The organism is Halalkalicoccus jeotgali B3 (genome assembly GCF_000196895.1).
Taxonomy (GTDB): Archaea; Halobacteriota; Halobacteria; order Halobacteriales; family Halalkalicoccaceae; genus Halalkalicoccus; species Halalkalicoccus jeotgali.
In genome coordinates, this window is record NC_014297.1 from 500,126 (window position 1) to 615,468 (window position 115,343).

Annotated in this window: 100 protein-coding genes and 3 pseudogenes (2 of these 103 running past the window's edge); 43 read left to right on the top strand and 60 right to left on the bottom strand. The window is 55.2% G+C overall.

The window, feature by feature from the left end:
- Window positions 1-267 carry the start of a WD40/YVTN/BNR-like repeat-containing protein gene (locus HACJB3_RS02490; protein WP_238532796.1) on the bottom strand. The gene continues 1,110 nt to the left of window position 1, outside the view, so 267 of the gene's 1,377 nt are visible here — the first part of the coding sequence; the start codon lies at window positions 265-267; the stop codon falls past the left edge of the window.
- Window positions 268-820: 553 nt separating this feature from the next.
- Here HACJB3_RS02490 and HACJB3_RS19920 point away from each other — a divergent pair.
- On the top strand, window positions 821-1,945 hold the full coding sequence (locus HACJB3_RS19920; RefSeq protein ID WP_155828800.1) for a hypothetical protein: 1,125 nt from the start codon (window positions 821-823) through the stop codon (window positions 1,943-1,945).
- Window positions 1,946-2,760: 815 nt separating this feature from the next.
- Window positions 2,761-3,411: a hypothetical protein gene (locus HACJB3_RS02500; protein WP_008418288.1), complete on the top strand. Its 651-nt coding sequence runs from the start codon at window positions 2,761-2,763 to the stop codon at window positions 3,409-3,411.
- A 116-nt stretch (window positions 3,412-3,527) separates the two neighbouring features.
- Here the strand turns inward: HACJB3_RS02500 and HACJB3_RS18620 are convergent, their stop codons facing one another.
- From HACJB3_RS18620 to HACJB3_RS02520, 5 genes are all read right to left on the bottom strand, one after another.
- On the bottom strand, window positions 3,528-4,163 hold the full coding sequence (locus HACJB3_RS18620; RefSeq protein ID WP_158306589.1) for a choice-of-anchor D domain-containing protein: 636 nt from the start codon (window positions 4,161-4,163) through the stop codon (window positions 3,528-3,530).
- Window positions 4,164-4,521: 358 nt separating this feature from the next.
- Window positions 4,522-5,802 (bottom strand): hypothetical protein, encoded by a 1,281-nt coding sequence (locus HACJB3_RS02505; protein WP_008418287.1) that lies wholly within the window; start codon window positions 5,800-5,802, stop codon window positions 4,522-4,524.
- 283 nt (window positions 5,803-6,085) lie between these two features.
- Window positions 6,086-6,295 (bottom strand): YgaP family membrane protein, encoded by a 210-nt coding sequence (locus tag HACJB3_RS02510; protein WP_008418286.1) that lies wholly within the window; start codon window positions 6,293-6,295, stop codon window positions 6,086-6,088.
- Between the two features lie 253 nt (window positions 6,296-6,548).
- Window positions 6,549-6,761 carry a DUF4177 domain-containing protein gene (locus HACJB3_RS02515; protein WP_238532797.1) on the bottom strand — a complete coding sequence of 71 codons (213 nt, stop codon included), beginning with the start codon at window positions 6,759-6,761 and terminating at the stop codon, window positions 6,549-6,551.
- Between the two features lie 275 nt (window positions 6,762-7,036).
- The gene (locus tag HACJB3_RS02520) at window positions 7,037-8,335 is read right to left on the bottom strand and encodes a cytochrome P450 (RefSeq protein ID WP_008418284.1); all 1,299 of its coding nucleotides are present in this window, start codon (window positions 8,333-8,335) and stop codon (window positions 7,037-7,039) included.
- Window positions 8,336-8,735: 400 nt separating this feature from the next.
- On the opposite strand from HACJB3_RS02520, the gene HACJB3_RS02525 reads away from it, so the two are divergent.
- From HACJB3_RS02525 to HACJB3_RS02535, 3 genes are all read left to right on the top strand, one after another.
- Complete coding sequence (locus HACJB3_RS02525; protein WP_013199351.1) at window positions 8,736-8,981, top strand: hypothetical protein; 246 nt, start codon at window positions 8,736-8,738, stop codon at window positions 8,979-8,981.
- Complete coding sequence (locus HACJB3_RS02530; RefSeq protein ID WP_008418280.1) at window positions 8,981-9,592, top strand: hypothetical protein; 612 nt, start codon at window positions 8,981-8,983, stop codon at window positions 9,590-9,592. The genes HACJB3_RS02525 and HACJB3_RS02530 overlap by 1 nt, the downstream gene beginning before the upstream one ends.
- A gap of 62 nt (window positions 9,593-9,654) precedes the next feature.
- Window positions 9,655-9,834 carry a hypothetical protein gene (locus HACJB3_RS02535; protein WP_008418279.1) on the top strand — a complete coding sequence of 60 codons (180 nt, stop codon included), beginning with the start codon at window positions 9,655-9,657 and terminating at the stop codon, window positions 9,832-9,834.
- Window positions 9,835-9,843: 9 nt separating this feature from the next.
- Here the strand turns inward: HACJB3_RS02535 and HACJB3_RS02540 are convergent, their stop codons facing one another.
- Entirely contained in the window at window positions 9,844-10,050 is a 207-nt protein-coding gene (locus HACJB3_RS02540; RefSeq protein ID WP_008418277.1) for a cold-shock protein, read from the bottom strand.
- A gap of 325 nt (window positions 10,051-10,375) precedes the next feature.
- On the opposite strand from HACJB3_RS02540, the gene HACJB3_RS02545 reads away from it, so the two are divergent.
- The gene (locus tag HACJB3_RS02545; protein WP_008418274.1) at window positions 10,376-10,588 is read left to right on the top strand and encodes a hypothetical protein; all 213 of its coding nucleotides are present in this window, start codon (window positions 10,376-10,378) and stop codon (window positions 10,586-10,588) included.
- A 4-nt stretch (window positions 10,589-10,592) separates the two neighbouring features.
- Here the strand turns inward: HACJB3_RS02545 and HACJB3_RS19520 are convergent, their stop codons facing one another.
- The 3 genes and pseudogenes from HACJB3_RS19520 to HACJB3_RS21195 all read right to left on the bottom strand — a co-directional run.
- Window positions 10,593-10,778 carry a hypothetical protein gene (locus HACJB3_RS19520; RefSeq protein WP_148258221.1) on the bottom strand — a complete coding sequence of 62 codons (186 nt, stop codon included), beginning with the start codon at window positions 10,776-10,778 and terminating at the stop codon, window positions 10,593-10,595.
- A gap of 586 nt (window positions 10,779-11,364) precedes the next feature.
- Window positions 11,365-11,952 carry a hypothetical protein gene (locus HACJB3_RS02550; protein WP_008418270.1) on the bottom strand — a complete coding sequence of 196 codons (588 nt, stop codon included), beginning with the start codon at window positions 11,950-11,952 and terminating at the stop codon, window positions 11,365-11,367.
- Between the two features lie 178 nt (window positions 11,953-12,130).
- Window positions 12,131-12,268 (bottom strand): annotated as a pseudogene (locus HACJB3_RS21195) (AbrB/MazE/SpoVT family DNA-binding domain-containing protein); the annotation flags it as partial.
- A gap of 314 nt (window positions 12,269-12,582) precedes the next feature.
- On the opposite strand from HACJB3_RS21195, the gene HACJB3_RS02560 reads away from it, so the two are divergent.
- On the top strand, window positions 12,583-13,098 hold the full coding sequence (locus tag HACJB3_RS02560; RefSeq protein ID WP_008418267.1) for a helix-hairpin-helix domain-containing protein: 516 nt from the start codon (window positions 12,583-12,585) through the stop codon (window positions 13,096-13,098).
- A 153-nt stretch (window positions 13,099-13,251) separates the two neighbouring features.
- On the opposite strand, the gene HACJB3_RS02565 is transcribed toward HACJB3_RS02560, so the two are convergent.
- The 8 genes from HACJB3_RS02565 to HACJB3_RS02595 all read right to left on the bottom strand — a co-directional run bounded on the left by HACJB3_RS02565 (window position 13,252) and on the right by HACJB3_RS02595 (window position 21,881).
- Entirely contained in the window at window positions 13,252-13,812 is a 561-nt protein-coding gene (locus HACJB3_RS02565) for a universal stress protein (RefSeq protein WP_008418265.1), read from the bottom strand.
- 258 nt (window positions 13,813-14,070) lie between these two features.
- Complete coding sequence (locus HACJB3_RS02570) at window positions 14,071-15,015, bottom strand: 3-hydroxyacyl-CoA dehydrogenase family protein (RefSeq protein WP_008418264.1); 945 nt, start codon at window positions 15,013-15,015, stop codon at window positions 14,071-14,073.
- Window positions 15,016-15,554: 539 nt separating this feature from the next.
- Window positions 15,555-16,739: a hypothetical protein gene (locus HACJB3_RS02575; RefSeq protein ID WP_013199352.1), complete on the bottom strand. Its 1,185-nt coding sequence runs from the start codon at window positions 16,737-16,739 to the stop codon at window positions 15,555-15,557.
- A gap of 12 nt (window positions 16,740-16,751) precedes the next feature.
- On the bottom strand, window positions 16,752-17,165 hold the full coding sequence (locus HACJB3_RS19525) for a hypothetical protein (RefSeq protein WP_013199353.1): 414 nt from the start codon (window positions 17,163-17,165) through the stop codon (window positions 16,752-16,754).
- 367 nt (window positions 17,166-17,532) lie between these two features.
- Entirely contained in the window at window positions 17,533-18,570 is a 1,038-nt protein-coding gene (locus HACJB3_RS02580) for an AI-2E family transporter (RefSeq protein WP_238532798.1), read from the bottom strand.
- Between the two features lie 495 nt (window positions 18,571-19,065).
- Window positions 19,066-19,686, bottom strand: a complete 621-nt coding sequence (locus tag HACJB3_RS02585; protein WP_008418259.1) for a hypothetical protein — start codon at window positions 19,684-19,686, stop codon at window positions 19,066-19,068.
- The gene (locus tag HACJB3_RS02590; RefSeq protein ID WP_008418257.1) at window positions 19,673-20,005 is read right to left on the bottom strand and encodes a hypothetical protein; all 333 of its coding nucleotides are present in this window, start codon (window positions 20,003-20,005) and stop codon (window positions 19,673-19,675) included. Before HACJB3_RS02590 ends, HACJB3_RS02585 begins: the two co-directional genes overlap by 14 nt.
- A 655-nt stretch (window positions 20,006-20,660) precedes the next feature.
- On the bottom strand, window positions 20,661-21,881 hold the full coding sequence (locus HACJB3_RS02595; RefSeq protein ID WP_008418255.1) for a mandelate racemase/muconate lactonizing enzyme family protein: 1,221 nt from the start codon (window positions 21,879-21,881) through the stop codon (window positions 20,661-20,663).
- 135 nt (window positions 21,882-22,016) lie between these two features.
- Here HACJB3_RS02595 and HACJB3_RS02600 point away from each other — a divergent pair, with 135 nt between their 5' ends.
- Window positions 22,017-23,192, top strand: a complete 1,176-nt coding sequence (locus HACJB3_RS02600; RefSeq protein ID WP_008418253.1) for a pyridoxal phosphate-dependent aminotransferase — start codon at window positions 22,017-22,019, stop codon at window positions 23,190-23,192.
- A 108-nt stretch (window positions 23,193-23,300) separates the two neighbouring features.
- Here HACJB3_RS02600 and HACJB3_RS02605 read toward each other — a convergent pair whose 3' ends face one another.
- Window positions 23,301-24,260, bottom strand: coding sequence for a D-2-hydroxyacid dehydrogenase (locus HACJB3_RS02605; protein ID WP_008418251.1), 960 nt, complete (start codon window positions 24,258-24,260; stop codon window positions 23,301-23,303).
- A gap of 220 nt (window positions 24,261-24,480) precedes the next feature.
- A complete protein-coding gene (gene aglF / locus HACJB3_RS02610) occupies window positions 24,481-25,218 on the bottom strand; it encodes a UTP--glucose-1-phosphate uridylyltransferase AglF (protein WP_008418249.1) in 738 nt (245 codons plus the stop codon).
- A gap of 493 nt (window positions 25,219-25,711) precedes the next feature.
- On the opposite strand from aglF, the gene HACJB3_RS02615 reads away from it, so the two are divergent.
- Together HACJB3_RS02615 and HACJB3_RS02620 are read left to right on the top strand one after the other, a co-directional pair.
- Window positions 25,712-26,926 carry a Cdc6/Cdc18 family protein gene (locus tag HACJB3_RS02615; protein ID WP_008418248.1) on the top strand — a complete coding sequence of 405 codons (1,215 nt, stop codon included), beginning with the start codon at window positions 25,712-25,714 and terminating at the stop codon, window positions 26,924-26,926.
- A 575-nt stretch (window positions 26,927-27,501) separates the two neighbouring features.
- Entirely contained in the window at window positions 27,502-28,308 is an 807-nt protein-coding gene (locus HACJB3_RS02620; RefSeq protein ID WP_238532799.1) for a hypothetical protein, read from the top strand.
- Window positions 28,309-28,557: 249 nt separating this feature from the next.
- Here HACJB3_RS02620 and HACJB3_RS02625 read toward each other — a convergent pair whose 3' ends face one another.
- Window positions 28,558-29,571, bottom strand: coding sequence for an alcohol dehydrogenase catalytic domain-containing protein (locus HACJB3_RS02625; RefSeq protein ID WP_008418244.1), 1,014 nt, complete (start codon window positions 29,569-29,571; stop codon window positions 28,558-28,560).
- Window positions 29,572-29,744: 173 nt separating this feature from the next.
- On the opposite strand from HACJB3_RS02625, the gene HACJB3_RS02630 reads away from it, so the two are divergent.
- Window positions 29,745-30,383 carry a hypothetical protein gene (locus HACJB3_RS02630; RefSeq protein ID WP_008418242.1) on the top strand — a complete coding sequence of 213 codons (639 nt, stop codon included), beginning with the start codon at window positions 29,745-29,747 and terminating at the stop codon, window positions 30,381-30,383.
- A gap of 142 nt (window positions 30,384-30,525) precedes the next feature.
- On the opposite strand, the gene HACJB3_RS02635 is transcribed toward HACJB3_RS02630, so the two are convergent.
- Window positions 30,526-30,876: a hypothetical protein gene (locus tag HACJB3_RS02635; protein WP_008418240.1), complete on the bottom strand. Its 351-nt coding sequence runs from the start codon at window positions 30,874-30,876 to the stop codon at window positions 30,526-30,528.
- 340 nt (window positions 30,877-31,216) lie between these two features.
- Here HACJB3_RS02635 and HACJB3_RS02640 point away from each other — a divergent pair, with 340 nt between their 5' ends.
- The 5 genes and pseudogenes from HACJB3_RS02640 (at window position 31,217) to HACJB3_RS02655 (ending at window position 34,325) form a co-directional block, all read left to right on the top strand.
- Complete coding sequence (locus HACJB3_RS02640; RefSeq protein WP_008418238.1) at window positions 31,217-31,786, top strand: DUF7342 family protein; 570 nt, start codon at window positions 31,217-31,219, stop codon at window positions 31,784-31,786.
- A pseudogene (locus tag HACJB3_RS21205) lies at window positions 31,779-32,215 on the top strand (hypothetical protein). Before HACJB3_RS02640 ends, HACJB3_RS21205 begins: the two are co-directional and overlap by 8 nt.
- Window positions 32,216-32,639: 424 nt before the next feature.
- The gene (locus tag HACJB3_RS18635; protein WP_008418236.1) at window positions 32,640-33,143 is read left to right on the top strand and encodes a winged helix-turn-helix domain-containing protein; all 504 of its coding nucleotides are present in this window, start codon (window positions 32,640-32,642) and stop codon (window positions 33,141-33,143) included.
- Complete coding sequence (locus HACJB3_RS02650; RefSeq protein WP_008418235.1) at window positions 33,143-33,652, top strand: hypothetical protein; 510 nt, start codon at window positions 33,143-33,145, stop codon at window positions 33,650-33,652. Before HACJB3_RS18635 ends, HACJB3_RS02650 begins: the two co-directional genes overlap by 1 nt.
- Window positions 33,653-33,923: 271 nt before the next feature.
- A complete protein-coding gene (locus tag HACJB3_RS02655) occupies window positions 33,924-34,325 on the top strand; it encodes a PqqD family peptide modification chaperone (protein WP_008418233.1) in 402 nt (133 codons plus the stop codon).
- A 185-nt stretch (window positions 34,326-34,510) separates the two neighbouring features.
- Here the strand turns inward: HACJB3_RS02655 and HACJB3_RS02660 are convergent, their stop codons facing one another.
- The 5 genes from HACJB3_RS02660 to HACJB3_RS02675 form a co-directional block, all read right to left on the bottom strand.
- On the bottom strand, window positions 34,511-35,059 hold the full coding sequence (locus HACJB3_RS02660; protein WP_008418231.1) for a metal-dependent hydrolase: 549 nt from the start codon (window positions 35,057-35,059) through the stop codon (window positions 34,511-34,513).
- A gap of 345 nt (window positions 35,060-35,404) precedes the next feature.
- Window positions 35,405-36,025 carry a hypothetical protein gene (locus HACJB3_RS02665; protein ID WP_008418230.1) on the bottom strand — a complete coding sequence of 207 codons (621 nt, stop codon included), beginning with the start codon at window positions 36,023-36,025 and terminating at the stop codon, window positions 35,405-35,407.
- 1,105 nt (window positions 36,026-37,130) lie between these two features.
- Entirely contained in the window at window positions 37,131-38,828 is a 1,698-nt protein-coding gene (locus HACJB3_RS19530; protein WP_148258222.1) for a sodium/phosphate symporter, read from the bottom strand.
- Window positions 38,785-41,634, bottom strand: a complete 2,850-nt coding sequence (locus tag HACJB3_RS18650) for an ABC transporter permease (protein WP_238532800.1) — start codon at window positions 41,632-41,634, stop codon at window positions 38,785-38,787. Before HACJB3_RS18650 ends, HACJB3_RS19530 begins: the two co-directional genes overlap by 44 nt.
- 1,624 nt (window positions 41,635-43,258) lie before the next feature.
- The gene (locus HACJB3_RS02675) at window positions 43,259-45,235 is read right to left on the bottom strand and encodes a hypothetical protein (protein ID WP_008418221.1); all 1,977 of its coding nucleotides are present in this window, start codon (window positions 45,233-45,235) and stop codon (window positions 43,259-43,261) included.
- Between the two features lie 167 nt (window positions 45,236-45,402).
- Between HACJB3_RS02675 and HACJB3_RS18655 the strand changes: the two genes are divergently transcribed.
- Both HACJB3_RS18655 and HACJB3_RS02680 read left to right on the top strand, forming a co-directional pair.
- Window positions 45,403-45,789: a hypothetical protein gene (locus HACJB3_RS18655; protein WP_238532801.1), complete on the top strand. Its 387-nt coding sequence runs from the start codon at window positions 45,403-45,405 to the stop codon at window positions 45,787-45,789.
- A gap of 178 nt (window positions 45,790-45,967) precedes the next feature.
- Window positions 45,968-47,407, top strand: a complete 1,440-nt coding sequence (locus HACJB3_RS02680) for an oligosaccharide flippase family protein (protein ID WP_008418219.1) — start codon at window positions 45,968-45,970, stop codon at window positions 47,405-47,407.
- A 172-nt stretch (window positions 47,408-47,579) separates the two neighbouring features.
- Here HACJB3_RS02680 and HACJB3_RS18660 read toward each other — a convergent pair whose 3' ends face one another.
- Entirely contained in the window at window positions 47,580-48,452 is an 873-nt protein-coding gene (locus HACJB3_RS18660; protein WP_238532802.1) for a glycosyltransferase, read from the bottom strand.
- Between the two features lie 174 nt (window positions 48,453-48,626).
- Here HACJB3_RS18660 and HACJB3_RS18665 point away from each other — a divergent pair, with 174 nt between their 5' ends.
- Window positions 48,627-49,811 (top strand): polysaccharide pyruvyl transferase family protein, encoded by a 1,185-nt coding sequence (locus HACJB3_RS18665; RefSeq protein WP_081461298.1) that lies wholly within the window; start codon window positions 48,627-48,629, stop codon window positions 49,809-49,811.
- A gap of 25 nt (window positions 49,812-49,836) precedes the next feature.
- Here the strand turns inward: HACJB3_RS18665 and HACJB3_RS18670 are convergent, their stop codons facing one another.
- Window positions 49,837-50,706, bottom strand: coding sequence for an FAD-binding protein (locus HACJB3_RS18670; RefSeq protein ID WP_008418214.1), 870 nt, complete (start codon window positions 50,704-50,706; stop codon window positions 49,837-49,839).
- A gap of 472 nt (window positions 50,707-51,178) precedes the next feature.
- Here HACJB3_RS18670 and HACJB3_RS02690 point away from each other — a divergent pair, with 472 nt between their 5' ends.
- Window positions 51,179-52,072, top strand: a complete 894-nt coding sequence (locus tag HACJB3_RS02690) for a glycosyltransferase (protein WP_008418212.1) — start codon at window positions 51,179-51,181, stop codon at window positions 52,070-52,072.
- Between the two features lie 2 nt (window positions 52,073-52,074).
- Here HACJB3_RS02690 and HACJB3_RS20580 read toward each other — a convergent pair whose 3' ends face one another.
- The 5 genes from HACJB3_RS20580 to HACJB3_RS02715 all read right to left on the bottom strand — a co-directional run bounded on the left by HACJB3_RS20580 (window position 52,075) and on the right by HACJB3_RS02715 (window position 58,943).
- Window positions 52,075-53,241: a hypothetical protein gene (locus tag HACJB3_RS20580; protein ID WP_238532803.1), complete on the bottom strand. Its 1,167-nt coding sequence runs from the start codon at window positions 53,239-53,241 to the stop codon at window positions 52,075-52,077.
- A 93-nt stretch (window positions 53,242-53,334) separates the two neighbouring features.
- Window positions 53,335-54,354, bottom strand: coding sequence for a DUF354 domain-containing protein (locus HACJB3_RS02700; protein WP_008418206.1), 1,020 nt, complete (start codon window positions 54,352-54,354; stop codon window positions 53,335-53,337).
- Between the two features lie 10 nt (window positions 54,355-54,364).
- Window positions 54,365-55,435 carry a glycosyltransferase family 2 protein gene (locus HACJB3_RS02705; RefSeq protein ID WP_008418205.1) on the bottom strand — a complete coding sequence of 357 codons (1,071 nt, stop codon included), beginning with the start codon at window positions 55,433-55,435 and terminating at the stop codon, window positions 54,365-54,367.
- 286 nt (window positions 55,436-55,721) lie between these two features.
- The gene (locus HACJB3_RS02710) at window positions 55,722-56,726 is read right to left on the bottom strand and encodes a DUF1616 domain-containing protein (RefSeq protein WP_008418203.1); all 1,005 of its coding nucleotides are present in this window, start codon (window positions 56,724-56,726) and stop codon (window positions 55,722-55,724) included.
- A 177-nt stretch (window positions 56,727-56,903) separates the two neighbouring features.
- Window positions 56,904-58,943, bottom strand: a complete 2,040-nt coding sequence (locus HACJB3_RS02715; RefSeq protein ID WP_008418201.1) for a carboxypeptidase-like regulatory domain-containing protein — start codon at window positions 58,941-58,943, stop codon at window positions 56,904-56,906.
- 449 nt (window positions 58,944-59,392) lie between these two features.
- Here HACJB3_RS02715 and HACJB3_RS02720 point away from each other — a divergent pair, with 449 nt between their 5' ends.
- The 9 genes from HACJB3_RS02720 to HACJB3_RS02760 all read left to right on the top strand — a co-directional run bounded on the left by HACJB3_RS02720 (window position 59,393) and on the right by HACJB3_RS02760 (window position 72,776).
- A complete protein-coding gene (locus HACJB3_RS02720) occupies window positions 59,393-60,856 on the top strand; it encodes a DUF58 domain-containing protein (RefSeq protein ID WP_008418199.1) in 1,464 nt (487 codons plus the stop codon).
- Complete coding sequence (locus HACJB3_RS02725; protein WP_008418195.1) at window positions 60,853-61,521, top strand: hypothetical protein; 669 nt, start codon at window positions 60,853-60,855, stop codon at window positions 61,519-61,521. Before HACJB3_RS02720 ends, HACJB3_RS02725 begins: the two co-directional genes overlap by 4 nt.
- The gene (locus HACJB3_RS02730; protein ID WP_008418193.1) at window positions 61,518-62,456 is read left to right on the top strand and encodes a hypothetical protein; all 939 of its coding nucleotides are present in this window, start codon (window positions 61,518-61,520) and stop codon (window positions 62,454-62,456) included. The genes HACJB3_RS02725 and HACJB3_RS02730 overlap by 4 nt, the downstream gene beginning before the upstream one ends.
- 3,080 nt (window positions 62,457-65,536) lie before the next feature.
- Window positions 65,537-65,992 carry an NUDIX hydrolase gene (locus HACJB3_RS21210; RefSeq protein ID WP_148258224.1) on the top strand — a complete coding sequence of 152 codons (456 nt, stop codon included), beginning with the start codon at window positions 65,537-65,539 and terminating at the stop codon, window positions 65,990-65,992.
- 1,088 nt (window positions 65,993-67,080) lie between these two features.
- The gene (locus HACJB3_RS02740) at window positions 67,081-67,746 is read left to right on the top strand and encodes a hypothetical protein (protein ID WP_013199357.1); all 666 of its coding nucleotides are present in this window, start codon (window positions 67,081-67,083) and stop codon (window positions 67,744-67,746) included.
- A 59-nt stretch (window positions 67,747-67,805) separates the two neighbouring features.
- Complete coding sequence (locus tag HACJB3_RS02745) at window positions 67,806-69,044, top strand: hypothetical protein (RefSeq protein WP_008418185.1); 1,239 nt, start codon at window positions 67,806-67,808, stop codon at window positions 69,042-69,044.
- Window positions 69,045-69,055: 11 nt separating this feature from the next.
- A complete protein-coding gene (locus tag HACJB3_RS21330; protein ID WP_008418183.1) occupies window positions 69,056-69,628 on the top strand; it encodes a DUF7344 domain-containing protein in 573 nt (190 codons plus the stop codon).
- A 211-nt stretch (window positions 69,629-69,839) separates the two neighbouring features.
- The gene (locus HACJB3_RS02755; protein WP_238532804.1) at window positions 69,840-71,192 is read left to right on the top strand and encodes a polysaccharide deacetylase family protein; all 1,353 of its coding nucleotides are present in this window, start codon (window positions 69,840-69,842) and stop codon (window positions 71,190-71,192) included.
- 357 nt (window positions 71,193-71,549) lie between these two features.
- Window positions 71,550-72,776 (top strand): hypothetical protein, encoded by a 1,227-nt coding sequence (locus tag HACJB3_RS02760; protein WP_238532805.1) that lies wholly within the window; start codon window positions 71,550-71,552, stop codon window positions 72,774-72,776.
- A 92-nt stretch (window positions 72,777-72,868) separates the two neighbouring features.
- Here HACJB3_RS02760 and HACJB3_RS02765 read toward each other — a convergent pair whose 3' ends face one another.
- The 10 genes from HACJB3_RS02765 to HACJB3_RS02800 form a co-directional block, all read right to left on the bottom strand.
- On the bottom strand, window positions 72,869-74,263 hold the full coding sequence (locus HACJB3_RS02765) for a polysaccharide deacetylase family protein (RefSeq protein ID WP_238532806.1): 1,395 nt from the start codon (window positions 74,261-74,263) through the stop codon (window positions 72,869-72,871).
- A 1,417-nt stretch (window positions 74,264-75,680) separates the two neighbouring features.
- A complete protein-coding gene (locus HACJB3_RS02770; RefSeq protein WP_008418176.1) occupies window positions 75,681-75,968 on the bottom strand; it encodes a PadR family transcriptional regulator in 288 nt (95 codons plus the stop codon).
- Window positions 75,969-76,270: 302 nt separating this feature from the next.
- On the bottom strand, window positions 76,271-77,338 hold the full coding sequence (locus HACJB3_RS02775; protein WP_008418175.1) for a polysaccharide deacetylase family protein: 1,068 nt from the start codon (window positions 77,336-77,338) through the stop codon (window positions 76,271-76,273).
- A gap of 187 nt (window positions 77,339-77,525) precedes the next feature.
- Window positions 77,526-78,524, bottom strand: coding sequence for a TackOD1 domain-containing metal-binding protein (locus HACJB3_RS19540; RefSeq protein WP_148258225.1), 999 nt, complete (start codon window positions 78,522-78,524; stop codon window positions 77,526-77,528).
- Window positions 78,525-79,273: 749 nt separating this feature from the next.
- Window positions 79,274-79,489, bottom strand: a complete 216-nt coding sequence (locus HACJB3_RS21215; RefSeq protein WP_081461299.1) for a winged helix-turn-helix transcriptional regulator — start codon at window positions 79,487-79,489, stop codon at window positions 79,274-79,276.
- Between the two features lie 358 nt (window positions 79,490-79,847).
- Window positions 79,848-80,489, bottom strand: a complete 642-nt coding sequence (locus HACJB3_RS02780) for a hypothetical protein (RefSeq protein ID WP_148258226.1) — start codon at window positions 80,487-80,489, stop codon at window positions 79,848-79,850.
- Between the two features lie 183 nt (window positions 80,490-80,672).
- Complete coding sequence (locus HACJB3_RS02785) at window positions 80,673-82,343, bottom strand: right-handed parallel beta-helix repeat-containing protein (protein ID WP_008418173.1); 1,671 nt, start codon at window positions 82,341-82,343, stop codon at window positions 80,673-80,675.
- Window positions 82,344-82,757: 414 nt separating this feature from the next.
- Window positions 82,758-83,855: a PGF-CTERM sorting domain-containing protein gene (locus HACJB3_RS20455; RefSeq protein ID WP_174264851.1), complete on the bottom strand. Its 1,098-nt coding sequence runs from the start codon at window positions 83,853-83,855 to the stop codon at window positions 82,758-82,760.
- A gap of 361 nt (window positions 83,856-84,216) precedes the next feature.
- Window positions 84,217-85,575, bottom strand: coding sequence for a glycosyltransferase family 39 protein (locus tag HACJB3_RS02795; protein ID WP_238532807.1), 1,359 nt, complete (start codon window positions 85,573-85,575; stop codon window positions 84,217-84,219).
- A 136-nt stretch (window positions 85,576-85,711) separates the two neighbouring features.
- Window positions 85,712-86,812 carry an NAD-dependent epimerase/dehydratase family protein gene (locus tag HACJB3_RS02800; RefSeq protein WP_013199360.1) on the bottom strand — a complete coding sequence of 367 codons (1,101 nt, stop codon included), beginning with the start codon at window positions 86,810-86,812 and terminating at the stop codon, window positions 85,712-85,714.
- Window positions 86,813-86,954: 142 nt separating this feature from the next.
- Between HACJB3_RS02800 and HACJB3_RS02805 the strand changes: the two genes are divergently transcribed.
- From HACJB3_RS02805 to HACJB3_RS02820, 4 genes are all read left to right on the top strand, one after another.
- On the top strand, window positions 86,955-87,782 hold the full coding sequence (locus HACJB3_RS02805) for a UbiA prenyltransferase family protein (RefSeq protein ID WP_008418161.1): 828 nt from the start codon (window positions 86,955-86,957) through the stop codon (window positions 87,780-87,782).
- Window positions 87,779-88,417, top strand: coding sequence for a PHP domain-containing protein (locus HACJB3_RS02810; protein ID WP_008418159.1), 639 nt, complete (start codon window positions 87,779-87,781; stop codon window positions 88,415-88,417). The genes HACJB3_RS02805 and HACJB3_RS02810 overlap by 4 nt, the downstream gene beginning before the upstream one ends.
- On the top strand, window positions 88,414-89,397 hold the full coding sequence (locus HACJB3_RS02815; RefSeq protein ID WP_008418157.1) for a lysylphosphatidylglycerol synthase transmembrane domain-containing protein: 984 nt from the start codon (window positions 88,414-88,416) through the stop codon (window positions 89,395-89,397). The genes HACJB3_RS02810 and HACJB3_RS02815 overlap by 4 nt, the downstream gene beginning before the upstream one ends.
- A 198-nt stretch (window positions 89,398-89,595) precedes the next feature.
- Complete coding sequence (locus HACJB3_RS02820; RefSeq protein ID WP_049934516.1) at window positions 89,596-91,050, top strand: arylsulfotransferase (asst); 1,455 nt, start codon at window positions 89,596-89,598, stop codon at window positions 91,048-91,050.
- Between the two features lie 14 nt (window positions 91,051-91,064).
- On the opposite strand, the gene HACJB3_RS02825 is transcribed toward HACJB3_RS02820, so the two are convergent.
- On the bottom strand, window positions 91,065-92,051 hold the full coding sequence (locus HACJB3_RS02825) for a PLP-dependent cysteine synthase family protein (RefSeq protein WP_008418153.1): 987 nt from the start codon (window positions 92,049-92,051) through the stop codon (window positions 91,065-91,067).
- A 72-nt stretch (window positions 92,052-92,123) separates the two neighbouring features.
- Complete coding sequence (locus HACJB3_RS02830) at window positions 92,124-93,905, bottom strand: sodium:solute symporter family protein (RefSeq protein ID WP_013199362.1); 1,782 nt, start codon at window positions 93,903-93,905, stop codon at window positions 92,124-92,126.
- A gap of 312 nt (window positions 93,906-94,217) precedes the next feature.
- On the opposite strand from HACJB3_RS02830, the gene HACJB3_RS02835 reads away from it, so the two are divergent.
- Window positions 94,218-95,414, top strand: a complete 1,197-nt coding sequence (locus HACJB3_RS02835; RefSeq protein WP_049934518.1) for an MFS transporter — start codon at window positions 94,218-94,220, stop codon at window positions 95,412-95,414.
- Between the two features lie 123 nt (window positions 95,415-95,537).
- Window positions 95,538-96,689 (top strand): cobalamin-independent methionine synthase II family protein, encoded by a 1,152-nt coding sequence (locus HACJB3_RS02840; protein ID WP_008418148.1) that lies wholly within the window; start codon window positions 95,538-95,540, stop codon window positions 96,687-96,689.
- 16 nt (window positions 96,690-96,705) lie between these two features.
- Here the strand turns inward: HACJB3_RS02840 and HACJB3_RS02845 are convergent, their stop codons facing one another.
- The 7 genes from HACJB3_RS02845 to HACJB3_RS02870 form a co-directional block, all read right to left on the bottom strand.
- Window positions 96,706-97,827, bottom strand: a complete 1,122-nt coding sequence (locus tag HACJB3_RS02845) for an MBL fold metallo-hydrolase (RefSeq protein ID WP_008418145.1) — start codon at window positions 97,825-97,827, stop codon at window positions 96,706-96,708.
- A 245-nt stretch (window positions 97,828-98,072) separates the two neighbouring features.
- Window positions 98,073-98,477: a helix-turn-helix domain-containing protein gene (locus HACJB3_RS02850; RefSeq protein WP_008418141.1), complete on the bottom strand. Its 405-nt coding sequence runs from the start codon at window positions 98,475-98,477 to the stop codon at window positions 98,073-98,075.
- 66 nt (window positions 98,478-98,543) lie between these two features.
- Window positions 98,544-99,509 (bottom strand): sulfite exporter TauE/SafE family protein, encoded by a 966-nt coding sequence (locus tag HACJB3_RS02855; RefSeq protein ID WP_013199365.1) that lies wholly within the window; start codon window positions 99,507-99,509, stop codon window positions 98,544-98,546.
- Window positions 99,510-99,538: 29 nt separating this feature from the next.
- Window positions 99,539-99,688 carry a DUF7512 family protein gene (locus tag HACJB3_RS20085; RefSeq protein WP_008418138.1) on the bottom strand — a complete coding sequence of 50 codons (150 nt, stop codon included), beginning with the start codon at window positions 99,686-99,688 and terminating at the stop codon, window positions 99,539-99,541.
- A 92-nt stretch (window positions 99,689-99,780) separates the two neighbouring features.
- Window positions 99,781-100,251: a YeeE/YedE family protein gene (locus HACJB3_RS02860; protein WP_008418137.1), complete on the bottom strand. Its 471-nt coding sequence runs from the start codon at window positions 100,249-100,251 to the stop codon at window positions 99,781-99,783.
- On the bottom strand, window positions 100,248-100,742 hold the full coding sequence (locus HACJB3_RS02865) for a YeeE/YedE family protein (RefSeq protein WP_008418136.1): 495 nt from the start codon (window positions 100,740-100,742) through the stop codon (window positions 100,248-100,250). The genes HACJB3_RS02860 and HACJB3_RS02865 overlap by 4 nt, the downstream gene beginning before the upstream one ends.
- A gap of 1 nt (window position 100,743) precedes the next feature.
- Window positions 100,744-101,919: an MBL fold metallo-hydrolase gene (locus tag HACJB3_RS02870; protein WP_008418135.1), complete on the bottom strand. Its 1,176-nt coding sequence runs from the start codon at window positions 101,917-101,919 to the stop codon at window positions 100,744-100,746.
- A gap of 204 nt (window positions 101,920-102,123) precedes the next feature.
- Between HACJB3_RS02870 and HACJB3_RS02875 the strand changes: the two genes are divergently transcribed.
- The 3 genes from HACJB3_RS02875 (at window position 102,124) to HACJB3_RS02885 (ending at window position 103,857) form a co-directional block, all read left to right on the top strand.
- The gene (locus HACJB3_RS02875) at window positions 102,124-102,369 is read left to right on the top strand and encodes a sulfurtransferase TusA family protein (protein ID WP_008418134.1); all 246 of its coding nucleotides are present in this window, start codon (window positions 102,124-102,126) and stop codon (window positions 102,367-102,369) included.
- A gap of 1 nt (window position 102,370) precedes the next feature.
- Window positions 102,371-102,949 (top strand): DsrE/DsrF/DrsH-like family protein, encoded by a 579-nt coding sequence (locus tag HACJB3_RS02880; RefSeq protein WP_008418133.1) that lies wholly within the window; start codon window positions 102,371-102,373, stop codon window positions 102,947-102,949.
- A gap of 209 nt (window positions 102,950-103,158) precedes the next feature.
- A complete protein-coding gene (locus HACJB3_RS02885; RefSeq protein ID WP_008418132.1) occupies window positions 103,159-103,857 on the top strand; it encodes a DUF2270 domain-containing protein in 699 nt (232 codons plus the stop codon).
- A gap of 45 nt (window positions 103,858-103,902) precedes the next feature.
- On the opposite strand, the gene HACJB3_RS02890 is transcribed toward HACJB3_RS02885, so the two are convergent.
- Both HACJB3_RS02890 and HACJB3_RS02895 read right to left on the bottom strand, forming a co-directional pair.
- Entirely contained in the window at window positions 103,903-104,904 is a 1,002-nt protein-coding gene (locus HACJB3_RS02890; RefSeq protein ID WP_013199366.1) for a hypothetical protein, read from the bottom strand.
- Window positions 104,905-105,379: 475 nt separating this feature from the next.
- Window positions 105,380-105,559, bottom strand: a complete 180-nt coding sequence (locus HACJB3_RS02895; protein ID WP_238532809.1) for a hypothetical protein — start codon at window positions 105,557-105,559, stop codon at window positions 105,380-105,382.
- 219 nt (window positions 105,560-105,778) lie between these two features.
- On the opposite strand from HACJB3_RS02895, the gene HACJB3_RS20090 reads away from it, so the two are divergent.
- Complete coding sequence (locus HACJB3_RS20090; protein ID WP_008418128.1) at window positions 105,779-105,943, top strand: hypothetical protein; 165 nt, start codon at window positions 105,779-105,781, stop codon at window positions 105,941-105,943.
- Between the two features lie 82 nt (window positions 105,944-106,025).
- Here the strand turns inward: HACJB3_RS20090 and HACJB3_RS02900 are convergent, their stop codons facing one another.
- On the bottom strand, window positions 106,026-107,627 hold the full coding sequence (locus tag HACJB3_RS02900; protein ID WP_238532810.1) for an amidase: 1,602 nt from the start codon (window positions 107,625-107,627) through the stop codon (window positions 106,026-106,028).
- Window positions 107,628-108,088: 461 nt separating this feature from the next.
- Here HACJB3_RS02900 and HACJB3_RS02905 point away from each other — a divergent pair, with 461 nt between their 5' ends.
- Window positions 108,089-108,271: a hypothetical protein gene (locus HACJB3_RS02905; RefSeq protein WP_008418124.1), complete on the top strand. Its 183-nt coding sequence runs from the start codon at window positions 108,089-108,091 to the stop codon at window positions 108,269-108,271.
- A 47-nt stretch (window positions 108,272-108,318) separates the two neighbouring features.
- Here the strand turns inward: HACJB3_RS02905 and HACJB3_RS02910 are convergent.
- The 3 genes and pseudogenes from HACJB3_RS02910 to chrA form a co-directional block, all read right to left on the bottom strand.
- A pseudogene (locus tag HACJB3_RS02910) lies at window positions 108,319-109,094 on the bottom strand (ABC transporter permease).
- A 221-nt stretch (window positions 109,095-109,315) separates the two neighbouring features.
- Complete coding sequence (locus HACJB3_RS02920; RefSeq protein ID WP_008418119.1) at window positions 109,316-110,671, bottom strand: MFS transporter; 1,356 nt, start codon at window positions 110,669-110,671, stop codon at window positions 109,316-109,318.
- An 86-nt stretch (window positions 110,672-110,757) separates the two neighbouring features.
- Window positions 110,758-112,116 (bottom strand): chromate efflux transporter, encoded by a 1,359-nt coding sequence (gene chrA / locus HACJB3_RS02925; protein ID WP_008418118.1) that lies wholly within the window; start codon window positions 112,114-112,116, stop codon window positions 110,758-110,760.
- Window positions 112,117-112,685: 569 nt separating this feature from the next.
- On the opposite strand from chrA, the gene HACJB3_RS02935 reads away from it, so the two are divergent.
- The 3 genes from HACJB3_RS02935 to HACJB3_RS02945 all read left to right on the top strand — a co-directional run bounded on the left by HACJB3_RS02935 (window position 112,686) and on the right by HACJB3_RS02945 (window position 115,210).
- The gene (locus tag HACJB3_RS02935) at window positions 112,686-113,294 is read left to right on the top strand and encodes a TetR/AcrR family transcriptional regulator (RefSeq protein ID WP_008418115.1); all 609 of its coding nucleotides are present in this window, start codon (window positions 112,686-112,688) and stop codon (window positions 113,292-113,294) included.
- A 114-nt stretch (window positions 113,295-113,408) separates the two neighbouring features.
- Window positions 113,409-114,443: a daunorubicin resistance protein DrrA family ABC transporter ATP-binding protein gene (locus tag HACJB3_RS02940; protein WP_008418114.1), complete on the top strand. Its 1,035-nt coding sequence runs from the start codon at window positions 113,409-113,411 to the stop codon at window positions 114,441-114,443.
- The gene (locus tag HACJB3_RS02945) at window positions 114,440-115,210 is read left to right on the top strand and encodes an ABC transporter permease (RefSeq protein ID WP_008418113.1); all 771 of its coding nucleotides are present in this window, start codon (window positions 114,440-114,442) and stop codon (window positions 115,208-115,210) included. Before HACJB3_RS02940 ends, HACJB3_RS02945 begins: the two co-directional genes overlap by 4 nt.
- 109 nt (window positions 115,211-115,319) lie before the next feature.
- Here HACJB3_RS02945 and HACJB3_RS02950 read toward each other — a convergent pair whose 3' ends face one another.
- Window positions 115,320-115,343: the final stretch of an FxLYD domain-containing protein gene (locus HACJB3_RS02950; protein ID WP_008418112.1), read on the bottom strand. It continues 480 nt past the right edge of the window; the window shows 24 of its 504 coding nt (coding positions 481-504); the start codon falls outside the window, past its right edge; the stop codon is at window positions 115,320-115,322.

A 115,343-nucleotide genomic window follows, 5' to 3' on the forward strand; every position in this document is an offset into this window, starting at 1 on the left:
CTCCGGTTCGGGTCGTTCTTCTTCGGACTCCTCCTTGCTGGATTCGTCATTCCTGTCAGCCGATCCGTCGGACGACTCTGTCTCCTGACTTCCGATACATCCCGCGAGCGTGACGCCCGAGCCGATTGTTGCTGCCGATGCTACGATGAACTTTCTACGATCCATAACAAAAGATAGATATTTTATGCTAATAGTCCTTTTGGCTGATAAGTACGTATTAATTACTATTGGTGGGTGACTAAAGCTGTTATCGATAGCATATGCCACTTCCCTCTATAGGAGGCTATACGACTTCGTATCAAATAGCAGATTGATTTCGCTGGCAACAATAGCTGGACTATTCTGCTGGATTACTTGGCGCACCGATGTAGAACTAGATGCCGTAATGGCCATTCTCTCCTGCCAGATACTAGTGAAGGTCTCTTGATCGGGGAGGAAGGTCTCATCATCGTGTCCTCATGGTCGTCAGCGACAACTGTGACGACGAGAGTATCATCCTTAGTGTTCCAAGATAAGGGTCAAAATAGAAGGCGAGTAAGGGTGGAAGCCTGTCTGTGATAGAACACGATTCTTCATAGATAGTGGAAGTTACATCATATATAATATGTACTGATATGTCACTATCAATTGCGCTGATTCAGGACGGATTGCGGGCCAATTATTGGCTGTTAGAAGACATATATGGTATTCAACAATACATCTCAGCATGTGTATAATCCAAAACGTCTCCAAATATTTCAGTGAAATCAACTTACCAATCAGATATTACTATTATGTCTCTCGTAAGATGAATGAAGTGCTCCGTAAGAAGAGCATCGCTATGAGCCAAGACGATTCACCGCACGACCGAACGCGTCGCACAGTATTGAAAACGACCGGAATGGCAACGATCGGTTTAGTTGGATTCTCCGGTGTTGGAGCAGCCCACGATGATAAGAAAGACGAGGACGACGAATCATACTTCCAGGGCTTTCGCCACGGATACTACAGTCAGAAGAAGGACGACGAAAAAGTTCACAAGGACGGGTATCGAGACGGGAAGAAGCAGTGTCGCAAATACAAAGGCAAAGATGGGTACTTTGCAGGAGTCTACGACAGCTATCATGGGAAAGGCAAACGCAAGCACCATGATGATGGATACCACGATGGCTATCGCTACGGGAAGAAGAAAGGTCACGAATATGATGGAGAAAACAACAAGCAGTCGTATTTCCTAAGCTTTATTTACGGCTATTACAGCGAGAAGAAGAAGGAGTGGGGCGAGGATAACGAAAGCTATCAGAAGGGCTATGACGACGGTGTGAACAAGTGCCAGCGGTACGACGGGGAAGACGAGTACTTCCGCGGCTTCCACCACGGCTATCACCACGAGAGCAAAGAGACCTCAAAGGACGAGGAGGGATACGACGACGGGAAGAAAAAGCGTCACCGTCGCGGCGATAGGGACAAGAAGGACCATAAGCACGATTACGACAAGAAGGACGACGGTCACGACAACAAAGATAAAAAAGACAACGAAAAAGATCACAAAGACGGTAAGAAGGACGGTCATAAACGCGACGGAAAAGACAAAAAAGACGACCATCACGACAAAGACAAAAAAGATCACAAACACGGTCACGACGATAAGGACAATAAGAAAGACGACGACCATCACGACCACGACAAGGACAAAAAGGACGACCACCACGACGACAAAGACAAGAAGAAGGGCTACGACGACGGCTACCACCACGGGGAGAAGAAGAGTCCTAAATCTAAGGACGATTACGACGACGAGGACAAGAAGGACGACCACCACGACGACAAAGACAAGGACAAGAAAGACGACGACCACCACGACGACAAAGACAAGGACAAGAAAGACGACGACCACCACCACGATCACGACGATAAGGACCGTAAGAAAGACGACGACCATCACGACCACGACAAGGAAAAATAAGCATAGCGTTGACCCAGTAGGAAACATCACAAAACCTACTGCGGCTCAAACCTGTCGTGACGATTTCCCCATCTCTCATATTGGGATGCCTTCGGAGCAATCTTCGATTGTAGGATGAAACAGTCTTTTGGCGCGACTTGAGAGGCTACCCTTGAATAGAGAAGTTCAGTTCTCAAGGATGTCTAATTATGACTATTTCGTATTCGTCACTATCTTTAGCCTCCCAGATGACGCGATCTGTATTCTCTGTGCTCACGAAATGGCGACTCCGAATGCTTGTAGCGCTCTCAGTGGTAGCTCCGACTGTCGGCATCTGCTCTCACCACTTATACCGGTGGTAAACTGGCGAACGGCTGGTTTATCGGACCAGTGGTGCCCGTCGAGATCGTGGTTGTTGTCTCAGCAATCAGTTACTACGAACAGGAAACACGCCGGAATCTAGTAAAGCGACTATAACCCAGCTTCAGTTGTGAGCTACTCTACTTCGTTCACTGAAATCTGATCTGATCATTGAGAGTTAGGCAGCTGGATATATCTCTAACAAATGTTCAAAAAGGCCCTATCGTCGGGGATACCCAGTTTGATCACAGCTGTGGTCCTGATTTGTTATCGGAGAGGTGAGAAAGGACTGTGGATTAGTATGGAAAATATCACTTGGTCATTAGTCGACTGTTCATCCCGTCAAAGAAAATATCGCCACATGGGTGTTGATAGAAAAAACTTATAGACTTTCGTATAATATATGATCACCAAGTTAGATAATTTTAAATAGTGTAGTGTTATTGTTGCGTACACACTGAGTACATCAGTGTGTGATGGATATGGAAGGACCTGACAGGAACGGCGACGCAACGCGACGAACACTGTTGAAAGTGCTTGCAGCTGCTGGCCTTACCGGCACTGGGATCGCGGCTACGAGTGGATCCGCAGCAGCGCACGAATCGGACCACAAGAAAGAGTGGTGCGAAGACGAAGATCACCACCATAAGAAAGGACACGGAAGAGGCCACGGCAAATTCGATAAAGATTATCACCGATATAAGTGCAAGCTGGAGCGTGATGGGGAGATCGTCGATGAATGCGATGCTGTTGACGAGTGTGAGGTCGGTGATGACGTAACGTATACCGGGACGCTACTCGTCACTGCTGTTGAGCTGAGCGATGACAATGAGGTCCTCGTGAGTGGTGAGCTGGAAGGAACACTCGACGGTGACAATTGTGAAGAAATAGAGGAGACGTTCGAGGACGTTTCCATTGGAACCCTTCAGGAGATTTTTACTGTTCGTCCCGCTGACGATCCGGAAGACTGTCCCATTCTGGAAATCAATATCGGTGGCCTCTGTCTCGAACTCCTTGGTCTTCAGGTTCAGCTTGAAACCATTGAAATCGATCCCGTGGGTATCATTGGTGAGGACAATCTCGTGAGCGACCTCCTCTGCGATCTGCTCCGTCGTCTCAGCTTCTAATACTCTTCGCTGTATTTAGCGACCTTTTTTTGAGTGATATAGTTAATATATGATAATAAAGAGTCAAATCGGGGTACAAATCCTGCCATAGCGACTGTCACCAATTGGTTGTTTCACTAACCGATCATACGAACGAGCGTTAGAATATCCTGAAAATCAACTACACCGTTGTCGTTAAAATCAAGCATGAGAATTATTGAGGAGTTTTCGTTCTCAGTCGACGCAGATCCGTTCTCATTTGATGAGGAAGCGTTTGAATCACCTGCAGCAGATTCGGCTACATTAGATTGCGTGTTGCCAGCCTCCCTCTCCGTTGTGTCTGTATCCTCAGAGTCCGTATCAGTAGAGGTGCCTGTAGTTGACTCATTAGTATCCTCCTGTGGAGACGAGGCTGATCCATCCGTAGCGATATCACTGTTCTGATCTCCTGTCTCGTTAACTCCACTCCCGGTGAGCTGCCCAGCAGTTTCTGTTGCACTTCCGGCGATCTCAACCTGGACAGAAGCCGATTTCTGACCCGTTGACGTCGGTGAGAACTGGATACTGATTGTACGTGACTCGTTCGCCTGGAGCGTGAATGGAGCATCACCATCTACAACGGTGAACTGATCCGCATCCGACCCCGTGATCTCTACTTCAGTAATAGGGAGTGTCTGGTCTGTTGGATTTGGTTGAGAGACGGTTCGTACAACACTGGATCCGACGACAGTCTCTCCGAAATTCAGCGTCTGTTGTGCTCCGACGGGTGTCATACCGAGCCCGGTCGCGCCGATCCCGATCCCCGCGGCTGTACCCGTTGTTCGAAGCACGCGTCGTCGAGAAACAGCCTCTTTCCAGTTGGCTTCCTTTGATAGTACTGAGTCTAACATCACTACATATTTGACTTGTCTATACACTTAGTATTCAGAATAACTAAAGTAAAAGATGAGTAAAAACTAGAATATTGAAAAGACCCAACAGTTCCAATTGATGATTTGAGATCATGCCGGGCGAGAAGAAGTGCGCATTCACGCGGTAATAGGGTGCTACGGAATGGACTGGATTCGACCGCGTCCTCTCGACTGGATCAGAACAGGTGTCAACGAGGGAAATGATCGTTCGGTGACCGGGTTACTCCCAGAACTTCGGGACCGTCGCGTCGATCTGATAGCCATCGCCCTGATTACTGTCGGACACAATCGTTCTGCGATCGCCATCCATCGACAGCGGCCCCATGACGTTCGTCAGGAGAATTTCGCGGGTTTCCGTCCGATAGAGCTCATACCACTCGTCACCATCGACACTCGCGAGCACAACCGAATCCTCTGCGCTGTCGTTCATCGGGGAGTAGCCAAACGGCATGAGACAGAGCTCACGTCCCGTTTCGAGGTCCTCGCGGATATGCCAGCGTCGCCGAGCGTACATCTGCATGACATCGTCGTCGGGATCGGTCTCGATCTCGACGTGGACCCGCTCGAAATCATCTGCCTCCTCAGGAACGTCATTCGGGCCATCGCGCTCCCAACGAAGAATTCCTTCGGGCGTGCCGTCGCTCCCGAGAACGACGCAGTCTTTGAACGCGGCGACTTGGGTGACCATCGTGATGTCGCCCCGATCGTCGATCTCGCTCCACGATTTGCCGAGGTCGCCGCTCCAATAGAGTTGAGAGTTGCCATGGTCGCCGACGGCGACCCAAATACGCTCGGCGTACGGGTCATACTCGACGTCGTGGATGTGGTTGTTCGCCGCCTCGGTGCTGTTGACGCTCGGTTCAAGGACCTTTTCGAACGACTTCCCGCCGTCCGTCGAGAGAATTACCTCGTTACCGTGGTCGCCCGCCTCGTAGTCCGAGAGCTTGTAACAGGAGATAACGATAATATCCTCATAGGCGACGTGGCCCATGCTGTTCGACACCCGCCCGTAGTCGAACTGGTAAAGCGTCTCCGAGTCGGTGCGGTCCTTGTTAATGAGTTCGACCTTCCCACCCTCTTCGCTCCGACCCCCGACAGCGGCAATGACTCGCCCGTTATCCGGAACGATAATGGTTTGGACGTTCCCGTCGCGCTTGCCATCAAACGAGTACAGCACCTCGGTCGTCTGCCACCAGTCGTCGCTCACTAGTACGCGTGGTCCGTCGCGTCCGTAGACGCGGCCATTCTGATCGACCCAGACGGGCTGACCGGCCTCTCGCTTGTCGTGGACCTCGAGATCGTAATGGTAGTACGGCTCGCCGTCTCCCCCTTCCGGTTCGGGCTGGTCAGCCTCCGAATCGGTATCGTTGGACTCCCTATCTCCGGTAGTCGTATCCTCCGAAGACTCGGATTCGTCCCCTGAACTCCCAAGACAGCCCGCGAGCGCGATACTCGACCCAGTCGTTGCGGCTGAGAGGGCGATGAATTGTCGTCGATCCATACGACCGACAACCGGGCGGATGCTGGTAGTAAAATAGTCACTAATACGGTATTACTGAATTTCGATACAATAATCCCCATCCTACTGGTGAGGAACCGGCATAGAGTCGTTAGTTTGAGAAGGAAGTTCGTAGTGTCGTGTATTAGACCCCGATCTCGATGGACACACGTAGGATGGCTACTCAACGGTGGAGAGATGGTAGCTGACAACCGTTCCCCAAATTTATCGATGGTTGGTCAGAGAACGCTTGCCGAATGGTGCGACTACTCCTCTGTCGCAGCTGCTACTGAGTCGTATCGATACCGAACAACGCGTTACACCCACAGAACTGCGTCCATGCATTTTGTAGCAACCCGATCCCCGCGAGACCCGCGATTGCAGCTTTCGTCCGTTGCCCAGCAAGCAATGCAGCGAGGGCCACGACGACCAGCCAGATACCGAGCACCCCACGGATGATGCGATCGGTCCCTCCCACGTTCTTCGGATAGTTCATATCCGGTTGTGGGGAAGAGATGTGCATATAGTTTTGGACCCAACGAGAGGGACGGGATTTCTGAGTCAGTGGCTCCACTGAAACTTGTCCGGAGAAACACAATGAGACACGATACGCGGACCACATCCCATGTAGTGAAACGAACCACAGAACCTATCGCGGTCTCGACCGATGATAAGGCTACGACGACCAGAAATTTCGGTAGGTCGCCCGTGAGACGATGATCAAATTGGGAATGGCGGACCGTCGTCACTCAACGGGAACGCCGGAGGAACAGTTCGGCACCGCCCCACCAGTTGACGACGACCTCGTCGAGTTCCCATCCCTCTGCCGCAAGCTCGTTCAACGATTCTTCGGTCGCATCGCTCTTGATTCGGAACCACAGGAGGCTGGTCGGCGCGTTGACGACCTTGTACTCATAATCCGCTTTGCCGCTCACACGCCGTCCGCTCATTGTGGTGCTCACGTGCATCCAAAGGTCACATGAAGATAAAACCGCCCCGCTCATCTCGGAAAAATATAGCACCGACTTTATGATAATTTATCTACTGATCAACGGTGAACGACGAGTCAGTTCGAGGTGGTATGGAATGAGGGCAGCGAGACCGAGTAACCGATATGCACTCTGTAGTTCGCATGAGTGTTTTGTCAGTTTCTGATGATTTTACTAACGCCGAGCCACTGGAAATTGATTAGGGGTGGCTGTGTGGAGCTGGCACGATGCGCCCGTACGGCCTACGTTCAGTCGCGCGGTTCGATCCGCATTCGAATGGGATCGAGTGAGCGCGTCGTGATACTTACGGAGAGATCGAGGTCTGGGTCCGAGATGAGTTCGAGATGATACTGTCCAGCCAACGTCGCAAGGATCAGTTTGGCCTCGACGATCGCGAACTGTTGGCCGATACATCGGCGTGGACCGCCGCCAAACGGGAAGTAAACGAACTGGGGTCGGTCGTCATCCCCGGCAAATCGGTCGGGGCGAAACGCAAGTGGGTCCTCCCAGAAGCGGTTGTCGCGATGAATCGTCCACTGCATCGGTGCCACTGTTGCCCCTTTGGGGAGTGTATACCCGCCGAGCTCCAGTGGTTGGGTTGTCTCTCGAGGGATCGACGGGACAGGGGGGTAGAGTCGCATCGCCTCGCGTATCACTTGTTCCGTGTACGTCAGCTCGGGGAGCTCCTTGAAGGTCGCGTGATTCGCCGTAAGCACCTCCTCTAGTTCCGCAACGAGTCGGCGTTCGACCGCCGGATGTTGGGCCAGTAAGAACCAAGTGAACGTCAGCGCCGTCGCCGTGGTTTCGTGGCCGGCGAACAGGAACGTCATCATCTCGTCGCGGAGGAGCTTCTCGGACATCGCCTCGCCGTCCTCGTCCGTGGCGGTCAGCAGCATCGACAGCAGATCATCACGGTCCTCGACACCGTCCCCTCTGCGTGCGGCAACGAACTCCTGAATCACGGCCTCCATCTCCCGGATCCCGTGCTTATACCGGCGCCACATCGGAATCGGGACCCACTTCGGAACCATCCGGGCGATAGGCTGTTTCGTCGGTTGTCCCGGCTCTTGGAGCGCACGAACGGTCTCTCGAATACCGCGATCCTCGTACTCGATGTCGGAGCCGAACATCGATTTGACGAGGATACGGAGGGTGAGCCCTTTCATCTCGTTCTCGATGTTGACGGTCGGTGTGCCGGTCCAGTCGGCCGCTGCGGTCCGGACTTCGGCCGTCATCGTATCGGCGTAGTCAGCGATCCGGTCCATATAGAAGGCGGGCTGGATCCGTTCGCGCTGACGCTCCCAGAGCTCGCCTTCGCTCAGGACTAATCCTTGCCCAAGAAGCTCACCGAGGTCGTCTTGACTCAAGCTCGCCTTCCGGAAGCGATCGTGGTCATCGGCAAGAATCTGTTCGGCGAGGGCAGGATGGTTGACCTGGTAGAGGTCGCCGATTCCGAGCAGTTGGAGGTGGACGATGTCACCCTGGCGCGCCGCTGTCTCGTACAGCCCGTCCTGTTCACGCACGAGCTGGTGCGTATTCCCAATCACTGGCAGTCCGTCGTGTGTCGGCGGAGCGGTTTCGTACGTTGGGATGCTATCAGACCGTTGATATTCAGCCATGTACGACTATCGTCGTCCGATCCCCTTCAGCATTGGTGGCTGTCAACCGGGGAGGACCGTTCCGGGATGGGTGGTATCGATCGTGATCGGAAAAGCGGGTCCATCGATAGTTGAGAACCGGTTCTCGGGCGCTGTTCGATGGACTGTATCAGTCCCGTGTGATCGATCGTTCTTCTCCGTCTCTTCGGTCGTCCGGGTCGTGTAATCACTGCCCTGTATGTAGTATAATATTAACAATTTACTTTCATTACGCTCGCGGAACTTTCATATCGATCTGACTCCTGTCGAGTACTATCTCCTGATTATGGATAACACTCATTCAGGACCTGTGACGCGGAACGGCAATCGAAGCGCGATCCTCGAGTCGCTCAAAGATGGGATAGACGGCCTCCAGCGAGCGATCGAGACCGCAAGGCCGGAGACGCCCGAAGAACAGCGCGTGCAGTTGCGCCAGTATTACGAACTCGGCTATCTGGCCAACCAGTGCTGGAAGTTACAACGGGATACCGATATCGACGAGATGAGTCAGCGGATGGCACTCCTTGAAGACAAGACCGATATGGAGAGATACTGATGGCGACTAAACGGCAGCTCGAACGCAAACTGGCGGAGCTCGAAGCACAGAATCACTCGACTACTCCCGAGGAGGACGATCGAGAGTGCCTCGAATTGCACTTCGACGGCCTGCATGCGTACGAGCTTGAGCCCGAGCTCACCGACACGCTCAGTTCGTACGGGTTCGTCGTCGAACGTGACGTCCGTGAGTATGCGAATGGCCGAACGGTCGTGCTGCAGACGACACCGTCGGCGTCGGCCGTTCTCGGCGCGGTCAGTTGGCATCGCGACGGTCCGACGGCCGATCACAACGACGTTCGGATTATCTGGGAGCCCGACCGCCTTGAGCAGGTGCGTGCGGACGCCGAACACTCGACCGTGTATGTTGCGCCCGACGTCCCGGACGAAACGGAGCGAACCGTTATCGCCGAGGGCGATGGATGGACGGCGATCGTTCCGTCCGATCGGGTGATCACGAACAGAGTAGTGCGTCGTAAAAACGCCGAGTATCACGGGTACGAGATCCTCGGCCCCGTCGAGCTTCCATTGGAGAACGCCGCGGAGTACGATCTCGTCGAGGTCACGACCGATCCGGACGGTGATCGCCAGTCGAGGGATGGCGACGACTGACCTCGAAACGAGGATCCGAGCAACGCCTCGAGCGGCTCGAAGCCGAGTGAAAGACGGACCGGATGGCAGACGAGAGATTCGGCGGGGAACTCGACGAAGTCCGTTCGGACGAACGCGAAACATCCTCGCAAATGAACGTCCGGGGATGCTCAGCGCTACAGACAGAGGAAACAGATCGCGTCAGCTTGGACGTGATGTCTGAAAAATCGAAGTCGTTGTTCGTCGCTGTGAGCGACAGGTGAGTCTCGGAGTTACTGTCGGACGACGTTTGCTGCGCGAGGCCCCTTCGGTGAGGACTCGATGTCGAACTCGACTTCCGTACCTTCCGTGAGGTCCTCGCCGCCGACGTCTTCCATGTGGAAGAAGACGTCTTCGTCGTCGTCGAGGTCGCCGTCATCAGTCGAAATGAAACCGTAGCCGCCCGTATCGTTGAAGAAATCAACCTTACCGTTTGCCATTACAGACAAATGTAGAGGCGTGCGAGGGATAACCCTTGCGAGAGTCAGGTTACCGTGGCCCCCTTTTCTTCACGCTGTGGAATGATCTGCTTGCAACGGGAAACCGGGTGGGCGCGTTTCTCACTGCCCTGAGGCGAATGGCAAAGCAACGTCACCGCCACCATCAACGTACCACGAAGTTGCCGGCGAGCAGATCCAAGCGACCGAAACAGTAAAGCGAACGACTGGCTCCGAGTCGGCCCGGCACGCTTCACCGACACAACCATGACAGCAGCGCGCTCCTCTCACGCAACCGTTAATATCTCAAATCGTCATATAGGGATTCATGGATTCTCGATTCAGACTCTTCATCGCAGGTCTCGTCGGCGCCCTTACCGCGTTCATCTTCACTGTCATCGCGTTCACCGGCGTGCTCAATCTCATCGAAACGACCGTCTTCGCCGGTATCTTCCTCGTCGTGATGATCGGCTTCGAGCGGTTCATGCTGTGGGCGGAAACCCTCGAGAACGCCGAATCGTCCACCGAGATAGCCCGATAAAAGCCTATTTTGCCGGACTCCGATACTCGATCGAACGGCTTCGTTTCGCCTCACTGGCGCGTACCGACCACCAGACGACGCCCGTGACGAGCGCAAGGGTGAGTTCGAACACCAGCATCGGCGTCGGATCCATTGAGAGGAAATGGCCGAGGATCGTCCGTCTCTGCTCGCCGTATGGTGGCAGGGGCAATAGCGGCCACCCTAATGTCCTGCTGTAGATGAACTCGCCACGAACCACGACGGAAGGACGTCACCGACGGTATACGAGAGGGCGCCGATCGCGGACGCCTCACCCCACGTTGGCTTGTGATACCAGACGACGGGTGCGTAGATGAGCATCGAGAGCGAATAACGAGTGGCCAAGCGAGCGACCTGAGGGGAGGATCGCTACAGTCCACGCCAGTGGTTTGTCGATCAGATCCGGAAATTGGGTGCCAACCAGGAGGAGCACGGTCGCCGGCTGTCAGGTGCTCGGTCGTATCGATAGCGAGTGTAGAACGCATAGAGCAGATAGCCGACTACAGCGTGTCCCCATGGTCACATCATCCCCGAGTTCTTGGGCCAGGCGCATGTATTCACTGAGATCGGTTGTGACCGACGGGGAACACCGTCCTCGATGGATGGTTATGGCAGCGTCCCAAGGGGGCACCTGCCCTGTGACCGCCGCAAGTCAGTACAGACGGACTGTCTCACGACTACTGGGTAGTGAGGCGAGACCTGGCTCGTTCCCGTTCGGGTCCAGCGAGACATTTTGGTTCCGTACAGCGGGTCACCGACTACGGGGAGCGGGTGGTGTCGTCGATAAAATTCTCGAGAAGTTGCTCGCCGAAGACGAGGACGAGCGCGGCGCCGAGGAGATCGAACACGAGGTCGAAGACGATATCGAACTTGCTGTAGGTGATAAGGATGGGTTCGATACCGAGTCGGTCGGCAGTGCGATGAATGATGTACTCCATGAGCTCCCAGAGGACACCGACACAGGCGACGACGCCGATGACGTCCGGCCGTGGATCGCGGCCGCGACGACGGCTGACGGCATAGACGATCCCGCTGAGCAATGTCGCGGAGTGGGTGTGTGTAAGATGGTCCCACCACCAGACGTCGTCGTACGGCCCGAGCATGCCAAATGCGTGGGTGAGCATCGCGATCGTCGCGTACACCCGTTGCCACGGGCGGAACTCGAGGTCGTAGCGGTGTTCGAGAACGTCGGGGAGCGAGGCCGCGGCGAGTCCGAGGCCGGCGTTGACGATCGCGCCTGGATCCCGACGGCGAATCCCGACGACGAGGACGCTCACGATGCCGGATTTGATACCGTATTCGACTCGGTGTGCGACCGTCGTCTGTGAAGGTTTCGGGCCAGTCATTGGGCATGAGAAGGGGATCGGTTGGGAATGTCACTCTGTACCATAATCAGCTATGGATCTCGGTAATAGAATACATTCGTTCGGTATAGAGAGGAGGTGATAAGTCCTGTCGTCACTTGGATTGATAGAGGTTCGTCGCGGCGAAGAGGACAGTCATATCGACGAGTGTGCGCGGCATTTAATTGACATCGACACTCCAGATGTCATGATCGGTCGGGACGTCGATCTCATCGTCACCATCGGAGTAATCGAAGTCGCTGAATGTGCCGCTGCGCTGCTGGACGACTTGGACACGGAGGGTGCCGTCGTCCTCGATATGCCGAGACGCCCCGGGATCGCGTTGCCGACAGCGAGAAACTACTTGTTCGTGTCCTTCTTCATGGCGTCCCTTCTTGCAGTTCGAAGGAAACCTACTCAGTAGCGAGCACACAGAACGCGTTGTCGACGATAACTGGCTCTACAGCCAGTCTAGGCCGTAGAACGATAGACACATGCCTCTTGACACCCTCTATCGAAGTGAGGACGTTGTGCCGCTCGGAGAAACAACCAGGCACACTTCACTAGATAATGGCAAAATCGGATTTCGTTCCATCGGAGACTACCAGAACCGACGTACAGATTGGCTTAGTCGTGGCCGACCAGCGAACCGGCGACCTCCGTCAGGTGATCTATGCCGACTCACAGACGGTGCTCATTCGCGACGAGACGAACGCGACGACACTGATTCCCCGTAGAACCTTCGGGAATGAGTTGGGCACCCGATATCGTGCTCGGCACGAGGCCACCCCGCAGATCGATGGCGGACAGTACGAGCAACTCCGCACCAGTCTCGCCGAGTATAACGACCAAGACGGCCGAAAAGCCCAACACAAAGCCGACGCATTACGAGAAGCGCTTGACCTCCTCGCTGGCACAACGGCCGACGAGCCGAAGCGAACCGGTGACCAAGAGCAGACTGACGACCAAGAGATCGAGTTTGAGGAGATCCCCGGCATCGGTCCGCGAACAGCCAGCAACCTTCGACGGCAGGGGTTCGTGACCGTCACGAGCATCAACACCGCAAGCGACGACGTCTTGCGTGCGATCCCAGGAATCGGCCCCGACGCTCTCGCAAAGATTCGGGCGTTCGTCGCGGAGCAACCGTAGCCGGCAGCAGAGTAGCTGGCTTGTGACATTCGTCGAGAAGTGGGTTCGCTCGGCCCAACAGTATGTGCTCTCTGCGTTCGCTCGTCATTCGAGACGAGTGGATCCAAAACACATCATCAGAGCAGGAACCCCGCGGTTTGACCCGGAGTACGTTCACTCATGGACGCCTTCACGGATCGAGATCACGGGACAATGCACTGACTCGAGGATCTCCTGTGAGACGCTGCCGAACAGCGCCCGCCGAGCCGAAGACTGTTTCCGGCCACCCACCACGACGAAGTCGGCCTCACGGTCCGCAGCCATGGCAACGACGCGCTCGGCCGGATCGCCGACCGCGCCCCGGATCTCGTAGTTGATACCGGTCTCGCCGAGGGCCGTTGCCAAGTCTTGGATGAGGTCTTTTCTGTCGAAGAACCGTTCGATCACCTCGGGCCGATCGGCCGCCGTCGGGAGGCGACGCGTGACCCAGGCAGGGACGTCGCCTTCGAGTCCCGGGTGGGCGGGCACACCCTCCTTGAACCGAGTTTCGAGGAGCGACTGCGTTTCCTCGCCCGCTTCCTCAAGAGCGGCCCGGTAGGTCTCCTCGGTGAGGACGTGCGCGATCACGACCGTCGCCCCCGCTGGTCCAGCGACGTCGGTCACCGCCTTGGCGAACGCATCGATGTGCGATGCATCCTGCTCACCGAGGGCCACCAAAAGCGTGTCCAATCCCATGCCACTAGTTATCATTCCATCATATTAGTTTCTTCCCGGGTCGGTTGACGACGACAGATACCAGCTCGAGGATGTGTCCCAAGGGTCGTCCTGCGTCGGGGAGCGGAGACGTACCAGTAGACGTGCGTTTGAATGGTGGGACGTTGAACTGCAAGAGTTACCAGTCTATTGCTGGGGATTGATTGCCGGGTGTCCACATCGAAGCCCCACCCTCAAGGACTGAGGCGCGTGTGCGCCAAGGGTGTAGGGTGGGGTAGTTTACTCGTCACACTCCCGGAGTGCGCGTCGAATGGCAGCCACGCGCTCGTCCCGGTCGGCCGTAATCTCGTCGGGATCGCGGTCGTACTCGAAGAAGCCGGCCCCGGCCTCGATACCCGTCTTTCCGTCGGCGAGACGGTGCTCGTACGACGGATTGGGTGTCTCACGGTCGCACAGATCCGGATAGATGTCCACGGCACCCGTTCGGAACAACTCGAGTCCGGCGATGTCCACCGTCTCCAACGGCCCGATGGCGGCCGTCCGCGTGGCGTACCCGTCACGAATCGCCCGGTTGACGTCCTCAGGGGAGGCGATCCCCTCCTCGACGATATGGAGACACTCCCGAATCACGGCGTGCTGGACCCGGTTCCAGACGAACCCGGGGACGTCACGTCTCACCAGAATTGGATCGCGATCGACTTGCTGCAGAAAGCTCCGGATGCGATCGACGGTCCGGTCGCTCGTCCGTTCCCCGGGAATGACCTCGACCGGACGCAGCAGGTACGGTGGATACCACCAGTGACAGCCGATGATACGGTCGGCTACGTCGGATGCCTCCGCAGCGATGTCGGTTATTGGCAGCCCGGAGGTGTTGGACGCGAGAATCGCGTCCTCGTCGGCCTCCGTCGCAAGCGCGGCGAACAGCTCCTGTTTCACGCCGAGGTCCTCCGCGACCGTCTCGAGTACGAGGTCAGACTCCGCAACGGCCCCCTCGCGATCGAGCGTGTAGTCGACGGTCGCAACGTCGGCCTCGAGGTCGGGATCTGCAAGTCCCCTGTTTACGAGAAACTCGGCGGTGTTCCGGATCCGTTCACGAGCCCGATTGAGGTTCACATCTCGGTGATCGACGACGGTAACGTCGATCCCGGACCGAACGAACTGCACGGCGAAGCCGTGTCCCATGGCGCCCGCACCGACGATCGTCACCTCGTCAAATGTTCCCATGATAGACGGTGCGATCGGTCGTCGTATAAGGATTGGTGACATTCCAAACGAAGAGATGGGATAGAAGCACAGGAAACGAGGTGTATGACGGTGCACGGCATCTCCACCCATGGGGTCGACCGTGGCGCTTCCACCGATGTTGTTCAAGGATATCGACGATGGACGGACAGTGGCCGACGAGCGGACTTCAAGCGCGCACGAGTCGGGCTGCTCATCGGACCGAGTCCCGCCGCACTCGAAATCACCGACGCGTACAGCGTGGATCGGGAGGCTCTCGTGTTGACGATAGTGTGTGATAGTGGACGCTAGATGCCATTTCGGACAACCGGAGTCCATGCGGATCTCGATAACACTGGAGTCGAGAAGGTCGATCTGCAGTTATGGTGGGATGGGTATAACTGAGTGCATGAAATCCCTCAAAACCATCATATAGTATAGTGGATAAAAGCGATCGGTTTCATACTGTCTGTGGTGGTTCGCCACAGGCTCAGTCGTCCAGTATCGGTGTGAACCGATCCTCGGGATCGTTCTGGTTCTATTCAATTATCCGCATGGAAGATTATCACACCATCGTTTTCATACGCCACCTCATAGGAATCACTCTCATTTGTCGTGTTATCCGCTTGTGTAGCGAACTGACCTTTCGGGACGTAGATGTACTCGGGGTCGAGGTTGTTTTCATTGAGCGTGTCGCGGACACACATTTCGTCGTTACAGGCGCTCAGCTCGCCGTGGAGCGCCCGCTGGTGTTCGTACTGCTCGGGTGTCGTCCACTCGGCTCCCCACCAGACGCTCAAGGCCGTACGCTCGGCGACGTAGGGGAACCACTCGGCAGCAGAATCCAATACGACGAACTGTGTGTCGGGCGGTGTCTCGCTTGCCACCCACTTCATCGCCTCAATATCGTCGCCATCAACGTATGACGACATAGAGGTTCGATCCTCGCCGGGAGGATCCCCGGCGACATACAGCGCGCCGAACCAGGTCGTCGTTACGACTATTGCGATGAGTGCTACGGCCATGATCGTCTCGCGGCCGCTGTGACCGGAGACGACATTGGATGACAGCTGGTCCCTGTCGCCTTGTCCCGAAGCGACCTCAGCCAGCCACGGAACGACCGCCCCGACGACGACAATCGCCATCAGCATCGCACCAGGGATGAACGCGATGCGCTGTTGCGTGATGAAGATATCCGTAACGACGAACCAGATCGGGAGCGCGTAGCGACGCTCCGAAAGAGCGTAGATCGCACCGGCGGTGACGAGAAAACCGATGAGCAGTTCGGACGGATAGCTTGAGCTATGAAAGAGGAGGAGACTGCCGAGGATATCCTTGAACTCGCTGCTGAAAAGACCGCCATGAGTCGCAGAGGCGTTCAAAATGGTCTCATACCCGTACGTCTGCGAGACGTAGAGCCACCAGGGTGCGCCAACGATCGCGCCACCTACCGCAACAAGCGCGCCATCTACTAATCCACGGACTGAGCGGGAAAAGAGTGCATAAAGGACGAGATACGAAAGACCGAAATATGCCATGTACAATGGGTGTGTGAGCATTGTCAGTCCGTAGAGAGCAGCACCCGGAAGCGCCCATTTTCGGTCGCCGGTTTTGAACAACCGTACGCCAACGTAGAGTCCAGTAACTACGAGTAAGAAGGCAGGGCCTCTGACCGTCCCCCCGCCGGAAATATGCCAGCGAACGGTTTGCGGAATGACGGCGATCATGACAGTCGCAAATCACGCCTGTCGGACCGAGAGGAACTCCCGAGATAGATAGAAGTAGGGGATCAACGCAAGCACCGATGCGATTCCAGGTACTATCCTGATGAGGTGGAACGGATCAATCCCGAAATCGATCAGCACTGCCATGACGTAGAACATGAGCGGTGGATACGCGAAGGGGAGCCCACCCTCAGTGTAGTGCGGGATAATTTCAGGACGACGATACCCATTTTCGAGTACCACCTCGGCCATGTGGGGGAACAGCGCCGTTGCGTATGCAGGGTATGGATGGGTCAAATAATAGCTCGCGACGACAATACTGCCCGCTAGTAATGCGACTGTGAGCCAAACGCGTTCGTCCTCAAGCAGTGCGCTGATCGTGAGTGCTTGAGATTCCTCGTGTTTCTGACTATCGTACTCTTCGGCCATCTAGTGGCTATCTTACACTGTGACTGATGTAGGGATTACGACACTGTTGTTTCCACTCTCAATGTGCATCGAGTTCACATCGATCCCGCAAAGCGGATTGCAGGGACGATCTTCGGGTGCATCATCTACTAGTGAGTATCTGATCTGATTCGGCATCGTTCATCGTAATCCGATACTCGCTTGGGAGCACTCACAGTTCTTCCTGCGAGAACAAATCACCCGGAAGGGTGGCTAATGGAGCGATAGAAGCTGCGAGGTGGTCGGTCGTCTTCTATAGGTGAGTACGTGGTTCTATACTCGGCTGTCTGATTAATTATTGCCTACCCCTGGAATGTCGATAACTGTGGTCGGCGATGAACTGTGATGATTACGCTGTCTTCGATTTGTACCACTCACGAGCGAAAAGGTCAAACGAGATCTTCGCGGTCCCGAGGATGACGGGTCCAACAAACAGCCCGATCGGACCGAGGACTGCAATACCGCCAAAGATACCGACGACGATCACTGCTGAGCTGAGCTCTCCGCTCTTGCCGATCACTGCGGGCCGAATATAGGTGTCCGACAGACTCACCAGTATCCCGTAGCCGACCATCAGCAGGGCTGCCAGTGGACGGCCAACGATGAGTAGATAGATCGCAACCGGGATCCAGGTCCCGAACACGCCGATGAGGGGGAGTAACGCGAGCAGGAACGTGACGACTGTTAGAAAGATGGCGCCCGGTACCTCCAGTACCCAGAATCCGATCCCGAGTAATATCGCCTGAATGGCTGAGACGATGACGTTCCCGATAACCGATGCCCACATCAGACGATCAAGCCGCCCGAACAACTCGGTTTTCACCTCGTCGCTGATCGGAACGATCGTCTGGAACCACGCAACCAATCGATCGCCATCGCGAAGCAACCCGAAGACGACGAACATCGTCACGGTGAGACTGATCGCGATCGAGGGAATTCCACCGATGATTTCGAGTGTGCCACCGAGCATTCCATCCAGTCCACTGTTGATCGGGTCCTGATTTGCCTCGTACGCCTCACGCACGTCATTCGAGTCGATCGAATAGCCACTGCTATCCAGTCGCTGCTGAATCGCCGTGACACTCAGCCCTTCCTCTAGAAGGGTCTCTGTCAGTCCCGACGCCTGTTGAACCGCGATGACGACGATGTAGAGTACCGGAATGATAATCGTAAGAAACGATGCGGTAATGAGCGCTAGTGCCGATGCAGTCGGGCCGACGATGCGCTTCAACCCCTTATGGAGTGGCATGAGCGCGTAGGCTAGGACGACGGCGAGGAGAATATACTGGAGGTACGGTAACATGAGCAGCACCGCGAGGATACCGCTTGCGATGGCGATAACCCCGAGTGCAGACTGTTCGGTGAGTTCGTGAGTCGATCTAGCCATACTGTAGGAGTGTCCCTCCCCCCTGAAGAGCGTGTCCCGGTTATCCGACGCATAGTGGAACTGTTTGAGAATAATAATAGAAGTGTTGTATGTTGCCGACTGTTTCATAGTATTAGCTTTCTTTACTCAAATAAATCGGCGAGGTGATCAGTGATGAGTCCGCGAATATCAAGCGGCTGTCGACGCTATATTCATTATCGCAGACCGTTCTTGTAGCGGAGAGCCACTGGAGAAAACACACGAGTGACCATGGCATAGGTGCCAAAGCGGGATGACAGTAGTTGCTACTGGCGAGTGGGTCAAGAAGCAGTCTTTCGGTGAGTCGCTTTCGTCGAAAGTAGCGAGGAGAGAGGTAGATTCTGCCTCGTATCCCGTATGCGAGCGGGGCGAGGCGATACACCCACCGCTCATCGACCGTTTAGTACAGCCAGCGGTACAAGCGAAGGAGCGGACGAGTGCACGGGCGGTGGGACCACGGGCTGAAACGGGGCCATTCTAGCAGCCCTCGGTTAGGTGGTCGCTACTTTCGGCGACAGCGTTCTCCTCGCTCGCTTCCTCGCCGGTGTCGGCCTCGTAGAGTTCCCAAAGCGCCTCGGGGATCGTCTCCTTCGTGGCGACCAGTCGTTTGTTCGCGCCTTCTTTGGTGCCGCTGCCCGTCTGGAGTTCGAAGGCGTCCCACTCGGTGGCAAGGTCTGTGAAGGCGTCGCCGACAGTTTTGTGAGTGAACTCAATGCCAAGCCCGTGGCCCATCGTGATTACCGTGGGAACGTCGACGCTCCCGCCCTCGCCGATCGGATTCGTCTTCTGAGTGATTTGCCGGAGGATCTCATTGCGCGCGAGGCGCTTGGCGCGCTCTTTTTTGGTTCCCGTCCGCTGGGTACGCTGAGCGCGCAGCTGGGCCTGGAGGTGCTGGATCTCGGTTTCGAGGGTATCGATGCGCGTGATGATCGCATCGACTTTCCCGATCGGGTCGGTGTCGGTCGAGGTATCGCTCAGGCCGTGGAGTAATCGGCGGATGGCGGCCATCTCGAGAGAATCCTGTCTGAGCATCCCGCGTTCGAGTCGGTCGAGGCGGGTTTCGATCGGTTCCTCGGGAGTGTCCTCAGAGCGTGACATGGCCTTCCTCCGGTTCGCTCCTGATGATTCGTTCGATGCCCAGCAGCGTGAGGGTGGTCCGTTGGGTTGTAGCATCCATCGTGACGCCGAGGTGGCCCTCAGCCAGTAGTTCGGTTGCCCCGAGTGTCGGATCGGTGATGGTCGACTGACAATCCCGACAGTAAATGCACGGGATCGACCACTCCTCGTCGCCGGCATACCGGACCGCGTAGGCGCTGACGGGGTCGCCCTCGCCAAGGGTAGTCTTGCAGTACTGACAGCGGGTTTCTATGAGCTGGTAGCCGGTGAGGAACTGTTCCGCGGGCGCGGTGATCAGCATTTCTGAACCTCGCAGTCGGCGGTGTGGAACGTAGGTCGGTAGAGGTCCTGTTCGTTGATGGACTCTCGGCTGCAGGACCGACAGCGCCAGTAGGTGGTAGCGTTCGGGACTGACGGTGGTTCCCTGTGTGGGCCACTGAAATACTGTGTCAGGGTCTGTGAGGCGATACTGTTTTCTGGCGGTGAGTGGCTAGTATTCATTGCTTCTCCCTTGCTGAGAAGCGCGGTCCGGTGTACCAGCACCGGGCCAGATCGATTCTGTGCTAGACCCGCGCTTCTGGTTAGCTAGATGATTACCAGTCTATTATATCTTGTGCAATTTGCCCATCCTATGAGACAGTATTGGAAGCCAATTCTTATTGCGTGTAGACAACAACTATACTATATGCAACGACACGCAGAGACAATGGATGCCGACGATCTTACTAAGACAGATCGGGCTATCTTAGACGTGCTAAAACGAGGCCGAGGAGGCGATGAACCCTGGGGAATCTGTACGAAGGGTTACTTAGTAGATGAGACCGGATTCTCACGCAATAGTATCTATAATCGCCTAGAAGTTTTGGAGGCACACGAGCATATCAAATTAATTCATGGTCCAACTCGCTTGTTTGCATTTGTAGATGACCCTCGGGATGTTGATCAGTGAGAATATCTCAGGGAAACATCGATCCCTCACCGGTCGCATGCTGTTCGGCAACGTCCTTGTTTAATTCGACTCCAAGTCCAGGCGCCTCGGGTACCTCGATATAGCCGTCCTCGATGAGCGGCTCGGAGCGCACCAAGAGATCGTCCCACCACTCGACGTCGAGTGCGTGATACTCGAGGACATCGAAATTCGGGACAGCCGCCCCGAGGTGGACGTTCGCCATCGTTCCGATCGGGCTACAGACGTTGTGGGGTGAGATCGGGATGTACTGCTCTTCTGCACGGTTGGCGATTGCCTTCGTTTCCGCCAGGCCACCACAGGTGCTTGTATCGGGCGTGAGGATGTCGACGCCGAACTCCTGAATCAACTCCGCGAACTCGTGGACCCGAAATCGGTTTTCGCCGGTCGCAAGCGGCACCTCCGTCGAACGTGCCAGTTCGCACTGGGCGCGCATGTTCTCCGGCGGGAGAACGTCTTCGAGCCACATGAGATCGTACAGCTCGAGTTTACGGGCGAGTCGTTTACCGCTCTCGAGACTATAATCCCAATGACAATCGAAAGCGAGGTCGACTCCGTCACCGATCGTGTCCCGGATTGCCTCGACCGTCTCGACCTTGTGCTCGATCGCTGCATTCGAGAGGCGACCGTTGACCGGATCCGGGTCGTTGTCGATCGGCGTATCGAGGTCGAATTTGATCGCCGTGAATCCCTGCTCAACGACGTCCCGAGCGGTTTCGGCATAGGCCGCCGGAGCGTAGGCGTCGTTGTCACTGTAGTCGGTCGAACCGTGCTCGACCGAGTAGGCCTCGCCAGCGTGACAGTCACAGTAAATGCGGACCGTATCGCGGTACTTCCCGCCCAACAGTTGGTAGACAGGGACGCCCAGGAGTTTGCCCGCCGTATCCCAGAGGGCGATTTCGATGCCGGAGGCGGCCGTCACGACTTTGCCGGTAGTTCCGCCATGGCCTGATAGCTCCTGGACCATTAGTCGGAAGAGACGCTCGACGTCTAGCGGATTCTCGCCGATCAGTACGTCCTCAATGTAGTGCATGAGTTCGGCGATCGCGCCGCCGCGATAGGACTCACCGATGCCGATCACGCCGGCATCAGTATGGATCTCGACGATATTCCAATCGAAGTTGCCCTCGATGACACACGTCTCGAGGCCGGTGATCTCGACGTCTCGCTCATTTGTTCGGATTTGGCTCTGTTTCGAGTAGTCTCGCACTGGGAATCATCGCTGATCAAGGGCACCGACTACCTTGAGTATGGACCCCTAGGCAATCTAACTAGAGATACTCAGGATGGGACACTCGTGGCTCCGGGCCTACCATTCAAGCAGTCACATCACTCATCGATACTAATGGCCGATCCTGCCGTATCAAACCGGGTCGCCGGAATCGAACCCCAACAGATCCGTCGCCTGTTCGATCTCGCGAGCGACCACGACGCCGATGATATTGTCCACCTCGAACTCGGCGAACCCGATTTTCCTACGCCAGCCCACGTTATCGACGCGGCAGCGGTGGCCGCACGCGACGGTGAAACCAACTACACGCCCAATGCAGGGATCGACTCGCTCAGACGGGCCATCGCCGATCGGTTGCGTGCCGATGGAGTCGACGCCGATCCCGATCGGGTGGTCGTGACGACTGGTGGCGTCGAGGCGCTGTACCTGACGTTATTGACGGTGACCGACCCCGGCGATGAGGTCGTCGTACCGACGCCAGCCTGGCCGAATCCCCTTTCGCAGGCTCGGTTGGCGGGGGCGACGCCTGTCCCAGTACCACTGTCACCGGCCGATGGTTTCGCCTTCGATGCTGATCGGATCATCGATACGATCACCGACCGCACCGGCGCTGTCATCGTGACCTCGCCGTCGAACCCCACGGGTCGGGTGTTCGATACGGCCGCCATGGAGCGGGTCGTCGACGCTGCCGCACGCCATGATGCCTACGTCATCGCCGATGAGGTCTACCACGAACTTACCTACGATCGCCGCCCGGACCGCCTCGCGGCGGTGACGGATCACCCAGAGCGGGTCGTCACGATCGACTCCTGTTCGAAGACGTATTCGATGACGGGTTGGCGCGTCGGCTGGCTCAGCGGTCCCAAACCCGTGACGACGGCTGTGACCAAAATCCACGAGAGCACGACCTCCTGTGTGAACACGCCTGCCCAGTACGCCGCCGTCGCAGCGCTCACCGGGACCGATGCACCAGTCCGGGAGATGCAGGCGGCCTTCGAGTACCGCCGCGATGCGATCGTCGACCGGCTCGATGCAATTCCGGCCGTCTCGGCGCCGCGTCCTGAGGGTGCCTTCTACGCGTTCGTCGACGTAAGCGCGCTATCGGGTTCGAGCATGGAGATCGCCCAGCAGCTACTGTTCGAATACGACGTGGTCGCCGCCCCGGGAAGCGCCTTTGGGCCCGGTGGCGAGGAGTACCTCCGATTCAGTTTTGCGAACGATCTCGACCGGATCGAACGGGGACTCGACCGCTTCGAACAATTAGTTCGTGATGAGGGCCACGGTGCCTAATCGAGTCTCATAGCAGGCCCGAATGGACTCAGGAAACAGTGGCTGACGTATGGATCCGGCTCCGAGTCTCAGGTATTCCATGACACCACAGTCGCCACGCTGGGGCGACTATGACTGAACCACGTTTTCGAAGTCTCCCCCGTTGTCGAGGGCCCGTACGTTGTGTGCAACAATATCTGCGAGGCGCGGCCAATGTTCTGGACTGTGGCCTGCATTGTGCGGCGTAATCATGACGTTCTCGAACTGCCAGAGGACATGGTCCGGTGGCAGGGGTTCGGGGTCAGTCACGTCGAGTGCGACGTCGCCAATCTGGTTTTTCTGAATGGCGTTGATCAGGGCGTCCGTTTCGACGATAGGCCCCCGGCCGATGTTAGTCAATGTTGCATCCGGCGGGAGTGTCTCGAGTGCGTCGGCATCGATCAACCCACGGGTCGTCTCGGTGAGTGGGGAGGCGACAATGAGATGGTCCGTCCGCGCGAGCGCGTTGTGAATGGCGTCCGTCTCAAAGCCGATGACCTCATCGGTCGGCCCACCTTTCTCGGGGGTGTATCGCATACCGATCGTCTCGACCTCGAACCCCGAGAGCCGTTGGACAATTGCCTGCCCGATCGAACCGAGGCCGACAACGGTAACGGTACTACCTTTAAGCTCACGGGTCTGATAATGGCGCCATTCGTGGCGCTGTTCACGCCGCCAGCCTTCTCGGAGTCGACGCGTCATTACCAGTAGATAGCCGAGTACCTGTTCGGCAATGTTCGGAGCGTGAATACCCGATGCGGTCGTAACGGTGACATCCATCTCTTCGAACGTCTCAAACGGTAGGTGGCCATAGCCAGCGGCAACGCCTGCGAATAGCTCGAGATTCTCTGCTCTAGAGAGGAGGTCGGTGTCGATATCGACGGTTGATACGACTCGTGCCGTTTGAATGAGTTCGCGTTCCTGTTGTGGGGTCCGAGCGAGTGCGATTCGGTGGTCAGGGAGCCGATCCCGGAGTTCGTCCCGATATTCCTCTGCAGAAATCCCGTGTGCTCCTCCTCGAAGTACGAGGACGTCTATTGTCTCACTCATCTGTTGATGTACTCTACTGGGATGTGTTCTTGTCTAGGTTCCGGTTGGAGTAGTTATTCGAGGAAGTGACTGGGAATGAGCGGAGTCGCTATCTCTACTCAGTTCTGCGTGGATAAGACTGCGATTCAGTGATTTGACTGTGTGCCTAAGGAGTCGATAGAACGACTGCAACGTGAGAAAACAGCGGTTCGAGATACTACTGACGTCCTCTTGGTACTCTTTAGTCTGCTTCGGCCTCGACTTCTGTCCCGTTCTGTAGACGTTGCTCGGCTTTGTCGCGGTCCTCTGGGTACCCAACGTCGATCCGCCAGCCATCGAGTCCGATCGCATCGATCGTCCGGCCCGAACGGATGAGGAGGTCAATAGCTTCGCTGATCTCGTATTCCCCACGATTCGAGGGTTGGACGAGATGGCAAGCGTGGAAGATCTCCGGGCTAAACGTGTAGAAGCCGGTCATCACCAGGTTAGTCGGCGGATCGTCGGGCTTCTCGACCACCTCGATGATCTCGCCGTAATTGTTGGTGTTGCAGACGCCGTATCGGGAGGCTTCCTCCCATGGCACTTCCTCGACGAGAAACGCGGCGTCCGCACGGTCCTCGCGCTGTCGGCGAACAACGTCCTCCAAATTCGACTGGAAGATATTATCCCCCAGCATTAGCATGAACTCGTCATCGATGTAATCCTCTACTGTCAACAGCGCATGGGCAAGTCCCAACTGTTCGCGCTGATGGGCGTAGGTGATCGGGATCCCTTCGTAGCTGTCGCCGAAGTGTTCGATGATGTGTTCTTTCATGTGCCCGACGACGACGACGAACTCTTCAGCACCCAGATTGGCGAGCTGATCGAAACAGTGCGCAACAAGTGGTTGTCCATCGACCTCGACCATCGCCTTCGGTTTGTCATCGGTGAGTGGCTGCAGCCGTGTTCCTTTTCCAGCAGCTAGTACGACAGCATTCATACTTTAGAATTCTCTTGTTCAGTTAAATATTTTGCGTTGAAAACTGAATATTACACTAGAAGAACTGAGATTGGACATTGAGTAGGGAGCGTGATAGCGACACGTCAGTTGAATTTCTTCGATCGAAAACGAGGTATGGGACGATATGACGATTCTTCCACAACCCTCCCGTAGACGAGTCTTCTTCGTCGATAAGGGTGGATCAGAGCGTGACGTGATCGTTGCTGGATCGACCGCAGACAGATACTGACTGGTAGGACGCCGACCGTTGTCTGAACCGATTGCTTCGGTCGAATCGGTTATCGGTAGAGGATCAGTCAGTGCAAGTTCTATAGAAGAGAGCGATCGATCGTCTGATAGCAGCGCACTCTCTGTTTGAGTTGATAGTATCCCGAAGCGATGGGTTAGCGATGCACCGGTAGTTTAAACGGAGCGGTAGTATACATACACGTAGTTCCGCTGGGAGCACTAACGAAACAACCCCCATGCAACGATGAACAAGTACGATGACCTGTTCGACGAGACGACGCCTGATGATAGTGTCTTTGCCGATAAGGGCGCACTTGATCCCTTAACTGAGCCCAAGGAGACCATTGCTCGCGATGAGCAAGAGCACGAACTCGCGACAATTCTCAACGGTATCCACGAAGGCTATCTCCCACCGACCGTTTCGATCCACGGGCCACCCGGGACGGGAAAGACCATGACCACACGACGGGTCACCCAGGAGTTCGCCACACGAACTGAGGAGCTCGCCGTCGAGTACGTAAATCTCAAGGACTGTCGAACGGTCTTCAGTGCGGCCAACGAGATTCATCTTGCACTCACTGACGAAAAACGTGGTGCCTACGAAGGGCTTGACGGGGTCTTCGAAGGAATTTGGGAGGCACTCACTACGTATCCGGAATGGACGGTCCTCATTCTCGATGAAATCGATCACGTTCAGCACGATACGAACTATGATCCCAACGAGTTCTTCTATCGGCTCCTGCGTGGAGAGGGTAAGCTCGCCCGCGATGTTCAGCTCTCATGTTGGCTGCTTAGCAACGAGTTGTTGACAGTCGACCTCCGGCTCGACAGCCGTGTACAGAGTGTCATGGGGGACAGGGAGCTGTTCTTCCCACCATACGGGCACGCAAAGCTCGAGGCTATCTTGAAGCCACGTGTCGAGCAGGCGTTTCGCGATGGGACTCTGTCCGACGATACATTCGACCATGGTATCACCAAGGCGGCGTACCGATGGGGCGACGCACGGCGGGCGCTTCGGCTCTTCCGACAGGCAGGTGAGACGGCGAATGAACGCGATCTCGAGCAGGTGACTACGGACTGCCTCGATACCAACTTCGACGCAACTGAGCGGGAGGCGACGATCGAGAAGCTGCTGTCGCTTCCCCCAAACCATTTCATGGTGCTTATTGGGGTCGCCCAATGGGAGAACACGCGTACTGGAGAAATCATTCAACCCGTCACTACCGCTCAAATCCAGGAAAGTGACGAACTTACTGAAATTGGGCTCGGAAACCGAGCGGTTCGTAACCTCATTATGGAACTCGAGACCATGGGATTAGTCGAAACGTGGATCGAGTCGAAGGGGAATGAGGGCCGCGTGAAACAGGTCGAAACCACCTTCGATCCACAGTGGGTACATCAGGCAGTAAAATCCTATATCAACGAATCGGATGTTCGGTCGCGTTCAGCCGAGGAGTAAACTGCCCCTCCCTACTCGCTCACGGCTGACATCGTTCGTCCTTGAGGGTAGGCCCACCGACGGTCGGACAACGCTACGATGCGCTCTTCGTGAAGTCGGGAATGTCGAATTCGAGGGTGGGGCGGAGTGGTTCTACCGGCTAGAGAGCGTCTACCGACAATCTCCGATCTTTGAGACCGGAGCAGTTGACCTATGACTTACTTTTCCTCTGAATCGCTATCAGCGTCGTGGAGACAAAGACGGCAGTATCTGACTTGCTTTTCCCGCTCGCTCCGAACTGGTTCCCCACAGCTCCGGCAGTACGTAGGGAGCTGGATTGGTGTGTTCTCGGAGAGCCATTGAAGCATTATCTCTGTTTGTTAGTGACCACCACTATCCGTCTTTCGTATTCTGGTGGCAGTCGGTCGAGCGTCCGCCAGTGGCCTGGGATATTCGTTCACTACTACGGTTTTCGTTGACCCCAGCAATCGCTTGACGGTCAACGCCGGTCCAAGAGGTAACCTATACAGTGCCCTTAACACGTATTAGTCAGACAATATATATGACGATCTCTGATGACTATCAGATAGAACATGATGAACCTGGGTGATTTCACCTTTGATGATTACGGGCGACTGCTTGACGCTGCGCTCGCACACGGGTACACGTTCTACACCCTCGAAGAATACGTTACCCGATCGAATCATGACTCTCCGCATATCATCGTTCGTCACGATGTCGACCGGAAGGTTAGCACCGCACGCTCAATGGCGCGCGTTGAGGCCGACCGAGACATCTCGACAAGTTACTATTTCCGCACCTCGACATTCAGCCCCGAAACTGCCGCTGAGGTCTCCGGATTAGGGCATGAGATCGGGTATCACTACGAAGATCTCGCGAAGACACGCGGAGACTTCGAAGCAGCCCACGAGCGTTTCGGGCGGAATCTCGCTGCGTTCCGAAACCATGCAGACGTGCGGACGATCTGCCCCCATGGGAGTCCGCTCTCACCCCATCACAACCTCGATATGTGGCGTGGCGAGTACAGTATTGAGGACTACGATTTGGTCGGTGAGGCATATCTGTCCGTTGATACTAATAGTGACGACGCCGAGAGACCCTCCTATGTCTCGGATACGGGCCGGGACTGGGGAACGACCATCGCTGATTTCGGCCGTATCTCGACGACTGACGACCTGATCGCGGGCCTCGAATCCGGTGGCTGTGAACGCCTCTATCTGCTCGTGCATCCGGGTCGCTGGTCGCGCAACCCCGCAGAGCATATCCAGCGTGTGGCGTGGGATCTGGCCGCCGAGGCTGGCAAATCCACCGCGAAGGGTGTCCATGCGATCGGGCAAGCGACGAACGATCGAATCGTTCGGGCCTTCCGCGAGAGAACATGAGGTTTCGGCCTTCGGCGCCCACGTAGCGACCACTTCGGCTCGCATCGTCTGAAGGCCGGGCCGGCCTTGTCCTCACTAGACGTTCGCGCCGAGCGCAAGCACGCCGTTGAATGTGATCATCGGCGACGGCTCTCACGAGAGGAAGTGTCCGAGGATCGTCTGCCCTTGTTCATCGTAGAGTGATGGCGGCCAGAGAAGGGTGGTGGCATATACGAACTCGCCGTGAATTCGGATGGACGACAGCTAGGGCTAGGGTGTGATGAGGAGTTTACCGACGCTCTCGCGATCCTGCATCGCTGTGAACGCCGCGTCGGTTTCCGAGAGTGGGTAGGTCCGATCGATTTCGGGCGTGAACGCACCGTCGTCGACGAGATCGACGAGCGTCTCTAGGTCGCCTTGGGTTCCCATCGTGCTTCCAATGAGACGTTTGTGACCGAGAAAGAGATCCGGGACGTCGATCTCAGACGTCCCGCTGGCCGTCCGCCCACAGACCGCCATCCGGCCGTTGCGCCGCAGGACGTCCAGTCCGAGTTGAGTATATGCGCCACCGAGGTGGTTGAGCACGCTGTCGACCGGCTCGATGTCGGCGATAGCCGCTCGGATATCGTCCGGGTCAGTGCCCACGATCGCGTGATCGAGGCCGAGCGATTCGAGGCGGTCGAGCTTCGTCTGTGAAGAGGACGTCCCGACGCTCTGAGCACCGAGGACGGCCGCGAGTTGGACGCCGGCAACGCCGACGCCGCCGGTCGCACCCGGGACGAACACTAGATCGCCAGGTCCGGCCTCGACACGGCGAAGCATGTGGTACGCAGTCATGTACGCCGTCGGAAGCGCGGCCGCCTCAACCATCCCCACATCGTCGGGGAGCGCGACGAGGCGATCGGCCCGGACGCGGGCGGTCTCGGCGAGCCCGCCATGATAGAGCGAGAAGTTCTCACAGAGATTCTCCGGGCCTTCCCGACAGTAACGACACGTCCCGCACGTCTCGTTCGGGCAGAGGACGACTCGGTCCCCGGGGTCGACGCCGGCGACGTCCTCGCCGACGTCTCGGACGACGCCGGCAACATCGAGGCCGCTGACGAACGGCAGGTCGTCGGTATCGATCATCGCAGAGTCGCCCTCGAGGATCCAGAGGTCGTGGCGGTTGATCGCGCACGCCTCGACGTCGACGAGCGCCTCCCCGTGCCCGGATTCGGGTGTCGGTTGGTCGATGATCGAGACGCCGTCCGGGCCGGTGAGATCGGTGAAGGCTGCGACACGCATCGCTCTGGTATTCGCCGTCCGTCCAGTTAGCAGTACGGGCACACTCGGTGATGGTGGCTACTGCGTCAGTCAGTGTGAAAATCGTCTCATACCCGCTGCTGGGACACAGGGTGCGATTGGTTCGATGGCTCACCACAATAACGAAGTCCAGCCGCTCGAAAGACTGGGACAGGATGCCATCTCTCCTCGAACGCTTACTCGGCACTGACACACCCGACGAACAGGTCGATCTCGAAGCGCGCCAGAACGACGCGGATGAAGCGCTTCGCGATGCCGTTAAGCGCGGTAACTACACCGTCGAGGACTGTGGTGTGACCGGTGTCGCGGTCGTGAACGAAGGCCCGAATGGTGAACCGGTCATCGTCCCTATCGCTCGCTTCTCGCTCGGTGAAGACGTCGAGAACCCCAACATGGATCTCGTCTGGGAACTCGTCGGTGAAGCGGTCAAGGCCGTCCAGGCACCGTTCGACGACGTGTTCGTTCGTCACTACGACGTTCAGTTCACCTTCGACGGCGACGAACTCTTCGAAGCCGAAGAGTGCCGGCGGGTCGCGCTCACTGATCAGCTTGTGGATCGGTACGCGACCGACGCCGGGTTCGGTATTGCTGACCTCCGCGATGCGGTCGAAACAATGGATGACATCGACGACGAGATCGCACCGGTCGCGTGGGGTGAGTGTAAAGATTACAGTCAGACGGACAACGCGGCGCTCGTCGTCGCCGGGACGGCTGCCGCTGCGAGTGCCAGTGCGAGTGCCGCGAGCTGTGCGGGGGCTGGTGCAGCGGGCGGTGCGGGCGGCGGCGCGTGTTGACGGGTTTAAACTAGGGCCGTGAGTGCGATGTACTGCTCGCCGTGGAACGGCATCTTCGGAGTAGTAATAAGTAGCCACGGCCGCCCTGAGCCAGCGCCTTTGAACGGATCCTCCCCGTAGACGATCGTTCAACGGGGAGAACTCATCTCTCAGCCTGCTCGCTCGCCTTGATCCACTCGTCTCGGTCCTCTTCTCCGTAGCAATCATCGAACAGGCGCGTTACCCGATGGTGATCGTAGGCCTGTCGAAGTCGATCCAGGTTATCGGTGAGTGCCCAATATGGAGCCTTATGTCGAACGAGCTCCTGCTTTGCGAGTCGCGAGAGGACCGGATGGATCGAGTTTTCGGGGACTGGCGTCCGACTGGCGATCTCCTTTGCCTTCCATGCCCGGTCTCGATTCTCATAGAGGAACCGAAGCACGTGCTCCGGGTTGCTGAGTTCCGCTAACTCCTCTGGGGAGCGTTCGTCGAACTGATCGATATCGATCGACATGTACGTGTACGTACCTTCGCTACGCTGTCAATTAAATGTATGCTTTGTATGGTTACCACGCTTTGTAGGTTAGTAGGATGTATATCTGAATGGGAACGACGACTGCGATCGATTCGGAGTGCTGTTTCCAGGAGGCCGAGCAGGGCGGGGTAGTTCGCCAAGGAGCGTTCGCTTCTGACCGTGTACGTCGCCGAATACCTCGATGTGGATGTGATCCCCCGACTGAATTCAGGATTTCTTCCGAATGCGCTCAGAGCGCCGAACATTGAAACAGAAATAATTCAATGGATACTAGGTATATATCGCTCCATGTGGTAGCGTCGGCACGGAGACGTTACGAATGGATATCACTGACAGTCCCGACGACGCGTACATCGGCGACGAATCTCCACCGAATCTCGACGAATTGGAGTCGCCTGATGTACTGCTCAAGGGAGGTTCGATCCGCGAGCGACTCTTCGACGCCGTCACCGGCCTTCGAACCCCCACGAAGGTTTCCGACATCGCTGACCGTGCTGACTGTGACACCGAAACTGCCCGCAACTACATGAAGTGGTTCAACGAGATGGGACTGGTTCACTGTCACGATGGTCGCCCTGTCCGATACGAGCGCAACGACGCGTACTTCCAGTGGCGACGCATCGACCGCATCCGCGAGGACTACTCCGAACGAGAGATCGTCGAGGCGCTTTCAGACACCATCGATCAGATAGAAAAGTACAGAGAACAATTCGACGCAGACGATCCTGACGCCGTCTCCCTCGTCGAAGCCAGTCAAGACATGGCAACCGAAGACGCGTGGAAAACACTCTCCGAGTGGAAAACGCTCGAACGAAGAGCGTCTCTCCTCGATGCGGCGCGGCGTGACCACCCAGCCTTCGGTAGCACCCCCGGTCACATCGATGTCTGACAATTCGGCTGACCCGCCCAGTACCGGTCCCATCGATGCTGAAATTCTCGACCGGATTGCCGCGCACCTTTCCAGAAGCGCTCGCTTCGACGACTCCAAGCACGCCCCGCGTATGCGCCGAACGCTGTCGTCGCGGATTATGACCTCGGGTACGTTCCTAGCGGGGTCACACGTGCGTCTCTTCGAATCCGATGGTTCGAGACCGACGACTTCAGCGTCCATTACGCCGAGCAATACCGGACGGGGTCCGCATGGGAGTGTCGTTGGGACCGCCACCCGAACGACCACAACACTCGCGAGCACTTCCATCCGCTCCCGGATGCACCGACGCCAGGCGAGGATGAGGACTATCCAGACGAGTGGCGAGACGTAGTTGCCGCCGTACTTACTCGTCTCGACGAACGGATCCAGGCGTTCTGGAACGAGTAGGGCCCCAACGCGGACCCGTGGTGTCCGGTTCTACAAAACGGAGTCCAGCTGAAGATGACTCGGTTTAGGGGAAACCGTAGGTTGTCGCCGTCGGGAGTCGTGTCGATCGCCCACAGGATCCGTGACAATGCTTGTGACTCGCGTGTCGACAGGCTCTTTCGTTGAGTCTCTGTGTCGTGAGTCGTGTTCATAGCCGTTCACCGTATATAGATCCTAAATCGAGCCAGAGTAGTATGACATGAGTGCAGCACGTTCAAAGAAAATCTTCGTCTGGTACTCGCTCCACTACCGTACATATGACGCCGCGATATTCACTTGACATCCTCCCCGGTTGAATATTTGAATCGAGCCAAATTATTTGTATCGCGCGGTCCAAGCGTCAGTACAGATGGCTGAATCGAAGCCAGAATCGTGGAGAGAGACGATGAGCGGCCGTGAGCGTGTTCGGCACGTCGTAGAACTCCTCGAAGAGCCGACGCCAGTGCAGGAGATTGCAGACCGGGCGGACGTCTCGCGGACGACGGCCGACGATGAACTCCAGCGACTGGCGAGTGACGACTGGGTTACCGAAACGACTATCGATGGGACGAAAGCGTACGATCTGAACCCGGTGCGGATGCTCTTCGACGAGGTGACAGACCTGATCGAGGCGCATTCGCGTGACGAGTTAGAGAGTCAACTTGCCGAGCTTACGAAAGAACAGGACCAGCTGGCGACAGAATTCAACGTCGAGTCGCTTACCGAGTTCCGAGAGCAATTCGCTGCGGAGGAGTTCTCGGCTGAGGAGCTTCGTGAGCGCCGGAACGTGATCGCTACGTGGGAGTCACTCAACACCGAACGTGGGCTTGTGAAACACGCTCTCCAGTTATATGACGATGTCGTTGAACTCTCTTCACCGCGAACTGACTCTCCTTCGACGCTCGCCTGATGGTTGTCTTCCTTGCAAACCGGGCGAGTTTGCAGAGCAAGCGACTCCACGACCGAATCCGGAATAGACTCAGCGGTGAGTTCAACACCGTTCGTCGACGGCGTGCCGAACCGCGCGAAGCTGGCCCGTACCGGGTTGTCGCTGACGTTGATCCACGACAGTTTCTCAGCACCGACCGGTACCCAGCGACGACAGCTCGTATCGAGATTGGAGTTCAACTGCAGACCGGAGAGCCATACGAGTACTACTGGTTCAACTGGATCGAGCCGAAGCGAAGCCTGCTCGTCGGCTGGCATCAGGATGATACCTACGACGATCTCGGACCAGTTCACCTGCAAGTGAACGATGGCTCAACAGCTGTGACTCATCACCCGGCCCAGTTCATCGATTCACACCCGCTCGACGTCGTTGCGCAGAGACTCGCAGCGCTTCCAGACGTAGTTGCAGCCGTCAAGTGGGAGAACGGCCGTCCTATTGGACTTGATACAGCTGCCTCTGTACTCGAGTAATGTACTACCCGGTGTGTTCTGCGTCTCGATCGCTGAACGGGTCGCTATTATAACAGAAGCATGAACCGGGCCAGCGGGGAAGCGGTATGAAAGTCGCTCAATGAATCGATTGCGCTCATTGTGTGAAGTACTATCGATCAGCAGAATTGTGTCCATCGAGTGCTAGTATTCGAGTCGAACCTCGATTGTAGTGATGTTAATTATTTATAGTACTATATCCTCTCTTTATCGAGGCTAGCTGAAACAACTACTGGAGATTACTGATTTCGGGATGAACACAGAAGAACGGGAACGCCGACAGCGAATCTGGAAACTCCTCACGTATGAGGATCAGACATACACCGAAGTGGTTGAAACAGTCGCGGATGAATTCGAGGTGGATCCGGACACGGTAGAGGAGGACATCAAGAATATCGATAAGTGGCTATACAAACTGGATGTCTACCGCGACGTTCAGGGGATCTCCTTGCTTGCCGAACTTCGTGACAATCGCCGGCGACTACACCAGCTGGCAGAAATTCTCGACGAGCAAGGAGAATTCGCCGAGGAACGGAAGATCAGAGCAGAGATCAATCGGTCGATCAACATGGAGCGACATCTGGCCGATAGCACGCTTGCTGTGCGAAGGGTATCACTTGAAGACGAGGATCTACTTGACGAGATGGGACTGTGATAACTGTCCAACTGGATCCAGATGCACTACCAACGGTGTTGTAGTAAAGGTAAAACCCGATCGCGAGTCCGTGCTCTAATGTAATCGCGGTGGAATGTCGACAGTTCCTCTAGCTGATTCAGCTCATCTTCTAGGTAGTCCTGTGTCTACTCTAGGCGTGTCGAATCGATCGACCCTCCCTCATCTCAACGGCTCCACGCGCTGACCACTCCGTCTCGCATCGTCTGAAGGCCGGGTCGACCCTGTCGCCACCAGAGAATGACCACGACGAACCCGAGGATAAACTCAAAGGCCACCATCGATGTCAGGTCCAGCGAAAGGAAGTGTCCGATGATCGATCGATCTTGTTCAGGATACGGCGGTAGCGGCAGCAATGGCCAGACGAGAAAGGTAATAGAGGCAAACTCACCGCGGATTAGGGCTGGAAAGATGTCACCAGCGATGTGTGAAAAAGCACCGATCGCGAGCGGAATGTCCCACTTCCCGTCCCAGTCACGGGTAACGGCGGCTACGACGAGTACGAGCGGGACAAGAAAGAGCAGGGAATGGCCAAGCGAGCGTCCCGTGGGCAATATAGGCAGGGTCCACGCCAGCGGCTTGTCGATCAAGTCAGGAAGTTGTGTGCCGAACAGCAGCAGTATTATCGCCGGCCCGTCCGGTGGACGGTCATAGCGAACGCGTGTGTAGGCAGCATAGAGCAAATAGCCGACTGCAGCGTGTCCCCATGGCCACATTGGTTCCAGGTTCTTCGGCGAGGATCATGTATTCACTGATACTGGTTGTGATCATTACGCACACCATGTCTCTCTTTCTGGAATCCAGATCAAGCCTTCATCAGAAGACGCCACTGCAGAAGTTAGCATACGCTACGAAGCGTGAAACAGAAGACTCGATTTCTTGAGAGGACTACTTTCGTCGAAAGTAGTGAAAAAGAGGCCACGTCCACCTCTTGGCCTTCATGCGAAGCCCTGCGAGGTAATACACCCACCGCTATTCGACCGTTTATTCTAGACCACAGTACAAGACAAATAGCTATCTAGTACAAGGGCGGTGGAACAACGGGCTGAAAAACATCCATCTCAGCGCACCTCGATCGCGTGCTCGCTACTTTCAACGACAGTGTCTTCTCCAGTTGCTTTCTCGCCGGTCTCGGCTCGGTAGACGTCCCAGAGTGCATCGGAAATCGCATCAGCAGTGGCAACCAATCGTTTGTTCGCACCTTCCTTCGTGCCACTCCCATCTTGGAGTTCGAAGGCGTCCCATTCGGTCGCGAGTGCCTGAAACGCGTCGCCGACCGTCTTGTGGGTAAAGTCGATTCCGAGTCCATGGCCCATCGTGATCATAGTGGGCACGTCGACAGCACCACCCTCGCCGATCGGGTTCGTGGTCTGTTCGATCTGACGCAGTATTTCGGTACGCGCGAGGCGTTTGGCGCGCTCTTTCTTGGAACCCTTTTGCTGGGTGCGCTGGGCACGCAGTTGGGCCCGGAGATGCTGAATCTCGGTTTCGAGCTCCTCAATTCGGTCAACGATTGCATCGACTTTCGTGATAGGATCGGACTCAGTGGAGATATTACTCAACCCATGAAGGAGCCGGCGGATCGCGGCCATTTCAAGGGAGTCCGTCCTAAGCATCTCACGCTCGAGCCGTTCGAGACGGGCGTCGATGGGTTCGTCGGCCGACTCCTTAGAGCGTGGCATAACCTTCCCCCGAGGCGCTCTTCGTAATTCGTTCAATACCGAGCAGTGTGAGAGAAGATTGCTGGGTCGCAGTGTCCATCAAACAGCCGAGTCGTCCCGTGACTAGTAGTTCAGTCGCTCCGAGCGTCGGCTCAGTAATGGTTGATAGACAATCCCGACAGTAGAGGCGCGGGACGACCCACTCGTCATCGCCGGCATACCGGACTGCGTAGGCAGTGACTCGGTCGCCCTCGCGAAGCGTACTTTTACAGTACTGACAGCGCGTTTCAACGGTCGGGAAATCAGCGAAGAGCTGTTCAGCGGGTGCATTGATCAGCATTCCTGGCACACCTCACAGTCAGGCGCGTGGAATTCACTCCGGTAGAGATCCTGCTCGTAGATGGATTCACGAGAACACGATTGACAGCGCCAGTAGGTAGTCGCGTTCGAAATCGTTGGGGGTTCGTAGTGCGGACCGCTGATATACTGATTGGAGCTGGTTGGTGAGCCGATACTGTTTTCTGATGGTGAGTAGCTAGTGTTCATTGCTTCTCCTCTAGAGAAGCGCGGTCGCGTGTCCAAGCACGCGGCCACAGGCCTTCTGTGGCGCTTCACGCTTCTACCATCGGTTATACAGTGCTACTACTTCAATCTATTGCTGTTGTAAACTCTTATAGTCAGCAAACATTAGAAGCATACAAAGTAATAAGACTGCGAATCTGAGCACGAATAGTTACTATTGTGAATACTGATACTCAAGATAGAAAAGATGGGCCTGTCCCCTACTGACCTCAACGATCTTGATAACGAAATATTAGATTGCCTTCAAGAGGGACGAGCGACGCCAACATTAATCAAACGCCTCTTAGAACGAAAAGGCACCCGTGAAACAGTGAGCCGGCAATACGTAAACCAACGTCTTAAGCGGCTTACCGAGCACGGTCACATAGATAATATTCTTGACACGGGTGTCTATGAGCTAATAAATGATCCTCGTAATAGCGAAAATAATTAAGTAGAATGAGACTGGTCCTTCGATCAATTTCAATTATCCGCTTTTATGTATCGATTTGTTGGTAGTTAGGTGATTTCAATTGAGAACGCCAGCAGAAGGTATTTGAGAGGATTAACAACCTTCTGTGGACCCACCCGGTGGGGTAACAATCACAAGTTGGTCATCGCCAGAACCACTCATGTACACCAAATTATTGTTCGCTTGCCAGTCAGCGTATTGGTTATCAGACAGCTGTTCAGGCGGAGCCGGATAGAATTGAGCACCGACTGTTGTCCACGAATTTTCTGCAACTGTCGTACAAGCAGGTGGATTTCCACCCTGGAGCCAATTGTAAACCGGTTCTGTACCGGCGTTGTGTTCGGAACCATAGTAGTTACCTTCGATCCGAGTAATATGATCATCGCCAGTCCACGGTTCAGGGATGGTTGTCGAAGCGAACGTCGCTGTTGAGAATTCAGCCTCCGTTGTGGTACTTTGGTACGACAGTGCCTCAAGTCCGATGAATGCGATCGGTATTGTAGTGACTGCAACGAGGATCAGTGCGATCGGCAGGCCGACTTTAATTGCCGTACCGAATGACTGTGGCCAGTCGTCCATATGATCGTATAGCACAAATGCTGCAATCACGGCCACGACGATTGTCCCGAAATGAACGAACGTCTGTGTACGTCGTACGAGTATGTCGTATTGTGGTGATAATCCAGCAGTCAGACCGATCCCGATAAAGGCAAGCGGTGCCACTAAGAGAGCGAGAATAAGTGGTCCTTGGTCTGATCGAACTACAACGGGGATCCCCCAAATCGTAAGAAGAACGAGCAGCAGCAGAGGTGCAACTAACGCAAGCAACAATGGTGGTGTCGTAGACAGACCGGGAAACACCGGCTGGATCGTATTCAAAGCAAGAACACCGAAACCGAACAGATTGACAGAAGCGATCGCTCCTCGGCTCAAAACCGGCTTTGCGGTTCGGATCCAGTATGCCAAACTAGCGATTACGATAATCCATGCAATTATCAAGGAGGGGTTAGATGTGATTACTCCAGAATTCTCTGGAGGAGCTCGTGCATAATACGATAGCAGATAGATCCAGAATCCAAATAGGACAATGGCTCCTGTAGTGAGGGGGAGTCGCGTCGGACGCTGAATAGCCCAGATACTAACCAAGACTGTAAGTGTAACTGCAGCGATCATCGTACTGATATGGTGTGTCGCTGGCAACGCAAGCAGTAACACTCCTGCTGCACTGAGCCAAGACCAACGTGAAGACTCGAAGAACCGATGCAGACAGAGAATAACTAAGGGAATAAATAACAACCCGAGGACTTCATAGCTAACCGCTACGGTTCGTCGCAGATAGAGCCCTTCAGTCGCGAGGACGATCCCTGCAAGTGTACCAGCAACAAGTACACGTCGGGGGGGCCACCCGAATTCAATGCCGAACTTGCGTACAAGCCCCATCGCGACCAAAGCAGGGATCGTTCCGATAACCGCAATGATCGGTTGAGCAAGCCAAATCGGCTGGATGTCAGTTATTTGGCTCAGGGTGACCAGGAGTAGTACAAAGACATAACGAGGTAACGCCATTGACCGATGGTCATCCGGACTCGGAACAGATCCTGCTGCCAACGAGTCACGAGCAATATCAGCAAAGACAAACCCGTCCGGGTTGAATGGCAGGGGCGTCCAGTAGAGGGGTGAAAGTCTAATTGCTATGCCAATTGCGAGTACTGAAAGCACAGCAAGCGTATATCGCCAGTAGTCGCGATTATCTCTCACGAATCTCACCTCTAGTTGGAACTCGATTGTCACCTGTTAGTACGGCAGCAGGGGAGCGATACAGTAATGAACCGACAGCGATCGTCGCACTACAGAGTGTTAACCCGAGTCCGATCACGAGTGTAAGCAGCACTACTCGAACTGGTGGGAGTGTTGGAATGTGAATTCCGTAGATCGTCATCAATCCGAGAACATCCAATAACTGCATGACGAGCAGTGAGACAATGAGAGCTCCAATGGAACCAAGCGAACCGATAATAAACGCATCCCGTAGTACGATTTGGAGAACAGCATAGGGACCGGCCCCAACGGCTCGATGAATACCAATTGCTTGTCGACGAGAATGAACTGCCCGTGTCATCGCCGCTGAAAGGCCTCCGATAGTCATAGACGCTGCCAATCCACCTAACGCCACCAAGAGAAGCGTGATGTTGCCGACAGCCGCTTCGATAGCTTGGTCGAGACCGCTACTATCGTTTGTATAGCCGCTACTCGCAAGTGCCATAGCAGCGCGTTCGTCGCCTGAAACCTCATAGCTCGTCTCTGCACGAACAGTGCCCGACAGTTCTACCTGGACATCGTATGTTCCTGGAGGTTGACGAGAGAGCGAGGTTTGATATTCAGTTCGTTCACCAGTCTCGAGTTGGATTTGTTCTTCAGTAGTCGTCCCGGGGCCAATGATACGAATCGATGTTTCGATCGGTTCGTTCCACGGATTGTAGACGGTGGTCCTGACTTCAGGTGCAGTAAGTGCTGTTGTCGATTTCGGTACAACATCTGTAGAAACGACAGGTTCACGGTCGGCATCGGCCGTAACCTCGATAGGCGCTGTTGCCGTCCCATTCTCGGTTGCAACTCGAACCTCACGGGTACCAGTTGAGCCGACTGGAAGCCGGACACGACCATCTGAATCAGTCTCGACAGTGGTGTCATCGATCGCAACGGCTGTATTTGCGAGTGACTCATTGGTGACTGTCTGGACTTCAACAAGTGGTTCGCTGCCTGGAGGTGCCTCTGCTGGAATACCACGTAGTCGAGGTGTCTCTGGATCAACGATCGTGATCGATTGAGACGCTTCTCCGTTGACTTCTATCGCTCTATCGCCAGGGCCAGCAGTCGGGAGGGAAAGCTGCACTGTCTGTTGCTCCCCACCTCCAAGCGTGACCTCTTGTTCAGTTTGTTCGTCTTCAAGCGATGCGGTCACTGTATGGGACCGTTCGGTGGTGCCGTGGTTTCGGAGGGTGACGTCGACATCGACTGTATCATTTGCGACAGCGCGCTCCGGTGCTGAGATATCGAGAACTGTTACCGAGGAAGAGGCCTCTGACCCCTCAATGGCTTCGTCGGTACGAATCAGATTGACCTCGTCATTACTTAGGCCAGCGAGATGTTGCGCAGTAGGAAGAGAAAGCAATAGCTGATCTTCGTGTGCACCTGGTGCCGTATAGACGCCGACGACAGTAACGCGGGAGACTCCTTCTTCAACACTACCGCCGAGAACCAGCGTTTCGCCTATCTCCACATCAAGTGATCGCGCCAATGAGGCTCCTACAATAGCTTCATTGGGTGAGGTATGCATACGTCCTTCCTTGAGTTCTGCATCAGTGACGCTCGCAAACGATTCGTACTCAACGCCTCGTGTAAGAAACGGTTGACCATCAACAACGGCAAATCCCATGACCTCAGCGCTAGCATTGACCCCATCAGCCTGGAGTGCGTTGGTATATTCCATGGGTACTTGACTGTTAAGGGGGTGAGCGGTGCCTGGCTCGGAAATCGTTGAGCCGGTAGTCGTCGCAACTGGTGCAGCAGTCAATGTGAGAGCCGAAATCACGAACAGAACCGACATGAACACTGAGAGTGTCGCCGTTGCTGGTACAAACGTTCGCCAATCGAGCAACACGAGCCCAGATTGATTTCGGCCTTCAATCGCTGTTGAGAGTTGAGCAGGCAGGTCACGGACTGCTGACCAAGCAGCAACTGCACCTGCGACTGCACCGATAAGAATCAGACCGAGATAGGCTGGGATGAGAATAAAGAGAGCTTGGGTGGTTGCACCAAGGTCGAGAGCCGCCGGAAAACCGAGGTAGATAGCTGCCGAGAGCACTGCATTTGGAAGAATAACACCAAGAGCATACCCAAGCAGAACACCAACCGTAGTTAGGATGGCTGCACGGAGCGCAAATGTGCCAAGGATGGTTCGAGGTGTTGCCCCCGTTGATCGTGCTGTCCGGATCGTTGCGAGACGATCACGAACGCTCATTCGGGTGACGCTATAGACCGTAACCGCAACGAGGACTGCGCCGCCACTAACAACGGCTCCCATAAGCGAAAGCAGCTGTGATTGACCGGTGAGGAAAAAGCCTAGCGCTGCCCGCAGCGGAACACCTATTGTGGGAACCTGATTCCCGCTATCAGTCAGAACGAGAGTTTCGGTTGTCCCAAGTTCAGCGACCGTCTCAGGTGTTGTTATATACCAATTAGGCGGAAAAAGGTACCTCTCGTCTTGGCTCTCAACGGCCGCTGCAACGGATCCGTCTGTACCCTCTAACTGAATAGTGGTAGCGTTGCCTTCTCCATGGAGGAACCCACTATCGGGTGGTGATGGAACATTCCACGATGAGGGTGCGTTAGCTGGGATGCCAATGACGGTAACGTCTGTTCCATCTTCTCTTGTTGCTGTTGCAATCGGCAGCGTTAGTGCGTCTTCGGGTGCATCTTCTGTAACCGTTGCCGTTCCAGAAGATCGTAGCTCATCAGCAAGACCGATCGGCTGTGCACTAGCGGCAACGATAAGCAACGTACTGCCGGTGAGAAACGCAACAGTCAGTGCAACCATTACAATGGCAAGCCGATCCCGTTGAGACCAGCGTCGAATCAGAATACGATGGTAACTCATCGTTGAGTGGTTAGCGAAGATGAAAATTTAGTCGGTCGTAACTGTATCATGTATCTACAATTGAAATACGCACATATAACTTTCATTTTTGTCTACTCCAGAATCTATGTCACAGCTGTTAATATTCTTCTCAGTATGATATTAGATAGTTTAACGTATTAAATATTTATATATTTAACCGATGGTCAGAGGAGTAGCTTGATGCCTTAAAGATTTACAGCACTATTATTGTTGATATTTTATAAATATTCTAGGATTTTTCACTAGTGGTCGGAATAGTTGTGTCGATCGTCGAATCCGTTTGCCAGAACTGGTCGTAGGCATATGTATCTCTGGATTGGCATTATAGTCAATGTTTTGTTATTTATCGGCTAGGAGGGTCAACGAAAGAAAAGCTATCGTAACCTTCCCCGGCCACTCGCAGCGATCCTCGTGAATAAGTGACTCTCTCGAACAGGAATGTTGATGGTGCTCATTTGGATCGACTATAGATCAACGTACATTCATCGATGAACGGACAGCCGTCACAGCAGGATGGATCGTGCCAAGTGGACCCCTCTTGAATGGATCCGACACCCAGATCGCTGTGGTTATACGTGACTCAACGTACCGGTAGTGCCCGAGATAGAGATCTCATTAAGAAGCCGACCAAGCGGGTGGGCGCAGTTGGAGAGAATTATTTCACCAATCCAGAAGTTGTTATTAGAGGAAGCGCACGGGGCGCTTTGATGGTCTTATTTTAGACCAATGATACCACGATGAATACGTTGAGTATTTGAATAATACAATCATCGGCGAACTCCTTGAATTATATATCTACGATGACTTCCGCGGCGGGTCCGTGACTAATCGGATTGAGGATGGGCCGCAGTGGACCAATTACTAGCCGGATTGGTCCGATGACGCCTCTATCGAGAATGACGAACTCGTCATCCCTTCGGGAGGGACCCTCATAACAGATACCCCCATCTCAACTGGGATGTAGCGGTTCAACTGGATTTCTGGTGACCCATTAAGGCGGGTTTCGTCTTTGACTTTTGCCGAGATACTATGGACGACGAGTGGCGTCTCATCATGTCCTCAGGCGGGGGAGTGTACAATCTGCGGAAAATCGTATCGAGCAGTGTGACCGATCTCATTGATGGGAATTGGTCGGGGGATGATACCGAACACACGACAGAAATAGAGCGGTCTCTCGACGGCAACGGGGGGTTGTTTTTGATGGAACGAGCCAATGGATCATCACAGATACTTTCGATCCCATTCTCACAAAGCTCCGGATCGAAACATGTCAGATATTATATTAAATCAGTGACATTAAAATATGAGCTGTTGGTTTATAGTATTTAGAGAAAATATGTATCATGAACTGCACGAGATATGGGACCGAATCGAGATACCCGTTAAAATCATTGGCGCACTAATAGTCGCAGCGCTCTTGTTGGCAATCGCGGAGGTGCAGTCAATTCCGATTTTATTGTAGCGGTGGCTGCTGGTCTCCTAGATTATGTTGATAGTTTCGGGCGCCATTATGCTCCCAATCGGCATCGCACGCGCCATCTACTCACAGACCAGCCATATCAGACAGATCGGTATCAGAGCCAGTAGCGTCCTCGGAGTCACTAGAATTACCCTCATAATACCCGAAGTTCTCGCCGGAATCGTAGACCTTTGACCGATTATCAAGGCCGTTCCAAACATCTGATTCGGCTCCGTATCGGGAGTTGTGGCCGGCATCTGGATTGAAATCTTGGTCAGTCGTCATGACTTTCAACGGCCGGTCCTCTAATTCGCCAGCCCGGATGAGCAGTATTGATCCAGGAGGATGGTCCGCGAGTTGCCCATCCTCTGTAACATGAATTCGGCCATGTTGTCCATTCGAATCCGAGAACTCGATATACCGAGAGACGACGAAATCCGACGGGATTGGGGCGTCGGAGTACGTTGTTAGCGTCTCCGCCGACGAAACCTCTTGCTCGGTTAGGTATTTGGTGTGAGTTGTCGTGGTGGCGAGAGGCTGGTCTGTCGCGACGATATCGGCCGATACTGCTCCAAAAAACGACAAGAAGAGTACGGCACCGATCAGCACGCCGTAGGTAATGTGTGCTGGGGTAGAATCGAGGAGTCGGACGACACCAACCGCGACGGCAATTGAGACGAACATGACGGAGTAGATCCCCCATCGATCGAAGTTGAGGGCACCCGCGGCGGGGATGAGCGTTGTCGGGCCGGGAACGGTGAGTCCGAGTAGTGTAGTCCCGAGCAGCGCTATAATGATGAGTCGGATGGACGATCGATCATCGGAGAGAATAACCATCGTGCCGAGGACCGCAAAAAAGACGAGTGGCGCATACGATGCATAGTTTAGCAGACTGACCAACGGTTCAACAAGGTCTTGGGCACCACCACCGCCACCGCTTGCACTCGGCGGCGATAGCAAAAATCCGACTAACGTTTGGAGAACAAACGGGCTTGAGTAAATCCAGTACGCGGCCACAAACAGCGCTGCCCCGACTAATGTCGAGACTGGAAAAGCACGTTGGAACCCATCCACGGATGCATAGATGAACCAGAGAGCCGCATACATCGCAACGATCAGGACGATGAACGGAATGGACGCTGCGTGGTAGGTCACGATCGCCACGATCGTCAGACCCAATAGTGTGATCGAGCGGTTGTTGTGGGTGTATGAGTAGTAGACGAGCGTCCAGAAAAACACGACTAAGAGAATACCAGTAATACTCCGAGAGATACTGTATGTGCCATAATAGATGAACTCTGGGTTGAATGCAGCAAATAGTGGAGTCAGTAATGCAATCCGTCTATCTCCAGATACCCGGTACGCGACTGAATACAGCAGCGGGGTTGCCGAAGCATAGATAATCCCCGAGATAACTGCGATCAGTCGTTGTGGCCGCAGCTCGATGCCTGTGATGTCGGCGACTACCGATCCGAGGATGTGCCAGAGAGGGTACATCCCATACAGGTCTTGATAACTTCCATAAATATTACCGAGCGGTACACCCCTGTTAAGCTGTTTGATCCACCAAGCGTGGGGGATGATATCCGTACCGCCAACATAATAGTACGGCAACAAGGAGACACTCCAGATGATCGTCAGTGACAGAACGGACACCTGAGACAATACCAGCGCGTCCGACCCATTCACATGAGTTATCTGCAAGAAGATGGAGAGACCAGCAAACGCAAAGACCGCATACACGAAGTAGTTTCGAGAGCCCGCAATTGCCATCCACGAGATAGCGAGGGCCATTGGAACGAGGAACAGACAAAGAAGCAACGTGGAGTTCATCTCCCGTGAGTGGCCCCTCGTTGGTTGGTATGAGGCCAGCACATAGAAGATAGACGCAAGGACGAGAGGGACCGCAAGGTATGACCCAATAACAGCATATCCCGGCAATCCGAACAGATACGCAAGAACGATGGCACCGATTCCGACAACAGGAGCCACGACTGCGATAACCGTTGCGGTCAGCGTAAAGCGTCTATTAGAACTATCCGAAAAGAATTCATGATCCATTGTCTTGTTTTTTTAGAAGGAACGGAGGGCATTATTCTTATCCATTCGATGCTACAGAGGCGGCGTTGATTACATTCTGAAGAGCGATCTAGCAGTTGATTCACCCTCACCGTGCATGGATACATTATCACATCGTAGACCGCCCGTCCGTCCGGAGGTGACTACTGATGCCATTCCAATTTTTTAAGGAAGGCTCAGATTACAAGTTTGGATCGATAAGTGTAGACAATATAGTTATCGACGGAGGGACGTGGGACGGAACCTCGCAACCAGGAGGACAGGCATCCCTTTCGGTTGTTCGGTTGGGAGATACGGATGGGTCCGAGATCCGAAATGCGATTGTCCAGAACGGGAGCTACTATGGCCTTAACATCCCAGAGTCGAACAACATCCGAGCCCACAACATAATATCACGAAACCATTACCGACACGGCATCCAGCCACAAAACCCAGCTGGACGGTACTGGGCAGTACTACAACTGAACAATATCGAGGTCTATGGAAACGGGGAAGTCGGGCTCAGCATACGTTATAATCGACATTTAATGATATAGACTTATAATATCGCGTGCGAAATTGATAAACAAACTTGTCCCACCGTTCTATACCCCCGAGATTGAATAGAAAATATGGAAGTGACTGTACGCTACATCTTGCTCAATGAGTAGTCGGACTATCTCAGGAATCGTCTCTGTCTTAGGAGGGAAAATCGGTGGTCTCTTGTTAGGTACCGTGACAACCCCACTGCTCGTCAGAATTCTTGGGAGCGAAGATTACGGAGACTATGCCTTCTTGCTCTCGATGTTCGCAATCATCACTATTTTTTCCCATGCCGGAATTTCGGCAGGTATTCGAAAGTACATCGTTGAAGAACGAGATCAGCAGGGGTGGAAAGAACACGTCTTCGCGTTTTACGCGCGCCTAGCCATAGGACTCGCAGCTCTCGGCAGTATCTGTTTGATACTCTTTGGCGTATTCGGTCCGGTCGAACGACTGTTCGGTGACGGCTTCTCCCTGTATTTCATTCTTCTTGCCGGTATGCTCATTACTAATCAAATATTCTATGTTTTTCGATATACTCTGATGGGTCTTCATTTTGAGCGCTATTCCGAATCTCTCTCCGTATTACAGACGTTCCTTTTGGGTGTTTTTGGACTGAGTTTAGCCTACATTGGTTTCGACGTTGCTGGAGTTCTCGCAGGAACAACGCTCGCCTTCTTAGTATGTGCGTTCGCAGCGATGTGGATCCTGCGGTCCCGTCTCAATCTCACAGTCGCCTTTCGGTCATTGCCCACGGAATTTCCGGCGAAGGAACTCTTCAATTTCAACACCTACAATACCGTTTTCGTTTTCCTAACGGTATCTTTATATAATGTTGACATTTTATTACTTCAGCCGATGGTCGGTAGTCACGAAACTGGATTGTACAAGGCTGCACTAGTCATTGCGGAGTTTTTGTGGCTCATCCCGACCGCGGTGCAAATTATTTTCATCCAGTCTTCTTCGGAGATGTGGTCACGGGATGCCAGCGAGGAGATTACCAGTATGGTGAGCACCGCAACCCGATACACGTTGGTGCTTACGACGCTGTTACTTCTCGGTATTGCAGCGCTCGCAGCTCCGTTCATGGAACTCTATTTCGGACCTGAATTCGGTGCTGCGGTCGTCCCCATGTTACTCCTCCTCCCTGGTGTGCTCGGATTCGCAGTCGCTCGCCCGATCTATGCGATCGGACAGGGAAAAGGAGAACTGCAAATACTGATCGTCGCAACCGGAACTGCAGCAGTCATTAATCTTGCTCTGAACCTACTCTTAATCCCACGATACGGGATGGCTGGTGCAGCGATCGCAACCAGCATCGGGTACGGATCGATGGTCGTCTTTCACTATCTCGCAGCCCGCCGAATCGGCTACAACCCGTTCGATGATCTTCGACTTCCCCGTATCGCCATCACCGTTGGTGTAGCTGCACCGATCATCTTTGGACTCTCTTATGTGATCAACTCCGGACTCCTCTCGCTCATAATCGTCCCTCCCCTTGGCTTCCTCGTCTATTCGACGCTCACGTTGCGGACCGGTGCGGTCACAGCGGATGAGATCGTCCCACTCCTCGACCGTGCTCCAACTCCACTGTCGGATTGGTCGATCAAGATGGTTCACAGCATCGAGTAACCGTTTTGATCGTCACGGAGCTGTTCCGGCCGATAATGAAACAAACTATTTCAGATAGTAATAGTTTAAGTCATCGAATTTTCAATAAGTGCTCTGACTAGAAAATTGATATTAAAGGTAACAATATAAAATTATACTTATACAGATTGGTAGTATACTTACATATTTTCTACTAAAATACTGTTCTGATTCGAGAAACGATTTTTCTTATCTTTAGTAGGTAAGTAATCATATAGAATGTTAGTAGAATTGATAAGGAGTAATTGAGATCTCGAAGTCGTCTATAGAGTCTAATAGGATTTGGTGGTAGGAAATCTATTATTTTAACAGCGCTATTATCAGATGATATTCGTCGCTCAGCGGAGGCACGACCAAGGCGAGCAGCCTTTGAAAAATGATTTGAGGCGGAGGTCCGAGCAGGATGCTGAAGGTGAGTATCCGATGCATAATAAGAACAATAATTTCTTTTGTTGACACGATGGCCAAATTCTGCATCTCCACCAGATTTGACGGTGGAATCAAATAGCCCGACGTTCTCGATCACCGACCGTCGTACAGCTAATGAACAGGTTGGAGAGTAGTTCTTATAATTCATGTAGTAGTGTACTGGAAGACCCTGCGCACGATCGTAACGAGCCCAAATAGTTTGTTTATCATTCGGAATGGTTATATTAACGTCACACCCAATATAATCTGAACCTTGTCGAAAGCACTGCTCTAAATCGTTTAGCCATTCTGGAGGTGCGGTCATATCCGCGTCAATGAATGCAAGATACTCGCCGGAAGCGGCATTGATTCCAGTATTGCGAGCGGCATACGAACTCTGAATATCCGATTCTACGAGGCTAGTTACAAGATGAGGATGGTCTGACTCAAGCTTCTTGATAACAGAGAGAGTCTCATCTGACGAATTATTATCTACAACAATAATCTCATAGTCATTTTTGGGATAATCAATATCTATAAGCGATTGAATAGTATCATATATGCCTGCTGGATCATTGTAGACAGGACAGATTATGGAAAATCTCACAGCGTCGCTCATAGAATAGTTCTAGATATAATTAACCAAAAATGTTCCGGACCGATAACTGATGTTATATTAGCGAGATATTCCACTTTCTGGTTCCTATACCTTTTCCGATATATAATTATATACGAGAAGTGATATTTAGCAATATAAAAAAGTATTTATATAATACCCAAACAGTATACATCAATGGTCCGAATCGGGATTCTCACATTCAGTAATAACGAAAATAGAGGAGCGCTATTACAGGCATATTGTGTGAAACAACTACTTGAACAAGAAATAGAGGGGTCAACTGTCTCAGTCGTCGATTATCGTACTAAATCAAAAGAGAGAAGCAGGAGATTTAACATTTTCGCTAAACATCCTAAAAAGCTTCCAACGCTCTTGAATAGAATACAGGACTTTCGAATATGTGAAAATTTTGCTCAGAACACACTTTTTGAAGACACAGATCAACTGATTACTAATGATCACGGTGAAGCAGTATCATGGTTAGAAGAAAAAAACTATGATTTGATAATTACAGGAAGTGATGAAGTTTGGAAGATTCGGTCAAAAAGAGAAGGTATACACAAATATACACGTCCGAATCGCCCATTTCCAAATTTATACTTTTTAGATCCATCACTATCCGCAACAACTGCTTCGTATGCTGCCTCAAGCAATACAACGATTCCAGATCGTCTCAACAAATATGAGAGAAAGACAATGGAAAGACATATTTCAGCAATAGATTTTGTGAGTGTACGAGACCACCATACTAAGGAATTGCTCTCGGATTTTGGAATAAAGAACGTAAGAAAAGTTCCGGATCCAACGTTGACAGTAGATATTCCCATAAGGAGTAATAGTAGTAGAATCTTGAAGAAAAATGGTATAGATGTAGATAAGCCCGTGCTTAATGTGCATTCTGAGGAACACCCGGCGATAAGAAGAGCTTGTAAGTATTATAAAAACAAAGGGTATCAAATAATATCCACACGGTCATCACCATATGCAGATATTAACATGATGGGGAAGGTAGATCCCTTTGAATACTACTCACTATACAATTTATGTGATCTAGTTCTAACAACTAGCCTTCATTCTACTATTTTTTCGCTAAAGAACGGTACCCCCTTTGTCACTATTGACACGAACGAAATTTATAGAGATATAGAGAGCAAGACTCATTCACTCCTACGTGACTTTGAGTTGCTCGAAAGACATGTGCCAGTTAGTAGCCATAGTAGATTATTACAAGAAGATCAGCTCGAAAAATATGAGATGGGCTTAGATCAAGATCATGTAAAATCAAAAATTAATAAAATGAGAAAAGATGGTAGAAAATATATACAGAGTATAGGTCAAAACATAAACCAACGCAACTAATAGATATAAATAATTTTATATTTCTCTAATTATCATCTTTCCAAATTTGATACTCCGTTTTGAGATCCCGTCCACCGGGAATAATCTTGTTTGCTATTTTTGCTATCTTCATAAGCCGTTCGACATCTTTCGAAGTGGCGTCTCCTGTATTAATAATCCTATTATTATCAGAAAATTTTGCATCGCCTATTTGCAATCCTTTGAGAGGTAAGGGCTGTCCCGTCTTAAATACTGAACCAGCGTTTGGGAGAGAACGTTCACGACTTTTTGTTTTCAACATCCTATCCTTTATCTTCTGAGTACTGTCTTCTTCGTTCTCTTCAGGAAATTCAAAGGTAGCGGAAAGTATCACCCAATCGTTATGATCTTGGAATGACGAATATCTATTGGAAAAATCAAAATATTCTCTCGGCTGAGTTTCAATCTCCTTTCCATTAAAAAATTCAACTGAAACTAGGTAGTCCGAGAGCGTTGAATTATGACCCATACCACGTCCTGCGTTCATGAATACTCCTCCACCAACAGTTCCAGGGACGGAGTATAGGTACTCAATACCACCGAGATCATGCCGAATTATATAATTTGCAAGCTGTGGCAATTTTACAGACGCACCAGCAGTTACAGAGGTCCCATCAACCTCTATTGACTGGCAACATTTCTTCATATCAATTATAAGATCGGTAATACCATTAGTGTCAACCAATAAATTTGATCCAGCTCCAAGAATACGATAGGGGATATTATTTTCTTTACAGCATGATAGCAATTCAATAGCTTCTTCTTTTGATTTCGGAGTCGCGATCTCAGCAGTACCACCAATACGTAGCCAAGTATGATTAGAAAGTTGGTCTACCTTTGTTTCCACCTTCTCATCCAAGAGCGACTCATAGGTCATTCGTAAATATCACACGACAGGATTATACATGGAACGGCATCAAATTTTGGATGATGGAATTAAACGGTTATATCGATACCAATTCTTAGAGTAATTATTGCTGGTAATAGATAGTTATTATAGAAATAGTCGTAATTAAATATCGTTAGAATCTCATTCTTCACAAAGATAAGCCATGAGTGAAACAGTTAATCCGAGTATTTACACAACAAAGATGAGTGTATCAACAACAAATACTGATTTTAGTATTGGATCACTCTCAGTAGGACTAGTGTTTCTACTAGATTCGTTAACTAGACGTAAAATTTTCGGGAAAATGCAAATTGAATCAGTAGTGTATTGGATAATAGTTTTCTCCTTCCTGATTAGATCTATCAATTACAACCAACTTTAATTGAGTCGTTATTATTTTATGTAATTAATGCAATAGAGATCGTTAGTTACTTTTGAATTCTCAAGACAGTATTACAATATGCCACAGCCATTCGTTTCCGTCATCATACCGGCCTACAATGGAGCAGAGCGACTCAAAAAAGTTCTGAATGCACTCCAAGGACAAACGTATCCCGACGACCGGTTCGAAGTACTCGTCGTGGACAATGGCTCGACGGATCGAACTCCAGAGGTAATTGCCCAATCACCGTTTCAGGGCTATGAAGAGACGGACGTACAGGGGCCGTATGCGGCCCGTAACACCGGAATAAAGCACTCAAAAGGGGAGATCATTGCACTTCTGGATGCGACCTGTATCCCGAACAGCGACTGGCTCGAGGCAGGAATCGAATGCTTCGGCGACAAGTCGATCGATCTCGTTGGCGGCCAAGTGACGTTCGACCTCGGCGACGATCCTTCTCCCGCCGAGATCTATGATTCGAAGGGTAACGTCCAGATGGAGCGGAACATCCGTGAGAGGAATGTAGCCAAGACAGGTAATCTGTTTTTTAGACGTGACGTATTCGAGACGATCGGACCATTTCCCCACGATCTTCGGTCGGGAGGCGACGTACTTTGGACTGGAAAAGCAACACGATCCGGATTTAATCTCGTATACTGCGCGGATGCGGAAGTCCACTACCCGGCCAAACAGTTCCATTCGTTGGTCCGCAAGCAGTACCGAGTCGGTAAAGGAAGACCGAACATTTGGGAGATAAACGGGAAAGAGCCGGTTGAAGCCGTCCTTTCCGGAGTACTCGCGTTCCCGATGAAGGTGATAAATACGTTCGGATCCGACAGTGGGAACTCCACGTCCGAGGCGAACGATGATGAAGCGGTATCACCGGCAGTGATTATGGTAGGTGCGATCTGCTATATCGCTCAACTTCTGGGAACTGCTGTTACACTGGTTTCAATAGCCCAAAAAGATTGACACTATCTGCTGATACGGTCAGTGACGATTGGACCACTGTCATCTTCCGACGTTAGTTCAATCTCGATGTTTGGAAGGTACGTCAACTCGTAGATCCGCGCAGCATGAGTAGCTGGATCCGGCGTTCCATTTATCAGCAGGTTTTCCTCAGAGTCGTAACAAAGATTCAGCTGTTTTTCGACCCAACGGCGCTGATCGTGCTGGTCACCACCGAACACTTCCAGAGCGTATGCGTTCTCAATCCCGGCTGGATTGTACGAATATCCATAGTCGTTATAGAATACTTTGAGCTGGTATTTCAGGTTCGAGATGAGATCAATCGTTCTTTGGAGCATCGCAGAGTCCCACACGGAAGCGGTAGGATATTGTTCTGCGAGCATAGCGAGTGCGTGGAGGTTAAATGAGTGATAGCCCCACGCCTTCTCAAACAGGTCGTTACGGCGGATCGTATCGACAGTAGAGAGACCGTGCAATGCTGACGGTGCAAGTAACCAATAGCGTTCCGGTGATTTCAGATAAGAAGCATATTCGGAGATGGTGAATGCTGGATGTAACGGATGTCGGATCAGGCCTTCGGAGTTTACGTCTGTAAGTTGTTCAAGGCGTTCAATGAATCGTTCAACCTGTTTACCCACTTTAGGGGCACCAGCATTCGCAAGTAGGGCACCTGCGGCGGCGAACCAGAGCTGGTGGTTATACGTCAGATCGAATCGCTTCGTTTCACCAGTAGGCTCGACAGTTCTCCAGAGAGCTACATCATGATAAAACGGATGAGTCATAAAAACGTCTTCTGCAACTGCAAGTGCGCGATCGGTTCTGATCCCGTGATTTGCTGCGGCAACTAAACCTTCGATTGCCCATGCCTGGCCGATAAGGCCATTGCACGAATCTTTTCCATCGACATTCCGACAGTGATACGTATATCCATGTGGGCGTACGTCCTCAGATAATAGATAATCAACTGTATCAACGATAGCATCACGAAATACATCCTTTCCGGTAAGATCGTAGGCCTTTGAGAAGGTTACCAACCAGTGAGCGGTATTCCTCACAGGTGTTTCAGGATCATGATACGGTCCGTTATGGCCTGCCGGCGCAGCACCCTCCTTGTTCAGTAGTGAAACGCCCTCGTGTGCGGTTTTGATGATCAGATCGTATGTTCTAGTCATGATGGTGAGCTTTCGACGGTAAGTAGCCGTCTATGTTGAAGATAGTGAGCTTTTACTGAAATTCTATCTACAATATATTATACATTCGGTTCGTTATGTGGTGCTCTGTTCGAGGATGAGGTTAGTCGTATCTATTTTCTCGTCGAGTATAGTGTCTCGGCGCTGTTCCCAACGATCGGTACTCGGTTGCTGCAGGAGTTCGATCGCTTTTTCTATTCCTCTGACATGTCGATCATTGTCCGAATAGGTAAACACCATTCCGTATTTGTCCTCTAATTCGTCGGTATATCCCCGCCTTGTAGAAGAGACAAAAATAGCTGGTGTCCCAAGCACAGCACTTTCAGTCGCCATCGTGGCACTCTCTCCAACGAAGAGGTCCGCGTAGTAGAGGACGTGATGAATCTTCTCGGGAGGGATATCAATCTTGTACGAATCCAGCTCGTCAGCAATACCGTTCTCGGCAGTGATCAACACGCGAGCACCGGTGGCCTCCAGTTTATCTACTACTTCTTTTGGATCCGAGAAACCACCATGCCCGACGTCATGGGCAGCATTCCACGCTACGAGTCGTAAAACGACGAACTTCTCGTCGGGATCGATCTCGAGCTCCTCGACGACGGAGGGATCCGGAGTGAACCGGTCGGGATGGAGATACGCCAACTCGTGATATCCGGGATAGCGGACCTGCTTCGGACCGATATCACCTTGATAGCATTCCGGTGTATAGATGCGATCAGCAAGGGGAAAGGCGAGTTTGTTCTGCAGCGTTCCGATCTCGGTATCGGTAAAGATTAGGCTACGGGCTCCAACTAATTTGGCGACGTGAGCAACTGCTGGCTCACCCATGGCGACTATTACGTCGGGTTTGATCCGCCACGCTTCCCACGCCAATCGAAGTTCGTATTTCGCCTGCACGAGGGCCAGTTTGCTCAAACGATCAGCATCGCCAGCAAGGACGGTGTGGTCTATGTCGTATGCTTCAAGCAGATCGATCGCGATGTCCTTGTTGCGTGCATAGACGTGGACCTGGTGGCCGTCTTCCTTGAGCTTCTGGATCGCGTTTCGAAACAGGTGGACGTGTGCCGGATGCTGGATCGTGAAGATGATCTTCATGTACTCATTCCTATTCGTGTATCTGGACTTCTCGACTCTCGTTGGCCTGCATGTCGAACAGCATCGCGAACATCAGGAACATACTCCCCATCGTGAATATCATCAGACTCAACGAAGACCGAACGAAAAAGGATTCCGTTCCAAAGAGGCCCACGTACGCTGACCACCCACCGCCGATGATTCCGAGCCCGACCATCGCAGCGCCGAAGTAATAAAACAACGCGAGCGGATGGAAGTCCAACACCAAGTATCGCGTCTTCAATCGCCACAAGAAGTTCTGCAGGAGCATCCCCGAGACCTTTCGGATGTACTCAGGATAATTAATAGAACTCTCTTCGTCACCGTAGATCGCGGGCATCGCGACATCGGCGACCCGCATTCCTTTCGCGTTCAACTTTACCAGCAGATCGTTACAGTAACCGTAATACTCGTACATCTCCTCAACCCCGGCATTGTCGAGCGCCCGATAATTGATTGCCGTATAGCCGTTCTGGGGGTCCATCGTTTTCCAGTAGCCACTGGCAATCTTCGTGAGAAACGTCAAAATCGAGTTCCCAAAGAAGCGCCACTTGGGCATACTCATCCGATAGTTCCGGTATAACAATCGGTTGCCCTTCGCGTAGTCAGCCTCACCTTCAACAATCGGATCGAGCAGCTTCGTCATCTGGCTCAGATCCATCTGGCCATCGCCGTCGACAGTCACCGTCACATCGATCTCGTCGCGAAGTGTCGCTAAATACCCGGTCTTAATTGCCCCACCAGCACCCAAGTTCTCTCGGTGCTGAATCGGGACAACTCGTCCCTTAGTATTGTGAACCTGAGCACGCTGCTCAAGCATCGACAGTGCACCACCGTCGGTTGCGATCGCTTCAGCTTCCTCAACCTTCGACGACATCTCCGCCTCAACTGGAGCGTCATCGCGAGCAGCAGCTTGAATCTCGTCCCACGTACCGTCAGTCGAACAGTCATCAATGGTGTAGATCCAATCGACGAATTCAGGCATTCCTCGGATAACATCCCCGATGAATCCTTCTTCGTTGTACGCAGGGACGATTACACCAATCGTATGCTCACGATACATAGATCGATCCTCCGTAGGAAATAGGATCCGATTCATTGATTGGAGGGGACCTGTTCATAGGTATGTTTGAATTATTATCTGACATTTGTAGACCCTATTTCTATGATAGCTACGTTGCAATAGTACATATATGTGTCCATACATCATCACATAATATCTAATCAAATTGACTATCTTATGTATCGATAGTGAACAAATTCTCACTACTATTTTTGGCAATATAGCTATCACGATTACATTATTCTGGATGGAGAATCTCGCCAGCAGTACCCTTCCTGCGAGCGAGTTACGCCACGTTAACCCAGAGGTGAGTCTCCCGATAGGCGTTCTCCCGAGTCGGCTCAGCGGGCACCTCACCATCGTAAAGCAGGAACGTCAGACGAAGATCCTCGCCTCTCATCGTTGGTGTGACTGGATACTCCTCCTGCCAGGTCTCATTGTGCTCAAGCGTTGTACCGACTTGATCGAGCTCGTCACGCTCAACGACTGTTGATTGATTACCTTCACCTTCGACTCGCTGGAGTTGCACCACTACTGTGTAATCAACACTCTCGTACTCGTTGTTCTCGATTCCGAGAGTCAACGGCTGAGATTCACCCTGAACGAACTCTTGAGGGTAGTCCGATGCAACAAGCTCGCCCTCCTCGTTCTCAGTAAGTAAGTAGAACTCCGAGAACTGCTCGCCCTGCTGCGGCGAAGCAATCGCGAATCCAACACTCCCAACGGCAAGCATAATTGACAGGGCAAGCGCAACAGTCAGTGCCGCATCAATTCGATCAGTAGGGTCGAATAGTTCTGTACGCCCTGCGACAACCCACTCTCGATACGGTACAGAAAATCGCTCCTCAGGGGGTAGTTCCCATCGGCGGACTGCTGCAATAATCGTACACACGATCGTAGCCCCACTCACGGTTAGCATGATCGGCGCCAGCTGGATTCCCCAGGGAGTGAAGTTCAAGATGAGACCCAACAAGGGAACGATCGCAATACTCAGTCCAAATGCAAGCGCGATCCGCTCAATCGGATCGATGTCACCAGCTGTAGATACTTCTTCCTCAGTATTAGCAACTGACTCACCGTGCTCGGGGAACAATGCAGCAACAAAGACGTACCCTGGAATGAAGAGAACGAACGGCAGCCCGACGACGATCCGAAGCGGCGTCTCTCGAACGCCAGGCAGGAAGACGGCCAACACAGTAAGAAGGGTAAAGATCAGTACAGAGACGAGGTCAGCTGGAAAGCGCCGTACCGCTGGTGGGAGTAACAACCACCAATCACGTTCGGAAGACATAATCTATGGTTCTGTACCAGGGGTAAAAAACTAGTCGACTGATGGCAAGTATACTGTACTCAGTGGGAAACACAACTACCGTTTACGTTCCGCTGTTTATGTTTGCCAAGGGAACTACCTCGGTAGGCCAGCCACACTACTACCTGCTCACTCGAAACTCTCCCTACCCAGAGACACTCATGAGGAGGGCGGCCGAGTATTCCCAATTAAATGGTTTGCAGCCGTAATAACACTTGAGGCGGCATTATCGGGGATTGAATCAGACGCGAATGTCGCTCGCTCGAACTGTTCCGTGATCGAGAGGAGCGTATTGCGCTGGGCGTCATCGAGATCCGAAGCGGTCTCATTATAGAATTCCCAGTGGGTCCAGCCGGGGGCAGCATTCGCCCTCAGATGGTTACGGACGGCTGTGTACGCTAGTGTGATCGCACGATCGGTATCACCGTTTTGATGGCATTTACGTGCCAATCCTATCAATATGTGAGCCGGCACATGAGGTGTTTCTGCATCTGCTCCATCCGCTTCGGAGCCTGCATAACTACCCAACGCGTATGACAGCGGATCACCTCCTGTAGTTTGCTGACGGCGTCGATAGACCCAGCCAACAACACCTAACCCGAGCGCAACCAGAATCGTGCCCGGTAACCAGACAGCATCGAGGATCGACTGTGTGACTGGCAGCCCTGTGACGGTGTCGCTTCCCTGTGAATCAGCGAGGTTTGTCCCCGCGCTATCATAGACTGCCGTAATCTCCGCGGACTGACCTGCAAGAGCGGGCGGCGTGACCGTCCCTTGGTACTCGCCAGTTCGATCGGTCTCCAGTGTCCCCACCGTTGATCCGCCAACGAGAATACGGACCGATTCAGCCGGCAGCGCTCGGCCGTCGGCCGTTGCAAGCCGCCCGGAGACGGCGACCCGATCGTCGTCAGTCTTCGCCGCCGTCATGGTGGTCTGTGTTTCGGTCTCCTCGACGGTCATCGGCGCGGCCGTCTCCGCACTCGTCAGGGCTTGCCCTTCGAGTGGCAGTTCCGCACGAAGGGTTCCCTCACCGGCCGGGATCGTTGCTGGAGTCGTGGTACTAAGCTCGAATGCGCCCTCACTGTCCGTTTGGACTTCGCCGAGTCGCTGATCGCCTAACGAGACGACAACCGGAACGCTCCCGGCACCCTCACCATCGCTTCCTGTGACTGTACCAGTGACTGTCAGCTCGTCCCCGAAGGCAACCGGATCGCTGACCGACTCGATGATTACTATGGGCTGGGATTCTTCGACCGTCACCGGGACTGTCGTGCTGGCGTCAGCATACTCGGAACCAGCGTCGGGTTCGTACGTGATCTCAAGGGATTCCGTATCAGTCGAAAGCACGGTCGGGCGATAGACGAGCGTGAACTCACCATCCGCGTCGGTCGTCGTCGTCACCGTCCGATCATTGATGACAAAGGACACCTCTTCGGAAGCGATCGGATTACCGTCCTCATCAGTGAGCGTTCCACTGGCTACGAGTGGCTCTTCAAAGGAGATCGGGCCGGATGGTGGTTCGATCTCGAGAACGGTTCCGACGAACTCCAGTTCTTGGACTTCCTGTTGTTGGGCTTCGATCGACTCGCGTTCGCTCGCGACGTTTTGCCGTTCCTCGCTTAGATCCTGACTGGATGATTCGCTGATGTTCGCGTAGTTCTCTTCGAGGGCAGTTCCGCTCTCTTCGGTCTCTTCAGAGATCCGTTGGAGTTCGCGTGCGAGTTCACGGGCCCGTTCATCATCGCCACTGTCGACCGCTTCCTGGTACTCGTTGTAGGTCGCCTCGTACTCTTCGGCCGAATCAGCGAACTCGCGTTGGTTCTCTGCTGCGGTTTCGAACTGACGGACCGTTTCATCGTCGGCCCCACTATCGCTCTCCTCAGCAAGCTCGACATATCTACTGAGTTGCTCGTTGTAATCATCGCCGACCGTTTCTCGGGCCAATTCATACTCACCTTCACTGAGCGCAACCGATCCCTCGCCCAATGACGCAGCGAGTTCCGCAGACAGTCGTTGCTGAATGCCATCCAGATTGCCGTCTTCATCGACGTTATTGGGGTCTTGATGGCGAGGCGTTTCCGTCGTATTATTCGTTGCGCCGGAGTCCGGTGGTGATTGCTGAAAAGCACTGTCGGGCGCTGATTGAGCACCGACGACACCGAAACCACCGACGAGTGATAGACAGAGTAGCGCAGCCACGATGAGAACACGGAATCGGTGGTGAAATCGACTGGCCGGGGACACGTTATCACAATACTACACAGTCGCTCATTAAAATACTGTTCGGAAAGGAGTCAATTATAACTCATATTAGCGATGTCACAGAGATCGTGTTGGGTGGCAATCTGACGAGCAACTAAGTCTGGACCGTATCCACCGATAGAGGAAGTATACGAGTTGCTTGTTTGATCCGAACTGGCGACGGCAAAAGTGAATTGGAGAGTACATACCGGTCGAACAAGTGAAAATATCTCTCATCTAATTAATCATACCGATTTTGAATGGGCCACCGATCCTCCAGTCACAAAACGCACGCCGTTGACCGATGCTCCAATAGATTGCAGCGATGACAACTACCTACCGAGTACGTCAGAATTCTCTCAGCAGAGTAGGTAGTTTCAATTACCCGGATGAATAGTATAGAATTAATGCATGCTACACGCCGCTTTTGGACCACGATCGGACTGGTCGTCGTCCTCACGGCGGGGGCTGTCCTAACCGCCCGCCCACTTCTGGGTGCAGGGGCGGCGCTTATCGGCGCAACACTCCTCGCCCACCAGTCTGTCTTCGCGCACACGCTCGCGCGAACCGTCGAGGGGCTTGCAGTCGAGATATTCATCGAACAGGAATCGGTTCTCACTGACGAGACGACGACACTCGTTCTCCGGGTTGCCGACCAAGCGGGCTCGCCGCTGGCGCTCGCCGTTGAGGCACAACCACCTGTCGGCGCTCGCCTCATCGGGGGCACACGAGACGTCTCTCTCAGCGCCAGTGAGACCGACCGCGAGGCCCAATCCGAGTTCGAGCTAGCTTGGCCCGTCACAGGGACCTTCGAATTCGACCAGCCCCGATTGGCGGTCGCCGATCGGTACGGGCTCTTCGAGGAGGAACTGCCGGTCGACGCTCATTACTCACCGACAGTCACCGTCGAGCCCCGCCGGCCACAGGAGATGCACGTCGGCAGCGGTGGCGAGCGCATCGGGGCTGCCTACGGCGAACACGAAGCCGTCGCGATCGGATCGGGGCTCGAACCCGACGTTCTTCGGGAGTATACCGCGGAGGATTCCGCCGCCCGAATCGACTGGAAGACGACAGCCCGCATGGACAGCGCCTATGTCCGGGAGTACGAGACCGATACCGATCGCGAGACGGTCATTCTAATGGATACTCGAGCGTCAATGACTGCGGGTCCGCCGGGGGAGACGAAACTCGACTACGCTCGCCAGGTCGGCATCGCATTGGCCGACAACGCACACGAGTTCAACGACCCCCTGGGCCTCTACGTCGTCACTGATGAAGGGCTGGCCACCCGGTTCAAACCGGTCGCACAACGCCACCAGTACGTTACGATCAAAGAGCGGATCCGGGCTCTCGAGGGCGGTACCGAGACCGACTCGACGCCGCAGGGACGGACACAAGCGGCGACGCGTCGTATGAGTAGCCAGCTCACTGATCAGTCGTCGTTCGCACGCCAACTCCGCCCGTTTCTCGATGAACAGACGACCCAGATTCAACAGATCGACCGCGACCCGCTGATCCGAACCGTTCGATCACACATCCGGCCGCTCCAGGGGGCGATCTGGACGGCCATTGTCACCGACGATACGAATCGGGCCGAGCTTCAGGAGGCGATCAGCCTCGCACGCCGTGGAAACGATCATGTTATGGTGTTTCTGGCACCCTCGATACTGTTCGAATCGGGCGGGCTCTCGGACGTTGCGGGAGCCTATGACCGCTATCGTGAGTTCGAGGAGTTCCGCCGGCAGCTGGCCCGTATGCGCCGCGTCACGGTGTTCGAGATGGGGCCTGGGGACCGCCTCGACACGATCCTCACCTCCGGTGCGCGTCTCTATCGTAACCGAACACGACAGACCCAGTCTTCGACGCCATGAGTACTGATCCCACCACTACCGACTCCGATACTGCGGCCGATGAAGCGGCAACTGAACGCGAACCCGAGAACGACGACACCACTACGGAGGCGACAGCGACTACTGACGACCCGAATCGTGAATCGGAGCTCTCTGTGCCATCGGTCTCCACACAGCAGCCACAGGAGATCCAGTTGATCGGGCTCCTCGGGCTCGCGATCGTTGCCGCGGGGTTCTGGTTGCTCGCCGAGTGGATCGGGCTCCTCGGCGTTGCTGGAATCGCCCTCACATGGTATGGTCTCTCGAGTCCGTATGCAGTCGCGATCGGCCACGCTATGTTCCTGCCAGTGGCGTCCAGGTCCTTGACCGTGGAACCAGCAGTGCTCGTTGCTGAAGTCGGGCTGATAACCCTCCTTCTTGCGCCCGCGATCGACACCGGCGCCACCGAACGGTTCATCGGTGCGTTCCTGGTGAGTCTGCTCGGTTTAGGCGGGCTTGCGGCAGGCGCCTATTGGTGGAGCGACCGCCTGTGGATCGGCGCGGCCGTCCTCATCGGCGCCCTCGGAGTGGCCGGCTACGGTCTCTACCGGTACGAACAGGTCTCTCTGGGACTCATCGGTACTGAAACCGAGTCCGAGGCTGGGCAGATCGGCAACGAGAGCGCGACTACGGAGGATCCCATATGAGCCAACAACAATCACAGCCACAATCGACTTCGGATACGAATACGAGTACGACCGCCGACGCCGGCGCCGGCGAAGGAGCGGACGGCAACACGGATCTCAACGAGCGCACGACACTCGCCGCTCAGGTCGAACTCCTGCAAGAGGAAAACCAGCGCCTTCGACGAGCGTTCTCGCATGCCCGTCGGACCGACTACCGCCGATCTGCGACCGGCCTCGCGATCCTGGGCGTGCTTGCGATCGTGGGGGCCATCCTGTTTTCAACGGTTCGGACCGTGCTCCTGGCGCTTGGTGCGACGGGACTGTTCGCGGCAGTCCTTTCGTACTATCTGACCCCCGAACGGTTCGTTTCGGCGGCCGTCGGAGAATACGTCTATGCAGCAAGCGTCACGAACTACGACCGGCTGCTCACCGAACTCGGGCTCCAAGACACGCGGCTGTACGTTCCGACGGCGCACGCGGGCGCCAATGCGAGCCAGCAGTCCGCACGACTGTTCGTCCCTGAACACCAGGAGTATACAGTCCCAGCCCGAGACGACCTCAATTCATTGTTGGTGATCACTGACAATCTCCAGGAACGTGGAGCGGCCTTCGAGCCAACCGGGATGGAGCTCTTCCGTGAGGCGCGTCAAACTATCACGGGTGACGTCGCGGACGAACCGGATTCGCTCTGTTCGCAACTCGCTGATGCAGCCGTCGACGTTTTCGAACTCGCGGACAGTGCAACAACCGAAGTCGACGCCACCGAAGGGCGAGCCTCGATCGGAATCAGCGGCAGTGCCTACGGAGCGATCGATCGATTCGACCACCCAGTGGCCTCCTTGTTCGGAACTGGGTTCGCACTGGGCCTCGAAACCCCTGTCACAGTGGAGGTGACGACCGGCGACGATCGATCGGACTACCTCGTTACGTGTCGGTGGGAGGTCGAAGAACAGTAACCGATCGTCGTCTCTTCCTGCCTCAGGCTCAATAGTACACTACAATTCGAGGATACCCAATGTGGGAAACAATGCAAATCCCATTAGAGCAATCGCAAGCTCTTCTACTCCGAGATAGAGCGTGCCTACTGCCGATCCAAATATATCAAATCCAAATTGGAAAAATAAAAACTCAAAGAAAATAATCGCAACTATAACTCCGAACGTAGCTAATACCCATTGTTGCGGCCTTCGTAGCATCTTCTGAGATAGATCAAACCATTTCGACTTCTACTTTTCCATTATTGCTTTACTATTGTTTACTACTTCAAGGTTATATGTTTAGGACTCGATTGTGAATAAATATTCTAAAAATGATATAAAGGCCGCAATCCTGATAGTACGCAGCGAATGAGCGCGTCCTGATAGAACCGCATACAGAAAGACGATATAGCAGATGTTATATGGTAAATAATTAAGAAGTAGTGTCGAGTATGATCTACTACGGATCACGGAGGTGATGAAAATACATAGGTACAGAAAATACAACGGACACATACTTTGTGTCAGAGGGAAGCCACAAGAAGAGTGAAATGGGAGAACTAATAGAACGCATCTCCCTGCGAGGGTTTCACTGCCCTATCTCTCCCTTCGAGAGTGCTTCCACTGTCTGTGTTTTCAGCAGCTCCGCTGATCACCTGCAACGCTGATCGATAAGCGCATCAATCGGTTCTCAGAACAGTGAGAGGAAGCCAGACGCTTCCGTTTCAGATTAGCGTGGTGCTTTGCTACCCGACACTGTTAACGCTACAGCCAATCGATCCACATTCTTCACGCGGAATTTCCGTTGCTCGCATTCGTCAAGGAAGCTGAGTGGCCCAACAGCGTGACCATCGTGTCGCTCGTCTGGGAAGGTCTCTCCGTCATTATCGACGTATCGCACGGGACTCTCAGACGGTATCGGCAGTCACAATTGAATTCAATGTCGAAGGGAATAACCCCACTTGTCGGTCGGCTCCTTCTCAAATGTGATTAACTTCGGCCTCGCTTTCGTCTCGTCACGGATGCCCCAGTGACTCTAAACCGAGCGATCGCCACGCTTCGAGTGAGGTATCCTCCTGCCCGACCATCCTTCTTGTCGAGCTCGAAGCCGGATTACCCGTAGATGAAACAATGAGACGGTGAAACTGTTTTGGCGACTTCCCCGTATCGTTCCTGCCCATACGTGAGCTGAATAGCCTCTGAGATTATTGATAGATATTTTGTACTGGGGTGGGATTTCGAGAATATGTCCGAGAGAGGAGACTCCAGTGCGTGAAGACGATACGCTCCAATAGAAGTAAGAAAACGCCTGAGTGCCTGTGATCAGCTAATTCCCGGCATCATCGGGTGCCCCGGGAAGAGATTCGCAGGGAATGCCGTCGTTGTCAGGGTCGAGATTATAGGGGTCACTCGGTTCATACTCGAGTACTCGCTGTGATTCCTCCCAGCTATCAAAGTCTCCACAACTGAGATTCTCGGGTGGTTCTTCCGGCAGCGAAGAATCCTCCGGGACGTCTGATTCTGGTTCTGAGTCATCCGCTGTGGTGTCCGTCTCAGTGTCACTCCCAGCGTCGCTGCTATCGTCAGAACCACTAGTAGCGTCAGCTGACGTCGAGTCACTCGTGTCCTCGGAGCTATTATCGCCATCAGCGTCTGATTCGGCGTCCGTAGCAGAACCGTCTGACTCATCAGACGAATCGTCCTCACTCACATCATCACTATTGGATGTGTCCTCATCGGCCGACGAAGACGACTCTGCGGCGTCGCTGTCTTCGTCAGCATTGTCGTCACTACTGGAATCAGTCGATTCAGTGGAATCAGTCGATTCAGTGGAATCAGTGGAATCGGTGGAATCATTTTCCTCATCCGAAGTAGCGGAACTATCATTGGAGTCACTAGCCGAGGCATCGTCTCCTTCGTCACTCTCAGTCGACTCCGTGCTGTTAGTACCGCTAGTGTTGTCCCCCTCGTCCGTATCATCGCTTTCGGCGCTGTCTTGTTCCTCTTCGAGATTCTCGCTATTGTCTGGTGATTGGTCAGTACTGTTACTATCGGTTGGCCCACTTTCGCCTACCCCCCCACACCCGGCTAGTGCGAGTGAGAGACAAACCAGTAGGATGAGTAGTATATGTCGTTTCGTTCTCATTGGTATGATTGGTTATTCCGTCAGTTGTATGAATCAACTGCTCGTTCTTAATTCTAGTCATATTATATCACGCTCAAACAGTCTTCCATTTTCCGACTATAGAGAGCGTAATTACAACGAAATACTAGGAGGAGCGCTGTTTGTAACCGATAGGCCACCACGTAACTGAACGCAGAATCGTCGTTCTGTACCCGGCCACCGACTCTCCTCAACTCGGCAAATCATCTTCCATTTCACGCCGTTGAGAGGCGGATCGGACAGTCCAACACCCGAGCGAAGTGAACTGCTATCTTTGCGATTGAATCAAGGAAAGAGAGTAATCCTGTGATCCCTCACAGAAATTCCGTAGGCAGAGAACAGCGTAGACTCGAGTGTACACGAGACGCTCTTAGCTGTGGAATGTCAGTCTTCAGTTCTCGTACTGGATTCGGAGATGTCCCGATCGTCCTCGGAAGGAAGGCGCCATTCGATCGTCCCTTTATCTATCCCTCTACTAACGGACCGGACAGCCATGTCAAGTAATTTGTATGTCCTCGTTTGCTCGTCCAATTCATTGCGAATGATCTCTATTTCTTCCTGGCAGACTCTCAACTGGTCAACCATGTATTCATCTAACTTAGCGTTGTCAATATCATCATCCATTACTAATCACGCTGTACTGACTAGGTGACCAGCTCGGTTGCGGACGTGCTAATCTCGTACGTACGAAACGCAGATTCCTATGGTTCACTTGATATTATGTGGAATTTATCCTCCGCATTATTAATCCTATGGGCCGTCGAATTCGTCTTATCACTCATTCAGGTGACAACTAATCTACATCCCTTTAGTGGGATCAGTACTCTATCGTATGACGAGATTAAAATACACGGATAATATTGATATAGTTGTGGTGTAAATAGTAGGATATAGTATGGGATTGGAACCTCTGCAATGGTTTTCTACTGAAGAGGGACTCCCGTCACAACCGACAGTACTGCAAATCAGACATGGGACAAAAGCGTTCGTCTCAACAGCGAACCGAGTCCTTTTGGTAAAAGAACAGCACACGGACGGTTCCCCATTCTGGACGCTTCCTGGTGGTGGAGTGAAGGCGAACGAATCGTTAGCTGAGTGTCTTACTCGAGAACTATTTGAAGAGCTAAGATGCCAAGCAGTAATTGACAAGCCAGTCACAACAGTCTGGTACGCCCACTCAAGTAAGCAGAAGACGTTCTCAGTCTATACGGTTTTTGAGTGCTCCCTTCTATCGATTCCAGAATCGAACGAGAGGGAGGGAATTCTCGAGTATCAGTGGCTGTCGCCGACGTCTCTCCCGCCTACCACACTTCCTCAGATTCGCCAGATAGTGGAGTCTCGTAGTCGTTAATAACACGCTATCGCGTATACCAACTCACTAGATCGGGTTCTTTCGGAGAATTCGCATTGGCATTCGAACCGCTGTTTGTCGACATGGTTCCTACTGTCAGCGGCAGTAATGGCTGTGGAGACAATTAGATCGTGCCCCAGAAACATGAGTGTAGGATTGGAGCCGACTAGGAGTAATCGGCGGACCAATCGAACACACACACACACGGGTATTTTCTACCCGTACATACCAGTAAGAACCCATATTATTTAGTAGTTTTGTTGCTTAATTTATGTTCTAGCCACTAATGTCTAGTTGTCTAAGAAAACATAGCAAACAGTTGTCGATGGACGTTCCTGTAGCTGAAATAAAATATTTTTAACAAAAAGGAATAGATTTAATATATATTGGAACGTGATAAAATTTGCACAGTGACGAATCGACGGCTATATCGCATTCCGTCGAACGCCACATCTTGTCAGTTCAGCACCAGTCCTGTTCGTCGCTGTGCGGCGACCATTATCGAGCTTCGTTCAAGTAAACGGTAGCGCGGAGTTCCCTTCTCAAGCGCGAGCGAAGCGAGCGATAGAGAATGGAGGGGAGGATCGCCCGGCCGTCGTCCTCCATAGTCCGAAGCGGGCTTCAGACGGCTCGGCAACGGGTGCTGAACAAACAATGCGGTACTGGGACAGTTTGGTTCCTCGCTCCGGACGGGCCGCAGTCAACCCGTTCCGAAAGACGGACCGGCGACGCCACCACTCCGAGCACGCTCGATGTGCTGCGAAGTCGCCGACGTCACGTCCAATTAGAGTGCCTCTGCCGACCGCACCGGCACACAAGTCGTCTGGGACCACAACTCCCGACCGACACCACGCAAGCCCCGTCCTCAGAATATTCACGAGACGCGAAGCGTTCTGATGACGCCGAAGGCACTCAGGACGGGGTAGTTGACTGTAGAGCTCATTTTCGAGGCCAAGTTAGTCGCGTGGGCGAACAGCGTCTCTGTTCAATCGCAGATGAGGTCGGGACTCACCGCTTAGTAACCGCCTTAGTGAGCCCTTAGTCAGATTAAAAATATATGTGTACCTCTACTTTCACAAATCGTAGATATGGCTGACCAAACCCCCGCAGACACCACCGACTCGAACCATTGGACCCGCCGCACCTTCATCGGTGCCCTCGGCGCCGCCGGCCTCGCTACCACCGCCGCCGCCGCACAAACCTCCCCCGAACCCACTGACCCCGTCATCGAACTCGAAAACGCTACCGAAGGAAACGTCGACCTCCGCGCGTTCGACGAGGTCCTCGGGCGCCTCGAACGCGCTGCCGACGCCCTCGAATTCCCTGCCCGCCGCATCGGCTCCGCCGTCCGTGGACAGCAACACGGCGCCAGTCGCTGGGGCATCCACTTCGAAACCGACCAGCCCATCCATCTCGGCAGCGCCACCGTCGATGCCGACCAATCCGGTACCTTCACCGCCGTCGTCGCCAACTATGACGGTAACAACCAGTTCGATCCCGTCCAAGAGCGCGACATTACCGTCGACGCCGGGATCAACGAGATCAATCTCGATATGGCGCTCGACCCTGGAGAGTACCTCCTCACGCGCGACGGGGGCTTCCCGCTGCGACGCAGCGCGTGGAGCGGGTGGGAGAGCCAGAGTCGCGACGGCCTCGAACTCTACGGCGGGGCGAAACCCGGATACGAGAGCAACCGTTACTGGTACTACTACTTCGATCTGCACGTCGCTGCCCACGAGGACGCTCACCTCTAACGGCTGAAATCACATTCCAATACCATCTCAGACCAACTAACCCACACCATACAACACTCATGCCAGAGTACTACACCAACCAGCGCATCCAAGAAGCCCTTCACGATCGCCCCATCGCCGGCGGCACCGGCTACCACGCCGACATCAGCCTCGACGACGCCGACGTCATCGTCGACGACCAGGACGCGCTCGTCAGTGCACTCAACAGCACCGCCGACGTCATCGGCATCGAGGGCCACACTCGCATCGATCTCTCAGGGCGAGACTATGAACTCGCCGACCAGACGATCATCTCCGACCGCGGGGATGATGGCTCACCCGGCGCCCTCCTCTATACGAGCGATCGCGGTGCTGACTCGCCCGCCTGGGACGGCGGGTCGAACGGCCGCGGCGTGATCACTGTCCGCGGGAATGCCCGCATCAGCGGCGTGCGCTACCGTGGGCCGTTCCACGATTACAACGACAATCCTGCGTATCCGGGATATATCCCGTTGGACGATGGCACAACGTATGCCGATCGCCAGGCGATGCGTCAAGAACGCTATGCTCGCGGATTGCGTTTGTTGAGCGACGAGATCGAGATCGACAACTGTGAGCTCTACGGGTGGCCCGTCCAGGCGATCGCGGTCGGGGCGGCGTCACTCCCCGTCTCACCGCACATCCATCATATCTACGGACATGATTGCATGATGGTGGGAGCAGGGTATGTAATCGACATCTTCAACGGGCATCCGCGGATCGAGATGAGTTATTTCAACGCGACGCGCCACGCGATCAGTGGGTTCGGCCATCCCGAGTGTGGATATACGCTCGAGGATTCGGTGTTCGGGCCGATCACGACGTCGCACGCGGTGGATATGCATGCGCTGGCGGAGAACGGGGATGAAGGGAACTTGACGGCGGGCGATCGAGTGGAGGTCCGTCGGTGTACGTTCACATTCATGGAGAACATCGAGGGGCAGAACGCGCAAGCGATCGTGTTCCGTGGGTATCCGGAAGACGAGTATGTAACGGAGAACAACCGATTCATGCATGAGATCGATGGGTCGGAGCCAGTAGCGAACGTAGCGAATGAGGGCTACGAGCCGGTACCGTATCGGCAGGTGAACGTGGGCGAGGAGTGGGTGGACTGGACGTTCGCGAACAATCAGTATGGGGTGGGAACCCCGCATGAGCCGGGGGTGGGGGCGCCGGTGAATTTGGACGCGCCGTTGGCGGGCAAGCCATTGCTGGATGAAGAGCGCCGGCGAGGGTTGCAGATCGCCCTTCGACCCCTGGAATCACAAGACGACCAGTAACTCCCCCAACGATGTCAACAAGTAATCTACCGATAGCGAGCTATCCGGATCAGCACCAATCGCAGGAGATCGACGCCCCATCACGAGATGAGTTGTTTCAACTTCTCTCGAATCAACGCCGGAGGGAGGTCCTCCGGTATTTCAGCACCCATAGCGAAGACGTCGAGCTGCGTGCTCTCGCTGATTGGGTTGCTGCACAAGAATATGACACGACTATCGACCAGCTTACCGCGAAACAGCGACAACGAGTATATATTTCACTCTATCAGACTCACATTCCGACGTTAGTTGATCACGATTGTATCGAGTACAATCGATCAACTGGCTTGGTTCGGCGGACCGACCGAATCGACGACATAGATCGACATCTCAAACTCGAATCCCTCACTCGGTCGGATCCGAGCATACTCAGTTCACCATTCGCTTGGCTCCCCAGCCTCGCAAGTCAGTACACTGTTCCGCTCATCATAAGTGGCTGTTTCGTTCTTCTGTTGGGGTGGTTTAGTGTCGTTTCTCCACTCTTCTTGTTGACGATCAGTTGGGTCGGACTCTTCAGTTACTTAGTGCTCTATCACATGCACTGACTCTGTACTGACGCCACGGACTTTCTGTTTCTACGATGAACCGTAGTATATTCCCGTGATTGCTGACTCTACTGGACTTCTCCTATATGTGGATAGGAGTCATCTCCTATTGAAGATAGAATTTGCTATTATGATAATCAATAAACATAGAATTGCTGTTATTATGTTCATAACTATCTGATATCGTGTTCCTGCTTCTAGTAGAAAGTAGATGAGTGAAGAAGACCGGTCGATAACAAAACGAACATTTCTCATGGCAGCCAGTACAGCATGTCTCTCTGGCTGCCTCGGAGACGCTCCTTCGCAGTCGAGTAGCCAGAAGACTCCCTCTCAAGAGACGAAAAACGAAACTGACACCGACCCGGAACCGACTGTTGAGACCGAACCCGAGAGTCCTACGCTATTCCTTGATGGCGATCCGCGTGAGGAGCTGTGGGACGTCGGTGATCAATGGCGAGATGGGACATCCCTCGACGAGTGGGACGTGCTATCCGGATCGATTGAGCGCTCGACAAAACACCAGTATCGTGATTTTCCATCTGTTCGTCTCACTGCTACTGACGACGATGGGGTCGCGGTCCGGGTCCCAATTGATGGCTACGATCTGACACAGACCTCATTCTCGCTCGCTATGTATATCGACACTCCAGGTACTCATTACTCGCCATCGTTCGATGTCAATGCTCCCGAGTGTGGACAAACACTTGAATTTCGGACACGCTACAAAATCGATGAACCGGGTTGGATCCGCTACGATCTAGGGATCAACGATATCTCTAATCTCGATTCAACTACGGAGTCGTATATGACGATCTCGTGGGGCGGCAATGACATCGACTGGTATATCAGCGACCTCCGAGCGGTTCCGGTCAATCAGGACCCCTGCTTGTTCATCCAGTTTGACGACTCACTTCGGTCGACCTACGATACCGCATTCCCGATTATGCGCCAGTACGACATCCCGGCGACGGTCTACACTGTTACTGGGCGGATCGGCAATACAGGGAGTCTCACCCTCGACCAGATGAATGAAATGCAGGACGCCGGCTGGGAGTTCGCAAGCCATACACAGAGTCATCAACGCACAGGTGAACTCTCTCTGGACGAACAGCGAGCCGAGCTCGAGAACTCGAAACGCTGGCTACTCGATCACGGCTTCGAACAGGCTGCCTCAATGCTCGCCTATCCGTTTGGTTCGTTCACCACCGAAACGATGGATATTGCCGCCGATTATTACGATTTCGCGACCAGCGAACAGCGCGGCGCGATAAACCGACGGATCAGTTCACCTCTCTCCGTGAACCGACATCCTGGTGACAACGTCAAACGGTCACTAGAATTGATTGATATATTGCTTGATGATCAGATCCCAACCGACACTCTAGTGCTCTGTTATCACGACGTTATCGAGGATAACGACCCATCGGTTGATCCTGATGGACTTCGGGAGACGATGGCGTATATCGACGACCAAGGCGTCACCTGCAGAGTAACAAGTGAACTCCGCGATGATCTATTCAGGAGTGAGAGTTCTTCCTCATCTCATACTGCGACGGATAATTAGAAGATAGACCTCGATTTCAGTAATTCTTTTCCCAGTTCAAGTTTGGATAGCAGCTCAATCACTGACTAGGGGATAGGCCACAGTACAAACTTCAATTCGCCTTCTCGTACTAGTATCATGTTCGGGAAGTGGCCGCCTCTGTGGATCTTTCACCCTCTAAACGCCCTGCATAGCTGTGTCTCCTTTTAGATCAAGTGTACACGCTACTAGTCTCCCGATTAGCGGTTTTATAATCGAGTTTGCAAATTGTTACCCTCAATATAATTATTTGCTTATGTCTTATCCACTTGAATAATGGTTGAACGACCATTCACGAACGACACGGAACCAAGTAGCAACTGGACGCGACGGACTTTCATGAGTACAGTCGGTGTGAGCAGTATTGGTGGATTGTCGATGGCTGTCCAGGCGAATGATGGTGATAATGATAGTAGAACAATGTATTTCACGAACGAGCAGGTTCTCAACTGCCTTCAAGGTCGCGATATCGCTGGTGGAACAGGGTATGAAACCGATCTCGGTCTCGAAGATGCCGATATCATAGTCGAGGATCGTGACTCGCTGACGGACGCGTTCAACAGTAACGTTGACGTAATCGGTATCCCTGGCGATACTGAAATCGATCTCTCGGGTGATGATTACGAACTCTCGAATCAAACACTCGTCTCGGATCGCGGTGTCAATGGCTCAGAGGGCGCGCTACTGTATACGACCGATCATGGCGATGATTCTCCTGCATGGGATGGTGGATCGAACGGACGTGGTGTTATCACGGTAGCGGGTGACTCTCGGATCAGCGGAATTCGGTATCGAGGTCCGTATCACGATCACTATGACAACGAAGAGTACCCTGGCTATATTCCACTGGCTGATGGGGAGACCTACGAAGAGCGGCAGGAAATGCGCCGAGACCACTATGCTCGTGGACTGTGGATCATCGATGACGATGTTGAAATAGACAACTGTGAGCTCTACGGCTGGCCTATGCAGGCCATTACTATCGGCTCCTCCTCGACGGTCGTCTCACCACATATCCACCATATCTACGGTCATGACTGTATGATGGTTGGAGCAGGGTACGTCGTCGACGTGCTCAATGGCCATCCGACGATCGAAATGAGCTATTTCAACGCAACATGCCATTCGATTAGTGGATTTGGCCATCCTGAGTGTGGCTACACCCTCGAGGATTGCGTGTTTGGCCCCTCGACGTATAGCCACGCCGTCGACATGCACTGTTTAGCCGAAAATGGCTATGGTGACGATCTTACTGCAGGTGACCGCGTTGAGGTCCGTCGCTGTACATTTGGATTCACCCACAATATCGAGGGACAGAACGCGCAGGCAATCGTCTTCCGAGGCTATCCTGAGGACCAATATGTCACCGAGAACTGTTGGTTCCTTCATGACGTTGACGGCACTGTAGAGAACGTCGCAAACGCGGGCTACGAACCTGTGCCCTATCGACAGGTCAATGTTGGCAGCAATTGGCACGACTGGGAATTCTCCGGTAATCACTATGGCCTTGATGCACCTAGTGAGTCTGGAGTCGGTGCCCCTGCCAACTTGGAGGTTTCTGAGTAGCCTGCTGTGTGTTTCTGAGATGAACCGCTCTGACGAATAGCGTTCTGTGATACTGAAAGAGCGCTGTAAGCGCCTATCAATGACCCCTGCCCTCAGAGACTGTCCTGATTATCAAGCAGTTCGGAAGCTGTGACTAACTGCACATCACTCTCTTCGATATAATCAAGCAGCGTTTCCAGCTGTTGAGTAGTCGTATCTGCAAGTGGATCGTTCTGGATTTCGCTTTCAGGAACAACGCCATGAGCAAGGCCAATGGCGAGTTGATTATGCTCGGCAGCCATATCGATTTGTGAGGTGAACCCCTCTATGTCGAACATATTCACTCGCGAAAGGTGCAGGGGATCTGTCAACGGCACTGCGTTCGGTGTCCCTCCGAAGTAGGAACTCAGCTCGTGGTACTCGCGCGTAATCTCCATGATCTCTTCGGTCGCATGGTGATACGGCACAAACATATGGCGAGCACCGTCTGAAAAGCCTCGATTATTGAGGTATTCATAAGCAGATTCGATATCCTGCTGGATCGCCTCTGTATCCTCTAGTTCCCGGAATGCAGTCCCTTGTGGATGCGAAGAGATGTCCCAGCCAGCATCACGCATTTCCCGCAAGTTCCCAATCGAAAGACGCTCATCCTGATTAAGTGACCCCGGCACTACTGCTGCAACACCTTGCATGTCTCGCTCTTCGAATAGCGGAAAGGCATTGGTATACTGAGAAGCAACCGTATCGTCAAATGTCAACATTACGTAACCTTGATCAGCTGCGGGAGTTGTGCGCAGGTCATCAACCCAGAAGCGAATTCCAGTATCGCCTTGCTCGCTCTGTTCTTCCTGAGTGGTTTGATTACTCTGATTGCTTTGATTGGTCTGATTAGTTTGGTTTCCTTGCCCTCCCTGCTTTTCGTTCGCCTCCGGAGGGTTTGGATCAGCGAGAGTTATCCGAAGTTCCTGAACGTTACCGAAGTTCGGTTCGCCACGTTGGCCAGTATAGCCGACATCCATCCGAAGCCAGCCTGTGTAGGTACTGAGAATCGCACGAGTACTCCATACCTGATCAGCATTTCCTGGAGCAAGCACGCGAACAGTGACCCGTGCCGGTCGGGGCGTATCGACTTGCACTGCGAGCGAGAGGTGTTTGTCCGTCATGTCCAAGCCCTCTGGGAATGTACGAGCAATCCCCGCGCTTACGCCCGTGTTCTCGATGCGAGCAGTTCGTGAGCTAGTCAGCGTCGTCTCCTCGTCGGCCGTTACGTTTCCATCAACGGCGAACCACTCGTCAAGATCGTCATCAAAATTGCTAACGACCTCCCCATGGCTAATAGCCGGTGGTGTTACTTGCTGTAAATTGTCATTACTGCCGGAACTATTCCCGTTAGTATCGCTGTTATCCCCCGAATTTCTGGATAACTGACCAGCACAACCCGCCGTGAGTGCAAGCGATCCCGTTCCCAGTGTGGCGAGAAACTTACGACGATTCGATGGCTTCACCATATACTATACTTATTAAGTTAAGTATATTAATCTTCGGTATATAAATGTAAGCGGGTTTACTACTTATCAACGGTCAACCACTATTACCAGAAAGAGAGATTCTGCTCATCAGGTCCTACGTTATCGATTTCAACTTAGTAAATGACTGCTAATTAGTGAGAGTACGCTTCTCGCGTTCGATTCGCTAGTAGTGTACGCATTATTGGGCGCCACTCCCTCACAGCTATCACGATACCTCGGTGCCCCCGGTCAGGCCGTCTATCGAGTGAAGTACTTTTGTCGACACGATCCTTCATTGATCTGTTCGGTTGAACGTAGTGCAGAGGCCAGCCTACCAATTAGCAACCAAGATCAATCCTCTTCTTGGTGATAATAAGATGATAACTATGTGGCCAACTGTGGTACAAGGAGTCAATGAGGAATATTTCAAACGACCGATTTCAACCTCTAGTTACGTTTATACTTGGGAAGGATCGTAGCACTGTCGCAAGCAGAGCAGATATAATCGGATTACTGCTAGGTGACATTGAATGATTAAGAATCGAATCCTACGCGAACAATCCGCCATAGTTGGCACTATTTTCACTTTTTTCGGAATAAGTATAATTATACTGAAGCGTATGTTAATAGAGTTTGATTTCATCCACTTCGCTCTTTGGGGTGTGTCGCCAGAAGTAGCCTGTTTTGTGATAGCATCAACCGCTTTCGCTCTTGTCATTTATCTCGATGAAACTTGTCCAGTTGAGACCCTCAACCGAACAAGCTGATATACACCACAATGTGAAGAAAGTTGAGTTATATATCATATGAATATTACAAATGGTCGCAATGATTTATGAGTCACTAAAGTGATCTCACTCACTCTAGCATAGTGCCGACTCGGTGATGAAGTCAAAGGTATGTTGCCGCGTATAACGTTGAGATCGTTCCATCACATCCTGTGGTTTGGTAGCTTAATTAAAATACAGGCATATGGACGAGACAGTGTCCCAATGTACGCAGAGAACGGTACAACAAGCGGTCGTAGACTTGCCTACAGATATCGCGGTGACGGTCTAATTCTTTGTGAGGGAGGGCGGATAACTTGAGCCGGTGCTTCTCAATATGGTACGTCCGTTATTCTCATTCTTCAATCAGGTGCGCGAGCCGTTCACAGCTGAATGGCGAAAGATGGCGGAATTATTCTCTGGACTTCTTTTCGGTCTTCGTGAATGGTGATCGTCTTCGTTCTTGTTGTACGCGCACGATGCATCCTACCTAAGGTGCCGTACTGAACCGTGGATCTGTGAGCCTATCACCGAACAGGGCTCGAAAACTATCCAGCGCTGTATCTCTCCTCTACTTGCAGTTGCCCTTCAATTGATATTCGCCGGGAACAGTGTGTAGTGGCTTATTCAGCGAAACCGTCTCAGCACGCTTAAACAGAAAAATTCGATTCAAGGTAGTTGTTTTCCCACTCGCGACGAGTTTCGACTTCTTTCTGTCCCTGAGCAGTCATTACATACTCGTCCGGCTGGTCGTTGTGCTCCTTCCTATCAAGTAGCTCATCATCGACGAGCGCGTCAAGATTCGGGTACAAACGATCGTGAGTAACTTCCGTCTGGTAGTACCTTTCGAGTTTATCTTTGATCCTGAATTCATACGTCTCATCGCATCCGGCAATGATGTACAGCAGGTCTCGTTGGACTCCAGTTAGCTCGTTCATCACATATTTAATAGTATTTATCTGATATTACTATTTACTCCTGAAACAGATATAGTTCAGATTACTCTTACTCAAATTCAGTTACTAGAACCATCCCTACTCTAGCATATCGTCTATCTTCGAATAGGGATAAATTAACATTCAGTTGACAAATAGTTATTCAGACCATTGATACTCACCAGCACGAAGCGGCATTGGAAACGGCCGCTGGCTTAATTGGTACCTGGCTGGTGCAGTCAGAACACACCCTGCATAAAGTAGAGAGATTTTGAGAGGCAGTTGCAGACACTGGTGAGGTAGACCTATTCAGCCATCTGACATGCTTCACGCAGCGTCAGTACCTCGATCCCACGCTCATCGACCCACTCAAGTGTTTCATAGATTCGTTCTTCGGTAACTTCCTCTTTGTATGTATGAGCACCAAGCACGCCTAACAAACCTTGCTCGGCGATTTTATCCAAGTCAGCTTTGACACTGTCTGGGCTGGAGAATTCGATGAAGTAGTCCCGATGAGTGTAGAACGGGTCGAATTCGTCCGGATAGTTAATTCGCGAGCCATGCTCAGCATTTGCGATGCTGCTGTAGTATTCGCTAGCGAACTTCCGTGAGTAGTCGTCGAAGTTGTCATACGGTGCGAGAAACGAATCGACTTCGAACCCGAGGTCCTCGAGTTTCTGTTTAGACTCACCCAGTGCCTCGTGCATCGCCTCCTCACCGAAGCGCGTAACGGTTTCACCTCGCATGAATGATTCTCCTATTGACTCATCAAGTTCAATATATTTCCCTACGTCATCCTCATCATAACCGACAATAGTACGCGTGACGGTTGTTTCGCCATCGGTGATTTCGAGATCTTTTGATTTCCAGTACCCATGCCGGATCTCTTCCGGATAAACTCGATTATCCGCTGGATCTGCGTCTTCGACGAGTTCATAGGTTCCTACAACACTGTGTTCGGTTGTGTGCGAAGCGATCTCCCAGCCGGCAGCTTCGAGTTCTTCGAGCTGTTCGACGTCCATCCAATCGTAGCCATTGTAGTCCTGAAGTCCGATTCGACTGGTAATGATACCGGTTGTCGCAGGAGCATCAAAGGCCTGATGGGCTGGAAATGCTTGCGTATAATCCTTCATTGGCCCGTCATCATATACGAAAACGACTGCCCCGTTTTCAGGTAGTCCCTCTGATTCGTCATCCTTCGAATCCACGTCCGTCTCGTTATCAGAGTCTACCTCATCACTAACCGAATCATCATTGTTAGTCTCCTCGCCACCATTATCGGAACTACCAAGACAGCCGGCGAAGCTCGCAGCACCAATGGCCCCGAGACTCAGTATTCGTCTTCTGGAGAGCGCTGATTTGTCCATGCTCATATATCAAGAGTAGATTACATAGTTACAGAGCTGATAACTGGTAGACGATCATATTAAGCTGCACAAAACCTTGCTGCCAAGGGATGAAATAGTGTAGAACGCGATGATTTCTTTCTAAAATAGATGGCAAAGACGTCTACTCAACAGAACTCTGGTGGGCTACCGTTACAGCGACTATGCCTCTTCATCAATCACCTTTCGTTGATGTGAATCCAACTGCTGATGACAACCGATCGATGATGTTTCCAGTAGCGCGGAATTCATCATTTACTGATTCGTATCGTCGTATGGATCCGCTTTGATCTACCCAGAGCATCGTCACTCCATGCTGATTTGCAATCTGTAGTGTATCATCAGATACAGACTCATCACTCGCGAGAAGAAGAGGTCGTGCATAGACTACTTCTGCAACCGTGTTGATCCGTTTGATCTTCTCGGAATCGACTACTGAGTGAATGTCTGCTACGATCTGTTGATTAAGTAGTTCATCTGTGGCATGAATATGTGCTTTATATGTCTTATCCTCCTCTGTTTGCACATCGGCATCAAGCGTCACATCAAATCCACGAGTAGCAAATTCGTTAGCTAACAGCTCTCTAGTCCCGGATTGGGTTTTCTGCCAGTGCTCACCTTTCTCAGTCAACTCATACTCGTACAATGTCTGTTCAGTCGCTTTTTCTGGCTCACACAGATGAAAACAATCTAAACACCAGAGTCGATGGCTTGGATGGTCGAACGAGTCACTACATCCCTTGCAAAACTGCTTTTGAAGGATGTTTATATTAGATGAGTCTACTTCCTCTTCGCACTCTGGACACCGTTGTTCATCCGCATAGTCATCTATTTCGAATTTTTCTGACTGAGCTGTGAATCCACACTGTTCGTGTTGGAAGAAGGTGGTATGGACGGTATGGGTATCTTCACAGAACGGACACGCTGTGATGTACTGCAGCCCTTCGGACTGACAGGATGGGCAGATGTATACTTTTGTTGTATACTCTTTGTGGAGGAACTCCCTCTCAGCTAATGCATCCAGTGCTTCGACACTCGTACCATCTTGGTGAGCAAGCAGATCTTCCGTCTTCGGATACGTAACTTCACCCTCGTCGCTAACTGTCGGTTTGAAGCATTCTACCGTCCCGTCACTCAATGTGGACAGCAATTGGAATTTACCAACTGATACCATATCGGTACATATTGCCTTTCTATCATATAAATACTAACATCATAATTGCCACAGCAATCGACGAAGCATTAGAGCCTTCTCGCAAATGACCCTGTCCTGTTTACTCTTGGACGTTTGCTGAAGACGAGTCTGTGTCTCGGTTCCTGTTTCGATGACGTACGTTGGAGATACTATTTGTGAAGAAGTAGTCATCCTGTCAGTACTCCATCAGTAGATCTAAAGCAGCTATTGAAGCTGTTGCTTAAAAATCCACACTTGATCTGTAAGCATTATTGATCTGACTATATATTTGCAATCAACTATTTTCGTTTCACCGACCCGTTTGACGCTCCATGCAATTTAAACATGGTTGAACTACGAGCGGCATTCCACATCTTTGGCAGGTTCCATCTGGATACCGCCGACTTGGGCCTTGCATAAACGATTAATATCGGCTATTATATTAAATATGCCGACTGGACTATTTAGTCATATATTTTAAATAACGCAATCAAATTGTTGGTAGGTGTGTCCAGTTTGGTGATCATATCGTATTCACTCAGAACTATCGTACGAGAATCGTAATCAAGAGTGCTGTATCTCATCTATCGTCCTTCTAGAACATTGTACGGTGGTGTTTGATTGGGGGACCTAGCTAGTGACGCTAACTTGATTGTGTAGCAATAGCGAGCCTCTCTCCCTGTGAGATTACAAGCCGATACTCGTGATGGCAATCTCAAGAGGACCTGTCTGAATTCACAACAGAAATTTCATATTTCATGCCAGAGATTACCTGTTTCCCTCGTTTCGGATTCAAGTTCCCCTTGTGCCTCTAATCGACCCAGGCGATATCGCGTTATTTGGGGCGACAGTCCGATTTCGTCAGCAATCTCTGAAGTAGTCGCTCTCGGCATATGTTTTCGGATAGCTGCCAGAATAATCCTGTCTGTTACTATTCGACGCTGATTTCCATTGTTGCCGTTCATAGCATTACTTACAGATAAAAGAATATTAATCTATTTATAAACTAAATTATACTTGAGTCTAAAGTAGCGTTACATCTTATTCTCTCTCATGTGATTATATTCACAAAATCCATTCACTTATTATGACGATAATTAGCAATAACGTGGAAACCAGAATAGGCAGTCAAATCCAAGAATGATCGTTTAAGCTCCACTGTATCGGTAGTGAATCAGTAGCAAAAAGTTCTATCCACAGGTAACGTACTAGATACTTCTCTGCTTTGACGTCCTACACGCAATAAGGGAATGGTGTTGTACCTGTTCAGCGGCTAATAAAAACTCTACCCGAAGAGGGAGTACAGAGGGATAAAACCCTCAACTACGAGTCCGAGGAATCGTCGACAGCACCCGCCTGTTCCATCTGATTGAGAACCCGATTGACGAATTCTTCGTTCGTCATGTCGTCGTCCACGAACTGCTGGAGCCACTCGATGTCCAGGAAGACTGCAACCCGGGTCTCCTTGTTCTCATCGTAGAGCGTGAATTTGATCTCTTCAACCTCTTCGAAGAACTCTTCAGCATCGGCATTGCGAATTGCCTGTTCAAAGCCGGGTGCGAGAGCCTCAAGCTCTTCCGCCAATTCCTCTCGGTCGGTCGTCAGCAGCATGACCCGGACGTCAAGCCTGTGATCTTTGTACTTGAGCTTCTTCAGCTTGATAACGTCACTATCGATCTCGAAGCTGTCTCTATCGAAGCCGGGGATGTCATTGTTGTCTTCTTTCTTGTCGTCCTCCTTCCCGTCGTCTTTCTCGTCTCCATTGTCGTCGTCATGACCGTTGTCGCCGTTATTATCGTCATGACCATCATCGCCGTTGCCACCGTTATCGCCGTTGCCACCGTTATCACCGTTGCCGCCCGTTCCATCATCGTTGTTATCTTCATCATCCTCGTTACCGGTACAGCCGGCGACGAGTGTTGCGATTCCAGCACCACAGCCGAGGAGCATTTTTCGTCTCTCCATGTTTTTTCATTAACCGCTCTATACATAATTGTTTTGGCTTATTATTATCAATCTATTAATATAATAAGGCTAATTTCACATCCGGAATATATCAAATACCCATCTCCTAATAAGCAGCCAAGAAGGAGGATGTCTTATCGGCTAGTAACCCCTCTCACTCCGTCGAATACTCGCGTTACTTTTTCACAGCTCACTGGGATCGACACGTTCCCCATTGAGCATTACCTCGACATTAGAACTCGACTCGAATGCCGTAATGTCGCCAGTAAACTCATACGAATCTGGTTCACGAGTCGTTCGTCCGGATACTACCGAATCATCGACACTATCGTACGAGTTGATAGTTGCGTCGTTAGCAGTCGATTTCTCAACAGTACCGGAGACAGTAAACTCATATCTAGCGAACGTGCCACGGCCACTGATAGTAATGGTCTGCTCCGGCTCTTCACGTGGCTCAAGTACAATCGGTGGCTGACGTCCAGTCGACCCGAGCTCGAGGTCTGGATAAACCTTATCCTCGTACTCAGGGTGCGTTGCAAAGATATCATAGTTTCCGACCGGCAACCCCTCAAAGAGGGCATACGTTCCGAAGTAATCCCCTTCTTCTCGGGTACTGTTTAGATAGGAACCGTCGTAGCGACTCATATCCGTCCCGTCATGTGGTGTGATACCGACAGTTGCTCCTTCAAGATATTCGTCCTCTACACCGGTTTCTCGGACATAAACTCGGAGCTGTGCTCTCTCTGGGCCATCGCGGGGATGCCCAATATCTTCAGCAGGCTCGTCTTCACCGAAGTGATTATCAGATAATATAACATTGTCCCATTCATCACCGCTGGCGTCGTTATCATACTGGACAACAGGCGCTCCTTCGACGTAGCGGTTGTCGTCAGGGTCGGTCGAATTGTAGAACCAGTTGTTCTCAATTGTCGCCCCCTCGTTGGGTGTCCCGCGGATAGCAACACTACGGGCAACATTTCCATTGCGATTTTCGACGTACTCGAACGTGTTGTGGTGGATATCGACTCGATTGCCGCCGGGACTGTGCATCTCGAAACCGAAAATCAGTCCATCGGGTCCCTGAACGTTATATCGTGCCTCATAGTTACAGCCCGACGTTCCGTCCGCGGCAATACTATGACGGTTGCCGTTGAAGTAATTGTACTCAATTAGTGGGTCACCACGGTAGACGATGATGCCATAGCCTAGACCGGACATCATGTTATCATGAATTGAGCAGTGATGAACATGGGCATCGGAACTCATGGAATCCGTAGTATTTCTTCCGACCCCGATACCGGCATGCGTCCAACCGTAGAACTCGCAATTGTCGATCTCACAGCTTCCGTACGCACGCAGGGCGAGTGAGTTGTACTCCCAAGCATCCCCAGCTGGATCATAGTAGCCGACTTCCGAACCCCGAAAGCGGAGGCCGGTGATCCGCACATCGTCATCGTAGATCTGGAGCATCCGAGCTGTACGCTGAGTGCACGTAATGAGGCCACCACTCTTCCCGCCTCTTCCACGACCGCTGGCCAGAGTAATGCCGGCTGGAACCGTGATTCGGCGTCCGGTCAAATCAATTACGGCGTCATCAGCGATATACAGGACGTCACCACTGGCGGCATTATCGAATGCCTCGATCAGTTCATCTGCCGTTGAAATGACAACGTCTGCGTCCGCGGGCGAGACTGTTCGATCGTATCCGTCTCCACCACCGATCTCAGTGTCCGCTAATGAGAAATTCGGTGCTGCACTAGCGCGTCCCATTGATTTCAACCCACCAACCCCACTCATAGCGATAACGCCTGCTTGAAGGTAGGTGCGGCGATTCATGGACATGTCGTCGTTCATGCGACCCATAACCCACACAAGATAGCATAGGATAATATATATGAACAGGATATGAAATGTTATTCTAGCGGTAAGGCTACTTAGCGGGGCAACTAATAGCTGAAAATAACACAATCCGTCCTCCTGGCCAACTGTTTCTTAAAAGTATCCAGATATCCTCGCTCGAGGAAGCACCAGTTAGCTAGTATCTAATAATTCATTTCTAAGCACAGAATTTCATATTCTGTATTCTATAAAGATGAGAGTAGTTAGATAAGGAAGGTACTAGTGGCCTATACAGATAGCCTTTGTATCCGCTCTATCTATAGATGAAGTAACTCCATCCAAAAATAGAATCCTTACTAGAATACTATAAGTAATCGAATCACTACAGCAAACCGGTGGTGGATTTTAATATATGTCTAATATTATTTTTTAGGACTGAAGGAAATCGCGACTATTCCAGACAATGATTACAAGTCCAGTAAAAACGACCAATAAACTGAAGCTCAGCATCCTGGGGATCATTGTCGTATCGTCATCCGACTTTGTACTTTCACTAGGCTTCGTAGTAGTAGCGGATCCTTTGTTACGAGTGTCTGTGGCGCTCCCGTTAGTCTTCTCCTCTATTGTGGTGTTGTCTTCCATACTTTTCTCAGATATGTCCGACCCTGATGAATCGAGTTGAAGGACGATAACGACCTGTCCATGGGAGGCTCCTGGTTGATAGGTCCAGCCCCCACCGGCTTTGTTGTACGACTCCGCAGCAGTGTTCGGATCAATAGCAGAATTCCACGCCTCATGCTCTTGCTGGATATAGCCAACGACGTTGATTTCATCTGCATGCTCTCCGTTGAGCTGTACCTCGCCATATTCGACCGTACTCTCCTCAGAGAGCCCATGGAATTCAAAACAGTGAGAATCAAGATATCCATCGCCTTGAGGCAGCTTGTCACTAGTACCGAACTGGTCTGCATCGAGTGGCCGGTCAGAATATCGTGTTAGTGGGAGGTCCACTGTTATCGGATCTGCGGCTGAGTGCCAATCAAGAGTAGTTCCAGTCGGAATCACGACCGTTGTGTTCGGAACGGTGTCGCCAACGATTGTTTCGCCAGCCTCGTTTTGGAGTGTAATACATATTTTTGCCGATCCGTCACCGAGATACGGACTTCGGTATTCATCACGTGGGTTCTGATAACTAATCCAGCTCCCATCACTGGCTGCTGCCTCAAAATAGGGATCACCTTTTTCCGGTACCGCTTGGACATATCTTTTCCCTGATGATTTGTTTGGCGTATCGGTTCTTGTCTGATTTGCTGATGAATTGAGGTCTTTGATTGTGTCAGAGGATTCATCTGCATTGTCAACGACCAAAGGTCCAGATACAACCCCAGAGCCTGGGACAGCACTAACTGTACCGCAGCTAATCATTATCATAAACGCAATAATAACAATTAACGCGGGATCTTTTGTCACTGATTTTGTTAACATGGATGATAGTATGAACGAGAAATGTGATCTTGCATCCTGCATCTGAGAGCAGGGTCTGAACTGATTACGCTGACTATTCTATTTTTATTTCTATTCCACATATACTGGAAAGATAGCGCAAGATAATATATCTTATGTATAATATAATTATAGTAATATTAAAAATAGACTAGCTTATGATAATAGCGTGACGGAATATTGATAGATGTTCGCTACGGGGTCTGAAACATCACGTGAAGGGAGTCCTCACTATGCATGCAGGATCTCTCGAGGGATGCTGACAAGAATAATTCGGCTCAGCGTACATCTTTCGAAATAGAATCCTTTCCGTTTACCCTTTGTCCACTACTGCTCTTCTAAATGAGTCACAGGGCCAACGCTCCGTTCCTTCATAAAGCCTCGCTCAGCCCTCCGCGACGTATTTCACGATACGAATGTCGTTGTACCCTCTCGTCTCCGCCGGCCGATGAGTTCGTTCGATCGCGTTCTGCATCTCTGCTTCTTGGGCCCGAGTTCCGTGAGAAAAGACGAACCAGACAGTCTCCGAATCCCTGACTTGATCTAGCTGCTCCTCTCGGAGTGTGTTCTCGGATGCCGACGTCACCGTCGCCTCGGAGTCGAAGTAGTAGTCGAACGGGTACTCCAAATCGCCCCGACTGAGGAGGACCAGATCATCCCCGTCAGCACCGCCTGCGACGTACTGGGCGGATTCACGCCACTGTTCGCGTTGATCATCAGCGTACATGGTCGGCAACGGGAACAGACAGACAGACAACACGAGGACCACTGCCATGACCCGGGCCGATGGACGAGGGAGTCTCGAAATCCCTCTTGCAATAAGTATGAACAGGCCGATCGAAGCGGGAATCGTATATCGCTGAACGAAGATCGGGGTGATCGCATAGGTGATGACGATCGGAACCGCGATTGGGATCATAACCCATAAGACAAGGAGAAACGCCGCCCGCGGCTGTGCGGGTCTCTCATCCGCGTGGATGTGGGATGACTCCGCCGATACTTGCCGACCTGGTAGTCGAGAGAACGGAAGTATGGCGACGACACCAAGCATGCCGATAAGCGCGAGGAGTCCGAGATACACCGCCGGAGGCCACTGGAGGATCCGGGAAGTGCCGAAGTACGACAGTGGTGTCGTAACGAGGTACGGAATCGGGGGGATGGATACCCACACCTCGCCCCGACCGGTAAGCACGCGGACCAGAAGGACCCGCACGTACGGGAGAAGGAGAATGCCGACAGTCCCTTGGATCGTTACCCAGCGTACGATCGCTTTCCTGTCCGTCTTCCCCTCAAACAGCACCAGATCGCTGAAGATAAACAACGATTGAGACAAGATGACGAACAAGCCGAACATGTGGGTGTATCCAAGCGCGACCGTGGAGACCACGTAGAGGACGACGTATTCCGTTCTGGCCTCTTCGTTCATCGATTTCAACAGGAAGAGATACGACAGCGACGCGAGGAACGCAAGCAGCGTATACATGCGGGCCTCCTGCGCGTACCAGATATGAAACGCCGACACCGAGAGGAGTCCCGCACTGAGGAGGCCGACATCTCTCGAGTACAGTTCCGAGCCCAGCAGGTAGATCACGACAATGGTGGCGATTCCGAACAAAGCTGACAGTAGCCGGAGGGTCGATTCGCCGTATCCGAACGTCGCCGTCCAGATGTCGAGCACGAGGTAATACAACGGCGGACTGTTGTCCGTCCAAGGGAGTTCGAGCGCGATCGCGGCAAACGACATGGTCTCGACGAAGTGGACCGAATACCCTTCGTCGAGCCAGAGGCTCTCCGCCCCGATTCGAAAGATCCGAAGCAGGGTCCCGATCGCAACGATGATCCCTACTAAGAGGACGTCTCTGCTCGGTCGTCTGCTCATCTCAGAATTTCTTGAAGAGCTCCTTGACGACAGTCAACGCCCCTTGGTCCCAGGCGACCCGATGGTCCTTCCCAGCCTGTGCACCCTTCGCCTCGTAGTTGTTCAGATACCACCGATAGGTATCGACCAAGGCCTCCTGATTGGAGTACTCGGGTTCCCAGCCGAGTCCACGGAGTTTCTCGACCGAGACATACGAGTCCTCGTGGGCCGTCTCGTAGACCCAGGGATACAGCGGCGAGAGATCGAACGCGTTCAACGCCCGCAATGCGAGGACGGTCAGCGTCGCGGGCGTTCCGACGACCCGCTTTCCGGTCCCCGCCTCGTCGATCGGGGCCTGGAAGTCCTCCTTCATCGTCCCGTACTCTTCGGCGCCCACATTGAACGTGTCGTTCACGTCGTCCTCGTCCAGCAGAAACATCAATTCGATCGCCCGGACGAGGTCATCGACGTGCATCAGTTGGTACTGGTTGTTCCCCCATCCCACCAACGGGACGTTAGCCCCGTCCTCGATCCAGTCGAACAGGACCTGGAACACGCCGAGTCGCTGGGGACCGATAAACGTCTTGGGACGCAGGATCGGGACACACATCCCCATTCGTCTGAAGTCCTCACAGATCCGCTCGGCCTCGACCTTCGCGTTGCCGTACGCACCGACCCCGTCCAACGGCGACTCTTCGGTAATCGGATGGGAGTCATGTGTACCGTAGACAGCTGTCGAGGAGATGTAGACTACGCGTTCGACGTCCGCTTCCTTTGCTGCCCATAGGACGGATCTAGTTCCTTCAATGGTCACCTCTCGAATCTCATCGTCGTCCCACAATGGGAGCGCCGCCGCGGTGTGGACGAGTACATCCGCATCGGCGTCCTGAATCGCCTCCTGAAGGGCGTTCTCATTACGGACGTCACCCTCGATGAATCCGATCTCTGCCGTGTCATCGTCCTTGTTGAACGGTTTGAGGTCATAGGCCGTCACGTCCCATCCCCGGTCGGCGAAGTACTGACACGTGTGCAGGCCGAGAAACCCCGTTCCTCCAGTGATCAGGACCGAATCGTACTGTGATTCCGCAGCATCGATGTTATCTATCTCGCTCACTCCCATCATTCAGACAAATCCGCACTTTCATATCTCTGTTTCGCTTCATTGCTGGGTAATGGCGAGTTCACTTCGGACGTCTCCCGCCGTTTCAACCGCAACAGGGTTGATTCGTGAAGCTCGCCCGTTGCAGTGGTACAAACAGGGTGTAATGCTCTTAGGGATCGTTTTCTCGAAAAACCTTTTCGACCTTGAGGCATGGGCTAGCCTCCTCGTCGGGGTCGTTGCCTTTACCGCCGTCGCCGGTACGATGTACGTCTTCAACGATATCAATGACCTCGAGGAGGACCGAAACCACCCTGAAAAACGACATCGGCCTATCGCAAGTGGACAGGTCTCCGTCCCCGTCGCCGCCGGGTTCGCCGTGCTCCTCGCCGTCGGCGGCTTGGGCGCCGCCTACAGTGTTGGCCCCGTTTTTCTCGCGGTGTTAGCCGTCTATGTCGCCCAAAACGTGCTCTACTCCCTCTACTTCAAGCAAGTAGTCTACGTCGACGTTATCCTCGTCGCCCTCGGGTTCGTCCTTCGAGCGATCGCTGGCGTCATCGCTATTGACGTCTTCTTGAGCCCGTGGTTGATCGTGAGCACCTCCCTGCTCGCGTTGGTCTTGGCCCTCGGAAAACGCCGTCACGAACTCGAATCCACGACCGAGCCCCAGGAGACCCGTTCGGTGCTCACCGAGTACGCAAAGAGCGACGTCGATCAGCTGCTCGTCATGACGATGGCGTCACTGCTGATGGCCTACTCGCTATATACATTCTCCCGGACCGATCCGGTGATGATGGTCACGCTTCCGTTCGCCTTCTTTGGGGTTTTTCGCTACCATCACCTCGTCTATACCACCGACATCGCGAGCCAGCCGCAGTACCTCTTTACCGATCGGCCATCAGTCGTGAACCTCATCCTCTGGGCGTGTGTTTCGGTACTTATGCTCTACAACGTTCCCGAGCGAGTACTTGCAGCACTGGGGGTCGTCGGATGAGGGAATATGATCTCCAAGTCCACACCGACGCCTCGCCCTGTTCACGGGCCGCGCCACGAGACGTCGTCGAGGCGGCCTGCAAGGCAGGCCTCGACGGGATCGCGATCACGAACCACGATACGCTCGAGGGATATGCAGCGGTCGACGACCTCGCACCGGCGGAACTAACGGTGATTCCCGGGGTCGAGGTGACGACGACTCAGGGCCATCTCCTCGCGCTCGACGTTCGGGAAGTACCCGCACGTGGGGACCCCCTCACCGTAATCGACCGAGTGCACGATCAAGGTGGTCTTGCGGTCCTCTCCCATCCGTTCGATCGGCTCCGGGAGTACTACACCGACGACCTCGAAGAGATCGTGACCCACGTTGACGGCGTGGAGGTCTGCAACTCGCGGTGTATCGTCCCCCACTACAACCGTCGCGCGCAGACGTTCGCGGTTACACATGACCTGGCCATGACCGGCGGGAGCGATGCGCACTTTCCTATGGAGATCGGCCGAGTCAGGACGATCTGTGACCGTCCGGTCCTCGAGGCGATCCGCGCGAACGGGACCGATACGGCGGGCCGTGGCGGCTACCTCTCAGGCCACGTCGCGACCAAGCTCAACGACCTTCTCGCCTTCATGCACATATGAATGGGACCCTCTCCGCCGCCGGACGCGCCGTTCGCCGACACGGACTCTGGCTCACGGCCCTCCTGACGGTCGGGGTCTTCTTCGCGCTGTTCCTGTTCGGCGACGCGGCCGAGGTCAGTCGGGCGATTATCGCCATCGAGCCGTGGCGGATCGGCGCAGTGATAGTGCTCGCCACGGTGAGCTACGGGATCCGATTCGCGAAATGGGAGTACTTCCTCCGGGAACTGGCCATCACGATTCCGCTCAAGACCAGTCTATTGGCCTTTTTCAGCGGTCTGATGATGGTTGTTACCCCCGGCAAAGCGGGGGAGGTCTGGAAAGCATGGTTCCTCCGGGACCTCCGGGGCGTTCCAGTGAGTCGGACTGCCTCAGTCGTCGGGGCCGAACGCGTCACCGACCTGCTCGCGCTCTCGGCGTTCGCGCTCCTTGGCCTAGTGGTCTACGAGCAATCCTCGACGGTACTGATCGGCGTGCTGGCGGTCTTTCTCGTCGGCATCGGCCTGCTCCAGTGGCGAACGTTCTGTCTCGGGCTTTTAAGCCGGCTCGAACCCCTCCCGATCATCGGACCGTACGCGAACGAGCTCGAAGAGTTCTACGAGAGTGCCTACGCGCTGTTCCAGTTCCGTCCGCTGGCCGTCTCGCTTCTCATTAGCCTGCTCGCCTGGGGACTCGAGGGCGCGGCTCTCTGGATCGTACTCGATGGGTTCAGCACACAGGCAGCCCTGCCGGTAGCGCTGTTCGTGTTCGGTCTCGGTTCGGTCATCGGCGCGGCGAGCCTCCTCCCCGGTGGGTTGGCTGCCACCGAGGCCAGCATGGTTGGGATGCTCGTCGTCCTCGGCTACACCCAGTCCGTCGCCGTCAGCTCGACGCTCCTCATCCGTGTCGGGACACTCTGGTATGGTGCAGTACTTGGCACCGCCGTCTTCGTCACCTACCGCTTCGTCCGCGATCGGGATCAGTCTGCGCACCCGAGCCGATGAACACGCCCCTTCAGAGCAGAGTGCATCCAACGGGACGACACGAGCCTACGTCGACCCGCTGAACCTGCTCCAGACGCACCTGCTGCTCGGAAGACCAATATGAAGGTGAGGAGACGAAAGCACTATTAGACGAACCCCCAATAGCGGCTGTATGACAGTTTGGGGGAGGGTCCAGCTGACGGGGTGGGTGGGGAACCCGTGAGTGACCGTTCAGACTCGGCCGGTAGGCGTGTGCGATCGCTTCTCTCGCGAAACCACCTTCGGATCGCGTTCGTCGTCCTCGTGCTCCTCTCGAGCGTAGTTCTTGCTAACGGAGCAACAGGCGATCACTTGACGACGGCCAGCGAGGAGGACGTCCCACGCGCGCCGGCCACCGATGGCCACACGGTGATCACCGAATCCGGCAAAACCGGAACGATCACCGCCTACGCCCCTGACGGAAGCGTGATCTACTACGATAACTCCCGGACGAAGTACTACGACGTCGATCCGGTCGAGGGCGACCCGATGACCATCGAGTACACCGCGACCGATACGATCAACTCCCAGGGAGTGACCTGTAGCGATCCCCCGTGTTCACTGAACGTTATCGAGCGTGTCGACCTCGAGACCGGCGAGAAGGAGGTCATCTACGAGCGCTACGACGCGAGCGACTACTCCTCCGAATGGCACGACGCCGACCGGATCGACGAGAACCGCATTCTCGTTGGTGACATGGTCGAGGACCGGATGTTCATCGTCAACACCGAAACGGAGATCGTCGAGTGGTCGTGGGACGTCCAGTCCGCCTATCCCATCGAGGGCGGCGGTCCGTTCCCACGTGACTGGGCACATCTCAACGACGTCGAGTACATCGAGAGCGAGGGTGATCCGATGAACGGCACCATGATGGCGAGCTTGCGCAATCAAGACCAGGTCGTGTTCGTCGATCCCGAGGAAGGCCTCCAAGAGAACTGGACGCTCGGATCGGAGAACAACCATGACATCATGTTCGAGCAGCACAACCCCGATTACATTCCCGAGGAGAACGGTGGCCCGGCGATCACCGTTGCCGACTCCGAGAACGCCCGCGTCCAGGAGTTCCAACGAGAGGACGGTGAGTGGACGCGAAGTTGGGAGTGGTCCGATGATCGGATGCAGTGGCCCCGTGACGTCGATCGGCTCCCCGACGGGAACACGCTCATTACCGACACCCACGGCCACCGCGTTATGGAAGTGAATCCCGCCGGCGAGATCGTCTGGGCGGTCGAATCGTCGCGGCCATACGAGGCCGAGCGACTAGAGACCGGTGCGGAAAGCACGAACGGGCAGAGCGCACGGGAACTCGGCCTCGAATCACGAACACCGGGCGATTTCAACGAGGATGATAGCGGGGCGAGCGCCGATAGCGCTGCGAGTGGCTTCGATCCGATCGGGACGCTCGCCGGTCTGTTCGGCGAACTCGCCGCAACCGTTATCTCGTACTTCTCGTTCCGACTCTACAACGCTCTTATCTTCATCACCCCGATCTGGATGGGCAACCCCGAGTTCGGCGCGGCTGGCGTCCTGATCTTGACACTTCTCGTCTGGGGGGTGCTTGAATTTGGGTGGCGTCTCTACGACTCACGACTCACGGTTCGCAATCCCATACAGTGGGGCGGTTCCGGGAAGTAACAAGCTGAGCGTACTCAGCTCCCGTTGAGCACGTCGAAGTACTGATCGCCATTATCACACACCATCGTCAACACGACAGCCTCCGGATCCGTGCTGTACTCATCGGCGACTTCCAGCGCGGCGGCGGAACTCGGTCCGATGAGCAGCCCGTCTCGCGCCTCAGCTCGTGCGCGCTCGAAGGCCGCCTCGTCGGCCACCGCCCGTACGTCGTCGATATACTCGAACCACATCGTCGGAAGCCGTTCGGATTTCCCGAGCCCCTCGACGGCGACGTCGTACTCGACGGGCTCCTCGCCGTGAAAGGCCGTCCAGATGTTCGATTTCTCACCGTCGACGCCGATGACCCGCACCTCGGGGTACTCTTCCTTTACGCGACGAGCGATCCCCGAGACGGTCCCACCCGTCCCCATCGGCGAGACGATGTGAGTCACCTCTCCACCGAGCTGCTCGAGGACTTCCTCGCCGGTCCACTCGTAGTGGACCTGAGGGTTCAACTCGTTTTCGTATTGGTTGAGGAAGGTGCCACCCGTCTTCTCGGCGATCCGTTTGGCCTCCCGATGGTAGTAGTCCTCGTGACCGGACGCGACGTCCGGACACGGCCTCGTACTCGCACCATAGGCCTCCATATATCCCGACTTCTGCCCGCTCGTCCCCTCCGGGAAGGTGATCTCACACTCCAGTCCCAGTCGCGCACACACGAGCGCGACGGCCCCACCCGTGTTACCCGAACTCGCCTCGACTACCGGCCCCTCGCCGTCGATATCGCCGTTCGCCCGCATTGACGAGATCATCCCTAGCGCGACGCGGTCTTTCATCGATCCAGTCGGGTTCTCGTACTCCAGTTTGCAGTAGATCCGTCCGGGCCCGTCCCCGCCGTACTCGACGATCGGTGTCCCCCCTGTCCTCCCCAGTATCGGGTCCTCACACTCCGGGTACGGCGCGATCGTCGGAGCGTCCCTGATCCGGCTGCGATCGGTGGAACCGGCTACCGGTTGCTCCATTGAGGAGGGTATTTACGACGACATTCATCAACCTTCCTGCTATTATAGGGTCGTCTACAGGACCGGGTGAGATCAGTCAGCCGTCGTCTCCTCCTCGTGGGGTGCGTCCTGGCCGCTGCTCGTCGGTCCCTTCGGCCGCCAGATGTAGGTCGAAAACACGACAAAGAGCGTCTCGAGGACTAGCGCACCGATGATTACCCACGTCCAGATCGGCAACCCAAACGCCAACCGGGCGTTCCAGGCTGCCGGTGCATACCACGGCACCATCAGGGCGACGATGATGGTAAGTCCGATCCAGAAGCTCTTGGTTTCGGCCGGCAGGACGTACCTAACATCTCTCTCGTCTTCGGCGTTGGCGACGGCGATCGAGTTGTATTCGAGGATCCGTTTGGCCCGCTCCGTCTCGGCGTCTTGGCCCGAAAGAAAGCTCCCGCCGAGGAATACGGCGGAGTTCGCGATGAGGCCGATGATGCCGGCGTGGAAGCTGTAGACCTCGGGGTTGCCGGTCAGGTAGAGCGCGATCGCCACCGCACAGCCGACGAGCATCCCGGCGATGGCGGGCGTGTTCTTCACTCGATGGGTGTAGAGCCCGAAGACGAACAACGGGGTCGCCTGCAACAAGAACTCGAACTTCAGCTCGGTCCACGTCCAGATTGTCAGCGAGGGTCTGAAGGCGATTCCCAATGCCACTACCAGCGAGAGCGCCAAGAAGACGCGACTGACGTTGATGACCTGACCGTCGGGGGCGTTCGGGTCGATGAACCGCCCGTAGAGGTCCTTTGCGAGAACCATCGAGACGACCATCACCGTCGCCCCGGCCGTCGAGAGCGTCGCCATGATCACGCCCAGCGCGATCAGCGAGGGCAGAAGCGTGCTCCCTTCGAGCTGGACGAACGCACCCAATAAATAGGGGACGACTTGCTCGGACTGGGATTGCGAGAGTCCTGGGAAGACGCCGCTTGCGAACATCCCGATGATCCAGAGCGTGATCGCGGCGAAAAAGAAGACCGGCGCCTGGAGCCGGAAGGTACTCCTGAGGTCCTCTGCGTCGCGGACTCCGAGATAGAACTGCTGGATGTGGATGTACGTCGGCAGCCCGAGCAAGATCAACACGATCGTACTGTACCACCCCCGCATCGTCGCCGTATCCGGAAGCGTCAGCTTCTCGGGTGCCTGCTGCCAGACCGTCTCCATCTGGGCGGTAAACCCGTCGAGCATGCCAATCAACAGCAACATCAACGAGAGCGAAAAGAGCATCAGCGTTCCCTGGACCGCCGCGGTCAGTGCTGTCCCCCTAAACCCACCGAGGCCGACATAGAGGAGAATGACGACCGCGAAGAGAACGATCACGAGTTGGTAGGGTAACACCCCACCGGAGGCGACGTTTCCGAGATACCCCATCGCGAAGAACTGCTCGGTGAACTGGAGGAACGTCCCCCAGAGTAGGAAAAACACGGCCAGAAACGCGACCCGGGAGTCAAACCGATGTTCGAGATAGTCGATCGGGGACGTGTAATCCCATTTCAACCCGAGGTTGATCAACGGCGGCGCAACGATGAGCGAGCCAATCACTGCCGCCACCATGAACTGCGGGTAGACGAGAAACCAAGCCCCCGACCGGTACGTTTCGGCCGCGTAGCCCAGAAACGAATTCCCACTGTACGAATCGGCAAAGATCGTGAGGCCGATGATTAGAAAACCAAGCGACTTGCTCGCAGAGAAGAAGTCATCGACGTCGACCCCGACCCGTCTGTTGTACGAATACCACCCGATGAAGATCATCAGTGCCAGCCCGAGGACGGTCAGGACCGCGATCTCCCAGCCCAGCGAGACCTCTTGGGGCTCTACTTGCATCCCCTCACCCTACCCCGTGTCCGGCCCTCTCTCTCGGTTGGTGTCGACTCTCCCCCGATCGGACTGACCGAATAGACATACAGTACCATGGTAGATAGTTACGATTGTTCATCGAATACCGGCGAAAAAAACTTTGCCACTCCTCAACTATCCGATCCGTCCGCTGGTCACGCCCTCGGGAGGGCCGATTCAGGGATGGGGCCAATCGAAATTGGACTGCCCTCATGCTATCCTGTCGACCGTTTTCCGTCCGTGGAATAACAAGACTGAACAGCGCGACCGCGAACGAGTAGATAGGTGACGGTCCCCTCGATGCGATATCTCTCGACCCTGCGGCAGATGGTGGCGGACCTCCGGAGCGACGGGCGTGGGCGGATGCTTCTGACCATCGCCTTCGGCTGGTTCCTCTCGATCAGCGTCCGGATGATCTACCCGGCGTTGCTTCCCCACCTCCGTGGCGCGTACGACCTCACGCTTACGACCGCCGGCCTCCTGTTGACGGTGCTCTGGGTCGCGTACGCCGCCGGACAGCTCCCCGCGGGAATCCTCGCCGACTGGGCCGGGGAGCGCCTGCTGTTGGTCGCAAGCCCCCTTTTCGCGGCGACGATGCTCGCGCTCGTCGTCTTTGCGAGCTCGCCGTTCGTCCTCTTTTCAGCGACCGCGCTCTTCGGTGTCGGGACGGCGCTGTACGGCGTCTCGCGCTTTACGATCCTCAACGAGATCTATCCCGATCAGCTCGGGACGGCCACCGGCGTGACGCTGGCCGCCGGCGATCTCGGGAACGCGGTGATGCCACCCGCCGCCGGGTTCATCGCGGCGGCGGCAGCCTGGCAGTACGGCTTCGGGTTTGCCGTCCCGCTGTTCGTTCTGGCCGCGGGCGGGCTCTGGGTGACGCTCCCGCGACGGGAGTCCGCACCGACCTCCCTGAGCGAGAGCCTCGCGCTCGACGGCGTCCTCGAAACGCTCACCCGGCCGAGCGTGCTGCGGGGGACCGTCCTGTTGATGTTCTGGAGCGTGATCATGCAGGCGTTCATCGGGTTCTACCCGACGTATCTCATCGACGTGAAGGAGCTCTCGACGACGGTCGCGACCGTCCTGTTTGGCTCCTTTTTCGCACTCGGCATTCTCATGAAGCCGGTCGCGGGCCGGGTCTACGACGACATCGGCGTTCGGCTCCCGTTGCTGGTGATCATGACCACGACCTGCCTGGCCCTCCTTTCGCTCCCCTTCGTCGGGACGCTCTGGCTGTTCGTCCTCGTGACCGTCCTCGCAAGCACCATCCTCGGGTTCGAGACGATCGTAATTTCCGACCTCACCCGGCGTCTCCCGGACGGAACCCAGGGGACGAATCTGGGAGCCCTTCGGACGGTCTACATCGGACTCGGCGCGCTAAGCCCGGTCGCCTTCGGCGCGATCGCAGACCGTGGGTACTTCAACGAGGCGTTCCTCGGCGTCGCCGCCCTCGCCGGCGTGGTCGTTCTCCTCGTCTTCTTCACGATCGAGTACTGACCCGAGCGGCCGTCGCAACGAGCGTCCCTCCCCGACCGTTCTCCAAGGGTTCGCCGTCCGTCCAACGGTTGTCAATACCGTGGGTTATATCTCTTCGAATAACTATTACTCGGACGAAACACGATGGCCAGCCACAACCGGATCCGAACGACGCACATCGGCAGCCTCCCGCGTCCACCCGAACTCCTCGATCTCCTGAAAGCGCGCCAGGACGGCGAACACGTCGACCAAGAGCAGTGGGACGCCACCGTAACGGACGCGACGAGAGCCGTCGTCGAGCGTCAGAACGAGGTCGGGCTCGATCTCATCAACAACGGCGAACAGTCTCGCGTCTCGTTTAACTGGTATGTCGCGGATCGACTCAGCGGCATCGAGGGCAAGCGCGAGCAGGCGCTCTGGGCGGACCTCCAGGAGTTCCCCGACTACGCCGAGGAGACGTTCAAGACCGACGTCATCGACCTCTCGATGCATCCCGTCGTCACCGGCCCCGTCGAGTACACCGGCCACGAGGAGGCCGAAGACGAACTCGCGGCGTTCGAGGACGCGCTGTCGGCCGTCGACACCGACGCCGAGCGGGCGTTCGTGACCGCGGCCTCGCCAAGCGTCGTGACCGCGACCCACGTCGACGACTACTACGGCGACTACGAGGAGTACCTCTTTGCCGTCGCCGAGGCGATGGCCGAGGAGTACGAACTCGTGGCCGAGACGGGCATGACCCTTCAGATCGACGCACCCGAACTCCTCACCGTCGGCCACACGGCGGCCTACGCGGACGAACCCCTCGAGGAGATCAAGGGCGCGACCCGTCTCCACGTCGAGGCGCTCAACGAGGCGCTGTCGGGTATTCCCGAAGAGCAGGTCCGCCTCCACACCTGCTGGGGGAGCTACGAGGGCCCGCACCACCTCGATACGGACCTCGTCGAGATGCTACCGGAGATCTACGAAGCCGACATCTCGGGGCTGAGCGTCGAGCAGGCCAATCCGCGCCATCAACACGAGTACCGCGCGTTCTCGGACCAGCCCCTCCCTGAGGGGTGGACGCTGCTCCCGGGTGTCGTCGACGTCAAGACGAACGTCATCGATCACCCCGAAACGATCGCGGATCGATTGGAACGGGTCGTCGACGCGGTCGACGACGCGACGCCACTGATCGCTGCGCCGGACTGTGGCTTTGGCACGCAGGCCGGCATCGGGATGGTCGACCCCGAGATCGCATGGGCGAAACTCGAGGCGCTCGTCGAGGGCGCCTCGATCGTCGCCGAACGCCGATCGTAAACCGATCCGAACCCCACTAGTTCGCCGCGCAGTTGTTCGGGCCGAGTTCGAGGGATTCAGTATCGCCGTCGGGCTGTTGTTTCCCCCAGTTGATCCGCTTGATTTCGTTGTAGTTCGCGGGCTCGGCGGCGAGACTCTCGACGATCGTCTCGACGAACGACGCCTCGTCGCCGTCCTCGACGTACCCCAGGAGTTCGTTGGTCGCCTCCTCGCGGAGTTTCCCGAGCTCGGTTGCGAGGGGGCGACTCCCGTCGTCGCTGAAGTGACCGGGCAGGACGACCGTTCCGTCGTCCATGGTCGTCAGTCGACCGAGGCTATCGAATAGCTGACCGGCCGCCTCGCGGACCGCGCTCTCGGACCCGTCCTCGAGATCCGGTCGGCCGACGCTACGGAGGAACAGCGTATCCCCCGAGAGGAGCGCGTCGCCGTACTCGAAGGAGACGCTGCCGGGCGTGTGCCCGGGGGTTTCGATTACGTCGAGGGTGCGGGTTCCGACGGAAAGTGATGCCCCGTTCTCGAGTTCCGTGATGCCGTCGAGATCGCCGGCGTCGTCCCCGTGGAGGTAGTACGGGACGTCTAGTTCGCCGGCGAGGCGGCGCGCCCCGGAGACGTGATCGGCGTGTGCGTGTGTGTCCGCGACCGCGACGATCTCGAGGCCGCGTTCGTCGGCCGCGTTCAGATACCGATCGATGTACTGGCTCGGGTCGACGACGATAGCCTCCTCGCTGTCGTACGCTATATGGGAGACACATCCCGTTCCGGGACGCACGATCTGGACGACCCCTTCGACGCTCTCGACGTCGTATTGGCGGTGGACGCGTCCCCACCCGTTCATCCCGTCGTCGACAGACGTCGCGTCGAATCCGTGTTCTCGGAGGAATTCGGCGGCGCGCGCGGACGTGATGCCGGCGACACAGACGACCGCGATCTCCTCGTCGGTCGGCAGTTCGTCGAGACGTGCCTCCAGCGTGGAGTAGTCGTACTCCAGTAGCTCGTCGTAGATCGGGACGTTCGTGCTCCCCGGGATCCGCCACTCTTCGTAGTCGTCCTCGTTTCGCACGTCGAGGACGAAGAGATCCTCGCCTTCTCCCTCGACACGTCGGGCGACCGTCGACGGCGCGAATTTAGTATTGCTCATCACATCCATTACTATGCAATAGACGATATTAAATCCATGGGCGGGGTTCGGCCGATCACGCACTCCGCCGACGACGGACCGATCGTCAGCTATCACTTCCTCTCGGAGGGCGAACGCGGACGGGTCGCTACTTGACCTGTTAGGCCCTCGAAAAGACGTTCTAAGGTGTCCGCGATGGCGATAGGGAACTCGACGGAGAGGGCTGTACGCCGTGGCGCCGTCCTACTGGGGAGACGGTCAACGGGTCAGCTCTCGACGGGGGTCGATCGCTCGGGCGTCTCGGCGTACTTCTTGCCGAACTCGCCGATGAGCTGGCCCATCTTCGCGTACCAGTCGTTGAGCATTCGTTGCATCTCCTGGGTGATCTCGTCGGCGTCCCGCGGGCGATAGACGTGGTAGTAGCCGCCCTGTTCGTAGTTGATCTGCTCTTTCTGGATGAATCCGACCTGTAATAGCCGTTGAACGGCCCGATACGCGGTCGATCGCTCGCGTTCGATCCGGTCTGCGATCTCGTCGACCGTCATCGGCTGGTCGGTCTCGTTCAGTAGCCTGAAGACTTCCTTGTCAATTCCCTTGAGATCGTGGAAACACTCAAGCAGCCCCTCACACTCCATGTCTTGTCGGAGCATCTCGCCCATCGAGTTGGCCATCGGTTATCTATATTATGTGACGGGCGCTCAAAAGCGTTTGCATAGTGTACACAATACTGCCTCTATCTATGACGACACCAGCCGACACCACGATCCTGCCCCGTCGTGACGGAGCGCACAGATCGCAGCGAATACGATCGCCGTGCTGACCAGCACCGTCGCGCCGAAGACGAGTCCAATGCTTACTGTACCGAGTGCTTCGATCCCGAGCCGACCGCCCAGTTCGTTCGCGCCGACCGAGAGGCTGCCCGCGAGCAACATCGCGGCGAAGTAGCCTTTGATAGCGCCCTCGTCGACCAGTTTCGTCGCACCGGCCCCGATCCGCGCGCCGAGAGCACTCCCGGCGAGCAGCGACCCGACGACCGGGAGCGCAACCGAACCGGCCTGTGCGTAGACGAACGCACCGTACGCGCCGGAGACGGTGATCTGAAGGATATCGGTTCCGACGGCGACGGCGGTGGGAACACCCAGCCCGTACACCATCGCCGGCATCAGCAGGAAACCACCCCCGACGCCGAGCAAGCCCGACAGGACGCCGATCGCGCCGCCGACGGCGAGGACGATCCAGACTGAGACCGCGTTCCCGCCGACCAGTGAGACCGTCGGCGGGATGTGGATCGAGTGTACTCGCCCGGCGAGATCGCTGCCCGATTCGTCGACCTCGGTACGGGAATCCCACAGGGTGAACACGCCGACGGCGGCGAGCAGGCCGACGTAGGCGACGCTGATCACGAGATCGGCCGATCCGAGCGCTTCGAGGAGGAAGACGACCCGCTTTCCCAGTTCGATACCGAGTGTCATCCCGACGGTCATCAGTGCGGCGAGCCGGTAGTCCACCTGTCCATGGTCGCGGTGTTTGAGAGCCCCGATGACGCTGGTCCCGAAGACGAACGCGAGTCCGCTCCCGACCGCGACGTTCGCTGGATACTCCAACACCAGCAACGCCGGCGTTACGAGGAACGACCCACCCATCCCGAAGAAACCGAACAGGATCCCGATCAGGAACCCGAACCCGACGAAGAGGGTGATCATCGCCAGACTCAATCCGAACGCGTCCACAGCTACTCGCCTCCGAGCAGTTTGAGCACCACCGGGCTGGCGATCCGTGTCACGGTGCCGTAGCCGACGTACAGCGTGATCGCCTCCGCGAGGACGACGCCGATGGTACCGACGGCCTGAGCGGAGCCGCCGAGCGTCTCGAGACCGATCATCGTAGCCTCCCAGTAGTTTTCAGTGGTATGTCCACCCCTATCCAATACTGGTGATGGACGGGTGGTGACGAGGTCTGTTGGGACATGATCGATCAGTCGGAGGGGGTTTCAGTAACGGATTCGGCGTCGGTTGAGTGGCGCGAACGCCAGTAGCCTTGCGCGTACGCGCCGAGGAACATCCCGGCGATGGCCCACAGGATCGGGTAGTTGCCGATCCCGACGCTCGCGTAGGCCGCACCCGGACAGATCCCCGAGACGCCCCAGCCCACGCCGAAGATCGATCCACCGACCACGACGTTGCGGTCGAACGACTTTAGCCGGCGCCTGTAGGTCTCCCCAGTCAGGGGCGCACGGTCGAGATGTCGCGTGGCAACCGCGAAGGTGATTCCGGTCACGACGGCCGCCCCACCCATCACGAACAGCAGGCCGAAATCCTCGAACTGGAGGAAATCCAGTACGACCTCGGGTTTGGCCATTCCGCTGATAGCGAGTCCGAACCCGAAGATCAGCCCGCCAAGGTAGATGACCGGGATGAACCACGGGGTTCGGTTAGCAGTACTCATGGTGCTACCCCCAGTGCTTGGACCAACTGTGCGGTTCCGACCGCGAACCCGAGAAACGTCGCAACGTTCACCAGCGAGGTGTTCGAGAGCGAGCCGACACCACAGACGCCGTGGCCGGACGTACAGCCCTTTCCGAGGCGCGTGCCGACACCGACGAGGACACCGCCGCCGAGTAGCCGCCACCACTGGACGTCGGTCGTCCAGACGCCACTTCCCGAGACCAGCACGTAGACGGCCGCGCCACTGACGATACCCGCCGTAAAGACGAGCCGCCAGCCCCGCGAGGTGACGTACTTGAAGCGGTTGAACCGCTCGACCGAGGAGACGTACGACAGCGTCGAGTCGAGGAACGTACTCGCGCCGGCGATGATCCCCGTCGCCAGATAGATGACGGCGGTCCCGAGGCCCACGAGGAGCCCACCGAGAAGGTACGGGAGGACTCCCCGAGGGAACAGGTCACCGAGCGCGAGCAGTGAGACGAACGCGCTCATCTCAGTTCGTTAGCGCCTCCTCGCTGGCCGCGCAGTTGTTCGGGCCGAGTTCGAGCGCGAACGCCGTCTCGTCGTCGGGCGTCTCGTGCCCGAGGTTGGCCGCGATGATCTCCTCGTGGTTGGCGGGCTGTGGGGGCATGTCCGAGACGACGAACTCGACGAACTCCTCTTCGTCCATCGAGAGCGCGTCCATCTGATCGACCAGATCGCCGAGTTCGGCCGTGTAGGTGCCGTCTTGTTGTGGCGTCGCCGCATCACTGAAGTGTGCCGGCGCGATCACGGTGTCCGCAGGCAAGGACAGGACCGTCTCGGAGAGACTCTCGTAGAGCGTCCGCGCGGCCTCTTTTGCTCTCTCCGGGTCCTCAAGGTCCGGTCGGGCGACGCTCTCGGTGAACAGGCCGTCGCCGGTAAACAGCACCTCGCCAATCCGGTAGGCGGTCATTCCGGTGGTGTGGCCGGGCGTGTGGACGACCTCGATCTCGACCTCGCCGACCGCGAGGGTCTCGCCGTCCGCGACGGTTTCGTAGGGCTGGTCGTACTCGATTCCGCGCGCCGCGGCGGGTTCGGGTATCACCGCCGTCGCGTCGGTCTCGCCTGCGAGGGTATGAATCCCCGAGACGTGATCCGCGTGGATGTGCGTATCGAGCGCGTAGACAAGGTCGGCACCGAGCGCCCGGGCGTCCCGGACGTACTCCTCGGTGAACGCCCGCAGTGGGTCGATCACCGTCGCCTCGTCCTCGGAGACGACGAGGTAGGCGAGACAACCACTGGAGGGGCGCCGGTACTGGGCGACCGTCGCATCCACACGAGTATCGAGTTCGGCGTACTCGTAGATGCGCGCCCAGCCGTTCATCCCGCGTTCGAGGTGATCGACATCGTAGCCCTCTTCTCGGAGGTGCTCTGCGACCATCTCGCTAGAGCCACCCTTCGCACACAGGACGGTGATGCGCCGGTCTTTCGGGAGCTCCTTGCGGAGCTCTTCCGGGATCCCGTCGAGCAGTTCGAAGTAGGGGTAGTTCACGCTCTCGACGCCCTCACCATCGATGTGCCATTCCTCGAAGTCGTCCGCCGAACGCACGTCGAGGAGGAAAACGTCCTCACCGCCTTCGAGACGGTCCTTCAGGTTCCCGGGGGTGACCGATTCGATTTCGGCTCCCGTCGAGTGAGTTTCGGTCATCGTCAGTCCCTTCTACAACACTCTCTCCAATAAGACTTCGCATAGTAGTTCTGAGAATGAACAATACTAATATCCTATTCTATAGCGTAACACCGATACAAGGCCTTTATTCCGGATATCAGTCTTGTAGATGTGTACCACGAGCGAAAAACGAACGATATACTTTTACGCATTGGAGCGGTATTGGGGAGTGAAGACAATATCATGAGCGAGTACGAAGCCACTCGAACGCTGGACGTGACAGGACAGAACTGCCCGATGCCGGTCGTCAAGACCAAACAGACCATCGACGACCTCGACGGCGGTGAGGTCCTTGAGGTTCTGGCGACCGACCCCGGCAGCATGAGCGACGTCGCCGGCTGGGCCGAGACGACCGACGGCGTCGAACTCCTCGAACAGGTGGAAGGCGAGGACGTGTTCAGACACTACGTCCGAAAGACCGACCAGTAAGATGAGCACGGAAACGACACCGGCGACGACTGAGGAGGGGCCGACCCGTTCGGAGCTCGAAACACGGGTCGCGGATCTTGAGGAGCGCCTCGCCGACCTAGAGGCCGGACGTGGCGACGGGAAACCGAAGATGTCGATCATCGCCACGAAGGGGACGCTTGACATGGCCTATCCCCCGCTGATCCTTGCCAGCACCGCCGCTGCCTTCGGCTACGAAGTGACCGTGTTTCACACGTTCTGGGGGCTCGACATCCTCCACGAGGAGCGCTCGAAGGAGCTCAAGCTGAGTTCGGTTGGCAACCCCAATATGCCGGTACCGAACGCGATCGGCGCGCTGCCCGGTATGGATCGGGTGACCACGCGGATGATGGCAAAGCGGATCGCGGACAACGACACCGCGACCATCGACGAACTCATCGAAACCTCCCTGGAGATGGGCGTCGAGTTCCAGGCCTGCCAGATGACGATCGATCTGCTGGGCTACGACGAGACGGACTTCTACGACGGGGTCACCGTCGGGGTCGGCGCCGCGACGGCCATTCAGGACATGGCTGACTCGGACATCCAGCTGTTGATCTGACGACCCGATGATCCCACGAGTCCATTCGTATCGATATCGACAGGGATGATTCGGATCCGATACGCGACCCACAGACCGGAGACGATGGGAGACATGATGGCGACCGACCGACGGGGAGAGACACCGAGACGGCGACCGAGTGACCAAACGATCGGTGGACGACACGCGGGTACCGCCCGCGGTCGTCCAGCACGAGATATCCAACGACGATGACACGACCATCAGCGAAGGAGGTCGATTCGGCCGACGCCGACCACCGGGAGATCGGAAAGGGGCTGCTCGAAGAGGAGATGGGACCGAGCTCCGCGATGGCCCACCTCTATCGGGGCGAGATCCATCGCATGAAGTTCTGGCGCGAGCGCCTCGACCGGACCACCAACTGGGCAGTCGTCGTGATCTCGGCGATCCTGACGTGGTCGTTTTCCAGATCCAGTACCCCCCACTACGTTATCCTCCTCGGTATCGCGACGCTCTCGGTGTTTCTGGTCATCGAGGCGCGGCGATACCGGGGGTACGACATCTGGCGAAGCAGGGTCCGGACGCTTCAGGAGAACGTCTTTGCGTACGGCCTCGATCCCGCCGCGGGGGTCGTCGATCCGAACTGGCGCGAGAGGTTGAGTCGGGATTACCGGACGCCGACGCTGAAGATCACCGCTGAGGAGGCCATCGTACACCGGCTTCGGCGGGTGTATCTCCCCCTGTTCGGGGTGTTGGGCGCCGCGTGGGTGGTTCGGATCACCGCCTTCGATTCCGGCGCGTGGACGGACAGTGCAGCAGTCGGCATGATTCCCGGGTGGGCGGTTCTGGTCGTCGTCGCGCTGTTTTACCTCGCGGCGACCGTCGCGGCCGTCCGTCCTCGGACGTGGCATGCGAAGGGCGAACTCAGGTCACAAGACCTTCGGGAGTGACGCCAGAGGAACTGCCGATATCGGTCCGAATCGAGTATGCGGTGGCTACGCTGGGGCCGCGAGCGACGCGGTGGCGTTCCCGGACCCGGACTCGGATTCGGGTTCCATCTCGTAGGTCAACTCGGTCCCCTCCTCGACGGTGACTTCGACGGTCTGGCTTTCATAGCCGTCCGCCCGGAGGTCGCCGTCGTAGGTCCCTTCGTAGGCCTCCTCCGTGCCCGTTCCGTCGGCGCCGGTCCGAACCTGAAGCAGCTGATCGCCGGTGTTCGGGTGACGATCACCCTCCCCCTCGAGGATCGCTCCCTCGATCGGCTCGCCGGTCCGGGCGTCAGTCACTGTCAGCGAGACGTCGTACACCTCAGGGTTCTCCGGGGCGAGCAGGAGGTGACGGGCCACGTTCTCGCCGTCGACTGTCACCTCGGCGGAGTCCGAGTCGCCGTTGGGATCCGTTCCGCTGACCGTGTACTCGCCGTCGATCACGGTGAAGTCGACCCGACCGTTCTCGTCGGTCGTGCGCGTCGTGGTCGCGCCGTCCGAGTGACGTTCGAGCGTGATGTCCACCCCTTCGACCGCGTACGCTTCGCCCGCGTAGACTGTCAACGTGTGTGTTTCCTGCTCCTCGTCGGAGTTCCGGTCAGTGGACTCCTCGTTTGAGGAGTCGTTGCTCGCGTCGTCGTCCGTCCCCGTCTCCGAGCTGTAGTCCGATTCCGTCCCGGTGTCATCCCTGCCGTCCTCGCTTCCGTCGTTCTCGGAGGTGCTATCGGTACTGTCCTCCGACTCATCCGGGGTCGTATCGTCGGGTGAGGATGTCCCGTCTTCCTCCGGGGAATCGTCGCCGTCCGCGTCGGTCGTCTCGGTTTCACTGTCGTTTCGTTCGTCCGTCGCCGAACCGTCCGATCCGTTCGACTCCTGTTGTTCTTCGAGGTTACCGCTATCGTCTCCGGTCGTGTTCGCGTCCGCCGGTCCGTCCGTTCCCCATCCGACACACCCGGTCAGTACCACTGTCACCACGACCAGTCCAATCATCAGCGTCCGTCGATCTATCATAGTTCTGAATGTCTACAAGCTATAATAAAGGTTTGTTTTAATCTCGAAAGATAGAATTAATCCGACGGGAACGGACTACCCCATCTGCTCTCCGAGTGGAGTGGACCGGCGAGTGGGTGCCAGAGCGACGAATCCCGCGCAGAACTCGTGTGTGCCCCTGACGAACGATGCTCTGGCACGTAGCTCATTACTGTCAATTCATAAATACTTCCTGTCGAATCAGCCGCTACCCCTCGTCTCAGGATCCATATCGTCCGAATTCACCCGTAGGCGGGTGAATCTGTCAGAGGCACGCCCGAAGCACCCACACGTCGGCAGGGCGTCTACTGGCTTTCACCAGTAATCTTACTTGTAACCCATACCACAAAAGCATATCTGGATTTCTAGGAGCAAGAATACTATCTTCATACTTATAATAACATGGACGGACCACGCCGCCAGTTCACTCGCGTACGGCCTTCAGGTGGCCGCTTGACTACTGGGACGACGCGTTCTGCTCTGCGATCGCCTGACAGATGACCGTTGCGCGCACTGCGGCCGGTTGCGGTGTCGTCGACGAAGGCGCGACGAGTGATCCGTCCTGGGCCTCCTCGTAGACTAACTCGTGTTCGTCTCGAAGGGACTGTGAGAGTTCGCACAGAGCGTTCTCGTCCATCTCCTCCAGTATACTCTGAATCGATTCCGGAATCGTATAATCCATCGGTGAATGATCAGCAACCATCGAGGCTGTTTCGAGTACCAGTATGATCACCAGTATATATAAGCGGTATCCAATCGGAGTGAAACTGAAACGAGGCTATGGGATACTCGCGGTTCGATGAGAATAGATCGAATTAAGTTCCCGGAGACGCACACGTATCCCGAGGAATACTGCATGGTCTACACATGCACGAACTGTGAGTGGAAATCTGGCGAAAACGCCGGAGACGAGGGACGTACCGCCATCGAACACTACATCGAAACCGGTCACGCGATCGAATCCGAATCAACCGTGACGGAGCGAACGGCACCGGCCACCGACGAAACCCCCTCGGAGTGATCCACTCCGGAATCTCGACGCACTGCTTGGGACCCCTACAAGACGCTGGATCCGTTATGAGCTACTAAAACGACCGATCCCTTTACTCGACTGGACCGAACCCCTCCGGTGGACACCGATGTCGGGTCCCCTGTTCGTATGCGTATGCGACCTCGAAGAGCGTTGGTTCATCGAACGGCCGACAGAGGAACTCCACCCCGACCGGAACGCCTTCCTTCGAAAAACCGCCAGGAACCGTGATCGACGAGAAACCGGTACCGGAACTAAGGAACCCGTTCCGACCGAGCTGGTCGTCACCGATTTCGGCCACGAGCTGCTTCTGATGCGGGAAGAACAACGCGTCGACCGCACCTGCAGCCATACTGTCGTACAGTTCCTCGATGAACCGGTTGCGGCGGTAGAGCCGCTCGAAATACTCGGGTTCGTCCGTCGGAGACTCGATCTCCAATGCGGCTTCTAGACCCGACTCGAGCGAGGGGTCGTATTCGCCTGCCTCGACGAACGCCTCGAGAGTTTCGATCGGCGCACCGTCGCCGAGACTATCGAGGTAGTCGTTGAACTGCGCTTGCTGTTCGTAGCTTCCGACGTGGAAGGAGTCGATCAATGCATCCACATCGACCTCCGCGTCGATCTCGATCGTCGTTGCGCCCAACGTCTCGAGATCGACGACTGCCTCCTCTGCGACCTCAACTACGGGTTCGGATTCGGGACCGCTAGCGAACACGCTCCGAAGAACGCCGATCCGTGTGTCTTTCAGTCCATCCGGATTCAGATAGTCGGTGTAGCTTTCGGGAATATATTCGGCGCCCTGTGCTGTCGACGGATCTTCGGGGTCGTAGCCGGCGATGACGTCGAGTATTCGTGCGGCATCGGCGACCGACTGTGTAATCGGGCCAACCATGTCCTGGGTGAGCGCAACTGGAATCGTTCCTTCGCGGCTCACAAGTCCCATGCTCGGACGCAAGCCGACCAGATTGCAGGCCGATGCGGGCGACCGGATCGAGTTCACCGTGTCGGTTCCGAACCCGATGGGGGCCATATTCGTTGCCAGCGCTGCTCCGGTTCCTCCGCTCGATCCACCCGGTGTGCGATCCAGCGCGTAGGGATTCCGTGTCTGTCCTCCTAGCGAACTCACGGTAGTGCCCCCGCCGGCCAGTTCGTGCAGATTCGCTTTCGCGATAATGATCGCGCCCACCGTACGCATCTGCTCGACAACGAACGCATCGTCCGGCGCCATCGAGTCCTCGAGCGTCACCGCCCCACCGGTCGTCGGCATGTCCGCGGTATTCTGGTTGTCCTTCAGGATCGTCGGAATTCCGTGAAGCGGTCCGACGAATTCTCCAGCCGCGAGTTTGGCATCGAGTTCGTCGGCCCGATCGAGCGCGTTCGGATTGACGGTCAGGATCGCGTTCAACTCCTCGTTATAGGCGTCGATCCGCTCGAGGTACTGCTTGACGACCTCACGGATCGTGACGTGCTCGTTGATGAGTGCCGCATGGATGTCCGCAACGGTCGCCTCGATCACGTCGAACGACCCGTTCCGGGACCTCTCCGTTGCAACCGCCGGTGTGGAGAGTGCCCCCGCGATACTAGCTACCCCGACGGCTTTCAACACCGTCCGCCGTCCGATATTGTCTTTGTCCCCCATATTACCCTTCATTTCATCAGCCAGGTCCTCTGACATCGTTTATCTGACTTGACGGGGATATCTTAAACATAATCCTAATACTCGGCGGTATAGTATATGTAAATTCATCATATGTGGGTAAACATGGTCAAACGTCGATAATAGAAAGATGATCGGAACGCTTGGGAACCTTCTATTTAATCAAACGGGAACAACTGATGCCTCTATGGGATCACCAGCGGCGATTCATACTTGTCGTATATCACCATTATAGGGGACCTCCGGCTGTGATCTCTCAGTAGTTGTAGATTTTCACCGGAAAACGAACTCCGCGGAGTCCCACCGGCACTCGGGGAGTGATCCAGCGAGTGCTCGTACGGTCGTCCCGATTCTCGCATCGTTGTAGGGACGGCCCGTCTATCCCCGTCCGGACTCCGATGAGCGTGAGGGCCGTTGGAATGGCACATCGGTCCGTCTTCCGGGACAAGGAGTTTGTACGCCTACATCCTGAATCCCGTATGGAGCCGGACCTGCCCCGCCATCGGCGCCCGTCCGCCGCGACACTCGGTCGGTGGCTCGGGATCGCTCTCCTCGTCGTGTTCGCCGTCCTGTTGCTCCCGCTGCCCGAATCGCCGTTTTTCCTCGGAGCCGTTATCGCCGTCGGGTTCTGGGTCCTTCAACGGCTCTACGGCCGCCGCTGATCGGGCCTCCCGGCGTGGCGACGGTTCGAGGGTATTTCGAGCAGTACCTAGTGAAGATCCATGCGTTCGAACCGTGCGTAGCCGACTGCCAGCGGGATGACTACCCACAGGGCGAGCACAACGAGGCCGACCCAGTTTTGCAGGTAGAACGCGTCGGATTCGGGAAATAGCGTGAGCGCGTGGAACTCGGGGACGAGCGCTCTGGCGGCGTATCCCGACGCCGTCGCCGGGTTGAGCAGCCCGACGAACTGGATCCACTCTGGCAGTCCGCTCTCGGGGAGTTCCTGTCCGACGGACGCGAACTGCAGCAGTACCAAGAAGACGTCCCAGAACAGCAAGAACAGCATGTAGAGACCGATCGCGATCGCGAATGCGGTTTTTCTGGATTTCATGAACGCCGACGCTCCGATGCCGATCGCGACGTACACCGCCCCGTAGAGCAGCGTCAAGAGCGTATAGAGGCCGAATATGCCGGGCGAGAACGAGTCGGCGGTGATCATCGAAACACCGCCGGCGGTGGCATACCCCGCCAGTATCGCGACGACGATCACGGCGGTTCTGCCGAGGAACTTCCCGGCGACCACATCACCTCGGGGTGGGGCAGTCCCAACAGGAACTTGAGGCTGCCACGCTCTCGCTCCCCGACGATGGCGTTGTAGCCGAGCCCGAGCCCGATCAGGGGGACGAAAAACACCGCCGACTGCTGCATGCTGTTCATCAATGCCAGCGTATCCCTCGGGAGATCACTCCCCACGTATACGTTGGGAACGTGCTGAATGGCGGCGAGAAAGCCGGCCCATAGAACGAATGCCAGGGTCGTCACGAGCAGTGCGTTCGAGCGAACTGTATCGAGGAACTCCTTTTTCGAGACGACGAGCAGGCTCAACCGTAGTTCACCTTCGAGTGGAATTTTCCGAGATGTGATATAAAAATATCCCCCGCAGATCTTCGCGAGGCCGACCCCGACGGCTGTTCGCGGTCCGTTCCGAACTCTCTCTGGGAGGCCTTCAATCGACGTTTTTCGACGGAACCGGTCTCGGTGGCTCAGCGTCCGTCCCGGGCGTAGGCCTCGAACTCCCGTCCGAACAGCAGGAAGTAGCCGGTGCCGGCGACCCCGATCAGGGCCGCGACGGTGAAGGCGACCTCGGGGCTGACGAAGTCCCACAGATACCCCCCGATGGCGGCACTCGGGATCACGACCGTGTTGCGAAGCAGGTAGTACGTCCCCGTGACCCGCCCGCCGGCCCCCTGTTCGGCCGGGCCGACGATCAGCGCCTTGTGCGAGGGCAGGCCGGCAAAGCGCAGGCCGGAGAACGCGAAGACGACGACCAGCGCAAGCGCGTTCGGGGGCGTGTTGATGAGGACGACCGGGAAGACTGCGTAGACGGCGAACCCGACCGCGACGATCGGTTTCAGCCCGACGCACTCGGCGAGTTTGGCCGCGGGGGCCATGCTCACGAGCGCGACCAGCATCTCGACACCCAGCAGGTACCCGAAGAAGGCCTGCGGCGAGAGGCTCACATCGTAGGCGATCCCCCCGATCGAGACCGTCGTCTCGAGTCCGACCGCAAGAAACTGAGTGACCACGAGGACGAAAAAGACGTACACCATGCCGTTTGCGAACCGGACGATCGTATCGCCGATCAGGAGGGGTCGAAGCGGCGCGGGCATTTCCGCGAGATCCCGCCGGATCCGTTCGAGACCCCCAAACGAGCCGCCGATCGAGTCCTCGCTCGCGTCATACAGCAGGTGCTGAATGACGGTTCCGACGATCCCGAAGACGACCGCCACGGCCAGTACGTACCGAAAGCTCAGCGTGAACTGCGGGTGCAGGCCGATGAGGAGTGCGGCGAGCACTGGTCCGACGAGAAAGGCCGTTCGGCGGAACGTCTCAGTGCTGGCGAAGCCGGCCGCCAGTCGGGACGGGTCGGTCGCCTGCTTGACGACCGCGAACGTCGCGCCGAGTCCGAACGACTTCCAAGCTTGTGCGAGTACCAGTCCGACGAAGATCCACACCCACGGTTCGATCGTCACGCCGGCGAGCGCGACCGTACCGAGGGTCGGCGCGGTTAACCAGACGACAAAGCCGACCGTCGAGATCAACCCAAAGACGGTCAGGGCGTACCGGGACCCGATCCGGTCCGAGACGGCCCCACCAGGATAGGGATAGACGGCCGAGATGACGTTGCCGAACGTGCCGAACAGCCCGATGACGAATCCGCTTGCCCCCAGTGCGACCATGTACTCCGGGAGGAATCGACTGGTCATCTGAAAGCCCAGGCTAAAAGCGAACATCGCGAGCGAGACCACCAGCACGTCCCGTTCCAGTGCGAAGAACCGCCGGAACGTCCCCAGCGGTCCCGCCGTCTCCCCGTCGGCCGTAGCTCGGTTTCGATTCATCGATAGCGGTTTGGTACGCGAGCAGTCCGTTGCGGTTCGGTTCGTATCATGGGGTGTGCGTCTATCCGTGTTTCTATCGTCTCGCGTTACGGCGCGAGGAAGTACCACGCCATCCCGAGAGCGCCGCCGCCGACAATGAGGGGGGCGGCGTGGACGCCGCGGTGGAACAGCCCGAACGTCGCGACGGCGAGGGCGACGGTAAACGGATCGACGAACGATTCGGTCGCGAGCGTCACCGTCGCCCCTAGGATCGCCCCGACGACGGCGGCGTTGACGCCGATCAGGGCCGTCCGAACGCCCTCGTTTTCCCGGACCCTAGCGAAGTAGGGGAACAACCCCAGGATGAACGCAAAGGAGGGGCCGAACGCGCCGACGGTCGCGACCAGCGCGCCGAGGACGGCAATCGGGACCGCCCCGCCGGAGACGTCAAGCATGAGTTTGTAGCCGACGAAGGCGGTCGTCATCACGACGGGGCCGGGCGAGAGCTGCCCGATGGCGATCCCGTCGACGAATTCCCGTGCGCTCAGCCAGCCGAACTCGCCGACGACGTACAGTTCGATGAACGGGATCAATACGAGCCCGCCGCCGTAAATGAACGCCCCAGTGTAGACCATGAACGCGAACAGCTGGATCCACGGGTTCGACCACAGCGCGAGTACCACCCCCCACACCGGGCTCGCCTCCAATGCAGCGCGGGCCGACGGGCCGAGCAGGTCGAACGCGCGCTTTCGAAGCGCGTAGACGAGCCCCGCGATCCCCCCGACAAGTGCCCACAGCGACGCTTGCCGTCGGTTCTCGCGCACCCACGCCGACCGGTAGACGAGGACCGCGAAGACGCCGGCGAAGAGGAACTGAACGACCGGGTTCGCTCCCAGCGCCGTCGCGACGACCGCCGCCGCCAGCACAGCGAGGAGGAGGCCGTCGACGGACCACTCCTCGCCGAGGACGCTGAACGCGACGTGTTCGCGACCGTCCGCAAGGGCACGTCGGGCCATCGACCAGGCCGCACCCGCGATCAGTCCGATGACCACCGGGTTGATGCCGTAAAACAGCGCCTGGACTTCCGGCACTTGCTGGTAGGCGAAGTACAGCCACGAGAAGGAAACGACGATGAGGAACGTCGGGAGCATGAAACAGAAGCCGGCGACGAGGGCACCGGGCGTGCCCGCGCGGAGCCAGCCCATGACGATTCCCAGCTGTGTCGAGGCGGGGCCGGGAAGCATGTTACAGATCGCCAGCCCCTCCATGAAGACCGCCTCGTCGCTCCATTCCTTACTGTCCTCGCCCACGAGGTCGTCCTCCATCATCGCGATGTGGACCAGCGGCCCGCCGAAGCCGACGACCCCGATGAACAGGAAATAGCGTGCGATCTCGAGCAGTTTCGAACGGGTCGGCTTGCCACCGTACGAGTCGACGCCGGTGTGGTCGGTCGTCGCACCCCTCATTCAGCACCTCCAGCCGATGTGAGGATCGGTAGCGACCCCGATGGTCAAGCGCTCCCGTCGGGAAACGGGCCCATGCTGGTACCTACACATCATGAGGACGGATCGTACTCCGACGATAAATAGATCCGACCGCTCGACGAGAGGCGACGGCCACACTCGAAAACCCTCCGGATCCGGGACGGTGTCCCGCGACCCGACCATTGGCTCGATTCCGGCCTCCGCGAATACGTCGGGCGCTCGTTCGTGAGTCGAGCCGCGGGTTTATTGTCTCCGCCGTATATCTCCAGTACGATCACCACGATGGATCCGCCGGATTCGGAGGCTTCGCCGGAGACTCACGAGACGGCTCCCTGTTTGGCCTGTGGTCGGGAGACCCCGGTTCCCGACGAGGTACACAGCCCCGTCTGCTATCGACCGCTGTGCCCGGCGTGTCGGGACTCTGGGGAGTCGCGGACCGAGGGTCGAACGGACGGCGCCACCCAGGAGGACTGAGGGTGTGATTCCATCGAGCTACCGCTGGGCCGGTCCAATCAAGAACCCATAACTGCCCCATCCCCCGAAAACAACCGATGACGCAGTCCGAGTCCTGTGACGACGACCCACAAACCACCCAGGAGCAGATCCTCCAGGCGACCTATCGGGCGCTCCATCGGTACGGCTACGCCGGGCTGACGATCCAGCGGATCGCCGACTTCACCGACGTCAGTAAGTCCTCGATCTACTACCACCACGAGGACAAGGACGAACTCCTGCTCGCGTTTCTCGAACGAGTGCTGCGGGACGTCCAGGCGGGGTTCGAGATCGAACCCGAACACGACCCGGTCGCCGATCTGGAGCGCTTTCTCGAGCGGATCTTCGCATCGATCGATCCCGAGCCGGCGACCGAAGCCCTCCCGATCGGCGCCTACGTCGAGATCCGCTCACAGGCCGTCTCGAACGCGGCCTATCGTGAGCGGGTCACGGACATCGATGACGCGCTCGAATCGCAGTTCCGATCGCTCCTTCAACAGGGGGTCGAGCAGGGCGTCGTCAAAGACGTCGACGTCGGGCAGGTCAGCGAGTACCTCCTGACGACGATCGTCGGTACGCTAGAACGGTATGCGACGACCGACGAGTTCGCGGTCGAGGTGGTACGGGCGGAGCTCGAACGGTATCTCGAACACCGCGTTATCGCGTGACCTCCCGGTGATATCACAGCGCCCGCGTCTGATCGGGCCGGGACAGCGTTCGTCGGGTCCGGTCGGCGGGTACTTACGTACTGATCGGTTAGTTAGTAGGAGAGTGACAGCAGAATGACCGCGATACGAGTAACGGACCTCACGAAGACGGTCGGGTGCGTCACCGCAGTCGACGGGATTTCCTTTACCGTCGAAGACGGGGAACTGTTCGGGCTCCTCGGTCCCAACGGAGCAGGCAAATCGACGCTCATCAACATGCTCGTCACACTCTTGCGCCCGACTTCCGGGACGGCGACGGTCAACGGTCACGATATCATCGAGGAGACCGGCGCCGTCCGCAACAGTCTCGGTATCGTCTTTCAGGAACCGGCACTCGACGAGGAACTCACCGGCGAGGAGAACCTCGCGTTTCACTCGCGACTGTACGGCCAATCCAAAACCGTCCGCCAACAGCGCATCGACGAGATCCTCGATCTCGTCGGGTTGAGCGAGCAACGCGACGATCCGGTCGGCACGTATTCGGGCGGGATGAAGCGTCGTCTGGAGATCGGCCGCGGACTGTTACACGAACCGGCCGTACTCTTTCTCGACGAGCCGACGGTCGGACTGGACGCGCGTACCCGCCGGGACACGTGGGAGTACATCCAGCGGATGAACGAGGAGACGGACGTGTCGGTCGTCCTGACGACCCACTACATCGAAGAGGCCGAACAACTCTGTGACCGCGTCGCCATCGTCGACGAGGGACGGATCGTCGCCATCGATTCCCCGACCGCGCTCACGGCCTCGCTTGGCGGCGACGTCGTGGCTATCGACGTCGAGGGGCGGGTCGCGGCGCTCGCTACTCGTCTGGACGCCTGTCCGTGGGTAAGTAGGTACACGACGACGGACACCGGAGTTCGCGTCACTGTCGAGCGCGGGGAGACACGAATCGCGGACCTCGTACGACTGGCCGACGATGCTGACGTAGCGATCACGTCCGTCGATAGCCACACGCCGAACCTCGAAACCGTCTTCCTCTCGCTCACCGGGGCGACGCTCACGGAGCGCGAAGCCGATACGCCGGCGAGTGACGGGAGGAGGCCACGGGACGTGCCGGTCGATCCTGCCGAAACCCCCGCTCGGGCTAACACGGGGGACGGCGAATGAAACTCGTCGACCCACAGAGCATCTACGCCCTCTGGCTGCGCGACGTCAAGCGATTCCTCCGTACGCCCTCCCGCATCGTCGGCTCGATCGCGATGCCGCTGTTGTTCCTCGTCTTTCTCGGGTTCGGCTTTAGCGGCGCTGCGATTCCCGGGCTCCCCGAGGGTGTCGATTATCTCCAGTATCTCGTGCCCGGGATGGTTGGCTTTACGATGCTGTTCGGGGCGTCCTTTGCCGGGATGTCGATCCTCTCGGACCAGGACGTCGGCTTCCTCAAGGAGATCCTCGTCGCCCCGGTCAGCCGGACGTCGATCGTCCTCGGCCGGATCGCCGGGGGCTCAACGACAGCGCTCGTTCAAGCCGTGCTCATCCTGCTGGTCTCGATCCCGCTCGGCTTCCGTCTCGTAAACCCGCTGTTGGCCCCGCTGGCGGCCGTTTTCCTCGTGCTGATCGCCATCACGTTCGTCGGGTTCGGGGTCGCGCTTGCCTCCCAGTTCAGCGACAGCGAGGGGTTCGGCCTGATCATCCAGTTCGTCATCTTCCCACTGTTTTTCCTCTCGGGTGCCATCTATCCCGTCAAGGGACTCCCGAGCGCGGTCCGCCTCCTCGCGTATATCAACCCCTTGACGTACGGCGTCGACGGGCTGCGAGCGGTCCTCGTGGGTACGTCTGCGTATCCACTCGCCGTCGACCTCGGGGCGCTCGTGGTTTCGTCGGTGGTGATGGTCGCCGTCGGAACGTACCTCTTCGAACGCGTCGAAGCGACCTGAGACGAGCTACTGGTCGCTGTTCGCCAACTCCATCGATCTCGAGTGTGCTGCATCGTTCCGGTCGCCAGCCGTGAGCTGATCCCTACCACGGCAGCCGCTCTGGAACCGCTTAGTCCGTTTCGTTCCCGCCGGT

What these genes read in the sequence shown, in the direction of transcription:
- HACJB3_RS19920 (WP_155828800.1), top strand. Translation starts at nt 821, where the DNA reads ATGAGCCAAGACGATTCACCGCACGACCGAACGCGTCGCACAGTATTG.
- HACJB3_RS02500 (WP_008418288.1), top strand. Translation starts at nt 2,761, where the DNA reads ATGGATATGGAAGGACCTGACAGGAACGGCGACGCAACGCGACGAACA.
- HACJB3_RS18620 (WP_158306589.1), bottom strand. Translation starts at nt 4,163, where the DNA reads ATGACACCCGTCGGAGCACAACAGACGCTGAATTTCGGAGAGACTGTC.
- HACJB3_RS02505 (WP_008418287.1), bottom strand. Translation starts at nt 5,802, where the DNA reads ATGGATCGACGACAATTCATCGCCCTCTCAGCCGCAACGACTGGGTCG.
- HACJB3_RS02510 (WP_008418286.1), bottom strand. Translation starts at nt 6,295, where the DNA reads ATGAACTATCCGAAGAACGTGGGAGGGACCGATCGCATCATCCGTGGG.
- HACJB3_RS02530 (WP_008418280.1), top strand. Translation starts at nt 8,981, where the DNA reads ATGGCGACTAAACGGCAGCTCGAACGCAAACTGGCGGAGCTCGAAGCA.
- HACJB3_RS02535 (WP_008418279.1), top strand. Translation starts at nt 9,655, where the DNA reads ATGGCAGACGAGAGATTCGGCGGGGAACTCGACGAAGTCCGTTCGGAC.
- HACJB3_RS02540 (WP_008418277.1), bottom strand. Translation starts at nt 10,050, where the DNA reads ATGGCAAACGGTAAGGTTGATTTCTTCAACGATACGGGCGGCTACGGT.
- HACJB3_RS02545 (WP_008418274.1), top strand. Translation starts at nt 10,376, where the DNA reads ATGGATTCTCGATTCAGACTCTTCATCGCAGGTCTCGTCGGCGCCCTT.
- HACJB3_RS02550 (WP_008418270.1), bottom strand. Translation starts at nt 11,952, where the DNA reads ATGACTGGCCCGAAACCTTCACAGACGACGGTCGCACACCGAGTCGAA.
- HACJB3_RS02565 (WP_008418265.1), bottom strand. Translation starts at nt 13,812, where the DNA reads ATGGGATTGGACACGCTTTTGGTGGCCCTCGGTGAGCAGGATGCATCG.
- HACJB3_RS02570 (WP_008418264.1), bottom strand. Translation starts at nt 15,015, where the DNA reads ATGGGAACATTTGACGAGGTGACGATCGTCGGTGCGGGCGCCATGGGA.
- HACJB3_RS02575 (WP_013199352.1), bottom strand. Translation starts at nt 16,739, where the DNA reads ATGATCGCCGTCATTCCGCAAACCGTTCGCTGGCATATTTCCGGCGGG.
- HACJB3_RS19525 (WP_013199353.1), bottom strand. Translation starts at nt 17,165, where the DNA reads ATGGCCGAAGAGTACGATAGTCAGAAACACGAGGAATCTCAAGCACTC.
- HACJB3_RS02580 (WP_238532798.1), bottom strand. Translation starts at nt 18,570, where the DNA reads ATGGCTAGATCGACTCACGAACTCACCGAACAGTCTGCACTCGGGGTT.
- HACJB3_RS02585 (WP_008418259.1), bottom strand. Translation starts at nt 19,686, where the DNA reads ATGTCACGCTCTGAGGACACTCCCGAGGAACCGATCGAAACCCGCCTC.
- HACJB3_RS02590 (WP_008418257.1), bottom strand. Translation starts at nt 20,005, where the DNA reads ATGCTGATCACCGCGCCCGCGGAACAGTTCCTCACCGGCTACCAGCTC.
- HACJB3_RS02600 (WP_008418253.1), top strand. Translation starts at nt 22,017, where the DNA reads ATGGCCGATCCTGCCGTATCAAACCGGGTCGCCGGAATCGAACCCCAA.
- HACJB3_RS02605 (WP_008418251.1), bottom strand. Translation starts at nt 24,260, where the DNA reads ATGAGTGAGACAATAGACGTCCTCGTACTTCGAGGAGGAGCACACGGG.
- aglF (WP_008418249.1), bottom strand. Translation starts at nt 25,218, where the DNA reads ATGAATGCTGTCGTACTAGCTGCTGGAAAAGGAACACGGCTGCAGCCA.
- HACJB3_RS02615 (WP_008418248.1), top strand. Translation starts at nt 25,712, where the DNA reads ATGAACAAGTACGATGACCTGTTCGACGAGACGACGCCTGATGATAGT.
- HACJB3_RS02620 (WP_238532799.1), top strand. Translation starts at nt 27,502, where the DNA reads ATGAACCTGGGTGATTTCACCTTTGATGATTACGGGCGACTGCTTGAC.
- HACJB3_RS02625 (WP_008418244.1), bottom strand. Translation starts at nt 29,571, where the DNA reads ATGCGTGTCGCAGCCTTCACCGATCTCACCGGCCCGGACGGCGTCTCG.
- HACJB3_RS02630 (WP_008418242.1), top strand. Translation starts at nt 29,745, where the DNA reads ATGCCATCTCTCCTCGAACGCTTACTCGGCACTGACACACCCGACGAA.
- HACJB3_RS02635 (WP_008418240.1), bottom strand. Translation starts at nt 30,876, where the DNA reads ATGTCGATCGATATCGATCAGTTCGACGAACGCTCCCCAGAGGAGTTA.
- HACJB3_RS02640 (WP_008418238.1), top strand. Translation starts at nt 31,217, where the DNA reads ATGGATATCACTGACAGTCCCGACGACGCGTACATCGGCGACGAATCT.
- HACJB3_RS18635 (WP_008418236.1), top strand. Translation starts at nt 32,640, where the DNA reads ATGAGCGGCCGTGAGCGTGTTCGGCACGTCGTAGAACTCCTCGAAGAG.
- HACJB3_RS02650 (WP_008418235.1), top strand. Translation starts at nt 33,143, where the DNA reads ATGGTTGTCTTCCTTGCAAACCGGGCGAGTTTGCAGAGCAAGCGACTC.
- HACJB3_RS02655 (WP_008418233.1), top strand. Translation starts at nt 33,924, where the DNA reads ATGAACACAGAAGAACGGGAACGCCGACAGCGAATCTGGAAACTCCTC.
- HACJB3_RS02660 (WP_008418231.1), bottom strand. Translation starts at nt 35,059, where the DNA reads ATGTGGCCATGGGGACACGCTGCAGTCGGCTATTTGCTCTATGCTGCC.
- HACJB3_RS02665 (WP_008418230.1), bottom strand. Translation starts at nt 36,025, where the DNA reads ATGCCACGCTCTAAGGAGTCGGCCGACGAACCCATCGACGCCCGTCTC.
- HACJB3_RS18650 (WP_238532800.1), bottom strand. Translation starts at nt 41,634, where the DNA reads ATGGTTGCACTGACTGTTGCGTTTCTCACCGGCAGTACGTTGCTTATC.
- HACJB3_RS02675 (WP_008418221.1), bottom strand. Translation starts at nt 45,235, where the DNA reads ATGGATCATGAATTCTTTTCGGATAGTTCTAATAGACGCTTTACGCTG.
- HACJB3_RS18655 (WP_238532801.1), top strand. Translation starts at nt 45,403, where the DNA reads ATGCCATTCCAATTTTTTAAGGAAGGCTCAGATTACAAGTTTGGATCG.
- HACJB3_RS18660 (WP_238532802.1), bottom strand. Translation starts at nt 48,452, where the DNA reads ATGAGCGACGCTGTGAGATTTTCCATAATCTGTCCTGTCTACAATGAT.
- HACJB3_RS18665 (WP_081461298.1), top strand. Translation starts at nt 48,627, where the DNA reads ATGGTCCGAATCGGGATTCTCACATTCAGTAATAACGAAAATAGAGGA.
- HACJB3_RS18670 (WP_008418214.1), bottom strand. Translation starts at nt 50,706, where the DNA reads ATGACCTATGAGTCGCTCTTGGATGAGAAGGTGGAAACAAAGGTAGAC.
- HACJB3_RS02690 (WP_008418212.1), top strand. Translation starts at nt 51,179, where the DNA reads ATGCCACAGCCATTCGTTTCCGTCATCATACCGGCCTACAATGGAGCA.
- HACJB3_RS20580 (WP_238532803.1), bottom strand. Translation starts at nt 53,241, where the DNA reads ATGACTAGAACATACGATCTGATCATCAAAACCGCACACGAGGGCGTT.
- HACJB3_RS02700 (WP_008418206.1), bottom strand. Translation starts at nt 54,354, where the DNA reads ATGAAGATCATCTTCACGATCCAGCATCCGGCACACGTCCACCTGTTT.
- HACJB3_RS02705 (WP_008418205.1), bottom strand. Translation starts at nt 55,435, where the DNA reads ATGTATCGTGAGCATACGATTGGTGTAATCGTCCCTGCGTACAACGAA.
- HACJB3_RS02710 (WP_008418203.1), bottom strand. Translation starts at nt 56,726, where the DNA reads ATGTCTTCCGAACGTGATTGGTGGTTGTTACTCCCACCAGCGGTACGG.
- HACJB3_RS02720 (WP_008418199.1), top strand. Translation starts at nt 59,393, where the DNA reads ATGCATGCTACACGCCGCTTTTGGACCACGATCGGACTGGTCGTCGTC.
- HACJB3_RS02725 (WP_008418195.1), top strand. Translation starts at nt 60,853, where the DNA reads ATGAGTACTGATCCCACCACTACCGACTCCGATACTGCGGCCGATGAA.
- HACJB3_RS02730 (WP_008418193.1), top strand. Translation starts at nt 61,518, where the DNA reads ATGAGCCAACAACAATCACAGCCACAATCGACTTCGGATACGAATACG.
- HACJB3_RS21210 (WP_148258224.1), top strand. Translation starts at nt 65,537, where the DNA reads ATGGGATTGGAACCTCTGCAATGGTTTTCTACTGAAGAGGGACTCCCG.
- HACJB3_RS02740 (WP_013199357.1), top strand. Translation starts at nt 67,081, where the DNA reads ATGGCTGACCAAACCCCCGCAGACACCACCGACTCGAACCATTGGACC.
- HACJB3_RS02745 (WP_008418185.1), top strand. Translation starts at nt 67,806, where the DNA reads ATGCCAGAGTACTACACCAACCAGCGCATCCAAGAAGCCCTTCACGAT.
- HACJB3_RS21330 (WP_008418183.1), top strand. Translation starts at nt 69,056, where the DNA reads ATGTCAACAAGTAATCTACCGATAGCGAGCTATCCGGATCAGCACCAA.
- HACJB3_RS02755 (WP_238532804.1), top strand. Translation starts at nt 69,840, where the DNA reads ATGAGTGAAGAAGACCGGTCGATAACAAAACGAACATTTCTCATGGCA.
- HACJB3_RS02760 (WP_238532805.1), top strand. Translation starts at nt 71,550, where the DNA reads ATGAGTACAGTCGGTGTGAGCAGTATTGGTGGATTGTCGATGGCTGTC.
- HACJB3_RS02765 (WP_238532806.1), bottom strand. Translation starts at nt 74,263, where the DNA reads ATGGTGAAGCCATCGAATCGTCGTAAGTTTCTCGCCACACTGGGAACG.
- HACJB3_RS02770 (WP_008418176.1), bottom strand. Translation starts at nt 75,968, where the DNA reads ATGAACGAGCTAACTGGAGTCCAACGAGACCTGCTGTACATCATTGCC.
- HACJB3_RS02775 (WP_008418175.1), bottom strand. Translation starts at nt 77,338, where the DNA reads ATGAGCATGGACAAATCAGCGCTCTCCAGAAGACGAATACTGAGTCTC.
- HACJB3_RS19540 (WP_148258225.1), bottom strand. Translation starts at nt 78,524, where the DNA reads ATGGTATCAGTTGGTAAATTCCAATTGCTGTCCACATTGAGTGACGGG.
- HACJB3_RS21215 (WP_081461299.1), bottom strand. Translation starts at nt 79,489, where the DNA reads ATGAACGGCAACAATGGAAATCAGCGTCGAATAGTAACAGACAGGATT.
- HACJB3_RS02780 (WP_148258226.1), bottom strand. Translation starts at nt 80,489, where the DNA reads ATGGAGAGACGAAAAATGCTCCTCGGCTGTGGTGCTGGAATCGCAACA.
- HACJB3_RS02785 (WP_008418173.1), bottom strand. Translation starts at nt 82,343, where the DNA reads ATGAACGACGACATGTCCATGAATCGCCGCACCTACCTTCAAGCAGGC.
- HACJB3_RS20455 (WP_174264851.1), bottom strand. Translation starts at nt 83,855, where the DNA reads ATGCAGGATGCAAGATCACATTTCTCGTTCATACTATCATCCATGTTA.
- HACJB3_RS02795 (WP_238532807.1), bottom strand. Translation starts at nt 85,575, where the DNA reads ATGTCGTTTGCCGCGATCGCGCTCGAACTCCCTTGGACGGACAACAGT.
- HACJB3_RS02800 (WP_013199360.1), bottom strand. Translation starts at nt 86,812, where the DNA reads ATGATGGGAGTGAGCGAGATAGATAACATCGATGCTGCGGAATCACAG.
- HACJB3_RS02805 (WP_008418161.1), top strand. Translation starts at nt 86,955, where the DNA reads ATGCTCTTAGGGATCGTTTTCTCGAAAAACCTTTTCGACCTTGAGGCA.
- HACJB3_RS02810 (WP_008418159.1), top strand. Translation starts at nt 87,779, where the DNA reads ATGAGGGAATATGATCTCCAAGTCCACACCGACGCCTCGCCCTGTTCA.
- HACJB3_RS02815 (WP_008418157.1), top strand. Translation starts at nt 88,414, where the DNA reads ATGAATGGGACCCTCTCCGCCGCCGGACGCGCCGTTCGCCGACACGGA.
- HACJB3_RS02825 (WP_008418153.1), bottom strand. Translation starts at nt 92,051, where the DNA reads ATGGAGCAACCGGTAGCCGGTTCCACCGATCGCAGCCGGATCAGGGAC.
- HACJB3_RS02830 (WP_013199362.1), bottom strand. Translation starts at nt 93,905, where the DNA reads ATGCAAGTAGAGCCCCAAGAGGTCTCGCTGGGCTGGGAGATCGCGGTC.
- HACJB3_RS02835 (WP_049934518.1), top strand. Translation starts at nt 94,218, where the DNA reads ATGCGATATCTCTCGACCCTGCGGCAGATGGTGGCGGACCTCCGGAGC.
- HACJB3_RS02840 (WP_008418148.1), top strand. Translation starts at nt 95,538, where the DNA reads ATGGCCAGCCACAACCGGATCCGAACGACGCACATCGGCAGCCTCCCG.
- HACJB3_RS02845 (WP_008418145.1), bottom strand. Translation starts at nt 97,827, where the DNA reads ATGAGCAATACTAAATTCGCGCCGTCGACGGTCGCCCGACGTGTCGAG.
- HACJB3_RS02850 (WP_008418141.1), bottom strand. Translation starts at nt 98,477, where the DNA reads ATGGCCAACTCGATGGGCGAGATGCTCCGACAAGACATGGAGTGTGAG.
- HACJB3_RS02855 (WP_013199365.1), bottom strand. Translation starts at nt 99,509, where the DNA reads ATGATCACCCTCTTCGTCGGGTTCGGGTTCCTGATCGGGATCCTGTTC.
- HACJB3_RS20085 (WP_008418138.1), bottom strand. Translation starts at nt 99,688, where the DNA reads ATGATCGGTCTCGAGACGCTCGGCGGCTCCGCTCAGGCCGTCGGTACC.
- HACJB3_RS02860 (WP_008418137.1), bottom strand. Translation starts at nt 100,251, where the DNA reads ATGAGTACTGCTAACCGAACCCCGTGGTTCATCCCGGTCATCTACCTT.
- HACJB3_RS02865 (WP_008418136.1), bottom strand. Translation starts at nt 100,742, where the DNA reads ATGAGCGCGTTCGTCTCACTGCTCGCGCTCGGTGACCTGTTCCCTCGG.
- HACJB3_RS02870 (WP_008418135.1), bottom strand. Translation starts at nt 101,919, where the DNA reads ATGACCGAAACTCACTCGACGGGAGCCGAAATCGAATCGGTCACCCCC.
- HACJB3_RS02875 (WP_008418134.1), top strand. Translation starts at nt 102,124, where the DNA reads ATGAGCGAGTACGAAGCCACTCGAACGCTGGACGTGACAGGACAGAAC.
- HACJB3_RS02880 (WP_008418133.1), top strand. Translation starts at nt 102,371, where the DNA reads ATGAGCACGGAAACGACACCGGCGACGACTGAGGAGGGGCCGACCCGT.
- HACJB3_RS02885 (WP_008418132.1), top strand. Translation starts at nt 103,159, where the DNA reads ATGACACGACCATCAGCGAAGGAGGTCGATTCGGCCGACGCCGACCAC.
- HACJB3_RS02890 (WP_013199366.1), bottom strand. Translation starts at nt 104,904, where the DNA reads ATGATAGATCGACGGACGCTGATGATTGGACTGGTCGTGGTGACAGTG.
- HACJB3_RS02895 (WP_238532809.1), bottom strand. Translation starts at nt 105,559, where the DNA reads ATGGACGAGAACGCTCTGTGCGAACTCTCACAGTCCCTTCGAGACGAA.
- HACJB3_RS20090 (WP_008418128.1), top strand. Translation starts at nt 105,779, where the DNA reads ATGGTCTACACATGCACGAACTGTGAGTGGAAATCTGGCGAAAACGCC.
- HACJB3_RS02900 (WP_238532810.1), bottom strand. Translation starts at nt 107,627, where the DNA reads ATGTCAGAGGACCTGGCTGATGAAATGAAGGGTAATATGGGGGACAAA.
- HACJB3_RS02905 (WP_008418124.1), top strand. Translation starts at nt 108,089, where the DNA reads ATGGAGCCGGACCTGCCCCGCCATCGGCGCCCGTCCGCCGCGACACTC.
- HACJB3_RS02920 (WP_008418119.1), bottom strand. Translation starts at nt 110,671, where the DNA reads ATGAATCGAAACCGAGCTACGGCCGACGGGGAGACGGCGGGACCGCTG.
- chrA (WP_008418118.1), bottom strand. Translation starts at nt 112,116, where the DNA reads ATGAGGGGTGCGACGACCGACCACACCGGCGTCGACTCGTACGGTGGC.
- HACJB3_RS02935 (WP_008418115.1), top strand. Translation starts at nt 112,686, where the DNA reads ATGACGCAGTCCGAGTCCTGTGACGACGACCCACAAACCACCCAGGAG.
- HACJB3_RS02940 (WP_008418114.1), top strand. Translation starts at nt 113,409, where the DNA reads ATGACCGCGATACGAGTAACGGACCTCACGAAGACGGTCGGGTGCGTC.
- HACJB3_RS02945 (WP_008418113.1), top strand. Translation starts at nt 114,440, where the DNA reads ATGAAACTCGTCGACCCACAGAGCATCTACGCCCTCTGGCTGCGCGAC.